This is a genomic window from Klebsiella sp. 4_1_44FAA, assembly GCF_000238715.1.
In the GTDB taxonomy this organism is placed as follows: Bacteria; Pseudomonadota; Gammaproteobacteria; order Enterobacterales; family Enterobacteriaceae; genus Klebsiella; species Klebsiella pneumoniae.
The window spans coordinates 1-82,378 of the sequence record NZ_JH414805.1 but is presented as its reverse complement, the minus strand read 5'-3'; the positions used below and the strand labels follow the sequence as shown (position 1 = coordinate 82,378).

General features: G+C 58.0%; 68 protein-coding genes, 2 rRNA genes and 4 pseudogenes. 18 read left to right on the top strand and 56 right to left on the bottom strand.

Going from position 1 to position 82,378, the window contains the following annotated elements; translation table 11 throughout:
• The 12 genes and pseudogenes from HMPREF1024_RS04900 to HMPREF1024_RS04955 all read right to left on the bottom strand — a co-directional run.
• Nucleotides 1-293: IS5/IS1182 family transposase (locus HMPREF1024_RS04900; RefSeq protein WP_009309497.1), on the bottom strand; the 293-nt coding region annotated here is incomplete at its 3' end.
• Nucleotides 294-362: 69 nt separating this feature from the next.
• Nucleotides 363-734: pseudogene (locus tag HMPREF1024_RS04905) on the bottom strand (hypothetical protein); the annotation flags it as partial.
• 366 nt (nucleotides 735-1,100) lie between these two features.
• Nucleotides 1,101-2,579, bottom strand: a complete 1,479-nt coding sequence (der, locus tag HMPREF1024_RS04910) for a ribosome biogenesis GTPase Der (protein ID WP_004144309.1) — start codon at nucleotides 2,577-2,579, stop codon at nucleotides 1,101-1,103.
• 113 nt (nucleotides 2,580-2,692) lie between these two features.
• Nucleotides 2,693-3,871 (bottom strand): outer membrane protein assembly factor BamB, encoded by a 1,179-nt coding sequence (bamB, locus tag HMPREF1024_RS04915; RefSeq protein ID WP_002913889.1) that lies wholly within the window; start codon nucleotides 3,869-3,871, stop codon nucleotides 2,693-2,695.
• Between the two features lie 10 nt (nucleotides 3,872-3,881).
• On the bottom strand, nucleotides 3,882-4,502 hold the full coding sequence (locus HMPREF1024_RS04920; RefSeq protein ID WP_002913890.1) for a YfgM family protein: 621 nt from the start codon (nucleotides 4,500-4,502) through the stop codon (nucleotides 3,882-3,884).
• 34 nt (nucleotides 4,503-4,536) lie between these two features.
• Nucleotides 4,537-5,811: a histidine--tRNA ligase gene (hisS, locus tag HMPREF1024_RS04925; protein WP_004890421.1), complete on the bottom strand. Its 1,275-nt coding sequence runs from the start codon at nucleotides 5,809-5,811 to the stop codon at nucleotides 4,537-4,539.
• Between the two features lie 91 nt (nucleotides 5,812-5,902).
• Nucleotides 5,903-7,024 carry a flavodoxin-dependent (E)-4-hydroxy-3-methylbut-2-enyl-diphosphate synthase gene (gene ispG, locus HMPREF1024_RS04930; protein ID WP_009309495.1) on the bottom strand — a complete coding sequence of 374 codons (1,122 nt, stop codon included), beginning with the start codon at nucleotides 7,022-7,024 and terminating at the stop codon, nucleotides 5,903-5,905.
• Nucleotides 7,025-7,050: 26 nt separating this feature from the next.
• On the bottom strand, nucleotides 7,051-8,046 hold the full coding sequence (gene rodZ, locus HMPREF1024_RS04935) for a cytoskeleton protein RodZ (RefSeq protein WP_004174849.1): 996 nt from the start codon (nucleotides 8,044-8,046) through the stop codon (nucleotides 7,051-7,053).
• A 276-nt stretch (nucleotides 8,047-8,322) separates the two neighbouring features.
• Complete coding sequence (locus HMPREF1024_RS04940; RefSeq protein WP_002913894.1) at nucleotides 8,323-9,489, bottom strand: bifunctional tRNA (adenosine(37)-C2)-methyltransferase TrmG/ribosomal RNA large subunit methyltransferase RlmN; 1,167 nt, start codon at nucleotides 9,487-9,489, stop codon at nucleotides 8,323-8,325.
• 483 nt (nucleotides 9,490-9,972) lie between these two features.
• The gene (gene ndk / locus HMPREF1024_RS04945) at nucleotides 9,973-10,404 is read right to left on the bottom strand and encodes a nucleoside-diphosphate kinase (RefSeq protein WP_004144312.1); all 432 of its coding nucleotides are present in this window, start codon (nucleotides 10,402-10,404) and stop codon (nucleotides 9,973-9,975) included.
• Between the two features lie 160 nt (nucleotides 10,405-10,564).
• On the bottom strand, nucleotides 10,565-12,889 hold the full coding sequence (gene pbpC, locus HMPREF1024_RS04950; protein WP_009309494.1) for a peptidoglycan glycosyltransferase PbpC: 2,325 nt from the start codon (nucleotides 12,887-12,889) through the stop codon (nucleotides 10,565-10,567).
• A complete protein-coding gene (locus HMPREF1024_RS04955) occupies nucleotides 12,890-17,839 on the bottom strand; it encodes an alpha-2-macroglobulin (RefSeq protein ID WP_009309493.1) in 4,950 nt (1,649 codons plus the stop codon).
• Nucleotides 17,840-18,044: 205 nt separating this feature from the next.
• Between HMPREF1024_RS04955 and sseA the strand changes: the two genes are divergently transcribed.
• On the top strand, nucleotides 18,045-18,902 hold the full coding sequence (sseA, locus tag HMPREF1024_RS04960) for a 3-mercaptopyruvate sulfurtransferase (RefSeq protein ID WP_009309492.1): 858 nt from the start codon (nucleotides 18,045-18,047) through the stop codon (nucleotides 18,900-18,902).
• A gap of 226 nt (nucleotides 18,903-19,128) precedes the next feature.
• Entirely contained in the window at nucleotides 19,129-19,971 is an 843-nt protein-coding gene (locus tag HMPREF1024_RS04965; RefSeq protein WP_004180898.1) for a hypothetical protein, read from the top strand.
• 71 nt (nucleotides 19,972-20,042) lie between these two features.
• On the opposite strand, the gene sseB is transcribed toward HMPREF1024_RS04965, so the two are convergent.
• The 11 genes from sseB to trmJ all read right to left on the bottom strand — a co-directional run bounded on the left by sseB (nucleotide 20,043) and on the right by trmJ (nucleotide 28,878).
• Nucleotides 20,043-20,819, bottom strand: coding sequence for an enhanced serine sensitivity protein SseB (gene sseB, locus HMPREF1024_RS04970; RefSeq protein WP_009309491.1), 777 nt, complete (start codon nucleotides 20,817-20,819; stop codon nucleotides 20,043-20,045).
• A gap of 99 nt (nucleotides 20,820-20,918) precedes the next feature.
• Nucleotides 20,919-22,205: an aminopeptidase PepB gene (pepB, locus tag HMPREF1024_RS04975; protein ID WP_009309490.1), complete on the bottom strand. Its 1,287-nt coding sequence runs from the start codon at nucleotides 22,203-22,205 to the stop codon at nucleotides 20,919-20,921.
• Nucleotides 22,206-22,275: 70 nt separating this feature from the next.
• Nucleotides 22,276-22,476, bottom strand: coding sequence for a Fe-S cluster assembly protein IscX (gene iscX / locus HMPREF1024_RS04980; protein ID WP_009309488.1), 201 nt, complete (start codon nucleotides 22,474-22,476; stop codon nucleotides 22,276-22,278).
• Between the two features lies 1 nt (nucleotide 22,477).
• Complete coding sequence (gene fdx, locus HMPREF1024_RS04985; protein ID WP_009309487.1) at nucleotides 22,478-22,813, bottom strand: ISC system 2Fe-2S type ferredoxin; 336 nt, start codon at nucleotides 22,811-22,813, stop codon at nucleotides 22,478-22,480.
• A 1-nt stretch (nucleotide 22,814) separates the two neighbouring features.
• On the bottom strand, nucleotides 22,815-24,665 hold the full coding sequence (hscA, locus tag HMPREF1024_RS04990) for a Fe-S protein assembly chaperone HscA (protein WP_004149343.1): 1,851 nt from the start codon (nucleotides 24,663-24,665) through the stop codon (nucleotides 22,815-22,817).
• Between the two features lie 15 nt (nucleotides 24,666-24,680).
• Nucleotides 24,681-25,196, bottom strand: coding sequence for a co-chaperone HscB (gene hscB / locus HMPREF1024_RS04995; protein WP_004174835.1), 516 nt, complete (start codon nucleotides 25,194-25,196; stop codon nucleotides 24,681-24,683).
• 74 nt (nucleotides 25,197-25,270) lie between these two features.
• Nucleotides 25,271-25,594 carry an iron-sulfur cluster assembly protein IscA gene (gene iscA, locus HMPREF1024_RS05000; protein ID WP_002913979.1) on the bottom strand — a complete coding sequence of 108 codons (324 nt, stop codon included), beginning with the start codon at nucleotides 25,592-25,594 and terminating at the stop codon, nucleotides 25,271-25,273.
• A gap of 17 nt (nucleotides 25,595-25,611) precedes the next feature.
• Nucleotides 25,612-25,998, bottom strand: a complete 387-nt coding sequence (iscU, locus tag HMPREF1024_RS05005; RefSeq protein ID WP_002913991.1) for a Fe-S cluster assembly scaffold IscU — start codon at nucleotides 25,996-25,998, stop codon at nucleotides 25,612-25,614.
• A gap of 26 nt (nucleotides 25,999-26,024) precedes the next feature.
• On the bottom strand, nucleotides 26,025-27,239 hold the full coding sequence (iscS, locus tag HMPREF1024_RS05010) for a cysteine desulfurase (protein WP_002913992.1): 1,215 nt from the start codon (nucleotides 27,237-27,239) through the stop codon (nucleotides 26,025-26,027).
• 178 nt (nucleotides 27,240-27,417) lie between these two features.
• Complete coding sequence (iscR, locus tag HMPREF1024_RS05015) at nucleotides 27,418-27,909, bottom strand: Fe-S cluster assembly transcriptional regulator IscR (protein ID WP_002913993.1); 492 nt, start codon at nucleotides 27,907-27,909, stop codon at nucleotides 27,418-27,420.
• A 234-nt stretch (nucleotides 27,910-28,143) separates the two neighbouring features.
• Nucleotides 28,144-28,878, bottom strand: coding sequence for a tRNA (cytosine(32)/uridine(32)-2'-O)-methyltransferase TrmJ (gene trmJ / locus HMPREF1024_RS05020; protein WP_002913994.1), 735 nt, complete (start codon nucleotides 28,876-28,878; stop codon nucleotides 28,144-28,146).
• 120 nt (nucleotides 28,879-28,998) lie between these two features.
• On the opposite strand from trmJ, the gene suhB reads away from it, so the two are divergent.
• Nucleotides 28,999-29,802 carry an inositol-1-monophosphatase gene (gene suhB, locus HMPREF1024_RS05025; protein ID WP_002913995.1) on the top strand — a complete coding sequence of 268 codons (804 nt, stop codon included), beginning with the start codon at nucleotides 28,999-29,001 and terminating at the stop codon, nucleotides 29,800-29,802.
• Nucleotides 29,803-29,847: 45 nt separating this feature from the next.
• Here the strand turns inward: suhB and HMPREF1024_RS05030 are convergent, their stop codons facing one another.
• The 3 genes from HMPREF1024_RS05030 to HMPREF1024_RS05040 form a co-directional block, all read right to left on the bottom strand.
• Nucleotides 29,848-30,693 (bottom strand): hypothetical protein, encoded by an 846-nt coding sequence (locus HMPREF1024_RS05030; RefSeq protein WP_009309486.1) that lies wholly within the window; start codon nucleotides 30,691-30,693, stop codon nucleotides 29,848-29,850.
• Nucleotides 30,694-30,792: 99 nt separating this feature from the next.
• Complete coding sequence (locus tag HMPREF1024_RS05035) at nucleotides 30,793-31,773, bottom strand: nickel/cobalt transporter (RefSeq protein ID WP_009309485.1); 981 nt, start codon at nucleotides 31,771-31,773, stop codon at nucleotides 30,793-30,795.
• Nucleotides 31,764-32,402, bottom strand: a complete 639-nt coding sequence (locus HMPREF1024_RS05040) for a DUF1007 family protein (protein WP_004151988.1) — start codon at nucleotides 32,400-32,402, stop codon at nucleotides 31,764-31,766. Before HMPREF1024_RS05040 ends, HMPREF1024_RS05035 begins: the two co-directional genes overlap by 10 nt.
• Before the next feature lie 124 nt (nucleotides 32,403-32,526).
• Here HMPREF1024_RS05040 and csiE point away from each other — a divergent pair.
• Nucleotides 32,527-33,803: pseudogene (gene csiE / locus HMPREF1024_RS0127350) on the top strand (stationary phase inducible protein CsiE).
• Here the strand turns inward: csiE and HMPREF1024_RS05045 are convergent.
• From HMPREF1024_RS05045 to HMPREF1024_RS05060, 4 genes are all read right to left on the bottom strand, one after another.
• Nucleotides 33,800-34,936: a 3-phenylpropionate MFS transporter gene (locus HMPREF1024_RS05045; RefSeq protein ID WP_004149349.1), complete on the bottom strand. Its 1,137-nt coding sequence runs from the start codon at nucleotides 34,934-34,936 to the stop codon at nucleotides 33,800-33,802. The pseudogene csiE and the gene HMPREF1024_RS05045 sit on opposite strands and share 4 nt — an antisense overlap.
• An 82-nt stretch (nucleotides 34,937-35,018) precedes the next feature.
• Nucleotides 35,019-35,852 (bottom strand): aldose 1-epimerase, encoded by an 834-nt coding sequence (locus HMPREF1024_RS05050; protein WP_009309482.1) that lies wholly within the window; start codon nucleotides 35,850-35,852, stop codon nucleotides 35,019-35,021.
• Nucleotides 35,852-37,288 carry a sugar porter family MFS transporter gene (locus tag HMPREF1024_RS05055; protein ID WP_002914018.1) on the bottom strand — a complete coding sequence of 479 codons (1,437 nt, stop codon included), beginning with the start codon at nucleotides 37,286-37,288 and terminating at the stop codon, nucleotides 35,852-35,854. The genes HMPREF1024_RS05050 and HMPREF1024_RS05055 overlap by 1 nt, the downstream gene beginning before the upstream one ends.
• Before the next feature lie 69 nt (nucleotides 37,289-37,357).
• Nucleotides 37,358-40,633, bottom strand: coding sequence for a DUF5107 domain-containing protein (locus HMPREF1024_RS05060; protein ID WP_009309481.1), 3,276 nt, complete (start codon nucleotides 40,631-40,633; stop codon nucleotides 37,358-37,360).
• Between the two features lie 112 nt (nucleotides 40,634-40,745).
• Here HMPREF1024_RS05060 and HMPREF1024_RS05065 point away from each other — a divergent pair, with 112 nt between their 5' ends.
• Together HMPREF1024_RS05065 and HMPREF1024_RS05070 are read left to right on the top strand one after the other, a co-directional pair.
• Nucleotides 40,746-41,942, top strand: coding sequence for an ROK family transcriptional regulator (locus HMPREF1024_RS05065; protein ID WP_004174823.1), 1,197 nt, complete (start codon nucleotides 40,746-40,748; stop codon nucleotides 41,940-41,942).
• A 73-nt stretch (nucleotides 41,943-42,015) separates the two neighbouring features.
• Complete coding sequence (locus HMPREF1024_RS05070) at nucleotides 42,016-42,438, top strand: DoxX family protein (protein WP_002914024.1); 423 nt, start codon at nucleotides 42,016-42,018, stop codon at nucleotides 42,436-42,438.
• Between the two features lie 55 nt (nucleotides 42,439-42,493).
• Here HMPREF1024_RS05070 and glyA read toward each other — a convergent pair whose 3' ends face one another.
• Nucleotides 42,494-43,747, bottom strand: coding sequence for a serine hydroxymethyltransferase (gene glyA, locus HMPREF1024_RS05075; protein ID WP_002914027.1), 1,254 nt, complete (start codon nucleotides 43,745-43,747; stop codon nucleotides 42,494-42,496).
• A 325-nt stretch (nucleotides 43,748-44,072) separates the two neighbouring features.
• Here glyA and hmpA point away from each other — a divergent pair, with 325 nt between their 5' ends.
• A complete protein-coding gene (gene hmpA, locus HMPREF1024_RS05080; protein WP_004185137.1) occupies nucleotides 44,073-45,263 on the top strand; it encodes an NO-inducible flavohemoprotein in 1,191 nt (396 codons plus the stop codon).
• Nucleotides 45,264-45,337: 74 nt separating this feature from the next.
• On the opposite strand, the gene glnB is transcribed toward hmpA, so the two are convergent.
• The 5 genes from glnB to purL all read right to left on the bottom strand — a co-directional run bounded on the left by glnB (nucleotide 45,338) and on the right by purL (nucleotide 53,681).
• A complete protein-coding gene (glnB, locus tag HMPREF1024_RS05085) occupies nucleotides 45,338-45,676 on the bottom strand; it encodes a nitrogen regulatory protein P-II (protein ID WP_002914032.1) in 339 nt (112 codons plus the stop codon).
• A gap of 65 nt (nucleotides 45,677-45,741) precedes the next feature.
• Complete coding sequence (glrR, locus tag HMPREF1024_RS05090) at nucleotides 45,742-47,079, bottom strand: two-component system response regulator GlrR (RefSeq protein WP_004149357.1); 1,338 nt, start codon at nucleotides 47,077-47,079, stop codon at nucleotides 45,742-45,744.
• Complete coding sequence (gene qseG, locus HMPREF1024_RS05095; protein ID WP_002914033.1) at nucleotides 47,066-47,752, bottom strand: two-component system QseEF-associated lipoprotein QseG; 687 nt, start codon at nucleotides 47,750-47,752, stop codon at nucleotides 47,066-47,068. Before qseG ends, glrR begins: the two co-directional genes overlap by 14 nt.
• Before the next feature lie 29 nt (nucleotides 47,753-47,781).
• On the bottom strand, nucleotides 47,782-49,203 hold the full coding sequence (locus tag HMPREF1024_RS05100; protein WP_009309480.1) for a HAMP domain-containing sensor histidine kinase: 1,422 nt from the start codon (nucleotides 49,201-49,203) through the stop codon (nucleotides 47,782-47,784).
• A 590-nt stretch (nucleotides 49,204-49,793) separates the two neighbouring features.
• Nucleotides 49,794-53,681, bottom strand: a complete 3,888-nt coding sequence (gene purL / locus HMPREF1024_RS05105; RefSeq protein ID WP_032444728.1) for a phosphoribosylformylglycinamidine synthase — start codon at nucleotides 53,679-53,681, stop codon at nucleotides 49,794-49,796.
• Between the two features lie 177 nt (nucleotides 53,682-53,858).
• Here purL and mltF point away from each other — a divergent pair.
• A pseudogene (gene mltF, locus HMPREF1024_RS05110) lies at nucleotides 53,859-55,476 on the top strand (membrane-bound lytic murein transglycosylase MltF).
• Here the strand turns inward: mltF and tadA are convergent.
• On the bottom strand, nucleotides 55,473-55,982 hold the full coding sequence (gene tadA, locus HMPREF1024_RS05115) for a tRNA adenosine(34) deaminase TadA (RefSeq protein ID WP_004180920.1): 510 nt from the start codon (nucleotides 55,980-55,982) through the stop codon (nucleotides 55,473-55,475). The pseudogene mltF and the gene tadA sit on opposite strands and share 4 nt — an antisense overlap.
• Before the next feature lie 62 nt (nucleotides 55,983-56,044).
• Nucleotides 56,045-56,680 carry a phosphatidylglycerophosphatase C gene (yfhb, locus tag HMPREF1024_RS05120; RefSeq protein WP_004180922.1) on the bottom strand — a complete coding sequence of 212 codons (636 nt, stop codon included), beginning with the start codon at nucleotides 56,678-56,680 and terminating at the stop codon, nucleotides 56,045-56,047.
• Between the two features lie 213 nt (nucleotides 56,681-56,893).
• Between yfhb and HMPREF1024_RS05125 the strand changes: the two genes are divergently transcribed.
• Together HMPREF1024_RS05125 and HMPREF1024_RS05130 are read left to right on the top strand one after the other, a co-directional pair.
• On the top strand, nucleotides 56,894-57,742 hold the full coding sequence (locus HMPREF1024_RS05125) for a MurR/RpiR family transcriptional regulator (RefSeq protein ID WP_004144349.1): 849 nt from the start codon (nucleotides 56,894-56,896) through the stop codon (nucleotides 57,740-57,742).
• A gap of 56 nt (nucleotides 57,743-57,798) precedes the next feature.
• Nucleotides 57,799-58,059, top strand: a complete 261-nt coding sequence (locus HMPREF1024_RS05130; RefSeq protein ID WP_004144350.1) for a YfhL family 4Fe-4S dicluster ferredoxin — start codon at nucleotides 57,799-57,801, stop codon at nucleotides 58,057-58,059.
• A gap of 12 nt (nucleotides 58,060-58,071) precedes the next feature.
• Here HMPREF1024_RS05130 and acpS read toward each other — a convergent pair whose 3' ends face one another.
• From acpS to rseD, 12 genes are all read right to left on the bottom strand, one after another.
• Entirely contained in the window at nucleotides 58,072-58,452 is a 381-nt protein-coding gene (acpS, locus tag HMPREF1024_RS05135; RefSeq protein WP_004144351.1) for a holo-ACP synthase, read from the bottom strand.
• Nucleotides 58,452-59,183, bottom strand: coding sequence for a pyridoxine 5'-phosphate synthase (gene pdxJ, locus HMPREF1024_RS05140; protein ID WP_004180923.1), 732 nt, complete (start codon nucleotides 59,181-59,183; stop codon nucleotides 58,452-58,454). Before pdxJ ends, acpS begins: the two co-directional genes overlap by 1 nt.
• Before the next feature lie 11 nt (nucleotides 59,184-59,194).
• Nucleotides 59,195-59,932 (bottom strand): DNA repair protein RecO, encoded by a 738-nt coding sequence (gene recO / locus HMPREF1024_RS05145; RefSeq protein ID WP_002914062.1) that lies wholly within the window; start codon nucleotides 59,930-59,932, stop codon nucleotides 59,195-59,197.
• Between the two features lie 11 nt (nucleotides 59,933-59,943).
• Nucleotides 59,944-60,849: a GTPase Era gene (gene era / locus HMPREF1024_RS05150; protein ID WP_009309477.1), complete on the bottom strand. Its 906-nt coding sequence runs from the start codon at nucleotides 60,847-60,849 to the stop codon at nucleotides 59,944-59,946.
• On the bottom strand, nucleotides 60,846-61,526 hold the full coding sequence (gene rnc / locus HMPREF1024_RS05155) for a ribonuclease III (RefSeq protein WP_002914065.1): 681 nt from the start codon (nucleotides 61,524-61,526) through the stop codon (nucleotides 60,846-60,848). Before rnc ends, era begins: the two co-directional genes overlap by 4 nt.
• A 249-nt stretch (nucleotides 61,527-61,775) precedes the next feature.
• Nucleotides 61,776-62,750 carry a signal peptidase I gene (gene lepB / locus HMPREF1024_RS05160; RefSeq protein ID WP_002914067.1) on the bottom strand — a complete coding sequence of 325 codons (975 nt, stop codon included), beginning with the start codon at nucleotides 62,748-62,750 and terminating at the stop codon, nucleotides 61,776-61,778.
• 15 nt (nucleotides 62,751-62,765) lie between these two features.
• The gene (gene lepA, locus HMPREF1024_RS05165) at nucleotides 62,766-64,565 is read right to left on the bottom strand and encodes a translation elongation factor 4 (protein WP_002914069.1); all 1,800 of its coding nucleotides are present in this window, start codon (nucleotides 64,563-64,565) and stop codon (nucleotides 62,766-62,768) included.
• A gap of 185 nt (nucleotides 64,566-64,750) precedes the next feature.
• Nucleotides 64,751-65,230 (bottom strand): SoxR-reducing system protein RseC, encoded by a 480-nt coding sequence (gene rseC, locus HMPREF1024_RS05170; protein ID WP_004144354.1) that lies wholly within the window; start codon nucleotides 65,228-65,230, stop codon nucleotides 64,751-64,753.
• A complete protein-coding gene (gene rseB / locus HMPREF1024_RS05175) occupies nucleotides 65,227-66,183 on the bottom strand; it encodes a sigma-E factor regulatory protein RseB (RefSeq protein ID WP_002914070.1) in 957 nt (318 codons plus the stop codon). The genes rseC and rseB overlap by 4 nt, the downstream gene beginning before the upstream one ends.
• Complete coding sequence (gene rseA, locus HMPREF1024_RS05180; protein WP_002914072.1) at nucleotides 66,183-66,833, bottom strand: anti-sigma-E factor RseA; 651 nt, start codon at nucleotides 66,831-66,833, stop codon at nucleotides 66,183-66,185. The genes rseB and rseA overlap by 1 nt, the downstream gene beginning before the upstream one ends.
• A gap of 32 nt (nucleotides 66,834-66,865) precedes the next feature.
• Nucleotides 66,866-67,441 carry an RNA polymerase sigma factor RpoE gene (gene rpoE / locus HMPREF1024_RS05185; protein WP_002914074.1) on the bottom strand — a complete coding sequence of 192 codons (576 nt, stop codon included), beginning with the start codon at nucleotides 67,439-67,441 and terminating at the stop codon, nucleotides 66,866-66,868.
• Nucleotides 67,438-67,533, bottom strand: a complete 96-nt coding sequence (rseD, locus tag HMPREF1024_RS32185; RefSeq protein ID WP_121980491.1) for a rpoE leader peptide RseD — start codon at nucleotides 67,531-67,533, stop codon at nucleotides 67,438-67,440. Before rseD ends, rpoE begins: the two co-directional genes overlap by 4 nt.
• A gap of 328 nt (nucleotides 67,534-67,861) precedes the next feature.
• Here rseD and nadB point away from each other — a divergent pair, with 328 nt between their 5' ends.
• A complete protein-coding gene (nadB, locus tag HMPREF1024_RS05190) occupies nucleotides 67,862-69,481 on the top strand; it encodes an L-aspartate oxidase (RefSeq protein WP_002914076.1) in 1,620 nt (539 codons plus the stop codon).
• Here nadB and HMPREF1024_RS05195 read toward each other — a convergent pair.
• Entirely contained in the window at nucleotides 69,466-70,203 is a 738-nt protein-coding gene (locus HMPREF1024_RS05195) for a tRNA1(Val) (adenine(37)-N6)-methyltransferase (RefSeq protein WP_002914079.1), read from the bottom strand. The two genes, nadB and HMPREF1024_RS05195, sit on opposite strands and share 16 nt — an antisense overlap.
• A 131-nt stretch (nucleotides 70,204-70,334) precedes the next feature.
• On the opposite strand from HMPREF1024_RS05195, the gene srmB reads away from it, so the two are divergent.
• Complete coding sequence (gene srmB, locus HMPREF1024_RS05200; protein WP_002914082.1) at nucleotides 70,335-71,666, top strand: ATP-dependent RNA helicase SrmB; 1,332 nt, start codon at nucleotides 70,335-70,337, stop codon at nucleotides 71,664-71,666.
• A gap of 45 nt (nucleotides 71,667-71,711) precedes the next feature.
• On the opposite strand, the gene grcA is transcribed toward srmB, so the two are convergent.
• Nucleotides 71,712-72,095 carry an autonomous glycyl radical cofactor GrcA gene (gene grcA / locus HMPREF1024_RS05205; RefSeq protein ID WP_002914084.1) on the bottom strand — a complete coding sequence of 128 codons (384 nt, stop codon included), beginning with the start codon at nucleotides 72,093-72,095 and terminating at the stop codon, nucleotides 71,712-71,714.
• Between the two features lie 311 nt (nucleotides 72,096-72,406).
• On the opposite strand from grcA, the gene ung reads away from it, so the two are divergent.
• Nucleotides 72,407-73,096: a uracil-DNA glycosylase gene (gene ung, locus HMPREF1024_RS05210; RefSeq protein WP_004185149.1), complete on the top strand. Its 690-nt coding sequence runs from the start codon at nucleotides 72,407-72,409 to the stop codon at nucleotides 73,094-73,096.
• Nucleotides 73,097-73,154: 58 nt separating this feature from the next.
• Here the strand turns inward: ung and HMPREF1024_RS05215 are convergent, their stop codons facing one another.
• Entirely contained in the window at nucleotides 73,155-74,240 is a 1,086-nt protein-coding gene (locus HMPREF1024_RS05215) for a tRNA/rRNA methyltransferase (protein WP_009309476.1), read from the bottom strand.
• Nucleotides 74,241-74,443: 203 nt separating this feature from the next.
• Here HMPREF1024_RS05215 and trxC point away from each other — a divergent pair, with 203 nt between their 5' ends.
• From trxC to HMPREF1024_RS05235, 5 genes and pseudogenes are all read left to right on the top strand, one after another.
• Entirely contained in the window at nucleotides 74,444-74,869 is a 426-nt protein-coding gene (gene trxC, locus HMPREF1024_RS05220; RefSeq protein ID WP_002914091.1) for a thioredoxin TrxC, read from the top strand.
• Nucleotides 74,870-74,938: 69 nt separating this feature from the next.
• Entirely contained in the window at nucleotides 74,939-75,637 is a 699-nt protein-coding gene (gene tapT, locus HMPREF1024_RS05225; RefSeq protein WP_004174808.1) for a tRNA-uridine aminocarboxypropyltransferase, read from the top strand.
• A gap of 34 nt (nucleotides 75,638-75,671) precedes the next feature.
• Nucleotides 75,672-78,322 (top strand): annotated as a pseudogene (gene pat / locus HMPREF1024_RS0127335) (protein lysine acetyltransferase).
• Between the two features lie 120 nt (nucleotides 78,323-78,442).
• On the top strand, nucleotides 78,443-79,798 hold the full coding sequence (gene pssA / locus HMPREF1024_RS05230; RefSeq protein ID WP_002914094.1) for a CDP-diacylglycerol--serine O-phosphatidyltransferase: 1,356 nt from the start codon (nucleotides 78,443-78,445) through the stop codon (nucleotides 79,796-79,798).
• 41 nt (nucleotides 79,799-79,839) lie between these two features.
• Entirely contained in the window at nucleotides 79,840-80,163 is a 324-nt protein-coding gene (locus tag HMPREF1024_RS05235) for a YfiM family lipoprotein (RefSeq protein ID WP_002914095.1), read from the top strand.
• Between the two features lie 3 nt (nucleotides 80,164-80,166).
• Here the strand turns inward: HMPREF1024_RS05235 and HMPREF1024_RS05240 are convergent, their stop codons facing one another.
• The 3 genes from HMPREF1024_RS05240 to HMPREF1024_RS0127325 form a co-directional block, all read right to left on the bottom strand.
• Complete coding sequence (locus HMPREF1024_RS05240) at nucleotides 80,167-81,465, bottom strand: MFS transporter (RefSeq protein ID WP_009309473.1); 1,299 nt, start codon at nucleotides 81,463-81,465, stop codon at nucleotides 80,167-80,169.
• Between the two features lie 442 nt (nucleotides 81,466-81,907).
• Nucleotides 81,908-82,023, bottom strand: a 5S ribosomal RNA gene (gene rrf / locus HMPREF1024_RS05245).
• Nucleotides 82,024-82,119: 96 nt separating this feature from the next.
• Nucleotides 82,120-82,378 (bottom strand): 23S ribosomal RNA (locus HMPREF1024_RS0127325); the annotation flags it as partial.

Below are 82,378 nucleotides of genomic sequence, written 5' to 3'. Positions count from 1 at the left end.
GCGCTATCCAGGGATAATCGGGCAAACAGGCGCATGGAGGCGATTTCGTACAGGGCATCTTCCATGGCACCGTCGCTCAGGTTGTACCAATGCTGCATGCAGTGAATACGCAGCATGGTCTCCAGCGGATAGGGCCGTCGGCCATTGCCCGCCTTGGGATAAAACGGCTCGATGACAGCGGTCATATTCTGCCATGGCAGAATCTGCTCCATGCGGGAGAGGAAAATCTCTTTTCGGGTCTGACGGCGCTTAGTGCTGAATTCACTATCGGCGAAGGTGAGTTGATGGCTCATGATGTCCCTCTGGGATGCGCTCCGGATGAATATGATGATCTCATATCAGGAACTTGTTCGCACCTTCCTTAGAGAGTCTGCAGCGATATGAATGTTAACAGCCATCAGAATTCTTTTAATATGCTCTAACTGCTCTGTTGTTTTGTGCTTAAATATTTCTTCAAAATATATTTTCAGCATTTCATATACAATATTCTTACGCTGTAAAAGATGGTAGATACCTTTAGCAAATCTAACATCCTCATTCTTCTGCTTTTTACATACATCCTGATACTCATCAGTAAAACAGGATGTATAATATAGGATTCGAGTAACGCCAGCACCTATTGTTTTAACCTGACCGGAAACCCGTTGTTCTATGCCTGAAACAGCGCGATCAAGTTTCATTGCGAGAATTTTATTGGCCTGTAAATAGCTGATGACAACATTGCTGTAATACATAATCGCTCCTTGCCGATTAATTTCCCCATCCTGGGAAGAACCGCAATTTACCACAATACTCAGCCATAAAGTAGACTCTCCAGTTTCTCCCATATTACAGAAGAGCGACACCGTGGATTTTCTCCGATATATCCAGATGCGTTTTCTCTCGTATCATTGCGATAACTTTCTGCGTATATATTATCATAGCGTACTCAAACAATTGCTTGAGCAAGCGAAGCTGGCAAATGAGAAATCTCATAGGATACGTGCAGATATACATGCCAATCATGCGCGTTGTTGCGTCGCTACAATCGGCCTTAATAAAAAAGCCCGGCAGAGCGGGCTTTGAAGGATTCATGTTGGTGGGTAAATCTTGCTGATAGCTTATTTGCTTTTCTTGATGTGCTTGATCAAGCGCTTACGTTTACGCATCTGGTTCGGCGTCAGGGTGTTACGCTTGTTAGCGAACGGGTTTTCCCCTTCCTTGAACTGGATACGGATCGGCGTGCCCATCACGTCCAGGGATTTACGGAAGTAGTTCATCAGATAGCGCTTGTAGGAATCCGGCAGATCCTTGACCTGGTTACCGTGGATCACCACGATAGGCGGGTTGTAGCCCCCGGCGTGGGCGTATTTCAGCTTCACGCGACGGCCACGCACCAGCGGTGGCTGATGATCTTCCGCCGCCATGTTCATGATCCGGGTCAGCATCGCGGTGCTTACGCGGCGCGTAGCGCTGTCGTAGGCTTCGCGTACCGATTCAAACAGGTTGCCGACGCCGCTGCCGTGCAGGGCGGAGATGAAGTGCACCCGGGCAAAGTCGATAAAGCCCAGACGATAGTCGAGGGTCTCCTTCACCTGCTCCTTCACTTCCTGACTCAGGCCATCCCACTTGTTAACGACGATCACCAGCGAACGGCCGCTGTTGAGGATAAAGCCCAGCAGCGAGAGGTCCTGGTCGGAGATCCCTTCGCGAGCATCGATCACCAGCAGCACGACGTTGGCGTCTTCAATCGCCTGCAGCGTTTTGATCACCGAGAACTTTTCCACGACGTCGGTGATTTTCCCGCGCTTGCGCACCCCGGCGGTATCGATGAGCACGTATTCGCGCTCGTCACGCTGCATCGGGATATAAATGCTGTCACGGGTGGTGCCCGGCATATCGTAGACCACCACGCGATCTTCACCGAGGATGCGATTGGTGAGGGTTGATTTACCGACATTAGGACGCCCGACAATCGCCAGCTTGATCGGTAGATCCTGCGGATTGAAGTCGTCTTCCGGCTCTTCTTCCGCTTCGCCATTCTGCTCGGCTTCGAATTTCGCCCAGTATTCGGCGTCTTCATCCACTTCTTCCTGCGGATTAACCTCATCTACCCATGGCAGCAGGGCCTGCTCCAGCAGGCTGGTCACGCCGCGGCCGTGCGAAGCGGCAATCGGATAGATATCGCCCAGGCCGAGCGACCAGAAGTCCGCCATTGCCTGGTCGACGTCGATGCCGTCGGTTTTGTTAGCCACCAGGAAGGTGGGCTTTTCACGAGAGCGCAGGTGTTTAGCGATCGCGATGTCCGCCGGCATCAGGCCCGCGCGCGCATCGACCATAAACAGCACCACATCGGCCTCTTCGATTGCCAGCAGCGACTGCTCCGCCATCCGGGTTTCCACGCCCTCTTCCGTACCATCAATACCACCGGTATCGATACAGATGAATTCGCGGCCTTCGACTTCGGCCCGACCGTACTTACGGTCACGAGTCAGCCCCGGGAAATCCGCAACCAGCGCATCACGAGTGCGCGTCAGGCGGTTAAAGAGCGTGGATTTTCCAACGTTAGGGCGCCCGACAAGCGCGACCACAGGTATCATGTTAAATGCCTCATACAATCACTAAGCAACATCGTCTTAACGACGTTTTTAAAAAAGTCAAAACGGCCCCTGTCTGCCAGGGGCCGTTTCTTAATCACTCACGACAGCGGTAATTAACGCGTAATCGCGTACAGCGTACCGTCTTTCGCCTGGATCAGCAGTCGACCATCGGCAACCACCGGGTCGGTCAGGAAGCCGGAGCTGTCCACTTTCTGCTGCGCCACAAAATGGCCATCTTCCGGATTAACCCAGTGCATGTAGCCTTCGCTATCGCCGACGACCAGATTGCCATTATACAACACCGGCGCGGTCAGCAAACGGTGCAGCAGATCGCTTTGCGTCCACAGGGTTACACCGCCGTCGGTGGTCAGCGCCAGCAGGCGATCGTTCTGGTCAACCAGGTAGATACGGTTACCATCGACGATGAAATCATTCACCGAACCCAGCTCGCGTTTCCACATAATCTGGCCGCTACGCAGGTCCAGCGCGGTCAGGTTGCCGTTATAAGCCAGCGCATAAACCACACCGTTAACGATGATCGGCGTCGTGTCGACGTCGTTCAGGCGGTCAATTTCCGTCGGGCCGGTGGCCGTAGAAATACGCTGCTGCCAAATCATCTGCCCCTGCTGCATCAATACTGCACTGACGCGGCCGTTGTCGCCGCCGACGATCGCCGCGCCGTAGGCGGTCGCAGGCGCAGACTCGCCGCGCAGGGAGAGCGCCGGCATATCGAGGTTAACGGTCCACTTCACGGCCCCATCGGTCTCGTTTAGCGCCTGCAGCTGGCCGTTACTGGTATGCACCAGCACCATGCCATCGCTCACCACCGGACGCGACAGCGCCTCGCCGGCGACACGGGTTTGCCAGGCCACGGTACCATCGCTGGTATTCAGCGCATACAGCTGCGCTTTCTCGCTGCCGATATAAACATGGCCGCCAGAGACGGTCACCCCGCCAGAAAGCAGCGCTGGCGTGCGCGAGAACCAGCCATCTTTCTCCGCCAGATTCACCGACCATACCTCTTTGCCATCGTCGGCGTTCAGCGCTTTGACGGTGCCTTTACGGTCAGCAGCATACACTACGCCGTCGGCAAAGGCCGGATGAAGGTTAGAGTAAAATTCGCCGATACCATCGCCAACCGAGGTGCTCCAGGACGTGGACGGCGTAAACTGGTTTTCTACCGTCGGCAGCGGTGACATTTTCACCACATCTTCTTCGCTATTAAACAGCGAACACCCGCTCAGCAAGGTAACGGAAAGCAGCCCTGGCAACAGTAATTTACGCAATTGCATCGAGTCCCTCTCAGATGGACAAATTATTCATTTTCATACGCATCATTTCGCTGAGCGCAGGAGAAGCATCGCTTTTCACGCCAGCTTCCCACGCCGCACGGGCCCCTTGCTTATCGCCTTTGCTCAACAGAATTTCGCCGCGCAAATCGGCCACAATGGCGGTCCAGCCCTCACCTTTGATGCTGTCGAGGGTTTTCAGCGCCGCATCAGCCTGTTTCATTTGCAGCTGAACGCGGGCCAGACGCATACTGATAACCGATTTCAGATTATCATCAGATGCGGCCGCCAGCCCCTGCTGCAGCTGCTTTTCAGCGTTCGGCAGATCGTTCTGTTCAACAAAATGCTGTGCCAGCTCGAGAGAGGCGAAGGCGCCGTAGGTATTTTTATTGTCAGCCGCGAATTTCTCTGCCCCTGACAGCACTTCTGGCGTATTCGATTTCAGCGCGGAAGTCGCCTTCTCGTAAGCCAGCGACGCGTCTCTGGCGGTATCCTGCTGATGGGAGGTCCAGTAGCGCCAGCCAACCAGCGCGCCAATCCCTAAAATCACCCCGACCGCCAGCGCTTTGCCGTTTTCGGCAAAGAAACGCTTCAGCGCATCGACCTGATCGTTCTCGTTGTTAAAAGTTTCCACGCAGTCCTTCTCCTGACTAATAATTCCCGGGAGATTAACCCAGAAGTGTGCGCAAATGCGCGGCAACGCTCTCCTGCGTTACGGTAGTTTGCTCACCTGAGCGTAAATCCTTCACTACCACGTTTCCGTCAGCGATCTCTGACTCACCCAGCACCAGCGCGACGCGTGCGCCCCACTTATCAGCGCGGGCGAACTGCTTCTTAAAGTTGCCGCCGCCGTGGTTGGTCATCAGCTTCACGCCGGGCAGCGCATCGCGAACCTGCTCAGCCAGACGCATTGCAGCAGACTGAGTATCGGTCCCGGAGGCTACCAGGTATATATCGACAACAGGATCGGCTTTAAATTCCGGATTCACTGCCTGGACCAGTAAAACAAGACGTTCCAGCCCCATGGCAAAACCCACGCCCGGGGTAGCGCGACCGCCCAGCTGCTCAACCAGGCCGTCGTAACGACCGCCGGCGCAGACGGTGCCCTGGGAACCAAGGCTGGTGGTCACCCACTCGAACACGGTGCGGTTATAGTAATCAAGGCCGCGCACCAGGCGCTGGTTGACGGTGTAGCGGATCCCGGCATCGTCAAGCAGCGCGCACAGGCCGGCAAAGTGGGCTTTCGACTCTTCGTCAAGATAATCGCCGAGCGCCGGCGCGTCGTTGAGCAGCGCCTGCACGTCCGGGTTTTTGGAGTCCAGCACCCGCAGCGGGTTGGTATACATCCGGCGTTTACTGTCTTCATCCAGTTTATCGGTAAACTGCTCCAGGTATGCCACCAGCGCGTCGCGGTAGTTGGCGCGCGCTTCCAGCGAACCGATGGAGTTCAGCTCCAGGCTGACGTGCTCGGAGATGCCCAGCTCACGCCACCAGCGCGCGGTCAGCATAATCAGCTCCGCGTCGATGTCCGGGCCCTGCAGGCCAAACACTTCGGCGCCGATCTGATGGAACTGGCGGTAGCGACCTTTCTGCGGGCGCTCGTGACGGAACATTGGCCCGACGTACCACAGACGCTGTTCTTGATTGTACAGCAGACCATGTTCGATGCCGGCACGTACGCAGCCCGCCGTCCCTTCCGGACGCAGCGTCAGGCTGTCGCCATTGCGGTCTTCGAAGGTATACATCTCTTTTTCAACCACGTCGGTCACTTCGCCGATCGCGCGTTTGAATAACGGGGTCTGCTCTACAATCGGCAAACGGATTTCGCTGTAACCGTAGCTACCGAGCACCTGCTTCAGTGAGCCTTCAATGCGCTGCCAGAGAGCGGTTTCGCCCGGCAGATAATCGTTCATGCCACGGATGGCTTGAATGTTCTTTGCCACGTTTATTCTCTTTATATATACAAAAATGAACCCCGGCGCCTCGCGCCCGCAGGTTCAATCATACACGGGAAGCGTATCGCTTCCCAACACGTTATTTTGCTTCAACCTGTTGAACATCAATCCGACGGGCTTCATCGAGCATCGAGGCTTTGGCGCGGATCCGCGCTTCCAGCTGCTCGATCATGTCGTTGTTGTCCAGGCGATCTTTACGCACGCCGTCTTCATACAGGCCGCTTTTCTTGTTGCCGCCGGTGACGCCAAGGGTGGAGACCAGCGCTTCGCCCGGGCCGTTCACCACGCAACCGATGATCGAAACATCCATCGGGGTGATGATATCTTCCAGACGCTGCTCCAGAGCATTCACCGTACCGATAACGTCAAACTCCTGGCGTGAACAGGTCGGGCAGGCGATAAAGTTAATGCCGCGGGAACGAATACGCAGAGATTTGAGGATATCAAAGCCGACCTTGATCTCTTCCACCGGATCCGCCGCCAGCGAGACGCGCAGCGTATCGCCGATCCCCTCGGACAGCAGTAGTCCCAGACCGATCGCCGATTTTACCGCGCCGCTGCGCGCGCCGCCCGCTTCGGTGATCCCAAGATGCAGCGGCTGATCGATCTGTTTCGCCAGCAGACGATAGGATTCCACCGCCAGGAAGACATCGGAGGCTTTAACGCTGACTTTAAACTGATCGAAGTTCAGACGATCGAGATGATCGACATGACGCATGGCGGATTCGAGCAGCGCCTGCGGCGTCGGCTCGCCATATTTTTCCTGCAGATCTTTTTCCAGCGAGCCGGCGTTGACGCCGATGCGGATCGGGATGTTTTTATCGCGAGCGCAATCTACAACCATGCGGATGCGCTCTTCGTTGCCGATGTTGCCCGGGTTGATACGCAGGCAGTCGACGCCATATTCCGCCACTTTCAGCGCAATACGGTAGTCAAAGTGGATATCGGCGACCAGCGGGACGTTAACCTGCTGTTTGATAAGTTTGAACGCCTCAGCAGCGTCCATCGTCGGAACAGAGACACGGACAATGTCCGCGCCTACGCGCTCTAACGCTTTGATTTGATTTACGGTCGCCGCCACATCGGTGGTGCGCGTATTGGTCATTGACTGAACGGCGATGGGAGCCCCATCGCCAATTGGCACATTACCAACGTAAATACGTTTAGATTTTCTACGTTGAATCGGAGCCTGGTTATGCATGAAAAATCTCCCGCGTTACCCGTCTGTTACTGCGCCGGTGATGCTTCGGCATTGAGGGTCAGACGCGCAACCTGGTTAGTTCTGATAAAACGACTTAAATCGACAGGCTTGCCCAGATACTGGATCTGTACCGCGGCCGGGGCGCCAATTTTCAGCTTATACGGCGCCTGACCGCTCAGGTTCAGGTTACCGCCTTTACGCTGCAGGCCGCTGAACAGTTTTTTACCGGTGGCATCGCTCACTTCCAGCCAGCAGTCGGCGGAAAAGTTCATCACCAGATCCTGCGCCGACGCCGCCGGAGTCGTGACGTTCGCCTGATCGGTCGGCAACGGCGAGGCTGGGGTGGTAGCCGGAGCTGCCGGCGTCGTCCCCGCGGTATCGACATTGGCCTGGGAAGGCGCCACGACAGCGTTATTATCCGCTGGCGTCTGGGCCGGCGCGCTGGTGGTCGGTGCGCTGGCGGTATCGGTTGGCGCGCTGTTCGCGGCGCTATCGGCGGTCGGGGCTGCAGGGGCGCTGGTATCCAGCGGCACGTTCTGGCTGTTGGCGTCGCCGCCGTTCAGCTCAGCGGAAGACTGATCGGCCATGGTCGAAATCTCTTCCTGCTGCGCCTTATGGTCTTGCCACCACCAGGCGCCGCTCAGACCGATAACCACAAACAGCACCAGCCAGGTGAAGCTCATCAGCCAGCCGTCGCGCTTTTTGCGGCGCTTGCCTAAAGAGAAACTCTGCATTGGCGCGACTTTCGCCGCGCGGATGGGCGCCTGCTTGGCCATCATCGGCAGCAGCTCGTCTTCTGGAATATGTACGAGGCGAGCGTAGGAGCGGATGTACCCGCGCAGGAAGGTGGAGGCGAGGTCGGCGGGGGCCTTATCGTCTTCAATATCACGAACCGTGGACACCTTCAGGCATAAGCGTTCGGCCACCGCTTGCTGGCTAAGTCCGAGTTGTTCGCGGGCGTGACGCAGACGCGCGCCCGTGGTGTTTGCTTCTTGATGATCTTGAGTGGCTTCAGTATTCATTCGCTACAACTACTGGTACGTGAAATTTAAAGTTCAGCGCGGGAAAAAGCCGGCGCCGCGAGACATCTGTGCTACGTCAGCCTCACAGTATAGGACTGTCAGCCGCGCGATCACAGAGACGAATCAAAATTGAATGCTAAGCGGTTGTTGTGCCGCTACATACTGCCTCAAAGTCGACAAAAACGCACCGTAATTATTAACCGAATCAGCGTATTTCGCCTGGCTATCGGCCATAAATATGACCTGTGCCGCCTGCGCTGCACGGGTCATCATTTGTCAGACCGCTTTTACGTCAATCGCTTCGCCCTGCATCCGCTTACGCAGCGTACGCTTGGTACGGTCAATGACGTCGCCCGCCAGCTGGCCGCAGGCGGCATCGATATCGTCGCCGCGCGTTTTACGCACGATGGTCGTAAAGCCGTACTCCATCAGGACTTTGGAGAAACGGTCGATGCGGCTGTTGGAGCTGCGGCCATACGGCGCGCCCGGGAACGGGTTCCATGGGATCAGGTTGATCTTGCACGGCGTATCTTTCAGCAGCGCCGCCAGCTCATGGGCGTGCTCGGTGCCGTCGTTGACGTGATCCAGCATCACGTACTCGATGGTCACCCGGCCCTGGTTGGCGTTGGACTTCGAAATATAGCCGCGCACCGAGTTGAGGAACGTCTCGATGTTGTACTTTTTGTTGATCGGGACGATTTCGTCGCGAATGGTGTCGTTCGGCGCGTGCAAGGAGATCGCCAGCGCAACGTCGATCATATCGCCGAGTTTATCCAGCGCCGGCACCACGCCGGAGGTAGACAAGGTTACACGACGCTTGGAAAGGCCAAAGCCGAAATCGTCGAGCATGATTTCCATCGCCGGAACGACGTTGTTGAGGTTCAGCAGCGGCTCGCCCATGCCCATCATTACTACGTTGGTAATGGGACGCACGCCGGTGGTCTTCACCGCGCCGACGATCTTCGCCGCGCGCCAAACCTGGCCGATAATTTCGGATACCCGCAGGTTGCGGTTAAAGCCCTGCTGGGCGGTGGAGCAGAATTTGCACTCCAGCGCGCAGCCTACCTGGGAGGAGACGCACAGGGTGGCGCGGTCTTCTTCCGGGATATAGACGGTCTCGACGCGCTGATCGCCAACGGCAATCGCCCATTTAATGGTCCCGTCGGTTGAGCGTTGCTCTTCAACCACTTCCGGGGCGCGGATCTCCGCCACTTCTTTCAGTTTACTGCGCAGGACTTTGTTGATGTCGGTCATCTCATCAAAGTCGTCGCAGCAGTAGTGATACATCCATTTCATCACCTGATCGGCGCGGAAAGGCTTCTCGCCCATGTTTTTGAAAAACTCGCGCATCTGCTGACGGTTTAAATCCAGCAGGTTGATTTTGGCATCTTTGTTCGGCACCGTCAGAGCGGCGGTATCAGGCGTGACAATTTGTTCAGACATAATATTTTCCGGCCTCGTTATTACACGTTATGGCCCCAGGTGGGTTGAAAAAGAAACGCCCCGGAGAGCGACTGCTCGTCCAGGGGCGCTATATTCTACAAATTCTGGCGCATCATTGCCACGTTTGCACAAAGCAATGAAAAAAAATCTGTAACTGACTGCTCAATCCTCTAAGGCTTTTCGATTGTCGCAAGGCGGCAAGCAAGTGACAAATTCGTCGGGAACGAATTTGACCAGCCGTAGGCTGGCCTCCGGTGAGAGGCAGGAGCCTCTCATTAATCCCCGGGAGCATAGATAACTATGTGACCGGGGTGAACGCGCGCAGCCAACGCCGCGACGGTCGAAAAGACGAGGTTTGTATCTCCAAAGTATTTCAGGTCACAGCGAGACGGCGAGTTCGCAAATCCCCGGGAGCATAGATAACTATGTGACCGGGGTGCGCGAAGGAAGCCAACAATGCTGTGGCGTGAAAGACGCAGGAGATTAGCGAGTGCGCGGGCAAACCTCGCCTTCAGCAAAGAAGAACGCGATTTCGCGGGCAGCGGATTCTACAGAGTCGGAACCGTGGGTGCCGTTCTCGGTGAAGCTGTCAGCGTAGTCAGCGCGCAGAGTACCCGCCAGGGCGTTTGCCGGATTGGTGGCGCCCAGCAGGTCACGGTGACGCTGTACCGCATTTTCGCCTTCCAGAACGGAAACCACGATCGGGCCGGAGGTCATGAACTCAACCAGACCGTCGAAGAACGGGCGACCTTCGTGCTCAGCATAGAAACCACGAGCCTGTTCAACGGTCAGGTGCAGCATTTTGGTGCCGACGATTTTGAACCCTGCAGCTTCAAAGCGGGAAAAGATGCTGCCAATAACGTTTTTTGCCACCGCGTTTGGTTTGATGATGGAAAAAGTACGTTCAATAGCCATGATTACCTCTAATTAAATGTTCTGTTGTTGCACATACGATTGTATGGCCTGGCGCGCATTATAATGAGCATCCCCGCCCCTGCCTACGGATGAAGGTAACATTTTGTTAAAATAAGATGAGTATTGAAAACACAAACCGCCAACAACAAATTCACCCTGGTTATTGCAGGGTGAAGCTGGCGGCCGCCGTCTGACCCGCTTCATCCATCACTACCAACTGCCACTCGCCGGGTTTATCCAGCATTAGCGTGGTTCTTGCGCCGGCGGCCTCTAACGGTTCGCCATTAATAAACCACCAGCGCCGCCCCTCCCCACCGCTGGTTTGTAGCGGCAACATCACCCGCGCCTCACCCGGGAGACGTTTTATCACCGCCCCATCACGGATGCCGGACAGCACCAGCGGCGCGGTATCCTGAGTCTGTAACGGCGGGCATGACTCCGATGCCGGTCCCAGGCGCGCGCGCCGCCTTTCGCTGGCCGGCAGCCAGGGATCCAGCGGCAGCGGCCAGACTTCGACCTGGCTTTCCCGAGCGCCGGGACAATCCGCCGCCACCCGTTCGCCGTGTTCATTGCGCCACACCGGGAAGCGGATCCCGCGTACGCTCTCCTGCCCCGGCAGCAGCAGAGTCGGCGGCTGGCTGGCATCCAAAAGCCAGCTGGCCAGGCGACGACGACAGTTGCTGTCGCCCGCCGGCAGATCCTGCCCGCCAGGCCAGCAGATTGTCCCCTGGCTGACCGTTGCCGGGCGCGGATCGCTCGGCAGCCCGCCGCGGCTCATCGCCGGGCGGGCCAGCAGCAGATTATTGACCTGGTTGAGCAGCGGTACGGCGCTGGCGAAGCCAAACTGGCCCACCACCGGCGTACCGTCCGGGCGCCCGGTCCAGATGCCTATCAGATATCGCGCATTGAGGCCGACCGCCCACGCGTCGCGATAGCCGTAGCTGGTGCCGGTTTTCCACGCCAGCGGCACCGCCTGCGGCAGCGAGGCATCGGGAACCGGTTGCGCTTCGCCGGCCAAAATACGCCGGACGATCCATGCCGCCCCGGGCGACATCAGCGCGCGCTCGGTCAATGGGTCGCTCGGCTTCAGGCGCAGCCGCGCCGCCTTGCCATGGCGGGCGAAGGCGCTGTACGCCGCGACAATATCTTCCAGCCGCGCCCCGGCACCGCCGAGGATTAGCGACAGATTCGGCTCTGCGCCAGCGGGCAGCGTCAGGGGCAGCCCGGCGTTGCGTAAATTAGCCGCAAAGCGTTTTGGTCCATAGGCTTCGAGCACCTGCACCGCCGGCAGATTCAGCGACCGAACCAGCGCCTCGCTGGCGCTCACCGGGCCATGAAACCCGCTGTCGAAATTACCGGGGCGATAATCGCTAAAACGCCGTGGCACATCCTGTAATAGCGATGCCGGGTGAATCAGCCCCTCATCCATCGCCATCGCGTAGATAAAGGGTTTCAGCACCGACCCCGGCGAGCGTACCGCCGAGACCATATCAATATGGCCGAAGCGGCTGTCGTCGGTGATATCCGCCGAGCCTACCCAGCCGCGAACTTTCATATCCGTGTGGTCGACGACGACCATCGCCAGCGAACTGCGCGGCGGCAGGCGCGATTTCCAGTTCAGCGCCAGATCTTCCAGTTGCCGCTGCAGTCCGGCATCCAGAGTCGTCACCACCTTTTCATCACGACTGGTCGCCAGCGCCCGGCGTGAAAAAAGCGGCGCCAGCTGCGGCATCTGGCGCGGAAACAGCCATACTGGCTCCTCCATCGCTTCCTTTACCGCCTGCTCCGGCCAGACGCCCTGGCTGACCATTCGCGTAAGCACTTTATCACGCGCCGCCTGGGCCCGCTGCGGCCAGCGGTCCGGACGTAAACGACTGGGCGCCTGGGGAAGTACCGCCAGCAGCGCCGCCTCGCCGTAGCTAAGCCGGGCAGGCGGCTTACCGAGATAGGCCCAGCTGGCCGCGCCGATCCCCTGCAGGGTGCCGCCAAACGGCGCGCGGTTCAAATAGAGGGTTAGAATGTCGCTTTTTGACAGATGCCACTCCAGCTGCAGCGCTCGCCACAGCTGGCGCAGCTTGCCGCCGAAGGTGCGTGGATGGGGATCAAGCAGGCGTGCCACCTGCATGGTAAGCGTGCTGCCGCCCGAGATAACTCGCCCGGAAGTAAGATCCTGCCAGGCGGCGCGCAGCACCGCGAAGGGATTGACCCCCGGATGGCGCCAGAACCAGCGGTCTTCATAGTGGATGAGCGCCTGCAGATAGCGCGGCGACACGTCGGCGAGCGTGACCGGATAACGCCAGACGCCCTGCGCGTCGGCAAACCGCCACAACGGCGTCCCGTCTTCCGCCACCACCACACGGGCAGGCGTGACGTCATGCAGCGGCAGCGGCCACAGGCGATCGGCCGCCAGTACCGCCAGCCACAGCAGAAAAATAAACGCCGCCAGCCAGCGCCAGCGGCGTTTTACCCGAGGCAATACGCGCATTTACGGCGTCACGGTGAGCGGACCGCTGGCCGCTCCTGTCGCCCGCCACTGCGGCGCATACATCGATTCCACCTGCGGCTGCGGGACCTGATAAGTGCCCGGCGTCACCGCCCGCGCCAGATAGACCAGCGTCACCGGCTGGCCTTCATTGACAGCGACGGCGGCGACGAAACGGTCATCGCGGAACTCGATATGCTGAATATCCGCCTGCTGCATCTGGTTAAGCAGGTTTTGCACCGCGTCGCCATTCTCCTGCAGGCTGGCGCTGCTGTTGGCCAGATTCTGGTTTTCCAGCTCCAGACCGGCTGGCAACAGATCAACCACCAGCGCGTCAGGCACGTTGCGTTTGGCGGTCACCTCCAGCTTGACGAGCACCAGTTCGCCGCTGCGCAGTGAAGACAGCGATTTCTGCTGCCCCTGGGTATCGAAAATAGTGCGTTCAATCCCCAGGACGTTACCGCCCGGCTGCGGCGCGCTTTGCGGATAGCCGCTGCTGTCGAGACGCAGCCACAGCGGCTGACTGCCGGTATTACTCACCTGCAGCGCCGCCAGCCGATCGCCGTCGAGGTTGCGGGTTTGCGCTTTGTCGCCGGCCAGCGGCTCCGCCTGCAGCGAGGTTTGCGCCTGCCAGCTGCCCGGCAGGTCCGCCAGCGTACGTCCGGCAAGGAACAAGGCGTTGGTTTCCTGGGTCGACAGCCAGCGCTGGCCATAGGCCTCTTCCGACAGCGTGCTCAACAGCTGAGTTTGCACCTCCGGCAGCAGCTTATTCTCTTCCAGCAGCGCCAGCTTCAGGGCGTTATCGCGCAGCGGGCTACCGTAATCGCCCAGCCAACGATTCTCATCCTGGCGCGGGGTGGCAACCGCCAGCTTCAGGGCGGCGTCGCCGCGCGGCGCATCGCCCATGGTTTTCAGCGCAATGCCGAGCTGCAGCAGCGGCAAGCCGGATCGCGCCTGGTCGTGACGGCTCCAGATTTCACGCAAGGCGCCGAGCGGCGCTTTTTGCTGACGCGCCAGCACCAGCGCGGCGTATGCCTGGGCGGCAAAGCGGCTGGCCTGGGCGTCGTCGCTGTAGCGCACGGTCATCAGGCCCGGCTCCTGCAGATAGCGCAGCAGGCGCTCGTTACCTTTATTAATGGCGTTGACCGGTACGCTATAGCCCTGCTCGCTGGCGCGCACGAGGAAGTCCATGGCGTAGGCGGTCAGCCAGTACTCTTCCGGCCCCTCTCTATCCCATAGCGCAAAGCCGCCGTTTTCCAGCTGCATCTGCAGCAGGCGTGAAATACCGACATCGATGGCCGCGCGGCGTTTTTCGTCGCTGTCCCCGCTAATGCCCAGCGCCTTTAGCTGCGCCGCGCTGGTATACAGGGACGGGAACAGGCCGCTGGCGGTCTGCTCAAGGCAGCCGTAAGGATAGGCTTTCAGCTCGCGGATATAGCGGGCGAGATTCAACGGTGGTTTACCGCTGAGCAGCAGTTGGCCCTGCAGCGTTTGCGGGGCAAAGCCCTGGCTCTGCGCCGCCGGCGGTTGCCAGCTTTCACCTGGCTGCAGCACTGCACCGCTGTTGACGGTCTGTGCCGGGTACGCCGGACGCACGCCGATTTTCCACTGTTTTTGCAGCGGGGCGAAGGTTTCGCCCGGCAGGCTCAGGCCGCTGATGGTGGCATTAACCTGACCATCGCCGAAGCCCGCCAGCGCGCTCACTGGTATAAACAGCGTGCTGCGCGCCCCCGGCGCCAGCTGTACCGGCGGCAGTTGGCCATCGGTCAAGGTCACCAGCCCGCTGGCGGTAAGATGTACCTGCAGGGTTTGCGGTTTGTCGGTCAGATTGCTGAGATCCAGCGCCAGCCGTGTGGTATCGCCGCTGGCGAGGAAGCGCGGGGTGTTCAGTTCGGCGATGACCGGGGCGGCCACCACCACTTTATCTTCGCTGCTGCCAAAGTCATCCGCCGTCCACGCCTGGGCCATCACCCGCAGCTCGCCGTTAAAATCGCCAATGGGTAACGTCACCGTGCCTTCGCCCTGATCGTTCAATACCACCGGCTGCGCCTGCTGGGCGACGATCGTCACGTGGTTGACCGGCGGTTTGCCGCCTCGTTTTAACTCGTCGCCATCGCCGCCGAAGCGCAGGCTGGCCACCCGCCCCTGCCCTTCGATCACCTGGCCGTAGATGTCATAGATATCTGCGCCGTAACGCTTCTGGCCAAAGAAGGCGTTCCACGGATCCGGGGTAGCGTAATCGGTGATATTCAGTACCCCGCTATCCACCGCCGAGAGCAGGACATTGACCTGTTTCGGCGCCTCGCCCTCTTTGACGCTGGCTTTCACTTTCACCGTCAGCGGCTGGTTGGGGCGCATTTTGTCCGGGGCCTCCAGCGCCAGCGTCAGGCGACGGTTTTCATCGCCCAGCGGCAGATGCAGCAGGCCCACCGCGCGTTTCGGCGTTGCCGAGCGCGATTTATCGCCGGGACGAACCACCAGCGTGCTGAGGTAGAGGTCGTGGCGATTCCAGGTTTTATCCACCGGGATCGACAGGTCCATCCCCTCCGCCGGGACGTCAATTTCCTGCCACCACAGCGGCCCTTCGCTGGATTCCACCATTGCGTAGCCTTTACCCGCCGCCGGGGCGGCGATGTGCAGCCTGATGGTGTCGCCCGGTTTATAGCTCGGTTTATCCAGCTTCATGGTGACCCGGTCAGGACGCGCCGCGCCGGCGCCTTCGCTGTTATCCTGCCAGCTGTAGCCCGCCCAGAAGCGCACGCTGCTGACCACGTCGTCCGGTCCTTTCACCTCCAGGCGATAGGATCCCCACTCCACCGGGAAGCTCACTTTGCCGATCTGGCCGGCCTGCAGGTCCAGCGACTCCTCGCCCTCCTGCAGATCTTTTTGATCGAACTGCGACTGCCAGCCTTCGCTGTCGGACCAGTTCCAGTAGTAGTCGCGCCGCTCGCGGATCAGCCGCACCTGGAGACCGGAGATCGCTTTTTTCTCGCCTTTGACGTCGGCATAGACGATATCAAACGCGGCGTTACTGTTTTCATCCACCACCGGCTGTTTCACGGTGGTATCGGTGCGGTAATCGTAAACGTCCTTCAGCGTAAATTGCGGGCGGATCCCCGGCAGCGCCTCGGCGGGCCAGATCGGCTGCTTAACCGTACGGGTCACCGGGCGACCGCCGGATTCCAGCAGGCTGGCCTGCAACACCACCTGCAGCGGCGAATGGCTATCCTGCCACTGGCTTGAGGTGGTCACTTCGCCATGGCCTTTTTCGTCCAGCGTCAGCTGGACTTCATCCAGACTACGGGAGAGGTTTTCTTCCGCAATATCGCCGAACTGGAAGCCCGGCAGCGCAGCGACGGCGTCGCGCAGCGGGCGCAGGAACAGCTTGCCCTGCAGCTGGTTGCCGCTGGCCGGCGCGCCGTAGAGATAAGCGCCGCTAACGCCAAAGGTGACGTCGGCATCCGGCGCGACTGGCGCGGCCTGCGGCGTCAGGTTCAGGGCCATGCGTTCCGGCATAAAGTCTTCAACGTGGAAATCCCATTCGCGCGGCTGATTGTCGCCGGCGCTGGCGCGAATGTGCCACATGCCGGTAGCCGCGCCGCTGTCGAGCGGATAAGTAAACTGGTACAGGCCATTCACTGGTTTGCTCATCACCGAGCGGATCACCTGGCCGTCCGGCTGAACCACCTCCAGTTTCACCGGCTGCTCCGCCAGCGGCTTGCCGTCGCTATCGCGCAACAGCGCATTAAGGATCACCGTTTCGCCGGGACGATAGAGATCGCGCGGGCCAAACATAAAGAACTGTTTGCTAAAGCCGGGCGCGCCTGCGATAGAGAATTCCGCCAGATCCAGCGCCGGCAGCTTGAGGTCGAGCAGCGTGGTCTGCCCCTCTTTGCGCGCCAGCAGCAGCGCGGCTTCTTTATCGGTTTGCAGGGTGACGTGGCCCTGGCTGTCGCTTTTCGCTTCCGCCAGGGTCTGCCCTTTGGCATTGAGCAACTGCACCTCAATACCCGACTGGGCGGCGCCGTTTTCCAGACTCTGGGTAAAAACGTCCAGCCGGTTATGGTAGCGATGCGCCGAGACGCCGATATCGCTGAGGGTAAACAGCGTCGCCGCGTTGCTGTAGCTATAACGGCCCGCCGGGTTCATGACCGCCACGTAGACGCCAGGCTGCTGGAGCGGCTTGATGTCGCTCAGCGGCAGCAGCAGCTTTTCGCGAGTATTACGCGCCGGGTTGAGATCGAAGCGGCCGCTGTAGACCAGATCCGCCATCTTCAGCAGTTCATCAGATTCCCAGTTGCTTAACGAGTTACGGTATTCCCACTGACTGACAAAGGCGGAGAGCGATTCCGGCTTAATGCGGAAGAAATTAACGTCGACATTATCGACGTTCAGCGCCATCACCGGCAGCCCGGCGACCACGTTGCCCGGCAGCAGCGAGCCGCGGCTGGCAAACCCAACGCTCGGTGCGATATCGCGGGTGGTCAGTGTCTTCTCAAACGGTTTATCGAGCGTCGCCTTGTTCAGGGCGGTCAGCGTCGGGTCGACTGAGACAATCAGCTCGCGCTTTGGCTCAAGGTGACGCAGACGCAGCTCTTTCAGATTCGGCGCCAGCTCCCAGGCACCGTCCACCTTACCGCTTTTCTTGTCGACCAGATGCACGCTGCGCGAGAAATCCTGGTCCGGCTGCAGCGGGACGGAAAACGTCAGCACCAGGGTCGCGGCGCCATCCAGTTGCACCTCCGAGGCGTCGAGGAGCGTCAGCGCTTTACCCTGGCTTTTTTCCGCCAGCGCCGCCAGCTGGGCGCGGTCCGGTTTTGCCGTCGCGCCTGGGTTGCTATCCGCGGCTGGCGCCGGGGCCGAGGCCTGCGGTGTACCGCTGTCATCACACCCGGTTAATGAAAATGCGGTAAGGAGCGCCAGTGATAGCGCCGCTAAACGAAATGGTTTCATCCTTCTAACCCCTCGGCCGATGAGCCTGATGCTATTTGTCACATTTATTATGCGTTATGGCGGCGCTTCTCAACAGTGACGAAGCGGGTTTCTGCCGATTAATCAGAAAAGTGCCGTGACGCCGTCCCCACTCTGGCGTCCTTAACTTGTCAGCGCCAGCTAAAACGCCGACAATTCAGTCATGAATAATAAAACGGAGGCACCTATGTCCACCTCGTTTTTTGTCGCTGCCGACTGGCTGGCAGAACATATTGATGACCCGGAAATTCAGATTATCGACGCCCGCATGGCGCCCGCCGGGCAGGAGGCCCTGCGGGATATGGCCGCGGAATACCGCGCCGGCCATGTGCCGAACGCGCTGTTTTTCGATATCGAGGCGCTATCCGACCACACCAGTCCGCTGCCGCATATGATGCCGCGGGCCGAAGCGTTTGCCGTCGCCATGCGCGAACTGGGCGTCTGCAGCGATAAGCATCTGGTGGTCTATGACGAAGGCAATCTGTTTTCCGCCCCGCGCGCGTGGTGGATGCTGCGCACCTTTGGCGTAGAGAAGGTGTCAATTCTGGCCGGCGGACTGGAGGGCTGGCGGCGCGACGAACTGCCGCTGGAACAAGGGATGCCGGAGGTGGCCGAAGGGGAATTCGACGTGCGGTTCGATCCTCAACAAATTAAGCGTCTGACCGACGTCCTGTTGGTCAGCCATGAAGGATCGGCGCAGATTGTCGATGCCCGTCCGGCGGCCCGGTTTAACGGCCAGGCCGACGAACCGCGCCCGGGCCTGCTCCGCGGGCATATCCCCGGCGCGCTGAACGTACCGTGGACGGATCTGGTGATTAACGGCGAACTGAAAACCGTTGACGAGCTGAACGACATCTTTTTACGTCAGGGTGTCGATTTTGAACGGCCGATCATCGCCAGCTGCGGCTCGGGGGTGACGGCGGCGGTGGTCGTGCTGGCGCTCACCACGCTTGGCGTGAACGGCGTCTGCCTGTATGACGGCTCCTGGAGCGAATGGGGCGCGCGGAGCGATCTGCCGATTGAACCGGCCCCTGCCGCTCCGTAAACACGGCGTGACCGCGGGCCTCCCGTTCCGCGGTCACTAAATAATTTCTGATTTTCTCTCCCACTTTCTTCTGCTTCTCGCTAAACCGGTTACTCTGTGCTGCCGCAGGGCTTGTTCCTGCCGAGTTCGCTTTGCCTGATGGGGAGGCAGAGCACTGGTACAGAATTCCTCAGGGCTGATAGCGCATCCAGTCCATCCCAATCTGATGTCACCACAAGGAGTGAAAATGGCATTAGTCTCTAACCCACATTCGGCTTATTCACCGCGCCTTCCCTGGCTGGGAGGTATAGCTGGCCTGCTGGCAGGCGGCGCGATCCTTTATTTTTGGCCGCAATGGAACCGGACATGGCTAAGCCTGGTGCCTGCGCCAGTCTCCGTGTATACCCGCTTTCTCGGGGTCACTCTCGAAGACGTTCCGTTAGTCACCTATTGCCATCAGGCGCTGCTGGGTTTTCTGATGGTGCTGCTCGCGCCCGGTTACGGTAAGTCGACCCTTGCCGCGTGGATGATGCATAACCCAGCGTCAAGCCGGCGCTGGCCCGGCGAGGTATTCCGTGCCTGGGTCACAAAATTTGGCCTGCTGGTCATTGTCTTTTGCAATCTGTTCTTTTTGTCCCGGGTCCCATCCGGAACCCTGGCGTTATATATTTTTATTCTCCAGCACATCAGCGTTGCCGCGGCGGTGGCGTCAGGGGTGCTGCTCCTGCGTGACGCCCGGCGCCTGGCCCGCACGTTCGACGCTCAGCTGGCGGACCTGCGTCTTCTCATGATACTTACCCTCGGGTTCCAGACGATTTTGCCGGCGCAGATCGCGCTGATGAGCGCCCGGGGCGTGAATACGCCGCTGGGCTGGTACATTGTTATCGCGCAAATGGCAGGGGTGTTACTGGCGTTTATGCTGGTCGGCGGGCTGGTGGCAGCGCTACGTTCTCTGCTGGGCGAAGAGAGGTGCCGGGCCTGGCGCGGGGATATGGCGCTCTTCAACGGCATTGTCACGCTGTGCGTGACGGGATTTCTCCTCTATCACATGGTGTCTGCATATCCGCGAATCTTTGCCGCCCTGCATTAGCTTTTGCCACCCCCGCTTTTGTGCCTCGAACTGGAAGCATAAAGAAACAGCGGGGGCTGCCGCCCCCGCTGTCAGATAATGCGGTTCTGCTTAAAATCGCGCAGGAAGCTGCCCCAGCGCTTTTCATAGAACGGCGTGATATGGGCAATCATAAAGTGGCTGATGCCCTTCTCGCCTTCCACCACCTGGCAAATATCGATAGGTTCGTCGCCTGGCAAGGTATCGGTGGCCACGCTGCCGGTGGTCTGGATAATGGCTTCAATATCCCCTTCCGCTTCAATCCCGATCAATAAGTTTGCCGGCGCGTCGGCGCGCTCTTTAATCGAGCACAGAAACGCCCGCTTGACGGTCTTGAGCGTTTTGAACAACGTGGTCAGCGAATCGACCATCTGCGCCGGCGGTTCGGCGACTTCAGACAGCAGCAGCGCTTCGCCGCCTTCCAGTACCGTCTGGGTGCTCAGTGGGCTGCCTTCTTCGCCTAACAGATGGCTGATTTCCCGTGGGGTGAACTCTTTGCCGCTCGGCAGCTTCGGGTTGAGGAATAACGATTCGCCCAGCGTCATCGCCATCAGCGTGCGGGCCGGCATCATCACGAAAGCCTGTTCATCCGCCACCGCCTGCTGCAGCGCCTCCAGCGAGGTAAAGAATGGGATCACCGAGGTACCGTCGTCTTTTTCCCAATGCTGCAGATCCAGCGCGCTATCTTCGACAATCTGCTCGCCATCGGCTGCCCTGCCCGGCACCCAGACGGTGGTCTCCAGCAGCGCGCTGAAAAATGCCGGACGATGGGCGGGCTCAGTCGCCGCTTTTTCCAGCAGGGTTTCTAATTCATTTTTTGTATCTGACATAGTTTGGCTACTTCACAATGAATTGCCCGGCGGCCATTCGTCCACGCGGGCATATGGTTTTCCTGGCCGGGTAAGCGCGGGCGCCACCCGGCAAGGCCATTACTCAGCTGTCAGCAGGTTAGCAATGGTACGCACGCCAAGCCCGGTGGCGCCCGCCGACCACTGCTCAACGGCAGATTTGCGGTAGGTTGCCGAACAGTCGATATGCAGCCAACCCTGATGGTAGTTTTCCACGAAGTGGGACAGGAAGCCCGCCGCGGTGCTGGCGCCGGCCGGATAGGCCGCGCTGCCGGTATTGTTCAGGTCAGCAAAGTTGGACGGCAGCTGGTTGCGGTGGAACTCGGCCAGCGGCAGACGCCAGAAGGCTTCGTTTTCCGCCTGAGCGCTCGCCAGCAGGCGATTCGCCAGCGCATCGTCAAAGCTGAACAGCGCGTGGTAATCATTGCCCAACGCGGTTTTCGCCGCGCCGGTCAGGGTGGCGGCGTCGATGATCAGCTCTGGCTTCTGCGCCGAGGCGTCAATCAGGCCATCCGCCAGCACCAGGCGGCCTTCCGCGTCAGTGTTCATAACTTCAACGGTTTTGCCGTTGCGATAATGAATAATATCGCCCAGTTTGAAGGCGTTACCGCTGATCAGGTTGTCGGCGCAGCACAGGTAGAGCTTCACGCGTTTGTTCAGCCCACGGGTAATGGCAAAAGCCAGCGCGCCGGTGATAGTCGCCGCACCGCCCATATCAGATTTCATCGAATCCATAAAGGCGCTTTGCTTGATGCTGTAGCCACCGGAATCAAAGGTGATGCCTTTGCCCACCAGGCAGGCGTATACCGGCGCCTCTTTATCGCCGGTCGGGTTATAGTCCAGCGCCAGCAGGACCGGCGGACGCTCGGAGCCGCGGCCCACGGTATGCAGCCCAAGATAGCCCTGCTCGCGCAGATCTTCGCCTTTGGTGATGCGATAGCTTATCTTCTCACCCGCCACGCCACACAGCAGGTCGACAGCGCGCTGCGCCAGCTGCTCCGGACCCAGCTCTTCCGCCGGCGCATTGATGGTGTCGCGCACCCAGTCGATGATCGTCAGGCGGTTATCCAGCTCGCTGTGCTGCGCGTCGTCAAGGGATGGCCATTCGACCTGACGCTGACCTTTCGGCCCTTTATAGCCGGCCCAAAAGGCCCAGGCGCGATCGGTGTTCCAGCCTTCGCCGCTCAGGGCGACGTGCTTGATGCCCATGCCGTCAATTTTGCGCGCCGCGCGCTGGATAAGCCCGAGGTCGTCTTTACCGTTGAGATGTAGAGCGATGCCGTCGTTATTGATGCTCCAGGTCGCTTTTTCTCCCCAGCGTCCATCGGCTGGCTGAGTAGAAAGCGTAATCTTCATAGCTTCGGTCATTATCATTATCCTTCTTAGCAAACGGGCCACCCTATGGCAGCCCGTTAAAATGTTTTCGCTTAACGCGAAATTATTCGGCCTCGTCTAGCCAGACTAGCAGAATCGCCTCGAGAATTTTTTCATTGGATGCGTTTGGATTATCATCAAACTCTTCCAAATCGCAAATCCACTGATGCATGTCGGTAAAGCGAACGGTTTTCGGGTCGAGATCCGGGTAAGCGTCGTACAGCGCTTCGCCGATTTCGCGACTGTCGGTCCATTTCAGTGCCATATTAGTGCTCGCGTGCGTGGTTGATGGTGTAACGCGGGATCTCAACGACCAGATCTTCGTCGGTGACGCGCGTCTGGCAGCTCAGACGGCTGTCAGGTTCCAGCCCCCAGGCTTTATCCAGCATGTCGTCTTCATCTTCGCTACTTTCCGCCAGCGAGTCAAAACCTTCACGCACGATGCAGTGGCAGGTGGTGCAGGCACAGGATTTTTCGCAGGCGTGTTCAATTTCGATACCGCTACGCAGCGCGGCATCGAGAATGGTTTCACCGGTCTCAGCTTCCACAACGATGCCATCCGGACACAGGTCCTGGTGGGGCAGAAATACAATTTTTGGCATTTTAAACCTCGTCCACGGATTGGCCTTTCAGCGCGATACGGACCGACTGATCCATACGGCGAGCGGCGAATTCCTGGGTTTGTGTGTCGATATTTTTAATCGCTTCTTTAATCGCGTCAGCGTCGTCGCCTGCCGCGGCGGCGCGTACCTGCTCCGCAGCGGCATCGATGGCCTGACGCTCCGCGGCGCTTAACAGCGCGGCGTCGGCGGCCAGCGCGCTTGTCAGGCTCTCCAGTACGCGCGCGGCTTCCACTTTCTGTTCAGCCAGCATGCGCGCCTGAATATCCTGTTCGGCGTAGCTCATCGAATCTTTAATCATGGTGGCGATTTCGCCATCGGTCAGACCGTAAGACGGTTTCACCTGGATGGAGGCTTCCACGCCGGTCGATTTTTCCATCGCCGTAACGCTCAGCAGGCCATCGGCATCCACCTGGAAGGTAACGCGAATATGCGCCCCGCCCGCCGGCAGCGCCGGGATACCGCGCAGCGCAAAGCGCGCCAGCGAACGGCAATCCTGGACCAGCTCACGCTCGCCCTGCATCACGTGAATGGACATCGCCGTCTGGCCATCTTTGAAGGTGGTAAACTCCTGCGCGCGGGCCACCGGAATGGTGGTATTACGCGGGATCACTTTCTCCACCAGGCCGCCCATGGTTTCCAGGCCTAACGACAGCGGGATAACGTCGAGCAGCAGCAGTTCGCTGTCCGGCTTGTTGCCCACCAGGATATCGGCCTGGATCGCCGCGCCGATGGCGACAACTTTGTCCGGGTCAATGGAGGTCAGCGGAGTGCGACCAAAGAACTCGCCAACGCGCTCACGCACCAGCGGCACGCGGGTCGAACCGCCGACCATCACCACTTCCAGCACTTCTTGCGCTTCAACGCCAGCGTCTTTTAGCGCCCGACGGCAGGCCATCAGGGTACGTTTTACCAGCGGGGCAATCAGATCGTTAAACTGGCTGCGGGTGATATCGCCCTGCCAGCCGCCGACCTCGACGTGCGCTGCCTCGGCATCGCTCAAGGCGATTTTCGCCGCGATGGCGGCATCCAGCAGCTCACGCTGCAGACGGTTATCGCTGCGGTCGCTGAAGCCCGCCTGCTCGCGCAGGTAGTCAGCCAGCAGGTGATCGAAATCATCGCCGCCGAGAGCCGAGTCGCCGCCGGTGGCCAGCACTTCAAACACCCCGCGGCTTAAACGCAGAATGGAGATATCAAAGGTGCCGCCGCCGAGATCGTAGACCGCAATCACCCCTTCCTGGCCGGAGTCGAGGCCGTAGGCAATAGCCGCCGCGGTCGGCTCATTGAGCAGGCGCAGCACGTGCAGGCCCGCCAGACGCGCCGCGTCTTTGGTTCCCTGGCGCTGAGCGTCATCGAAGTAAGCGGGAACGGTAATGACCACGCCGTCGAGTTCGCCGGCCAGCGCTTCGGTCGCCCGGGCGGCCAGCGCTTTGAGGATATCGGCGGAGACGCGAATCGGGTTCAGCAGGCCGCCGGCCGTCTGGATCATCGGCAGGCCGTTTTCACTGGCCTGCAGCTGATACGGCAGATGCGGGTAACGGTTTTGAATATCGGCGAGGGAGCGCCCCATCATCCGCTTCACGGAGCTGATGGTATTGGCAGGATCCTGAGCGGCGTTAAGCCGGGCGTCATAGCCGACGGTCAGCCCCGAAGCGTGGTAGTTCACCACCGACGGCAGCAGATAGCGGCCTTGATGATCGGGCAGAGTCTCGGCCTGGCCGCTACGCACGGTAGCCACCAGAGAATTGGTGGTGCCCAGGTCGATACCGGCCGCCAGACGACGCTGGTGCGGCGCGGCGCTCAGGCCGGGCTCACTAATTTGTAATAAGGCCATAATTGCTTCCGAAAATTAAAAATCGAGCAGTTTTTCTTCGAGTTCTTCAGCACTGCTGCGCAGTTTATCGAGGAAACGGAGCTTACGAACCGTGTCCGCCGCCGCCTCCCAGCTCTCATTATGCAATTGGTCAACCATCAGCTGCTGACGGGTATCAAACAGCGCTTTCACCCGTTTGATAAAACCTTCCAGCCGCGCGTCGTCTTTCGCCTGGCCGATCTCATCCAGCTCTTCGCGCAATTCCAGCTGTTCCATCAGGAACGCGGTATCGCGAACGGTATGCTGCTCGCTGGCCAGATCGAAGCCATGCAGCGAAAGGAGATATTCTGCGCGAGTCAGCGGATGGCGCAGCGTCTGCCAGGCCTGGTTTATAGTGGCGGAATGCTGAACCGCCGCAAGCTGTTCCGCCGCAGGCGCGCTGGCAAATTTATCCGGATGGTACTGGCGCTGCAGATCCTGATACCGGACAGCCAGTTGTTCAAGCGAGAGGGTATAGCTGGCTGGTAACCCGAAGAGGGTGAAATAGTCCATAGTAACCTCAGGGTCATGCATCTAAATTAAAACCCCACGCGCGGCGTGACCGCGGTGGGGTTGAGGAGTACCGATTATACGTTAAAGCTTTCGCCGCAGCCGCACTCATCTTTGACGTTAGGGTTAGTGAATTTGAACCCTTCGTTGAGGCCTTCTTTGACGAAGTCCAGCTGAGTGCCGTCGAGGAATTGCAGACTTTTGCCGTCGATCACGACCTTCACGCCTTTGTCTTCAAACACGGTGTCTTCAGCCGCCGGCTCGTCAACAAACTCCAGTACATAGGCCATACCCGAGCAGCCGGAGGTTCTTACGCCCAGGCGCAGGCCAAACCCTTTACCGCGGTTCGCCAGGAAGGCATTGACTCGCGCTGCTGCACTGTCGCTAAGAGTAATCGACATAACAAAACCTCAACTAATTATTTTGCTTCACGTTTGCTTTTGTAATCCGCAATCGCGGCTTTAATCGCGTCTTCCGCCAGGATAGAGCAGTGGATTTTCACCGGCGGCAGTTCCAGTTCATCGGCGATATCGGTGTTCTTGATCGCCTGCGCTTCGTCCAGCGATTTGCCCTTCACCCACTCGGTAACCAGGGAGCTGGAAGCGATAGCGGAACCGCAGCCGTAGGTCTTGAAGCGCGCGTCTTCAATGATACCTTCATTGTTGACTTTAATCTGCAGCTTCATCACGTCGCCGCAGGCCGGCGCGCCGACCATGCCGCTGCCGACGTTCTCGTCGCTGTTGTCAAAAGAGCCGACGTTGCGCGGATTCTCGTAATGATCGATAACTTTTTCGCTGTAAGCCATGATGAATTCTCCTTATTGGTGCCGAATTAGTGATGTGACCATTCAATGCTGTTCAGATCCACGCCCTGTTTGAACATTTCCCACAGCGGAGAAAGCTCGCGCAGACGGCCAATGGATTTGCGAATCAGATCGATGGCATAGTCAATCTCTTCTTCGGTAGTGAAACGACCTAAAGAGAAACGAATAGAACTGTGCGCCAGTTCATCAGTCATGCCTAACGCGCGCAGCACGTAGGATGGCTCAAGGCTCGCGGAAGTACAGGCTGAACCGGAGGAAACCGCCAGGTCTTTCAGCGCCATAATCAGCGACTCGCCTTCAACATAGTTGAAGCTGACGTTAAGAATGTTCGGCGCGCCCTGCTCGAGGTCGCCGTTGAGGTACACTTCTTCCATATCCTTCACGCCGTTCCACAGACGGTTGCGCAGCGTGCGCAGACGCGCCATCTCGCTTTCCATCTCTTCTTTGGCGATACGGTAAGCTTCACCCATGCCGACGATCTGGTGAACAGGCAGAGTACCGGAACGCATACCGCGCTCGTGGCCGCCGCCGTGGATTTGCGCTTCGATACGAATACGCGGCTTACGACGCACGTACAGCGCGCCGATACCTTTCGGACCGTAGATTTTGTGACCGGAGAAGGACATCAGGTCAACTTTCAGCTGGCTCAGATCGATAGGCAGCTTGCCCACGCTCTGGGTGGCGTCTACGTGGTAAATGATACCGCGGGCGCGACACATCTCGCCGATGGTAGCGATATCCTGCACCACGCCGATTTCGTTATTCACATGCATGATGGAAACCAGGATGGTGTCGTCACGCATCGCCGCTTCCAGCTCTTTCAGATCGATAATCCCGTTGCTCTGCGGCGCCAGGTAGGTCACTTCGAAGCCTTCGCGCTCCAGCTGACGGCAGGTATCCAGAACCGCTTTATGCTCGGTTTTGCTGGTGATGATGTGCTTGCCTTTTTTCTGATAAAAGTTGGCTGCACCCTTGATCGCCAGGTTGTCGGATTCAGTCGCACCAGAGGTAAAGACGATTTCGCGCGGGTCGGCGCCGACCAGCTCGGCAATCTGATTGCGGGCGATATCAACCGCCTCTTCAGCCTGCCAGCCAAAACGGTGGGAACGGGAGGCCGGGTTACCAAAGGTCCCGTCCATGGTCAGGAACTGCATCATTTTCTCGGCAACACGCGGGTCCACCGGCGTGGTTGCGGAGTAATCGAGGTAAATCGGTAATTTCATTGCTCTTAAACTCCGTACATCACTCAATGCAAGGAATCAGGCAACCGGCTTGATGTACGACCGAGTACACGGAATGTCGGAGCATCCCGGCCTGATTCTGAAAGCTCTTTATAATCGTTGTCCCGCCGTTTCGCGCCGCCTTGCCCTGTCAGCCGCAGCCCGAAACGGGACGGGTCACTCAGGCGCGCAGTTTAACGTCAATCGCGTCCTGGGTGCGCGCATTGCGCTGGGTTTCGTGCTGATGCTGACGACCGGAAACATCGAGGATCTCCTGGTTATTCACCAGTTCCCCGAGGGTGATATTGTTCAGGAAGCCGGTCAGGCGCTCGCTCAGGTCGCGCCACAGCGCGTGAGTCAGGCATTTATCGCCGCCCTGACAGCCGCCCTTGCCCTGGCAACGGGTGGCGTCAACGGATTCGTCCACGGCGCTAATGACTTCGCCGACGGCGATACTGCCGGCATCTTTACCTAACAGATAACCACCACCTGGGCCACGAACGCTGGAAACCAGGCCATTTTTACGCAGGCGAGAGAACAGCTGTTCCAGATAGGAAAGCGAAATTCCCTGACGCTCTGAAATATCTGCCAACGGCACCGGGCCCGTTTCAGAGTTGAGCGCAACGTCAAGCATCGCGGTCACGGCATAACGCCCTTTAGATGTCAGTCTCATGTCTTACTTAACCTCAAACTCGCCCCTGGCCGGGCTTTTTATTAATATGGGTATTGCATAGCAGGGCCAAGTCTGACATTCCCGAGTAATTTGGTCAACTATTTACTTGACTGTTTTAGTCAGGTATTTGGCTTTCCGTGCCGTTTTACTTCCGCATAGCCTGATACCTTCATCGCGCCAGGCGAGCCCGATTCGTTGCCCGGATAAGCGAAGCGCCATCCGGCGTTAACGCGGTTACTTACCTTTATTCTGCTGCTCAATAGACGCCAGCATACCGCGCAGGATGTTCAACTCCTGGCTTTCCGGACGCGCGCGGGTGAACAGACGACGCAGCTTGTTCATCACCTGCCCCGGATGATTTGGGCGGATAAAGCCGGTCGCCAGCAGCGTCTGCTCAAGATGGTCGTAGAATCGCTCCAGATCGTCCACCAGCGGGTACGGCGCCTCTTCATGCTCAACCGCCGGCTGCGCTTGCTCCTGCGCCGCCAGCCAGGCCATCCGCACTTCATAGGCGATAACCTGCACCGCCATCGCCAGGTTCAGCGAGCTGTACTCCGGGTTGGCGGCGATCGCCACGTGATAGTGGCACTTCTGCAGTTCATCGTTGGTCAGACCAACGCGCTCGCGGCCAAAAACCAGCGCCACCGGCGCATGCTGACCTTCGGCGACGCTTTTCAGACCGCATTCGCGCGGGTCGAGCATCGGCCACGGCAGCGTGCGGGAGCGCGCGCTGGTGCCAACCACCAGGCTACAGCCTGCCAGCGCTTCATCAAGGGTATCGACAATCTGCGCGTTGCCGATCACGTCGCTGGCGCCCGCGGCCAGGGCTATCGCCTGCGAATCGGGTTTGACCAGCGGATTGACCAGCCACAGGTTAGTTAAGCCCATGGTTTTCATCGCGCGGGCTACGGAGCCCATGTTGCCGGTATGGGAAGTTTCTACCAGTACGATTCGAATATTTTGCAGCATTATGGTTCTTCGGCTAAAGATTATTCGTGCATGCTACCATAAAACGGAGACATAAGCAGATTTGGCTGCTATTATATGCGCCGTTTTTTCCCGTTCTTTAACATCCAGTGAGAGAGACCGATGCATCCGATGCTGAACATCGCCGTGCGCGCCGCGCGCAAGGCGGGTAATTTAATTGCCAAACACTACGAAACGCCAGACACCGTAGAAACCAGCCAGAAAGGCAGCAATGATTTTGTGACCAACGTCGATAAAGCCGCCGAAGCGATTATTATCGAAACCATTCGCAAATCTTACCCGCAGCACACCATTATCACCGAAGAAAGCGGTGAACACGCTGGCGAAGAGCAGGATGTTCAATGGGTTATCGATCCACTGGATGGCACCACCAACTTCGTTAAACGTCTGCCGCACTTCTCTGTTTCCATCGCCGTACGCATCAAAGGGCGTACTGAAGTCGCGGTGGTCTACGATCCGATGCGTAACGAACTGTTTACCGCGACCCGCGGCCAGGGCGCGCAGCTGAACGGCTACCGTCTGCGCGGCAGCAACGCTCGCGACCTCGACGGCACCATTATCGCGACCGGCTTCCCGTTCAAAGCGAAGCAGCACGCCACCACCTACATGAATATTCTCGGCAACATGTTTACCGAATGTGCCGACTTCCGTCGCACCGGCTCTGCCGCGCTGGATCTGGCCTATGTGGCCGCCGGCCGCGTTGACGGTTACTTTGAGATCGCCCTGAAACCATGGGATTTCGCCGCAGGCGAGCTGATCGCCCGTGAAGCTGGCGCGATTGTCTGCGACTTCACCGGCGGTCATAACTATATGCTGACGGGCAACATCGTTGCCGGTAACCCGCGCGTGGTGAAAGCGATGCTGGCGAACATGCGCGAGCAGCTGAGCGACGCGCTGAAGCGTTAATCTCTTACTGATGTCAAAAAGGAAGCCGCGGCTTCCTTTTTTATGTCATTTTATCATGTTGAGGATCTGGCGAATCACCGCATTGCCGCCAATACAGAGCACCGTCAGGCCGCTAAATAAGGCCAGCGGTCCGCGCCAGCGCAGACAGCCCTGCGTCCCCAGCCAGCGCCGGAAACACAGCGCTATCCCTACCGTCGCCAGGCGGGCTAACAGCACGCCGACCATCGCCGGAACCAGCAGCAGCCATCCCCACAGAGGCAGCTCATACTGCTGCGCACTGAGTAAAATCCATACCAGCTGAAACGGCAGATAAAAGCTCAGGGCAAAGATCAGCGGAATGCGAATATTGCCTGCCGGTGCGGCAACGCCCTGAAAGTCGCGCCAGCCGTCGCGCAGCAGTATTCCAGCCAGCACCAGCGTGGCCAGATAGCATACGTCGTTAAAGATGCCCACGATCTGCATTAGCCTGTCGCTGCTTAGCTTACCCATAAACGCGAAACGCCAGAAAATGATCACCAGAAAACCGAACTGCAACACCCAGCTGCGCAGGATCCAGTCGACCATCTCCCGCGGCGAGGGCTGGTTATGCACAGCCCAGGCAACAATGGGCAGTTTACTGTGACCGGGATGGCAAAAGGCCAGCACGAAGCCCGACAGCGTTAGGGTGGCGTAGGCCACCAGCGGAATATCCGCGACACTCGCCACCCCGAATCGCATAACATACGGCATAGCGTGGTAGACACGCACCAGATCTGACGGCCACCAGCTGGCCAGGACTGGAAACCAGAATACGATCGCCAGGCCCGCCAGCAGCCCGGCGGCGCCGGCGGCGCCGGCGCAGCCATAATAGAACCGCCCGCTCTGCGCGGGAGAAACGATATTTGCGGCCATAGCGACTCCTTGTCATCCGCCGAAAAGCGGAAAACTAGAGCATCGCTTCGCCAGCGGCAAGCGCTGGCGCCCACTTTAGGATTTGCGCCCGGCGTCTGTCTAAAACGGACGGATCCCACCGCCGGCAGGGACGGCGCTGAGCCACATCACCCCTGCCGCCGCCAGCAATATGACGCCGCCGGCCAGCGCCAGCGTCGCCCAACTAACCTGCTTCCATAACGCTGGCGCCTGATGGCGACTGAGGCGGATCGCCAGTTGGCGGAACCCATGCACCAACAGCGCCAGCGCCGTGATAGTCAACGAGGTTCCCGCCGCCATCGCCAGCGCCGCCGCCATCCCCCAGCCAAAAACGCCGATTACCTTGCTGAACAGCAGAACCATGATCGCCCCCGAGCAGGGACGCATGCCCATCGACAGGACAATCGCGGCGCGAGCCCGCCAGTCGTCGCCGGCCTGCAGCTGCTCCGGGGCCGGGAGATGCTGATGCCCGCAGCCGCAGTGTTCGTTATGAACATGATGCGGGGTAAAAGCGGTAAACGTTGGCCGGCGCAGCAGCAGACGCAGCTTTTTTAACGCCCGCCAGCACAGCAGCAGCCCTAACGCACCCACCAGCAAATAGCTCCCCTTCTCCAGCCAGAAACTGCTGAGGTGCAGCTGGCGCGCCGGCAGCTGCAGCAGCGCCAGCACCACGACCACCAGCGCGATGGCCACCAGCCCCTGTAATAAAGAGGCGGCCAGCGTCAGGCCAATGCTTGATTTCAGCTTCGCGGGATGGGTGGCAAGCCAGGTCGTAATGACAATTTTACCGTGTCCGGGCCCTAAGGCATGGAGCACCCCGTAAACGAAGCTAAACCCCAGCAGCGACAGCCCTGCCGCCGCCGGGTTCACCGCCACCGCCTGCAGCAGGCGGCTGAGTTCCAGATTGAGCGAACGCTGCCAGACTGCGCTCTGCATCAGCACCTGCGGCCACGCCCGCCACAGCCAAATGCCGCCGATGATGCTCACAGCCAGCAACAGCGCCAGCGGCCACAGCGCTTTCCAGCGCGAAAATCGCGCGCGCGGAGTAAAAATTACTGACATGTCAGGGTCACCTTCTGGGCAAAATAGCTGCCCAGCGCCATATCCTCCGGCGGCGCATCCGCTTTATCCAGCGACTGGGCGTATGAGAGCATTTTGTCGTTCGGTTTTGGCGTCATCACCGTTGCCTTACAGGCGGCCCGCAGCCCTGCGGGCAGGGAAAAATCGCTATCCTTGTCATAAAACATATCGACGTAGTAGGTCGGGTCGAAGGTGGAAAAGGTAAACGTCTGCCCGGCAATGGGTTGCGGCGTCGCCAGCGGCAGAGTAAAGGTGAGTACCGCCTGCAGTCCGTCACGTTCGAGGCCGTAACCGTCGGGACGATTGTCAAATTTAACCCGCTGACCGTTATGCCACAGCTCGCTGAAATAGTGCTGACCGAGCACGTTGGCCATCACCTCCGCCGCCAGCTTTTTCCAGACTTCGCTGCCCGGTTTGGCGTTTCCGGCATCATAGAGCAGATCCGATGAGGTAATTTCATCCATCGTCCAGCGCATTTTAAAGGCGCTCAGCAGACCATCCTTGACCACCGGCTCGCTTTGCAGGCTGATGAAGCTATGCGGATGCGCAGCGGCCGACCATGATAAAACCATGAAAAACGCCGCGCTTGTGCATTGTTTCACTCTGTTCATCTGTTCCTCACGTGAAAAATTCTGTGAACTTCGCCAGCAATCCTGAGTAAAAGCGGACGCTCTTCCCTGCCCACGCCGCGGTCATTGTCTATCCTTAGCGGAAACCCTAACTGGAACTTACCAGATGATGACCGTCATTGAACCACCATCTGCGCTTTCCAGTCCACAGCGCCGTAGCCAGGTGCTCCTGATGTTTTATCTGCCCGGACAGTCGGTGACGACTGAACGGCTTGGCAGGATCAACCTAGTTGATGAGACCACGGCCCGGCAGGATATTGAGGAGACCGGACGCGAAATTCAGCGTTACCACCGTTTGACCCTCCAGTCACAGGTGGACGGCAGCTATCGGATTGAAGGCGCCGCGCTCGACCAACGTTTATGTCTGCTGCATGCGCTGCGGCGGGGGCTGCGCCTCTGCCCACAGTTCGTTAATCATCATTTTACCCCGGCGCTGAAAACGCAGCTTAAACAGGAAGGCATTGCCCGCACCTTATACGATGATACCAATCTGCAGGCGCTGGTGAACCGCTGCGCGCGGGCGCTCAATCGCCAGTTTGACTGCCGCGACGTGCAGTTTCTGCGCTTGTACCTGCAGTACTGTCTGCTCGAACATCACCGGGGATACTCTCCGGACTTCAATGAGGAACAGCAACGCTGGGCTCAAACCGCCGCCGAGTTCACCCTGGCGCAGGAGATTGTCCGCCACTGGCAGCGTCGGGTCGGCGCTCCGCCCCATGTCGGAGAACCTTTTTTCCCTCGCTGCTGTTTATGTTGCTCAAAACCCCCGACCCGGTCCGCGACGGTCACCCGCACGATCGCCGCCTGCGGCTGGCTATCTCCGGCCTGATCCACCGCTTTCAGATCCTCGCTGGCAGAGCGTTCAGTGATGAGCAGGGGCTCAGCGATCAACTCTATATTCATTTGTCGCAGGCGTTGATCCGCAGCGTGTTTGCTATCGGCATCGACAGCACGCTCACAGAGGAAGTGACCCGGCTCTACCCTCGCTTACTGCGTACCACCCAGGCGGCATTGAGCGAATTCGAGGAGGCCTGGCACATCCGTTTTAATGAGGAAGAGACCGGTTTAATCGCGGTGATCTTTGGCGCCTGGCTGATGCAGAAAAGCGACCTGCACGAGAAACAGGTGCTGTTGCTAACCGATGACAACCCAGCAATTGAAGAGGCCCTGGAACAACAGCTGCGCGAACTAACGCTGCTGCCGCTGAATATCAAATACCAGAGCGTAGAGCGCTTTCAGAAGGAAGGTGCGCCCAAAGGGGTGACGCTTATCGTCACCCCCTATGCGACGGCGCTGCCGCTGTTTTCGCCGCCGCTGATCCACGCGGAGAACTACTTCACTGAACGCCAGCAGCAGCATATCTGCGCCATGCTCGAGGACTAGGCCGCCACCGCTTTTGGCCGTATAGCCATCGCCGGGAGCGTCAGCAGGGCCATCACCCAGAATACGCCCTGGTGCAGGTGCTGATAGAGGAAACCGGCGAAGACGGTCATGATGGCAATACTGCCGCCCATCGCCACCGCGGAGTAGACGGCCTGCAGACGGATCACTTCGCTACCCTGACGGGCGGCGATATAGCGCATCGCCGCCAGATGACACACCGTGAAGGTGCCACAGTGAAGGATCTGCGCAAGGATGAGTCCCGGCAGCGCCGTGGTCCAGCCCATCAGTCCCCAGCGAATCAGCCCGCAGACGGCGGAGAGCAACAGCAGGTCGCGGGCGCTGAAGCGGCGGAACACCTTTTTACTCAACGCGAAGATCACCACTTCCGCCACCACGCCTAACGACCACAGATAACCGACCGCCGAGGCGGAATAGCCGGCCTGCTGCCAGTAGATGGCGCTAAAGCCATAGTAGGCGGCATGCGCTCCCTGCAGCAGACAAACGCAGGCGAGAAAGCGCCAGCTTTGGCGCACCAGCGTCAGCCAGGCCGCCATTCCGGCCCCCTGCTGCTGGCGCGACTCCCCCTGGGGCATCACCGACGGCTTAAGCAGCATGCCGAGCAGCATCGAGGCGACCCCCAGGCTTAGCATCAGCAGGATCGCCCGGTAATCGAACAGGCTCACCAGCTTGCCGGTCAGCGCCGAACCAATCACAAAGGCAATAGAGCCCCATAGCCGCACCCGGCCATAGTCCATGGTGATCTGCTTTTGCCAGGTGTTGGCCAGAGCATCCGTCAGCGGCACCAGCGGCGAAAAGAACAGGTTGAAGCCGATGATGATCGCCAGCAGCCATGCTACGTGGCTGCCGGCCCAGAAGGCCAGCGCGAAGAGCAAGGTTAACAGCGCCAGCACGCGCAGCGCGGCGATCAGCCGGGAGGGATCGCTCACCCGCGGGGCAATCAGCAGACTGCCGAGAAAACGGGCCACCAGACCGGCGCCAAGCAAAATGCCGATGGTTTCCGGAGTCAGCCCGTTTCCGGCCAGCCAGACGCTCCAGAAGGGCAGAAAAATACCGTAGCTAAAAAAGTAGGTGAAATAACTGAGCGCCAGCCAGCGCGTGGAGTGCAAGACCATGATTTCCTCCCGAATGGTGGCGATAGTCTGGCGACAAACCCCGGCGGGCGCAAGATGCTCTTGTCTGCCGATAGCTCGTTATTTATGCCCCCTCGATGATGATTTTCAGCGAAAAATTGAGCTTATCTCCCGCGCCTAAAACTCGCAGCCCCGGCTGCCCGTCCATGTTGTGGGCGTTTACCGGATGGCTTTGCGGCTCGAGGCAAAGGAATGATTCACCTTGCATTCTGAACAGCATCAACCACGGAGTTTGCGATAGAATTGTGATATTCATCACGTCATTGCTTACCCTCGCCCGCCCGCCCCAGCCGGAATAACCCACGTTCAGCCAACGATCTTCACCGAACTGAGCCACGCTGAAATTGGCATAGTCGGGCAAGTTTCCTTGCCAGTTGAGAGGTAAGTGATTCTCCCCTTCCGGCCAGTAACCGCTGACCTGGAACTGGACCTTGCTGCGTTCATCGAAAGGGAAAAAGGGATGAAAGCCGCAGCCGTAAAGCGCAGGGACCTCCCCATAGTGGGTAAGCGTTAGCTCCGCTATCAGCTGGTTACGCAGCAACTGGTAGCGGAGCTGCGCCAGATAATCGAAACCGCAGGCACGCTGCCGACGCAGCTGTAATACACAATACTCGGCGCCGCACTCAATAATATCCCAGCGCTGTAACCAGCCGTCACCGTGAAGAAAGAAATACTCGTCGGCATGGTGGCGAGGCAGGACAATCTCCTGCCCATGAAAAATAAAACGGTTGCCGGCGACGCGATTGGCCAATGGCAGCATCGGAAACATGCCGCCGGCGGGATTTTCATATAGCACCGGCGCTTGATATTGCCGCGAGAATAAACTTTGCACTTTGCCGCCCAGAGAAGAGACGCACATCCGCAGATGCGCGTTCTCCAGAATCCACTCTTCCGCCATTAGCGCATCTGCTCCTGCTTCGCCGCATTCACGCCCGTATGACGCTGCGCCAGCTGCTCTTCCAGCGCTTCGAGGGTGATACCTTTCGTTTCCGGGACGTTGCGCAGGATATAGAGGTAGCCGGCAGCGCAAATGACACCATACAGCAGGAAGCTTCCTGCCGCGCCCAGACCGGCATTAAGCAGCGGGAAAGTATAAGTTAACAGGAAACAGGCGATCCACAGCGCCAGGGTACCTAAAGACATCGCGAGTCCACGTACGCGGTTGGGAAAAATCTCCGCCAGCAGCACCCAGGTCACCGGCGCCAGGGTCAACGCATAAATAGCAATCGCCGCCAGCACCAGCAACAGTACCGGCCACCCCATAATGCCCATGGCGTAAGCGCCGGCGATCAGCACATAGATCAGCGTCAATCCCGAAGCGCCAAGCAGCATTAATTTTCGGCGACCGATTTTATCCACCAGCGGCAGCGCCGCAATGGTAAAGACCAGATTAACGACGCCCGTCGCGACGATCGATTTCAGCGTGCTGTTAATATCGAACCCCGCCGAGGCAAAAATCTCCTGCGCGTAGTTAAAGATGACGTTAATCCCACACCACTGCTGGAATATGGCGAGCACCATGCCAATGATCACAATCGGTTTCACCTGGGGAGCCAACAGCGCGCCGTAGGAGACTTTATTATTATCCTTTTCCAGGGTATGCGCGATTTCACGCAGGATCCTGTCGGCATAGTCGGCAGAACCAATGCGTTCCAGCGCAGCCCGGGCGCGCTCCGGTTTACCGGCCTTCATGAGCCAGCGCGGCGACTCGGGGACAAAAAACATCAGGACCAGAAACGCCAGCGCCGGCACCAGTTCCGCACCGAACATCCAGCGCCAGCCCATCTGCCCATTCCAGCTGTCCACAATCATCTGCTGCGTCGCCCCCGGCTCCACCGGTTCAGCAATCATCAGATTGATTAACTGAGCGGCCAGTACGCCAATCACGATGGTGAGCTGATTGACCGCGACAAAACGCCCTCTTTTCTCTGCCGGACTGACTTCGGCAATGTAAAGCGGGCTGAGAGCGGAAGCCAGACCAATCCCTACGCCGCCCACAATGCGGTAAACCACAAACATATCGAAATGACTGGCGACCGCCGTCCCCCAGGCCGACGCGCTGAACAGCACGGCGGAAAGAATTAATGGCAGCTTGCGCCCCAGTTTGTCTGCGCACCATCCCGAAATTAATGCGCCGAAAATACAGCCCAACAGCGCTGAGCTCATCGCCCAGCCGGACTGCGCCGGGTCCGTAATTGAAAACCAGGCTTCATAAAATGGCTTAGCGCCGCCAATCACCACCCAGTCATAGCCAAACAGTAAACCACCGCAGGCGGCGACCAGACAAATCGTCCAGACGTAGCCCATTTTCAGATGTGTCTGCGCGTTGTTCATAATGATTCCTCTATAAGGGAAACGCAGGGAACAGTAGGGTTCAGGCGGGCCGAGCCCGCCCATTGAGGTTCAGGAAAAAATGCCGCTTTGCAGGGCATGGCGAATCAGATGCGCCTTATCATGAGCCGGATTTATTTGCAGAAGCTGCTGCATCCTCTGCTGGCAGGCGGATACGTTGCCCAGCCCCAGATGGCCCAACGCTTCAATAAACAAGCAGTGCTGCTGATGTCTCTGCTGCGCTGATACATCGAGAACCACCAGGTCCGGAAGAGAGACGGCAAAAAAATCGACTTGCGGAACGTCATCCCGATGCTGCGCGGCCCAGTCGATAAAATGGCGGAAGTGCTGCTCGGCCTGCGCTGGGTTACCGCTCTTACGCAGCGCAATGCCCTGCCAGAAAAGGTAATCGGCGGGTTGATCGTTGTAGTACCGCCCGGCGTCCAGCGTTGAGCCCCCTTGCCGGGCAAGCTGGTAATATTCCGCCGCCTGCTGCGCATCCCCAGCCTGTTCTGCGCAGTAGCCCAGCAAATACCAGATATCGTTATCCGTTTGCCCAGGCAGTCGCCCCTCCCCCAGATTGTCGGGATAGCGTAATGCGGCTTTCAGACAGTCCGTGGCCTGTTTAAACGCCCCACGCTCGATGAACTGTAATGCCCGATGGAGCTGATTGAGCAAATACTGGCCGGTGATTTTCCCTTCTCCTCCTTCCCAGGGATGGAATACGCGCGTATCCAGAATCGCGGCGGCATCGGCATAATGACCGGACGCGTTCCACAGGCTTAGCAGCTCAGCGGTCAGGTCGTCCCGCTTCAGCACCACGGCTTTACGTTCCACCAGCGTCGTCAGTCGCTCATGTACCGGCCTGGCCAGTAATTTTTGCAAAAAATCGAGTTCAAACAGGAAGCGCGCATTGTCCGGCTCCAGCGCTACGGCGCGCTGCAGATAAGCCAGCGCCTGCGTTGCATCCTGCTGTTTATTCCAGGAGTAAACGCCCAGCAGACGATGAGCGGGCGCATAATCGGGAGATTTTTCGAGCGTCTCGCGCCAGCAGCTCACCGCCTCGTCATAGCGACGTTTGCTGTACCAGAAGCAACCGAGTAGATAGCGGGCAAAAGCGCTGTCGCCCAGCGACTGCAGCATCTGAACTTCATCGAGCGAGTTAGGGAAACGAACATTGTGCGCATGGCAGTGCTCGGCGGCGGCAATAAACTGTTGGCGTTCATTGGCATCATCACTTAGCGACGCACGCCAGAGCATCGGCAGCGCTTCCTGACTGTCCAGAACCGCAAGAACCTCTTTCACCGCCGACGTCTGTCCGATAGAGAGCAGCCAACCCGCCAGCAGGCTGGCGTTGACCCCTCTGCGCCCCGTGATGCGCAGCAGGGTTTCTCGCGCGTCGTCGCTCCGCTCAATCATCCAGCGCGCGCAGTGCAGCGGATAGCTCAATGGGTATTGCTCAAGAGAGGCGAAAATAAACTCCAGCGCTGCTTTCTTCTGCCCACTGTTGGCTAATGCCAGCGCTTTCAACCCCATCGCCAGAGGATTGCTGGCGTTGAACCGCAGACTGGTGTTTACTTTTTCCAGCGCATCGGCAACATCACCGCGCTTCATCGCCAGCCGCGCCAGCGACCACCAGGCGGCGTCACGGCAATTACCGCTCCAGGAGGCTTTGTAATAGTGATCCCAGGCGCCTGCATCATCCCCCATCCTTTCCAGCACGCTGGCAAGCAGCATACTGGCTTCGCCATCTCGCGGGTTCTTATTCAAACGATGCGCGCGCTGTAGCGCAGCACGGGCACACTGTTCCGCCAGCGCCCAGTCGGCACTGTTGAACGCCAGGGTACCGAGGGCAACATTATTGCGATAATCCTGCGGATCGAGCTCAACCGCCCGACGATAGTAATCCCCGGCGTAGCGGCTTGCGTGGTTGTATTGTTCAAGGTGCTGGCCGATAAAATAGAGCTCGTCACCATTGTGGATCGCTTCCGGTAACGCGGGCGCTATAGCTGGTTCGGGCAGCGGCGTCTGTTGGGTAATATGTTCCTGATAATCCAGCAGCGGCTGGTTCTCGGCGGTTTTCACTTTGAGGGTTAAGCGCCCGACGCCATTTTCCGGCAGCGTCTGCTGCCAGCTCTCACCGGGCTTCAGCGTCAGCTGAGTTTCGTACAATGGCTGATGGTCAGCGCTGAGTTCAACCACGATATGATTTAGCGGAGCAATGGCATATACGCCAAGCAGCAGTTGCCCAGACTCGCGAACCAGCTTCAGTGCCAGCTGTGTATTGGCATTTTGCACCATCCCTAACTCGCTGTAGGGAAGGAAATTTTGTACAAACACCTTCTCTTCATAAGGCGCAAGCCACGTAAAGTCAGGCTGGTTATCGGTGAAGACGCCGGTCATCAGCTCAATATAAGGGCCATTTTCATCAGTCAGATTTCGATCCCAGGCCTGGCCAAAATCCCCGTACCCCCAGCTCCACTGTTTCTTGCCAGGAGAGACATGGTGATCGGCAACATGCAGTAACCCGCCTCGCTCGTCATGATGATAAGCGCCGACAAAATCGTAATCCGACTTCTCCGCCATATACGAAGTGGGTACCGGGACGTTTTTATAACGGGAGATATCAACCCCCGCAGAATAGTCCACTTTGTAGTAGGTACCGGTGGCAATCGGGAAAGCGGAAACATCACGCTTACCATGGTCGAATACAGCGGTGACATCGGGTGGGAATACACTCTGGTGGGCATCGCCGCCTTTTACTGCAGGGTTGGCCCACCACAGGAAATGGCGCGGCGTGGCGTTACCATTGAAGATCTTGCCAGTGATTTCAATCAGCACGCGGTCAGGATAGAGCGTAAACCCGGCCATAACCTGCAAACCGCGCATGGGCTCCGCTTCCCCCATCCATACGGTCTGCGCGCCGTTTTCTCCCTGCTGAATAGAAAAATCGACCGGCTTAAAGGTCGTCGGCCGGTGATGTTGCGGCCAGTTAAATTCGATTCCGCCGGAGATCCAGGGCCCGAGCAGCCCTACCAGGGCTGGCTTAACCACCTCATTGTAATAGACGAAATCACGTTGTTTGACTTTGTCATATGCCCGGTGAATACGGCCGCCAAGCTCCGGTAGCAGCATGACCCGAAGGAAATCATTCTCCATCCACACTGCCTGATAATCGCGCATTTCGCGTTCGCCGGTCAGGGTATCAATCACGCCGTAGGGATAGACGCTGCCGGAAGATCCTTGATAAACACGTTTTTCCAGAAACATAGGGTTCGGATCTTCCGCGCCCGTCGTCCACGTTGGTAATGAAATGATTTCCTGCCAGACCTTAACCGAACCGTACATGATGCCTCCACTAAACAAAACGAAGTAAAAGTTGCAATAACAGGAGTCTATATCGCCAATTCGCTGTTAAAATGCGCAATTCTCACGCAATATAGTTAAGGGAGTTAAGTGTATGCAGCGTACTGGCTTTAATAACGCCCGGGTCCGGCAGGCCAATAAGTCGATTTTTCTTTCCCATCTATGGCGGGAAAAGCAGCTCAGTAAATCACAGCTCTCTCAACTCACCGGTCTCTCCATTCCGGCGGTGAGCAATATTCTGGCCGAGCTGCTTAGCGAGGGATTGATCGGTCACTCAACGGAACACTTGAGCAAACGGGGCGTGAACAGCGGCAGCTACCAGATCCCCGAGCACGGCGCCTGGACACTGTGCATGAATATCACCCCGACCAGCATTGAATATCAGCTTGCCGACGCCCGCCTGCTGGCAGTGGATGGCCATCAGCATTTGCCGGTCAACGCGCCCACTCCTCAGGCCCTGCTTGAGGCCATCGTTGAATGCTGGCGGCATATCCACCGCCGCTACCCGCAGCACAGCATCAATCTCGCCCTTGGCGTGCATGGACAGGTTGATCCGATTACCGGCGTTTCACAAACCATGCCCCAGGCACGCTGGAAAACACCGATCGAAATAAAGTATCTGCTTGAGGAGCGGCTTGGCGTGCAGGTTCGGGTGGATAACGACTGCGTGATGCTAGCGCTGGCGGAGAAGTGGCAGCATCAGGGTACACAGCAGGATTTTTGCGTGATCAACGTCGACTACGGTATCGGCTCGTCATTTGTGATTAACGATCATATTTATCGCGGCAGTCTGTACGGCAGCGGGCAGATAGGGCATACGATTGTCAATCCTGACGGCAACGCCTGCGACTGCGGAAGATACGGTTGCCTCGAAACCGTCGCCTCTCTCAGCGCGCTGAAAAAACAGGCCCGAATGTGGCTCAAAACGCAGCCTGAAGCAACGCTCGCCCCTGAGCAGTTAACCACGGCGTCGCTCATTGAGGCCTGGAAAGAGGGAGATGTGCAAATTCGCGCATGGGTTGATAACGCTGCCAACGCGATTGGCTTAAGCCTCTATAATTTCCTGAATATATTAAATATTAATCAAATCTGGCTTTACGGGCGCAGCTGCGCCTTCGGTGAGCAGTGGCTGGAAAGTATCGTCAAACAAACGGGTTTCAACCCCTTTGACCACCGGGATACGCCGCGAGCGCACGCCACCCAAATTGGCTTTGGCCAGCTGACACGCGCCCAGCAGCTGATGGGGATAGGTTATCTGTACGTTGAGGAGCAATTGCAGACGCTGGTTTAGTCATAAACGAACGTGGCGGAGCGCAAATTTGTGTATTACGTTTAAATCACACGTCTCTCATAACGAGCTGATTATGAACACACTCCGCTATTTTGATTTTGGCGCTTCCCGCTCTCTGTTGCTGCTTATCGCCCGCATCGCCGTGGTGATTCTGTTTATTCTTTTTGGCTACCCCAAACTGCTGGGCTTTGACGGTACGGTGCAGTACATGGCCGCCTCCGGCGCGCCGATGCCGACCCTGGCGGCGATTATCGCCGTCATTATGGAAGTGCCTGCCGCGATTCTGATTGTGCTCGGCTTTTTCACCCGCCCGCTGGCGGTCATCTTTATTTTCTACACCCTGGGCACGGCGGTGATTGGCCATCACTACTGGGATATGACTGGCGATGCGGTATTGCCGAACATGATTAACTTCTGGAAAAACGTCAGCATCGCCGGCGCTTTCCTGCTGCTGGCGGTAACCGGCCCCGGGGCGATCTCCCTCGACCGCCGCTAATCTCCAGACGCAAAAAAGGCCGCATACGCGGCCTTTTTGATGTCAACGCTAACGCTTACGCATATACCGGGAAGCGGGCGCAGATATCCAGCACTTTACCTTTCACGCGCTCAATGACCGCGTCGTCATTGATATTGTCCAGCACGTCACACATCCAGCCAGCCAGCTCTTTGACTTCCGCTTCTTTAAAGCCGCGGCGAGTCACAGCCGGAGAACCGATACGGATACCGGAGGTCACGAACGGGCTCTTCGGATCGTTCGGCACGCTGTTTTTGTTGACGGTGATGTTGGCGCGGCCCAGAGCGGCGTCAGCTTCTTTACCGGTCAGGTTTTTATCCACCAGATCCAGCAGGAACAGGTGGTTCTCAGTACCGCCAGACACCACTTTGTAGCCGCGGTTCAGGAACACTTCCACCATCGCTTTAGCGTTTTTCGCAACCTGCTGCTGGTAAACTTTAAACTCTGGCTCCATCGCTTCTTTCAGCGCCACCGCTTTCGCCGCGATAACGTGCATCAGCGGGCCGCCCTGCGCGCTTGGGAATACCGCAGAGTTCAGTTTTTTGTACAGCTCTTCGCTACCGCCTTTCGCCAGAATCAGGCCGCCGCGCGGACCCGCCAGGGTTTTGTGGGTGGTTGTGGTCACAACGTGAGCATGCGGAACCGGGTTCGGGTACACGCCAGCGGCAATCAGGCCTGCCACGTGCGCCATATCGACGAACAGGTAAGCGCCGATGCTGTCAGCGATTTCACGCATTTTCGCCCAGTCAACGATACCGGAGTAAGCGGAGAAACCACCGATGATCATCTTCGGTTTGTGTTCCTGAGCCTGCTTCGCCATGTCGTCGTAGTCAATTTTACCGGACTCATCAATACCGTAAGGGATGATGTTGTACAGTTTGCCGGAGAAGTTAACCGGGGAGCCGTGAGTCAGGTGGCCGCCCTGCGCCAGGTTCATACCGAGCACGGTGTCGCCCGGCTGCAGCAGCGCGGTGTAGACGGCAAAGTTAGCCTGGGAGCCGGAGTGCGGCTGGACGTTAGCATAGTCAGCGCCGAACAGTTCTTTCGCGCGGTCGATTGCCAGCTGTTCAACCACGTCGACGTATTCACAGCCGCCGTAGTAACGCTTGCCCGGATACCCTTCAGCATATTTGTTGGTCAGCTGAGAGCCCTGCGCCTGCATAACGCGCGGACTGGTGTAGTTTTCGGAGGCGATCAGTTCGATGTGCTCTTCCTGACGTACTTTTTCCTGCTCCATAGCCTGCCACAGTTCGGCATCATAATCGGCAATGTTCATTTCACGCTTTAACATCCGCATCTCCTGACTCAGCTAACAATAAAATTTCGGCCTAAAAAGGCGGTCCGATTGGACAACGGCCCACAGTATAACCGAATCATTCTGTGATAACAGGTCTTGACAAAGGATTTTACGCAAACGATTGGCTCCGCATGACACAAGGCTTTGAGCAATAACGCCTCTCTCAGTATCAACGGATTTCTTTTCAGGTTTGTGATGCAAATTCTTCATGTTGTAACTGGATCGGGGGAATGTGTTAAAGAACCATTTACAACGCAGGGTTATTTCTTTAAGATGCATTTAAAATGCATCATTAAGATAACACATAAGGAAGCACGCTATGCTTGACGCTCAAACCATCGCCACGGTAAAAGCCACCATTCCCCTGCTGGTAGAGACCGGCCCGAAATTAACCGCCCATTTCTACGATCGTATGTTCGCGCATAATCCGGAGCTCAAAGAGATCTTCAACATGAGCAACCAGCGCAACGGCGATCAGCGTGAAGCGTTATTCAACGCTATTGCCGCCTACGCCAGCAATATCGATAACCTGCCTGCCCTGCTGCCGGCGGTGGAAAAGATCGCCCAGAAACACACCAGCTTCCAGATCAAACCGGAGCAGTACAATATTGTTGGCAGCCATCTGCTGGCGACCCTCGATGAAATGTTCAGTCCGGGCCAGGAAGTGCTCGATGCCTGGGGTAAAGCCTACGGCGTGCTGGCGAACGTCTTTATCGGCCGTGAAGCCGAGATCTATCAGCAAAACGCCAGTAAAACCGGCGGCTGGGAAGGGACCCGCGCGTTTCGCATCGTGAAGAAAACCCCGCGCAGCCAGCTTATCACCAGCTTTGAGCTCGAACCGGTTGATGGCCAGCCGGTCGCCGATTACCAGCCTGGCCAGTACCTGGCCATCTGGCTGAAACCGGAAGGCTTCGAATATCAGGAAATCCGCCAGTATTCCCTGACCCGCAAAGCGGACGGCAAAGGCTACCGCATTGCGGTTAAACGCGAGGAAGGCGGTCAGGTTTCCAGCTGGCTGCATAACCATGCCAGCGAAGGCGATGTGGTCTATCTGGCCGCCCCGGCGGGAGATTTCTTCCTTAACGTTAAGCCGCAGACGCCGGTCACCCTGCTCTCTGGCGGCGTCGGGCAAACGCCGATGCTGGCGATGCTGGATGCGCTGGCGAAGAGCGGTCATCAGGGTCAGGTGAACTGGTTCCATGCGGCGGAAAATGGCGACGTTCACGCCTTTGCCGATGAAGTGAAGGCGCTCGGCGCGGCGCTGCCGGCGTTTACCTCTCACGTCTGGTATCGCACCCCGACTGAGGCCGACCGTCAGGCTGGACGTTTTGATAGCGAAGGTTTGATGGATTTAGCAGCAGTGGCGGACAATATTCGCGACCCGCAGATGCAGTATTATCTCTGCGGCCCGGTAGCGTTTATGCAGTTTGCAGCGAAGCAGCTGGTCGAATTAGGGGTCAACAAAGACAACATTCATTACGAATGCTTCGGCCCGCATAAGGTGCTGTAAGCCCCGACGACGCGGGGATCTGTAGGCCGGGTAAGCGCAGCGCCACCCGGCAATACTGCAGCGAGCGGCGAGCGTTAAATCGCCGCGTCGTCTTCTTCGCCGGTACGAATACGAATGACCCGCGCCACGTCGAAGACAAAGATTTTACCGTCGCCGATTTTACCGGTCTGTGCGGTACGGATGATGGTATCCACACAGGTATCGACGATATCGTCGGTCACCACAATTTCAATTTTTACTTTCGGCAGAAAATCGACCATATACTCGGCACCACGGTACAGTTCGGTGTGCCCTTTCTGGCGGCCAAAGCCTTTCACTTCCGTTACCGTCATCCCGGTGATGCCGACTTCGGCCAGCGCTTCACGCACGTCATCCAGTTTGAAAGGTTTAATAATCGCATCAATCTTTTTCATGGGGTTCCTGTCTTAATCGCGTAACCGGTTGCTTACCGTATCATAACTTGCGCTATAGTGCGGAGCTACTCTTTAAAGTCGTTGGCGTCGAGCTCATGGCGCGACAGCAGCTTATAGAATTCGGTGCGGTTGCGCCCTGCCATCCGCGCGGCGTGAGTGACGTTGCCCTTGGTAATTTGCAGCAGCTTGCGCAGGTAGTTCAGCTCAAACTGATTGCGCGCCTCCACGAAGGTCGGCAGCGCCGTGTTCTCGCCCTCCAGCGCTTGCTCAACCAGCGCGTCGCCGATCACTGGCGACGAAGTCAGGGCCACGCACTGCTCGATCACGTTCACCAGCTGGCGCACGTTGCCCGGCCATTTGGCGGCCATCAGCCGCTTCATTGCATCGCTGGAAAATGCCCGCACGAACGGCTTATGGCGATCGGCGGACTGACGCAGCAGATGGTTGGCCAACAGCGGAATATCTTCCGTGCGTTCGGAGAGCGGCGGTATTTTCAGGTTCACTACGTTGAGGCGGTAGAACAGGTCTTCACGAAACTCGCCGCGGGCCATCGCCTTCGGCAGGTCGCGGTGGGTGGCGGAGATAATCCGCACGTTGATTTCGATATCGCGGTTGCTGCCCAGCGGGCGCACCTTGCGCTCCTGCAGGACGCGCAGCAGCTTCACCTGCAACGCAACCGGCATATCACCGATCTCGTCGAGAAACAGCGTACCACCCTCAGCGGCCTGGAATAATCCTTCACGGTTACTGACCGCGCCGGTAAAAGCGCCCCGCGCATGGCCAAACAGTTCGGATTCGAGCAGCTGTTCCGGCAGCGCGCCGCAGTTGATCGCCACGAACGGCTTATCATGACGCGGGCTGGCGTTGTGGATCGCCTGGGCGACGATCTCCTTCCCGGTCCCGCTCTGGCCATTAATCAGTACGCTGACATCCGATTGCGCCACCATTCCGGCCTGCTCAAGCAGGCGCAGCATCAGCGGGCTGCGGGTTACAATCGCCTGGCGCCAGGCTTCGTCGGTGGCCGGCGAGCGCTGCTCCAGCGCCTCATCAATGGCTTTATATAAGGCATCTTTATCGACCGGCTTGGTCAGGAAGCTGAACACCCCCTGCTGGGTAGCCGCCACGGCGTCGGGAATCGAACCGTGAGCGGTGAGAATGATCACCGGCATGCCGGGGTGGCCCTTCTGGATCTCGCTAAACAGCTGCAGGCCGTCCATTTCATCCATCCGCAGATCGCTAATCACCAGATCCACTTTCTCACGCCCCAGCACGCGCAGCGCTTCCGGCCCGCTCTCGGCGGTGACCACGCTGTAGCCTTCGCTGACCAGGCGCATGCCCAGTAGCTTCAACAGTCCCGGATCGTCATCCACCAGCAGTAAACGCGCCGGTTTACGGATCGTCATGGATCACCTCCGGCACTTTTTCGCTGCCGAAATTGCCGCCCGGCTTGCGGCTGGAGAGCTGGCGTTCGATATCCGTCAGGTTCTCCAGCTTGCGGGTGGTAAGCTCCAGCTGCTCGCGCAGCGCCAGCTCCTGCTGACGCAGTGTCTCCAGTTCGCTATCGCTGGACTGCTGAAGCTTAGCGTAACGGGCACGCTCTTCCACCAGCTGCAGCTGACGGGTCTGGCCGTCGCGCCAGAGCTGATACAGCGGGCGGACCTGAACGGCGATTTGCGGGCTGAAGGTATCGAGACGCGCCACCAGGTCGCGGCGCTCCTCAGGGGTAATTTTAGCATCAGCAAGCAGGATGCCGCGACGAAACGCGTCCTGCCAACTGTCGTCGGTATGGCGTTTCGCCTCCGCCCGCGCCTGCGCCGGCGCGAGGCGATCGGCACAGTCAATGCCCCGCAGCCAGTAGAGGGGATTTTTGTCGCTGGCATCGCTGCTGTGCGCCCAAATATCCGCGCAGTCTACCGCGACAAAATCGGCCACCTGATGCTGCGCCTGCCCGGGGGCGGCGGTACCTTCCGCGGTATGCGGTGAAAAGCCGGCGGAACACCCCGCCAGCGTCAGACAAGCAATGCCTGAAAGCAGCCATCCGCTGAGGGAACGGCGCCAGGCCAGGAATTGGGACATAGTTCCCCGATATCGATTCATAAGTTGGATTATTCCGGCGCTGAGGGAAGCGTAATGCGAAAACAGACCTGCCCGGCGGGCGCATCAACTAAGCTGAGCTCCCCTTGCATCTGCCGGACGCAGTCGCGGGCGATACTCAACCCCAGTCCACTGCCCTTAACGGCCCCTTTACGCTGGTGACTCCCCTGGTAAAAAGGCTCGAATATCATGTTTTTTTCCGCGGCCGGGATCGGTTCGCCGCTGTTGGCGACATCAATACGCACCTGCTCTCCGTGCCGGTAGCTATGGATACGGATGTTACCGGATTCAGCGCCATAGTGCACCGCATTGGAGTAGAGATTATCCATTACGCTTATCAATAGCGCAGGCTCTGCCAGGCAACGCCGCGCCTGCAGCGTCAGTTCGGTATGCATCAGTTTAGCCCGCGCGGGCAGGCTGTGCGCCGCCACGACGTTTTCCACCAGGTCCACCAGGTCCACCGCTTCGCGAGCCACCGGGCCGTCGGCCTGTTTTCGGTTATAGTCCAGCAGCTGTTCAATCAGCTTTTGCAGGTTACGGCTACTGCTGTCGAGGATCTCGACAATCTCCTGCTGCTCAGGGGTCAGGGGCCCCGCGACCCGGTCGGCCAACAGCTCGGTACCTTCACGCATACTGGCCAACGGGGTTTTCAGCTCATGCGACAGATGGCGAAGAAATTGATGCCGCTGCGACTCCAGCCACGCCAGGCGCTCGCTGAGCCAGATGATGCGCTTGCCCACCGATCGCAGCTCGCGCGGGCCGGTAAACAATGCGGCGTCGTCCAGCGACTTTCCTGCCCCCAGCTGATTGATCATTCTTTCGATGCCTTTCACCGGGCCGATAATCATGCGGGTGAAGAGTAGCACCAGCGCCAGGCTCAGCAGAAACAGCACCAGCGCCTGCCAGCCGAAAAACTGGCCGCGTTCGGCTATCTCCTGCTGCAGCTGTTGGCCACGAGAATAGACGACCGCCCGGGTCGCCTGCACCATATCGCTGTTATTACTGGCGAAAACTTCCAGTCTGGCGGCTGCCTGGGCATCGGGTCCGCTATTTTTACACTGCAGCTGCGCCAGATCGCTGACATCCTGACGCAGCGCCTGCCAGAGCTTCTCGTCCGGCAGCACGCCGGCGTGGGCGTCCAGCATCTGGCTGTAGCGCTGCCGCTGGTTTTGATAGACGCGCGCCAGCGTCGGATCGTCCAGCACGCAGTACTGGCGATAGCTGCGCTCCATCTCCAGTGCGGCATTGATCATCGCCTCGCTGCGTCGGGCGTCGACCAGGGTGGTACGGTTAATATGCGCCGCCTGGGCGCTAAGGGCGTTCAGGCTCTGCCAGGCCTGCCAGGCCAGCACCAGCAATGGCAGCAGGATCAGCACAAAAGAGAGCGTCACCAGCTGACGCAGCGAACGGGGGAAAAGAGAGAGTTGCTTCAAGGATGTTGTCTCAATCATTAGCTCTGGTCGATGCTAACTGAGGAGCGCGCCGGAGAAAAGCGCTACCGCTGAGTGCTGCGCCGCAGAAACAACAAAGCCAGGCGCAAGGCCTGGCTTTGTTCAGGAATGAGGCGGTGCCTTACTCGACGTTTCGCCCGATGTCTGATAAAGCCAGGCTGTTATCAGGAGTTGGACGGCAGGCACCTGTTTGTGCGTCATTCGAAGTTTATGTAGCGCGTCCCGAAGGGGCTGACATAAGAAGGTGAATGAGCCACTGGTTAATATTATGCATGAACTATGCCAGCTCTCAAAACATTTTATTAACATACTGATATATATGACATTAACCGCAAGAACAGTCGAACTACCACTGTTTATTTTTCACCCGCGTTGTCGCTATTTAGCGACACCAAATAGGCTACCGATTACTCATCATTTAAATCAATAACTTAAGTGTCGCCTATTGACGACACTGCAATATCGCAGTTGTCGGCAATTCCCGACACCCTGGCGTGCCGACCATCACAGATAAAAAAAAGCCCCCTGTCAGGCAGGGGGCTGATACGTTCGCGTGAAGCGCGGCGGGAAGATTAACCCAGCTGTTTACGCGCGTTACGGAAGATACGCATCCACGGGCTATCCTCGCCCCAGTTCTCCGGGTGCCAGGAGTTGCTTACGGTGCGGAAGACGCGTTCCGGGTGCGGCATCATGATGGTCGCGCGCCCGCTTTCGCTGGTCACCGCGGTGATACCGTTCGGGGAACCGTTCGGGTTCGCCGGATAGGTTTCGGTCACTTTGCCGAAGTTATCCACGAAGCGCAGCGCCACCAGACCTTTGCTCTCCAGCTGGGCCAGATGCGCGCTGTCGCGCACTTCCACCTGACCTTCGCCGTGGGAGACCGCAATCGGCATCCGTGAGCCAACCATGCCTTCCAGCAGCAGGGATGGGCTTTGCGTCACTTCCACCAGGCTAAAGCGCGCTTCAAAGCGGTCAGACTGGTTGCGCACAAAGCGCGGCCACAGGTCGCTGCCCGGGATCAGCTCGCGCAGGTTGGACATCATCTGACAGCCGTTGCACACGCCGAGCGCCAGCGTCTGCGGACGATGGAAGAAGGTCGCGAACTCATCGCGCACGCGCTCGTTGAACAGAATCGACTTCGCCCAGCCCTCGCCCGCGCCCAGCACGTCGCCGTAGGAGAAGCCGCCGCAGGCTACCAGGGCATGGAAATCGCCCAGACCGGTCCGGCCGGCCAGCAGGTCGCTCATATGCACGTCGATGGCGTCAAAGCCGGCACGATGGAAGGCGGCCGCCATTTCAACGTGGGAGTTCACCCCCTGCTCGCGCAGGACGGCCACTTTCGGCCGCGCGCCGGTGGCAATGTACGGGGCGGCGACGTCGTCGTTAATATCAAACGAGAGCTTCACATTGAGGCCCGGATCGGCATCATTGGCTTTCGCCTCATGCTCCTGATCGGCGCAGGCCGGGTTGTCGCGCAGACGCTGCATCTGCCAGGTGGTTTCCGCCCACCACATGCGCAGCGTGGTGCGGCTTTCGCTGAACACCGTCTGACCGCCGGCGGTCAGCACGAAGCGATCGCCCTCAACCGCTTTACCGAGGTAATGCACGCAGTCCGCCAGGCCGTTAACCGCCAGAATGGCTTCCACCGCCTCACGGTCTGCGGCGCGGACCTGAATCACCGCCCCCAGCTCTTCGTTGAACAGCGCGGCCAGATGGTCGTCGCCCAGCGCGGCGATATCCGCTTCCACGCCGCAGTGGCCGGTAAAGGCCATTTCCGCCAGGGTGACCAGCAGACCGCCGTCGGAGCGGTCGTGGTAGGCCAGCAGTTTACGCTGCGCCACCAGGGCCTGCATCGCATTCCAGAAGCCTTTCAGTTGCGCGACATCGCGCACGTCAGCCGGCTTGTCGCCGAGCTGGCGATAGACCTGCGCCAGCGCCGTCGCGCCCAGCGCGTTGTGCCCTTTACCGAGGTCGATCAGCAGCAGGGCGTTATCTTCCGTTGAAAGCTGCGGCGTGACGGTATGACGGACATCTTCGACACGGGCGAAGGCAGAGATGACCAGCGACAGCGGAGAGGTCATCTCGCGCTGCTCGCTGCCTTCCTGCCAGCGGGTTTTCATCGACATCGAGTCTTTACCGACCGGAATGGTCAGGCCCAGCGCCGGGCACAGCTCTTCGCCCACCGCTTTCACCGCCTCATACAGGCCAGCGTCTTCACCCGGGTGGCCGGCGGCGGCCATCCAGTTAGCCGACAGCTTCACGCGGTTCAGCTCGCCAATCTGCGTGGCGGCGATGTTGGTCAGCGCTTCGCCGACCGCCAGACGGCCAGAGGCCGCGAAGTCCAGCAGGGCGACCGGGGCGCGCTCGCCCATCGCCATCGCTTCGCCATAGTAGCTGTCGAGGCTGGCGGTGGTCACCGCGCAGTTGGCCACCGGGATCTGCCACGGGCCAACCATCTGGTCGCGGGCGACCATACCGGTCACGGTGCGGTCGCCGATGGTGACGAGGAAGGTTTTCTCGGCCACCGTCGGCAGATGCAGAACGCGGTTAACCGCATCGGCAAGGGTAATCGGTTGGCGATCCAGTGCACTACCCTGAGCTTTCAGAGTCTGCACGTCGCGGGTCATTTTCGGCGTTTTGCCGAGCAGGACGTCCAGCGGCAGGTCGATCGGCTGATCGTTAAAGTGGCTGTCGCTCAGGCTCAGATGCTGCTCAGCGGTGGCTTCGCCGATAACGGCATAAGGCGCGCGCTCGCGGCGGCACAGTTCGTCGAACAGCGGCAGCTGCTCCGGGGCGACCGCCAGAACATAACGTTCCTGCGATTCGTTACACCAGATCTCCAGCGGACTCATCCCTGGCTCATCGCTGAGAATATCGCGCAGCTGGAATTTACCGCCGCGGCCGCCGTCGCTCACCAGCTCCGGCATAGCGTTGGAGAGACCGCCGGCGCCAACGTCGTGGATAAAGAGGATCGGGTTGGCGTCGCCCAACTGCCAGCAGCGGTCGATCACTTCCTGACAGCGGCGCTCCATTTCCGGGTTGTCACGCTGTACGGAGGCGAAATCGAGATCGGCATCGGACTGGCCGGAGGCCATAGAAGACGCTGCGCCGCCGCCGAGGCCGATGTTCATCGCCGGGCCGCCCAGCACGATCAGCTTCGCGCCAACGGTAATCTCGCCCTTCTGCACGTGCTCACCGCGGATGTTGCCGATACCGCCGGCCAGCATGATCGGTTTGTGGTAGCCACGCAGCTCTTCGCCATTGTGGCTGGTGACTTTCTCTTCATAGGTGCGGAAGTAGCCGTTCAGCGCCGGACGACCAAATTCGTTGTTAAACGCCGCGCCGCCCAGCGGGCCTTCGGTCATGATGTCCAGGGCGGTGACAATGCGATCCGGTTTACCGAAATCTTCTTCCCACGGCTGTTCGAAGCCCGGGATACGCAGGTTGGAAACCGAGAAGCCCACCAGGCCCGCTTTCGGCTTCGCGCCGCGGCCGGTGGCGCCTTCATCGCGGATTTCGCCGCCGGAGCCGGTTGCCGCGCCCGGCCATGGAGAGATGGCCGTCGGGTGGTTATGGGTTTCCACCTTCATCAGAATGTGCGCCGGCTCCTGATGGAAGTCGTAGCGCCCGGTCTGATGGTCGGCGAAATAGCGCCCGACTTCAGACCCTTCCATCACCGCGGCATTATCTTTATAGGCCGACAGCACGTAGTCCGGCGTTTTTTCAAAGGTGTTTTTGATCATTTTGAACAGCGACTTCGGCTGCTGTTCGCCGTCGATGATCCAGTCGGCGTTGAAAATCTTGTGGCGACAGTGCTCTGAGTTCGCCTGGGCGAACATATACAGCTCGATATCGTTCGGGTTGCGTCCCAGGCGGGTAAACGCGTCCTGCAGGTAGTCAATTTCGTCGTCGGCCAGCGCCAGACCCAGACGGAGGTTGGCGTCAATCAGCGCCTGACGCCCTTCGCCCAGCAGGTCAACGCTGGTCACCGGCGTCGGCTGATGGTGAGCGAACAGCTTTTCGCCCGCTTCCAGCGCGTCGAAGACGCTCTCCATCATGCGGTCGTGCAGCTCCGCCGCCACCGCGGCCCACTGCGCTTCGGTCAGGGTTGAGGCTTCAACGTAATACGCCACGCCGCGCTCAAGACGCACAACCTGCGCCAGACCGCAGTTGTGAGCGATATCGGTAGCTTTAGAAGACCAGGGAGAGATGGTGCCAGGGCGAGGGGTCACGAGCAGTAATTTACCGGTCGGGGTATGGCTGCTTAAGCTCGGGCCATACTGAAGCAGTCGCGCCAGGCGCTCGCGATCGTCAGCGCTCAGCGGGGCGTTCAGATCGGCAAAATGAATATATTCGGCATATATGGCGCTTACCGGAAGGTTGGCCGCCTGAAATCGTGCCAGCAGTTTATTAATACGGAATGCCGACAGTGCAGGTGAACCACGCAAAATTTCCATCATAAGTCTCTCGTCTTCGAAGCTTTCAGGGTGAGCCAGGGGGGGGGAAACGGGCGTCATTATAGTGAATCCTGCGCCCCGACGAAACCGTTTGCGTAGAAATAAAATCATTGATGCTGTTTATCAATAAATGTGACGACCATCGCGAATAAGTTGCCAACTGGCGCATTATTAAGCAGAATGCCGCACATTCGACGACAACCTTGCGTTTTTTCCGGACATCGCCTGCTGAGGAACCTGAAGCTGCAGAAGATTAACTCTCTAGAAAAAATTAAAGATTAATTATCTGCTGATCGGCATTGTCACCCTTTTGCTGGCGGCGGCCCTGTGGCCGTCGATCCCCTGGTCTGGTAAACCCGAGAACCGGGTGGCGGGCATTATCGCTCGCGGCGAGCTGCGCATCAGCACTATCAACTCGCCAATGACCTTCGCCACCATGAACAATAAAGCGTTCGGTCTGGATTATGAACTGGCGAAGCAGTTTGCCGACTACCTTGGCGTAACGCTTAAGATAACCGTCCGGCAAAACATCAGCCAGCTGTTTGACGACCTCGACGACGGTCAGGCCGATATGCTGGCCGCCGGACTGGTCTATAACCAGGAGCGAGTGAAAAACTATCAGGCCGGCCCCACCTACTATTCCGTTTCGCAACAGCTGGTCTACCGCGTCGGCAATACCCGGCCACGCACCCTCGCGGCGCTGACCGCCGAGCAGCTCACTATCGCTCCGGGCCACGTGGCGATCAACGACCTGCAGACCTTAAAAGCCGAGAAATACCCGGTTCTTGCCTGGCGCGTGGACGAAAAACGCGGTACCACGGCGCTGATGCAGGCGGTGATTGACGGTAAACTTGATTACACCATCGCTGACTCGGTGGCCGTCAGCCTGTTTCAGCGCGTCCATCCGGAGCTGGCGGTGGCCCTCGATATCACCGACGAACAGCCGGTCACCTGGTTTAGCGCCCGGGACGACGATAATTCGCTGTCGGCGGCAATGCTTGATTTCTTCAACAACATCAATGAAGACGGCACCCTGGCGCGCCTCGAGGAGAAGTACCTCGGCCACGGCAACGATTTCGATTATGTCGATACCCGCACCTTCCTGCGCGCGGTGGAAAATATTCTTCCGGAGGTGCAGCCGCTGTTTGAAAAATACGCCCGCGAGATTGACTGGCGCCTGCTGGCCGCCATCGCCTGGCAGGAATCCCACTGGGATCCGCAGGCCACCTCCCCCACCGGCGTGCGCGGTATGATGATGCTCACACGCAATACGGCGCAAAGCCTGGGTCTAACCGACCGCACCGATGCGGCGCAGAGTATCGACGGCGGCATGCGCTACCTGCAGGATATGATGGATAAAGTGCCGGATTCGATCCCGAAAGATGAACGCATCTGGTTTGCGCTGGCCGCTTATAATATGGGTTATGCCCATATGCTGGACGCCATGGCGCTCACCCGCAAACAGAAAGGCAATCCTAACAGCTGGGCGGACGTTAAGCTGCGTTTACCGTTGCTGAGCCAGAAACCCTATTACAGCAAACTAAAATACGGCTATGCCCGCGGCCATGAGGCCTACGCCTATGTGGAAAACATCCGCAAATATCAGATAAGCCTTGTCGGCTATTTGTCAGAGAAGGAGCGCCAGCAGCAGCAAACGCTGGCCCTGGCGGAGGATTACCCGGCCGTGCTCCCCAATGAGCTCGAACAGCCGCAGGAGACCACCCTGCCCTTTTTCAAGTTTCGCGCCGATAAGCAGATGGATAATGCCCGGATGAAACTCCCCGGCCACCTGTATTAACTTTCCCCAGTCTGCTCCCGGGCTTTCTTCAGCGCTTTTTTCTCTTCCCGCCGCCAGCGGAAGAAGTCGCTCAGCATGGCAGAGCAGGACTCTGCCAGCACGCCTTCGCTAATCTCAACCCGATGGTTCATTCCCGGGTGGTGCAGAACATCCATCAGCGAGCCGGCGGCGCCGGTCTTGGCATCCCTGGCGCCAAACACCAGGCGGGCGATACGGCTGTGCACCATCGCGCCCGCGCACATGACGCAGGGCTCGAGGGTCACGTACAGCGTGGCGTCGATCAGGCGGTAGTTTTGCAGCACCAGTCCGCCCTGGCGTAAGGCCATAATCTCCGCATGGGCGGTGGGGTCGTGACGGCCTATCGGCCGGTTCCAGCCCTCGCCAATGACCTGATTGTTATGCACCAGCACCGCGCCCACCGGCACCTCGCCCTCTTCCCAGGCGCGTTTCGCCAGCGTCAGGGCATGACGCATCCAGTATTCATCATTGAGTTCGAGGTCAGACACAGCGGCCACTCCAGCAGAAAAAGCGGGGCGCATTATACATGGGCGCTATCAATTACACACTATTACTCCAGCTGCTGAAGCTCTCCCTGAGGGGTTACCCGCCAGCGATGCTGGCAAAAGCCGAGCAATGGATTATCCTGCTCACTATCGCTATAGCCGCTATACAGCCGCAGCGGGGCGCCAATCTTTTTCTCCAGCTGTACCACCTTTTCATGCCCCAGGCAGCGCAGGGTCAATACCCAGCCGCCCCAGCGGCGCGCGGTGCGGCTGGCTATCAGATTCACCCGCGGCAACCAGAGGGTATCGCGATAGACCTGCTCCACCAGCGACTGCGGCGAGCCGGTGATCAACCAGACGTCGGCATCGGTGCTGGTCAGGTAGGCGGTAAGCCGCGCATGAACTACCGGAAACGCCGTCACATGATGGCGAAACCAGCCGACAAACTCCGCTTCCAGCCGCTTCAGCACCGCCTCGCGGCGGCCAAAGGTTGTCGCCCACAGCAGGAGGCTCATCGGCCAGCGCGCCGCCCGTCCGCTCACTGCCAGCCCGGCAAGGATCACCGGCCCCATCGCCACCACCAGCAACAGGTTCAGCGGCAAATGGCGCAGCAGATAGCGCAGAAAACTGCCGAACATATCCTGTTGGTGTAAGGTTCCGTCCAGATCGAAAAACACCACTCTCCGTTCAGTGTGCTGCAAACTGCCTCCTTTATCTCAGAACTCGCTTCTCGTTAGGGTAAGCTTAACAGCCTGACGCCATGTCGAGGGAAAACATCCCCTGCCGTTAAGAAAGAATTAAAGTAGCAGGCGAAGGAAAAATTGTGGCTTAAGAATTTTTAATTCATAGTATACCCCTTATAATCGAATAAAAATTCTGTCAGTCACGAGCCGGACGGCTCCAGCGGAGCTCCAATGAACTGTTTAACGCGTATTCGTCAGCGCTATCCCACCCTGGCGGCGAGCGACAAAAAGTTGGCCGATTATATTCTGAGCCAGCCCGATGAGACCCGGCACCTCAGCTCGCAGCAGCTGGCAGCGGAAGCCGGTGTGAGTCAGTCCAGCGTGGTTAAATTTGCCCAGAAGCTGGGATTCAAAGGCTTTCCGGCGCTGAAGCTGGCCCTTAGTGAAGCGCTGGCGAGTAGCCCGGATCCGCACTCCGTCCCGGTGCATAACCACATTCGCGGTGACGATCCGCTGCGTCTGGTCGGCGAGAAACTCATTAAAGACAATGTCGCCGCCATGCATGCCTCGCTGGACGTCAACACTGAAGAGACGCTACGGGAAGCCGTCACGCTGCTGCGCAACGCCCGGCGAGTGATCGTCACCGGGATTGGTGCCTCCGGCCTGGTGGCGCGTAACTTTAGCTGGAAGCTGATGAAGATCGGCATCAACGCTGTTTCTGAGCAGGATATGCATGCCCTGCTGGCGACGGTGCAGGCCATGTCCAGCGACGATCTTCTGCTGGCGATCTCTTACTCCGGCGAGCGCCGGGAGATCAATATGGCGGCCGGTGAAGCGCTGCGCGTCGGCTGTAAGATCCTGGCGATCACCGGGTTTAGCCCGAACGCCCTGCAACAGCAGGCGACCCACTGCCTATATACTATCGCCGAAGAACAGGCGACGCGCAGCGCGGCCATCTCCTCCACCAGCGCGCAAATGATGCTCACCGATCTGCTGTTTATGGGGCTGGTGCAGCAGGATCTGGAGCGGGCGCCGGAGCGCATTCGCCATAGCGAAGCGCTGGTGAAAAAGCTGGTCTGAGCAGAAAATGGGCGTATAATGCCCGCCCTGTTTGTGTTGTTTCTGAGACTTTCCTGATGGCGCTGTTAATTACCAAAAAATGCATCAACTGCGATATGTGCGAGCCGGAGTGCCCGAATGAGGCCATTTCGATGGGTGACAGCATTTATGAGATTAACAGCGACCGCTGCACCGAGTGCGTGGGTCATTACGACACGCCAACCTGCCAGAAAGTGTGCCCGATCCCGAATACGATCCTGAAAGATCCGGCACACGTCGAGAGTGAAGAACAGCTGTGGGATAAATTCGTGCTGATGCACCACGCGGATAAAATTTAACCGCCCTCCTGGCTAGCTTTCGACAATCACCGTGGCGCAGGCGTAGTGGCGTTCATCAGCGAGAGTAACGTGAATAGCGCTTACTCCCATGCGTTCAGCTAAAAGGTTTGCTTCACCCCATAGCCGCAGCTTCGGCTTGCCCAGCTCGTCGTTGTAAACCTCGAACTGGTTAAACGCCAGCCCGTTACGGATCCCGGTTCCCAGCGCTTTCGCCGCCGCTTCCTTGACCGCAAAGCGTTTCGCCAGGAAACGCACCGGCTGCTGGTGCTGCTCCCAGATGCTCCATTCATGGTCGCTCAGCACCCGGCGGGCAAGGCGATCGCCGCTGCGGGCGATCACCGCTTCGATGCGGGCGATCTCGACGATGTCGGTACCCAACCCGAGAATGGCCATTAGCCGCGCGCTTCCAGCATCAGACGCTTCATTTCCGCCACCGCCTCTTTCAGGCCGCTCATCACCGCACGGCCAATAATCGCGTGACCGATATTCAGCTCATGCATTTCCGGCAGCGCAGCAATCGCTTTCACGTTGTGGTAGGTCAGACCGTGGCCGGCATTCACCTTCAGCCCGAGGCTGGCGGCGTAGGTGGCCGCTTTGGCAATACGTTCCAGCTCCCTGGCCTGCTCGGCGTCGGTTTTGGCATCGGCATAGCAGCCGGTGTGGATTTCGATATAGGGCGCGCCAACGTCCGCCGCCGCTTTGATCTGCGCTTCATCCGCATCGATAAACAGGGAGACCAGGATGCCGGCATCCGCCAGGCGTTGACAGGCATCGCGCATCTTGTCGCGCTGGCCGGCGACGTCCAGCCCGCCTTCGGTGGTCACTTCCTGACGCTTCTCCGGCACCAGGCAGCAGAAGTGCGGTTTGGTTTCGCAGGCGATCGTCAGCATCTCTTCAGTGACCGCCATTTCAAGATTCATGCGGGTGTGCAGCGTCTGGCGCAGGATACGCACATCGCGATCGGTGATATGGCGACGGTCTTCGCGCAGATGCACGGTAATGCCGTCGGCGCCGGCCTGTTCGGCAATGAAAGCCGCCTGAACCGGATCCGGGTAAGCGGTGCCGCGGGCGTTACGCAAGGTCGCGATATGGTCAATATTGACCCCTAACAATAATTCAGCCATGACAATCCTCGTTAATCATTATTCGTATTATCGGCTCGCGCCTTTCGCGCGGGCATAAACTGGCGAAACAACTCCCGGCTCTTGAGCGGTTTGCCGCCGAGATAGGGCTTCAGGGCGATACGGGTAAAGCGCTTCGCGGCGCGCAGCGTATCAACATCAGGAAACTCGCGACTCGCCAATGCTTTCAAATGGTGCCCGGTAAACGTGTTGTTATCAATCACCAGGCTGGCAATAAAGCCTTTTTCTTCACGATAGCGGTAGGTCATGGTGTCGTCTACCGGCTCGCCGCTCCCGGCGCAGTGGAGAAAATCCACGCCATAGCCCAGGTGCCCGAGCAGCGCCAGCTCAAAGCGCCGCAGCGCGGGTTCCGGCGAACCGCTGGCCCCGGCGAGCGCCTGAATGCAGTGCAGGTAGTCGAAAAAGAGTTCGGAGAAACGTGTTTCGTGCTCCAGCACGCGGGAGATAAGCTCGTTAACGTAGAGACCGCTGTAGAGGGTGATGCCGCTGAGCGGCAGCGCCAGCGAAACGGCTTCCGCGCTGCGCAGGGTTTTGACTTCGCCGCGCCCGCCGAAGCGAACCAACAAGGGGGTAAAGGGCTGTAAAGCGCCTTTGAGATTAGAGCGTTTGGAGCGTGCGCCCTTGGCAACCAGGCGCACACGACCGGATTCTTCCGTGAAGACGTCCAGCATCAGGCTGGTTTCGCTCCACGGACGGCTATGCAGGACAAAGGCGCGCTGCCATCCATCCACGTTGCGTTAACTCAGAGGTCGTCAACGTAACCGAGACTGCGCAGGGCGCGCTCGTCATCGGCCCAGCCGGATTTCACTTTCACCCACAGCTCGAGGTGCACCGGCGCTTCAAACATCTCCTGCATGTCCTTACGCGCTTCGATACCGATGGTTTTAATTTTGGCGCCTTTGTTGCCAATCACCATCTTTTTCTGCCCTTCGCGCTCGACGAGGATCAGGCCGTTGATATCGTAACCGCCGCGCTCGTTGCTGACGAAACGTTCGATTTCCACGGTGACGGAGTACGGCAGCTCAGCGCCGAGGAAACGCATCAGTTTTTCACGGATGATTTCGGAGGCCATAAAGCGTTGTGAGCGATCGGTAATATAATCCTCCGGGAAGTTATGGATCGCTTCCGGCAGATGCTTACGCACGATCGCCGCAATGGTATCAACGTTGGTGCCGGTTTCCGCTGAGATCGGTACGATATCGAGGAAATTCATCTGGCTGGCGAGGAACTGCAGGTGCGGTAACAGATCCGCTTTTTCCTGCACGTTATCCACCTTGTTGACCGCGAGGATCACCGGCGCTTTCGCGTCGCGCAGCTTGTTGAGCACCATCTCGTCGTCCTGCGTCCAGCGAGTGCCTTCCACCACGAAGATGACCAGTTCCACGTCGCCAATCGAACTGCTGGCCGCTTTGTTCATTAAGCGGTTAATGGCACGCTTCTCTTCCATATGCAGGCCCGGAGTATCAACGTAAATCGCCTGATACGGCCCTTCGGTATGGATACCGACGATGCGGTGACGGGTGGTCTGCGCTTTACGGGAGGTGATCGAGATCTTCTGCCCAAGCAGCTTGTTCAACAGCGTGGATTTGCCAACGTTTGGACGACCCACGATGGCGACAAACCCACAATAACTTTTTTCTTCGCTCATTCCAGCTCCAGCTTTTTCAGCGCCTGTTCGGCGGCAGCCTGCTCCGCCTTGCGACGGCTGGAACCTGTGCCAACCACCGGTTCACTCAGGCCACTGACCTGGCAGTGGATAGTAAATTCCTGATCGTGCGCTTCGCCGCGAACCTGGACCACCAGGTAAGACGGCAGCGGCAGATGACGTCCCTGCAGATACTCCTGCAGACGCGTCTTCGGATCCTTTTGCTTATCGCCCGGACTGATTTCGTCCAGACGGGTCTGGTACCAGGAGAGGATTAAGCGTTCAACGTTCTGAATATCGCTGTCGAGAAAAACCCCGCCAATTAACGCTTCAACGGTATCCGCGAGAATCGATTCGCGACGGAAACCGCCGCTTTTCAGCTCTCCCGGCCCGAGGCGCAGACACTCGCCCAGCTCAAACTCGCGGGCGATCTCCGCCAGCGTGTTGCCGCGCACCAGCGTCGCGCGCATACGGCTCATATCGCCTTCATCGACACGAGGAAAGCGATGATACAGCGCATTCGCGATCACGAAACTTAAAATGGAGTCACCTAAAAATTCCAGGCGCTCATTATGTTTGCTGCTGGCACTGCGGTGAGTTAATGCCTGTTGCAACAGCTCCTGATGATGAAAAGTGTAGCCCAGCTTTCGTTGAAGCCGATTAATTACGATGGGGTTCATGCGTTACCAATAAATGAATGCGTCAAAGATGCAGCACACGAAACCGACCTGAGCATTCGCTTCAAACAGTAATTTGAAACAGACCAATACGCTTTCGTGTGCAGTGTCACCCGGCAGAGCGACAACCAAAAACTTCGGGGGGATATTCTATACGCAACGACACGGGATGTCGTTAGTTTGAATGGATTTAAATACTAAATAATTCACGCCGCTGCGATAACAGCAGCGACGTGAATTCAGCAGAGGAAATTAATGAATTCCACCAATGCGCGATAACCGCACGCCGGTCGGCCATTCACCTTCCTGCTTTTCAAAACTCATCCAGATAGCGGTTGCTTTTCCGACCAGGTTGGCTTCCGGCACAAAGCCCCAGTACCGGCTGTCGGCGCTGTTATCCCGGTTGTCGCCCATCATGAAGTACTGACCGGGCGGCACAATCCAGGTGGCCAGCGGCAGACCGGACTGATGGTAGTACATCCCAACCTGATCCTGGGCAATCGGCACCATCAGAATTCGGTGCGTCACGTCGCCCAATGTCTCCTGACGCTCGGTAAGACGAATGCCGTCGGCTTTGGTTTCGCCCTTCGGCAACTGCCAGAAACCGCTGCTCGCTTCGCCGCCGTTGCTGCGGGAGAAGGTCTGAACAAAATCGCTCGGCTCCACGTTGGAATAGGTCACCGGCAGCGCGTTGCCGCAGGCCTGTCCGGAACTGCAGCCCGGCTGAATAGTGACCTGTTTGGCAACCGGATCGTAGGTGACCTTATCACCCGGTAACCCCACCGCGCGCTTAATGTAGTCCAGACGCGGGTCTTCCGGATATTTAAACACCACGATGTCGCCGCGCTTCGGATGGCCGGTCTCGATCAGCGTTTTCTGGTAGATAGGATCTTTAATGCCGTAGGCAAATTTCTCCACCAGAATAAAATCGCCGATGAGCAGCGTTGGCATCATCGAACCTGAAGGGATCTGGAAAGGCTCATAAATAAATGAACGTACCACCAGAACGATCGCCAGCACCGGGAAAACCGATGCGCCGGTTTCCAGCCAGCCCGGTTTCGGGCCGACTTTCTTCAGCGTCTTCTTGTCCAGTTGCTCGCCGGTCGCTGCCTGAGCAGCGGCCTGACGTTCACGACGTTTCGGTGCAAAAATGAACTTGTCCAGGCACCATAAAACGCCCGTCACCAGGGTTGCAATCACCAGGATCAGGGCAAACATGTTCGCCATGCCAACTCCTTAGGGTTATTTGCCGTCTTTACCAACGTGCAGAATGGCGAGGAACGCTTCCTGCGGCAGCTCAACGTTACCGACCTGCTTCATACGCTTCTTACCTTCTTTCTGCTTCTGCAGCAGCTTTTTCTTACGGCTGACGTCGCCGCCGTAGCATTTCGCCAGGACGTTTTTACGCAGCTGTTTCACCGTAGAGCGCGCGATAATGTGGTTACCGATGGCCGCCTGAATCGCGATATCGAACTGCTGACGCGGAATCAGATCTTTCATCTTTTCCACCAGCTCGCGGCCGCGATACGGCGCGTTATCGTTGTGGGTGATCAGCGCCAGCGCATCGACGCGCTCACCGTTGATCAGCACATCGACGCGTACCATGTTCGACGCCTGGAAGCGTTTGAAGTTGTAGTCCAGCGACGCATAGCCGCGGGAGGTGGACTTCAGGCGGTCAAAGAAGTCGAGAACCACTTCCGCCATCGGAATTTCATAGGTCAGCGCCACCTGTTTACCGTGGTAAACCATGTTGGTCTGCACCCCACGCTTCTCGACACACAAGGTAATCACGTTGCCGAGGAACTCCTGCGGCAGCAGCATGTGACACTCGGCGATCGGCTCGCGCAGCTCCTGAATATTATTCAGCGGCGGCAGCTTGGACGGGCTGTCGACGTAGATAACTTCTTTGGAGGTGGTCTCTACTTCGTAGACTACCGTCGGCGCGGTGGTGATCAGGTCGAGATCGTATTCACGCTCCAGACGCTCCTGAATGATCTCCATGTGCAGCAGGCCGAGGAAGCCGCAGCGGAAGCCGAAGCCCAGCGCGGTAGAGCTTTCCGGCTCGTAGAACAGAGAGGCATCGTTAAGGCTCAGTTTGCCCAGCGCGTCGCGGAAAGCTTCATAATCATCGGAGCTCACCGGGAACAGGCCGGCATACACCTGCGGTTTCACCTTCTTAAAGCCAGGCAGCGCTTTGTCTGCCGGGTTGCGGGCGGCGGTCAGGGTATCGCCCACCGGCGCGCCGAGGATGTCTTTGATCGCGCAGACCAGCCAGCCTACCTCGCCGCATTTCAGCTCGGTACGGTCAACCTGTTTCGGGGTGAAGATGCCCAGACGATCAGCGTTATACACCTGGCCGGTGCTCATGACCTTGATCTTGTCGCCCTTACGCATGGTGCCGTTTTTAATCCGCACCAGCGACACCACGCCGAGGTAGTTATCGAACCAGGAGTCGATAATCAGCGCCTGCAGCGGCGCGTCCGGATCGCCTTCCGGCGGCGGGATATCGCGCACCAGACGCTCCAGCACGTCGGTCACGCCGACGCCGGTTTTCGCTGAGCAGCGCACCGCGTCGTGGGCGTCGATCCCGACGATATCTTCAATCTCGTCCGCTACGCGCTCAGGGTCGGCCGCAGGCAGGTCGATCTTGTTGAGTACCGGAACCACTTCGAGATCCATCTCCATGGCGGTGTAGCAGTTGGCCAGGGTCTGGGCTTCTACCCCCTGCCCGGCGTCTACCACCAGCAGCGCGCCTTCGCACGCGGCAAGAGAACGGGAAACTTCATAAGAGAAGTCTACGTGGCCCGGGGTGTCGATAAAGTTCAGCTGGTAGGTCTCACCGTCGCTGGCCTTATAGTCCAGGGTGACGCTCTGCGCCTTGATGGTGATCCCGCGTTCGCGCTCAAGATCCATGGAGTCCAGAACCTGGGCTTCCATTTCACGATCAGAAAGGCCACCGCAAATCTGGATGATACGGTCAGACAGCGTCGACTTACCGTGGTCGATGTGAGCGATGATCGAAAAGTTACGTATATTCTTCATATTTAGAGTTAATTATGCCTTACGAGTATCATGAGGCCGCTGTACTGTGCCTGACGTTTTTTAATCCGAAAACGCCGCATTCTACACTACATCCGCGAAACCAGGAAATGCTGTTAGATCCAGCATACCCGCAGAAATTGTGGCGTTGTAACAGGAAAGGTAAATAAAGATAAGGGCCAGTGAAATTACTGGCCCATGTCGGAGGAAGGCGTATCAACACGCAGCAGATCCGGCGGCAGTGCGACGTTCAAAATCACCGGCTGCCAGGACTGGCGTGCAGCCAGTCGCGGCGACAGACCGCGCGCCACCAGGAAGCCGCCGACGCCGCCCAGCAGCGCGCCGCAAAGTGACGCAATATCGCTGGCAAACAGCACCTGAAAAATAGACGCCATTACAAACAGCCCCGCCAGCGGCGCCATATACACCAGCATCGCTGAGCCCAGCAGGCTGCTTTCAGCGATCCCCAGCTCCACTTTTTGCCCCGCGGCCAACGGCTGCTCGCAGGGCACGCTAATGGTATGGCTGGTCTGCGGCCCCAGCTTGTTTAGCACCCGGCTACCACAGCCGGCACGGGAGGCGCAGCTGCTGCAGGAGGCTTTAACGTCGCAGTGCACCTGCGCCACGCCGTTATGCCAGGAAACCACGGTGGCCCACTCTTTAATCATTGTACTGCCTTGAATTTAATACTGTCAGAGATACGCTTCGCCGTCTGCGGCGGCAGCTCGCCCACTACGGTTATCTCCGCGTTATCGCGCACCGTCGTGCTGACGGTGCGTCGGCCGGTGCGCAACAGCTGGTCGCTGCTGGCCGCCGTGGCGCGGTTGATATTGATCGAGAAGCTGAACAAGCCGTCGGAATAGAGACGTGATTCTACCGGACCGTCAAAGGTGGGAAGACGGCGCTGGCTGCTGGAAACCTCAGTCACGCCCTGCGGGAGCCACGTCGGCGCCCAGTTGAAGTTGGCTTTGTCGCCTCCTTCAGGCACCGACAGCTGCGGCGGCAAATTCGCTTTTGCCAGCGTCTCCATGCTGGCGCTGACGTTATCGCCAACATTGAAGGAGACAACCCGGAACTGCTCCAGCGTTTCCCCGTCGCGGTCGAGCAAATCGACGCGCAGCGGCAGCTTAGTTTCAGCATCCAGCCAGGCGATAAAGCTGTAGCGCGTGCCGTCGCGAGCCACGACGCGGATCACGTCGCAGAGGCGGTCAGCGATACGGGTACGGCCCACGGAAATAAAATCATACGCCGCGGAGAGGCGTTTGAAATCGCTATATACCAGCGATGGCAGCGAATCGACGATATAGTCGCCGTTCAGGGTGAACGGATCGAGACCGGGTTCAAAATAGCTGATTTCCGTGCCGCGCAGGACCACCTCCCGGCGCGGACCGTCCAGCTGCAGCAACTGCGCCAGCGGTTGGTTGTTCAGTCGCGCGTGACGATAGCGCAGCGACTCAACGCCTTGTTTGCTGATGCTAACAAAAGACAGCTCATAATTGAGAGACTGGCTGGCCAGGTTCATCTGCTGCAACAACGCCCCGGACGATGTATCAGCCGAGGCGTTGACAGAGAACAACAGGCTGCCTGCCATGAGCGACATGGCACACCAAAGTTGCTTCATTACTGCGATTGCGTTCCTAAAGTTTGATAGCCCGGTACCTGGACTGCGGCCTGCTGAGTCTGGGCCTGGCCAAACTGAAGCTGCTCAGCGTGCAGGCGGCGCTGCAGTTCGTAGTCCTGCAGCATGGCGTTAATTCGGCGGCGCTGTTCCTGGACCTGCGCCTGCTGGCCGCTTCCCGCTGACGCGTCAGCCGGCACGCCAAGACTTACCGGGCTTGCTTTACCCATCATGGGCAGCGTATTGAACACCGGCGCTTCTGGCTGCTGAGCGGAATCAGACTGACCATTATAGTGCTGGACGCCGACGATAACCGCAAGCGATACACAGGCGGCAACGCCCATTTGAGTCAGGGAGCTGGCCCACGGACGCACCTTGTTCCAGAACGGCATCTGCCGCCACTGATGCGGTGCGGGCTGAGATTCAGGAATAAGCGGAGCCGTCTGACGAACGGGCTCATTTTCAATGGCGGCCATCACCCGGGCGGAGATATCAAATTGCAGCACCTCAGCGGTATCGCCACGCAGCGTATCGCGGATAAGGTGATAACTCTCCCAGGTTTTTTGCATCTCAGAAGAACGACTCAGCTCGTTGAGCAGTTCGTTATCCAGCGTTTCACCATCCATTAAAGCCGAAAGTTTTTCTTTCTGCATGCCTGATACCCTTTTCCAGTATTCCGCTATCGTCAACGCCTGATAAGCGGTTGAACTTTATTATCAATAGCTTCTCGCGCCCGGAAGATACGCGAACGCACCGTCCCAACCGGACAATCCATGATAGCGGCTATCTCTTCATAGCTCAGGCCATCCAGCTCCCGTAACGTAATTGCCATGCGTAAATCTTCCGGGAGCGATTCAATGGTACGAAAAACTATTTGTCTCAGTTCTTCTGACAACATTAAGTTCTCAGGGTTCGAAATTTCTTTCAACGCCCCGCCGCTTTCGAAGTTTTCCGCCTCGTTGGCGTCAACATCGCTGGACGGCGGACGGCGCCCCTGAGCAACCAGATAATTCTTCGCCGTGTTGACGGCGATACGGTATAACCAGGTGTAAAAAGCGCTATCTCCCCGGAAAGAGTCCAGCGCACGCCATGCCTTAACGAACGATTCCTGAACAACGTCAGCGATATCGCCCGGCGGTACATAGCGGGAAACCAGGCTCGCGACCTTATGCTGATAGCGCACTACCAGCAAATTAAACGCTTTCTGATCTCCTTTCTGGACCCGTTCAACAAGGACCTGATCCGTTAACTGCTCGCTCATCCGAGGTAATGTCTCCCCAAACCCAATTCCCATGCGTCTTCAAAACACCACCCAAAATCTGCATTATGAGCAAGCTGACTGTTGGAGTGCATGAAAACAATAAAGTTCCGTTACGCTTTTTGTTTTTTGTCTGGCAACGGCGGCAGATCGTTATCAATCATTATATGCCCAGGTTGCTAAACGATAGGTAAGTCAATAAGAAAAAGCGCAGGCCCGTCTGAAGGGTATCGTAACACGCCGTTTATTTCACTATAAAATCCAATGCCATCAACCTTCCCCGCGTCTCATTTTCAGCGCGCAAGACGCCGTTTCCGTTCGCCTTTTGTTTAGCCGTCACAACAGCAGACAAAAAAATTGTACGATTCCTCACGGACCGGTGCTATTGTGAGCTAAATGTGTTTAGTAAATTAAACAAAGACAATGAATACCACTCCTGACTTCTCTTGTGATGTGTTGATTATCGGCAGCGGCGCTGCCGGTCTTTCCCTTGCCCTGCGCCTGGCTGAGCACAGTTCGGTGACAGTGCTGAGTAAAGGGCCGATCAGCGAAGGTTCGACGTTCTACGCCCAGGGTGGGATTGCCGCCGTCTTCGATGAGACGGACAGTATTGAATCCCATGTCGAAGATACCCTCATCGCCGGCGCGGGACTCTGCGATCGTCATGCGGTCACCTTCGTCGCCAGCAACGCCCGATCATGCGTCCAGTGGCTTATCGATCAGGGAGTGCTGTTTGACACCCAGGTCCAGGCCAATGGCGAAGAGAGCTATCATCTCACGCGCGAAGGGGGGCACAGCCATCGGCGCATTCTTCACGCCGCCGACGCCACCGGCAAAGCGGTAGAGACGACGCTGGTCGATAAAGCGCTTGCCCATCCTAATATCCGCATCCTTGAGCGCAGCAATGCCGTCGATTTGATCGTATCGGATAAGATTGGCCTGCCGGGCACCCGCCGGGTGGTCGGGGCATGGATCTGGAATCGTAATAAAGAGCGGGTGGAAACCTGCAGCGCGAAAGCCGTAGTACTCGCTACCGGCGGGGCCGCGAAGGTTTACCAATATACCACTAACCCCGACGTCTCTTCCGGAGACGGGATTGCGATGGCCTGGCGGGCGGGATGTCGGGTGGCGAATCTGGAGTTTAACCAGTTCCACCCCACCGCGCTATATCACCCCCAGGCGCGTAATTTCCTGCTTACTGAAGCGCTGCGCGGCGAAGGCGCCCACCTTAAACGCCCGGATGGCACCCGCTTTATGCCGGACTTTGACGAGCGCGGCGAGCTGGCCCCGCGCGATATCGTCGCCCGCGCCATCGACCATGAAATGAAGCGCCTGGGCGTAGACTGTATGTTCCTTGATATCAGCCATAAACCCGAGGCGTTTGTTCGCCAGCATTTCCCGATGATTTATGAAAAGCTGCTCGGCCTGGGAATTGATTTAACCAAAGAGCCGGTGCCGGTCGTCCCCGCCGCGCATTACACCTGCGGCGGCGTGATGGTGGATGATAATGGCCGCACCGACGTCGATGGTTTATACGCCATCGGCGAAGTCAGCTACACCGGGCTGCACGGCGCGAATCGTATGGCGTCGAACTCGTTGCTGGAGTGCCTGGTCTATGGCTGGTCCGCCGCGGAGGATATTACCCGGCGCCTGCCGCTCGCCCAGAAGGTCGCCACGCTGCCAGCATGGGATGAAAGTCAGGTGGAGATCCCGGATGAACTGGTGGTTATCCAGCACAACTGGCACGAACTGCGCCTGCTGATGTGGGATTACGTGGGGATTGTGCGCACCACCCGCAGGCTGGAGCGCGCCCTGCGGCGCATTACCATGCTCCAACAGGAGCTGGATGAGTATTACGCCCGCTTCCGCGTCTCGAATAATTTGCTGGAACTGCGCAATCTGGTGCAGGTGGCGGAGCTTATCGTACGCTGCGCGATGTTGCGTAAGGAGAGCCGCGGTCTGCATTATACCCTCGACTATCCGCAGCCGCTGCCTGACAGCGGCCCGTCGATACTCTCGCCCCTGGCTCACATAAAGAGATAAAAGTCCTCGGTCAGAGCGGTAAAGCCTTCCGAATATTGCTGCTCTGGCCCGCGGATCGCCAGCCTGTCGCTGAAACACTCCCCTGCCGTCGGGGAGAAAGCCAGCAGCACCCGATGCGGCGGTCGCAGCTCGGTCTCCGCCACGTCAGTACGCAGTCGCAGATGCCAGCCCATCGCCCTTGCCCGTTCGATGAACGCATTACCAATATCCACCGGCAACACCACGCAAAAAAAACCTTCTTCGGTAATATGCTCTGCGGCACAGGTCAGCAGGGAGGCGTGATCGAGCGTCGTGGTGTACCGCGCCTGCTCTCGCTGCGAGGTCGCGCATGGCACGCCTTCGGCAAAAAAGGGCGGATTACTGATTATCAGTTCATAGCGTCGAGTTTGCGACGGCTGCCACTGATGAATATCGGCCTGCCAGACCTCAATCCGCGAAGCCCACGGCGACGCGAGGGCGTTTTCCCGCGCCTGAGCGGCGGCCTCTTCGTCCAGTTCTACCGCCTCGACATGCACATCATCTCCGGTACGCTGCGCGAGCATCAGCGCCAGCAGGCCGCTGCCCGCGCCAATATCCAGCACATGCTTCACTCCGGCAATCGGCGCCCAGGCGCCCAGCAAAATGCCGTCGGTACCCACCTTCATGGCGCAGCGATCGTGAGCGACAAAGAACCGTTTGAAGGTAAAACCATTGCGCGGCAGCGCAAACTTCGACTGAGACATCCTCAATAACCTTGCCGACAAAAACTCCTGAACCTAAGGCTATGCACAATACCGGAGAACAGATAGCCTTACAAACAGATGAACATTACGTCAGTAACGTCTATAATCGGCGGCCCACTCAGAGGTAGAACATGACTGTAACGACTTTTTCCGAACTTGAACTCGACGAAAACCTGCTGGAAGCCCTCCAGGATAAAGGTTTCACTCGCCCGACAGCCATTCAGGCCGCCGCTATTCCGCCTGCGCTCGATGGCCGTGACATTCTCGGTTCAGCGCCGACCGGCACCGGTAAAACGGCGGCGTATCTGCTGCCAGCGTTGCAGCACCTGCTCGATTTCCCGCGTAAGAAATCCGGCCCGCCGCGCATTCTTATCCTGACGCCGACCCGTGAGCTGGCGATGCAGGTGGCCGACCACGCCCGCGAGCTGGCGAAGCATACCCATCTGGACATTGCTACCATTACCGGCGGCGTGGCGTACATGAACCACGCGGAAGTGTTCAGCGAAAACCAGGACATCGTAGTCGCCACCACCGGTCGCCTGCTGCAATATATTAAAGAAGAGAATTTCGACTGCCGCGCCGTCGAGACCCTAATCCTCGATGAAGCCGACCGCATGCTGGATATGGGTTTTGCCCAGGATATCGAAACCATCGCCGGTGAAACTCGCTGGCGCAAGCAGACTATGCTGTTCTCAGCGACGCTGGAAGGCGATGCGATCAAAGACTTTGCTGAGCGTCTGCTGGAGGAGCCGGTTGAAGTTTCCGCCAATCCGTCAACCCGCGAGCGTAAGAAAATCCATCAGTGGTACTACCGCGCCGACGATATCGAACATAAAACCAAACTGCTGGTGAATCTGTTGCAACAGCCGGAAGCCACCCGCGCTATCGTGTTTGTGCGTAAGCGCGAGCGCGTGCATGAGCTGGCTAACTGGCTGCGTGAGGCCGGGATTAACACCTGCTGGCTGGAAGGCGAGATGGTGCAGGCCAAGCGAAACGAAGCTATCAAGCGCCTGACCGACGGCCGCGTCAACGTGCTGATCGCCACCGACGTCGCTGCCCGCGGTATCGATATTCCGGACGTCAGCCACGTCTTTAACTTCGATATGCCGCGTACCGCGGATACCTACCTGCACCGTATCGGTCGTACCGGCCGCGCCGGTAAAAAAGGGACCGCCATTTCTCTGGTCGAAGCTCATGACCACCTGCTGCTGGGTAAGATTGGTCGCTATATTGAAGAGCCGTTGAAAGCCAGAGTTATCGATGAACTGCGCCCGACGACCCGTGCGCCGAGCGAGAAGCTGACGGGTAAGCCATCGAAGAAAGTGCTGGCGAAGCGTGCGCAGAAGAAAAAAGATGAAAAAGAGAAACCGCGGGTGAAGAAGCGCCACCGCGATACGAAAAATATCGGTAAGCGCCGGAAGCCAAGCGCGGCCGGGACGCCATCAGCGTCCAGCGATGAGTAAAAAAAACGCCGGGATATCCCGGCGTTTTCACATCTGGCGTTAGCCTTACAGGCTTTCGGTAAAGGTACGGGCGATAACGTCGCGCTGCTGTTCCGGCGTCAGAGAGTTGAAGCGTACCGCGTAGCCGGAAACACGAATGGTCAGCTGCGGATATTTTTCCGGATGCTCAACCGCGTCCAGCAGGGTTTCGCGACGCAGCACGTTAACGTTCAGGTGCTGACCGCCTTCGACGCGCACTTCCGGTTTCACGTCCACCGGGATTTCACGGTATTCGATTTCACCCAGTTTGCTTACCGCAACCACATCATCTTCCGCAAAACCACCTTTGGCGCACAGGCAGCGCGCTTCGCCTTTTTCGCTATCCAGCAGCCAGAAAGAGTTGAGCAGGTCGTCGTTTGCCGCTTTAGTAATTTGGATACCAGTAATCATTTGATGCCTCCCAGGCAGTGTTTATTCGATTTTGGCCTCTTCGCGGCCAATTGGTAAAACCATTGTTGTATGAGTGTATATATATCAGCCGCACCCTCGGCATTCCTTGATATAAATCAATAAAAACCACTCACCCAACGTGGGTATAGGAGGTTTTTATTGTTTTACATCAAGTTACGCCATTGTGAGCTATAAATAATTTTGTAAATTTTCAATTTTTTTGCATAAAAGCCGGCATCAGGCCGTGCCGATTTTGTTCTATAGAAAGAAGCCGTTAAGCTATAGCGATGACCCTTTTGCAGGAGAGCAAGATGACCACCCCTTTAACCTGGCATGACGTGCTGGCGGATGAAAAGCAACAACCCTATTTTCTCAATACTCTGAAGACCGTCGCCGAAGAGCGCCAGTCCGGGATCACCATCTATCCACCGCAAAAAGACGTCTTCAATGCGTTTCGCTTTACTGAACTGGGCGATGTCAAAGTCGTCATTCTCGGCCAGGACCCCTATCACGGCCCGGGTCAGGCCCATGGTCTGGCGTTCTCAGTTCGTCCGGGCGTCGCGATCCCGCCTTCGTTGCTGAATATGTATAAAGAGCTGGAGGCCACGATCCCCGGCTTTACCCGCCCCATCCACGGTTATCTCGAAAGCTGGGCACGACAGGGCGTGCTGCTGCTGAATACGGTCCTGACCGTCCGCGCCGGACAGGCGCACTCGCACGCCAGTCTGGGCTGGGAGACCTTTACCGATAAGGTTATCGCTTTAATCAATGAGCATTGCGAGGGAGTAGTTTTTCTGCTGTGGGGCTCTCATGCGCAGAAGAAAGGCGCGATTATCGATCGTCAGCGCCACTGCGTGCTGAAGGCGCCGCATCCATCACCGCTCTCTGCGCATCGCGGCTTCTTTGGCTGCAATCATTTCGTACAGACCAACCAGTGGCTGGTTGACCGCGGCGAAACGCCGATCGACTGGATGCCGGTCCTTCCCGCTGAAAGCGAGTGATTGACAGCCATAAAAAAAAGCCAGCATCAGCTGGCTTTTTTGCATTCAGGCAGGCGAATCACGCCTTGTTCTGACGCCACCATTCCGCCAGCAGGACGCCGGTCGCCACAGAGACGTTCAGGCTTTCGACATTACCGGTACCGTCGATGGCAACGCTGAGATCGGCGCTGGAAATCGCCGCATCGGACAGACCATCACGTTCCTGGCCTAACGCCAGCACCATTTTCTTCGGCAGCTCGGCTTTAAACAGCGGGGTACCATTATGGCTGGACGTTGAGACAATCGCGTAGCCCGCTTTGCGGAACTGATCGAGGGTATCGATAAAGCTGTCGCCAGTGATCGGTTCAACATGCTCCGCACCGCCCTCCGCCGTACGGATCGCCGCCCCGGACTCCAGCACGCCAGCATCCTGAACCACCACGCCCTTCACGCCAAAGTGCGCGCAGCTACGCATGATCGCCCCGAGATTATGTGGGTTACCCACATCTTCCAGCGCCAGAACGCAATCTTCTTCCCCGGCCTTCGCGACCCATTGAGCAACAGAAGTGCCCTGGCGTTTTTTGATCAGGAAGCAGACGCCGCCGTGGTGCTCGGTGCCGGAGGCTTTCGCCAGCTCGGCTTCGTCCACCACGTGATAGGCCTTACGGTTGGCCGCCATCCAGCGCAGCGCCTCTTTAAAGCGCGGCGTCACGCTCTGAATAAACCAGGCGCGAACGATAGCTTCCGGACGGCTCTGGAACAGCGCCTGGCAGGCGTTTTCGCCATATACGCGGGTCTCTTCCGCACGCTGACGACGCAGCACTTCCGGATCGATAAAGCTCTTCCCGCTGATCCCGCCGTGATCTTCTTTTACCGGCGTCTCATCGCCAGGAGCGCGGGAAACGGTACGCCACGGAGACGCATCGTCGCGATGAAAATCATCGCGTTTGCGATCGTCACGCTTACGGTCGTCACGTTTGCGATCGTCGCCGCGGCTGTTTCGTTCGTCACGCGCAGGGCGGCTGCGGCCGTCAACACGAGATTTTCCTGGACGATCTCCCCCTTTCCCGGTACGTGGGTTATGGGTGCGTTTGTCAGAATCATCATCACTGCGGACATACATCACTTTGACCTTGCCGCTTTTATTTTTCAGTTCGTCGCTCATCAATTTTCTCCACCTGCGCTGCGCGAAGCGCGCAGATTACCCGATGTGCCATCGCTTCGCCATGATTTCGTTTAAAAGCCGGCCTCTATTGCACTCATCGAACAAAACGCATTGTCCTCAAATAACACTTCATCGATAATATGTAACATCACAGAAACATATCGGCCACGTGCCACGTTGCAACCCATAACCAGAGGTTAGTTATGAATACCGTTTGTGCCAGTTGTCAGGCTCTGAACCGCCTCCCGGACGATCGTAGCGCGGATGGCGCAAAGTGCGGACGCTGCGGTCACGATCTTTTTGACGGCGACGTCATCAACGCGACCGGGGCAACGCTGGATAAACTCTTGAAGGACGATCTGCCGGTCGTTGTCGATTTCTGGGCGCCATGGTGCGGACCCTGCCGTAGCTTCGCGCCGATCTTTGAAGACGTCGCGGAAGAGCGTAGCGGGAAGATGCGTTTTGTGAAAGTCAACACCGAAGCGGAACGTGAGCTTAGCGCCCGGTTTCGTATCCGCAGCATCCCGACCATTATGATGTTCAAAAATGGCGAAGTGATCGACATGCTCAATGGCGCAGTGCCAAAAGCGCCATTCGATAGCTGGCTTAACGAAGCCGGCCAACAATAACCCTTCCGGGGCACCGCTTGTGCCCCGTTTTCACCTCTGCGACAATAGCGTTTTTCACTAGCGACTCCCATGACTGATAACGCTGTCCTTCGCCTGCGCGCCGAACGTCTCGCGCGAGCTACCCGCCCTTTCCTTGCGCGCGGCAATCGCATCCGCCGCTGCCAGCGCTGTCTGCTGCCGCTCAAGCAGTGCCTGTGCGCCACGTTAACCTCGGCGCAGGCCGCCAGCCGCTTCTGCCTGGTGATGTTTGATACGGAACCGATGAAGCCCAGCAACACTGGCCGGCTCATCGCCGATATTCTGCCAGATACCGAAGCGTTTCAGTGGTCGCGTACCGAACCGCCGCAGGCGCTGCTCGATCTGGTCGCCCATCCTGATTATCAGCCCATGGTCGTATTTCCGGCCTCCTATGCCGGGCCGGAGCGCCAGGTCCTGAGCGCGCCGCCGTCCGGTAAACCGCCGCTGTTTATCATGCTCGACGGCACCTGGACCGAAGCGCGCAAAATGTTCCGTAAGAGCCCTTATCTCGACGCGCTGCCGATTATCTCCGTCGATCTGTCGCGCATCTCTGCCTACCATCTGCGCGAGGCGCACGCCGACGGACAATATTGTACCGCGGAAGTGGCCATCGCCCTGCTGGATCTGGCGGGCGATGCCCCGGCCGCCGCTGCGCTTGGCGAGCACTTCACCCGCTTCCGGACCCGCTATCTGGCGGGAAAAACCCAGCATAAGGGCAGTATCACAGCGGGCCAGGTGGAAAACGTTTAAAATCATTCGGTCACTGGGATGAAAGGAGACCGGTATGAGCCAACGAGGCCTGGAAGCGCTGCTGCGACCAAAGTCCATCGCCGTTATTGGCGCATCAATGAAGCCGCAGCGCGCTGGCTATCTCATGATGCGCAACCTGTTAGCCGGCGGCTTCAATGGCCCGGTGATGCCGGTCACCCCCGCCTGGAAGGCGGTTCTTGGGGTACTGGCATGGCCTACCATCGAGAGCCTGCCGTTTACGCCGGATCTGGCGGTGCTCTGTACTAACGCCAGGCGTAATCTCGAATTGCTCGAAGCCTTAGGGCAAAAAGGCTGCAAGACCTGCATCATCCTCTCTTCGCAGCCGGAACAGTACCCGGCGCTGCTCGAATGCGCCGCGCGCTATCAGATGCGTCTGCTCGGCCCCAACAGTCTCGGACTGCTGGCCCCATGGCAAGGGCTGAACGCCAGCTTTTCACCGGTGCCGATCCATCGCGGTAAACTGGCCTTTATCTCGCAGTCGGCCGCCGTCTCCAATACTATCCTTGACTGGGCGCAACAGCGCGAGATGGGTTTTTCCTACTTCATCGCCCTGGGTGATAGCCTGGATATTGATGTCGATGACCTGCTGGACTTTCTGGCCCGCGACAGCAAGACCAGCGCCATTTTGCTGTACCTCGAGCATCTCAGCGACGCGCGCCGCTTTGTCTCCGCCGCGCGCAGCGCTTCGCGAAACAAACCTATCCTGGTGATTAAAAGCGGCCGTAGTCCGGCGGCGCAGAAGCTATTGCACGCCAATTCCGGGATGGACCCGGCATGGGATGCGGCCATTCAGCGCGCTGGTCTGCTGCGGGTGCAGGATACCCATGAGCTGTTCTCTGCGGTGGAAACCCTCAGCCACATGCGCCCGCTGCGCGGTGAAAAACTGATGATCGTCAGCAACGGTGCGGCGCCGGCGGCGCTGGCGCTGGATGAGCTTTGGTTGCGAAACGGTAAGCTGGCGACTCTCAGCGAGGAGACGCGCGACGCCCTGCGCCAGGCGTTGCCGGTTGGCGTGGAGATCGCCAACCCGCTGGATCTACGTGATGACGCTAGTAGCGAACACTATCAGCGGGCGGTGAATGTTTTGCTCAACAGTCAGGACTATGACGCGCTGCTGGTGATCCACTCTCCCAGCGCCGCCGCGCCGGGCACCGAGAGTGCCCTGGCCCTGATTGACGCTCTGAAGCATCACCCGCGCGGTAAATATGTCACCGTGCTGACCAACTGGTGCGGCGAATTTTCCTCGCAGGAAGCGCGACGTTTATTCAGCGATGCCGGCCTCCCTACCTACCGTACGCCGGAGGGCACGATCACCGCTTTTATGCATATGGTGGAATACCGTCGCAACCAGAAACAACTGCGCGAGACGCCGGTGCTACCAGACTCCTTAACCGCCAATACCAGCGAGGCGCATGCTCTGCTGCAGCAAGCGATAGATGACGGCGCCACCACGCTGGATACTCACGAGGTCAGCCCGGTGCTTCGGGCCTATGGCATCCACACGCTGCAACCTGGATTGCCGCTGACAGCGCGGAAGCGGTGCATATCGCTGAGCAGATAGGCTATCCGGTTGCGCTGAAGCTGCGTTCTCCGGATATCCCGCACAAATCGGAAGTACAGGGGGTCATGCTCTATTTGCGTACCGCCGCCGAGGTGCAGCAGGCTGCAGATGCGATGATCGATCGCGTCAAACTGGCCTGGCCCCAGGCGCGCATCCATGGATTGCTGGTGCAAAGCATGGCCAATCGCGCTGGCGCCCAGGAGCTAAGAGTAGTGGTTGAGCACGATCCCGTCTTCGGCCCGTTGATTATGCTGGGCGAGGGCGGCGTGGAGTGGCGGGCCGAGGACCAGGCCGCCGTGGCGCTGCCGCCGCTGAATATGAACCTGGCGCGTTATCTGGTGATCCAGGCGATCAAAAATAAGAAGATCCGCGGCCGCAGCGCCTTGCGCCCGCTGGATATCGCTGGCTTAAGCCAGCTGCTGGTTCAGGTCTCGAACCTGATCGTCGACTGCCCGGAGATCCAGCGCCTGGATATTCATCCCCTGCTCGCCTCCGGCAACGAGTTTACGGCGCTGGACGTTACCCTGGGGCTTGCTCCCTTCAGCGGCGACAGTGAAAGCCGTCTCGCTATTCGTCCCTATCCGCACCAACTGGAGGAGTGGGTGGTGATGAAAAATGGCGATCGCTGTCTGTTCCGGCCGATCCTCCCGGAAGATGAGCCACAGTTGCTCGCATTTATCGCCCAGGTCACCAAAGAAGATCTCTATTATCGCTATTTTAGTGAGATCAACGAATTTACCCATGACGACTTAGCCAATATGACCCAGATCGACTACGATCGAGAAATGGCGTTCGTTGCCGTCAGGACCAGCGCAGAGAAGAGCGAGATCCTCGGCGTGACGCGGGCGATCTCCGATCCCGATAATATTGACGCCGAGTTTGCCGTTCTGGTCCGTTCAGATTTAAAAGGGTTAGGCCTGGGGCGAAGGTTGCTGGAAAAGCTGATCGCCTATACGCAAAGCCATGGCCTGCAGCGCCTTAATGGTATTACGATGCCAAATAACCGAGGCATGATAGGCCTCGCCAGAAAGCTGGGATTCACCGTCGATATTCAGCTGGAAGATGGGATTGTCAGCCTGTCGCTGCCCCTGAATCAGGGATAATCGCGCGACGCTGACCGCAATTGTTGACCACATTAGCGGGTAGTAATGGTATTATTGCCCGCTTACGTCGTCTGCATGGTACAGAAGACCCTTCAATAAACAGAGAAGAAACGCACTGTGATGTTGTCAAAATTTAAGCGTAATAAACATCAACAACACCTTGCCCAACTCCCTAAGCTTTCTCAGTCAGTTGATGATGTAGAGTTCTTTTACGCCCCTGCGGAATTCAGGGAAGCGTTACTGACCCGGATTGCCCACGCCACTCAGCGTATATGCATTATTGCGCTCTATCTGGAGCAAGATGATGGCGGAAAAGGAATTTTGCAGGCCCTTTATGACGCCAAACGCCAGCGTCCGGAACTGGATGTCCGCGTTCTGGTGGACTGGCACCGCGCTCAGCGTGGCCGTATCGGCGCCGCCGCCTCTAATACCAATGCCGACTGGTATTGTCGGATGGCCAATGAAAATCCAGGGGTAGATATCCCCGTTTACGGCGTGCCGATTAACACCCGGGAGGCGCTCGGCGTTCTCCATTTCAAAGGCTTTATTATTGATGACTGCGTCCTCTACAGCGGCGCCAGCCTGAATGATGTTTATCTGCATCAGCATGATAAGTATCGCTATGATCGCTATCAGTGCATCCGTAACGGCAAAATGGCGGACATCATGTTCGACTGGGTCGACAACAATCTGGTTCAGGGGCGCGGCGTTAACCGTCTCGACAGACCGGATCGGCCAAGAAGCCCGGAAATCAAAAACGACATTCGCCAGTACCGTCAGGAGCTCCGCGACCGCAGCTACCATTTTGTCGGCACCGCTGGTGACGAAGAACTCTCCGTCACCCCGCTGGTAGGCCTGGGTAAATCGAGCCTGCTGAATAAAACCATCTTTCACCTGATGCCCTGTGCCGAACACAAGCTGACGATCTGCACCCCCTACTTCAACCTCCCTGCCGTACTGGTAAGAAATATCATCCAGCTGCTGCGCGACGGAAAACAGGTGGAGATTATTGTCGGCGATAAAACGGCTAACGATTTCTACATTCCTGAAGATCAGCCGTTTAAAATCATCGGCGCCCTTCCCTATCTGTATGAGATCAACCTGCGGCGTTTCCTCAGCCGGCTGCAGTATTATGTCAATACCGATCAGCTGATCGTCCGCCTGTGGAAGGATGACGATAACAGCTACCACCTGAAAGGCATGTGGGTTGACGATGAGTGGATGCTGCTCACTGGCAACAACCTGAACCCGCGCGCCTGGCGGCTCGATCTGGAAAACGCCATTCTGATCCACGATCCAAAGCGGCAGCTGGGGGCCATGCGGGAGAAAGAGCTGAAGCTCATCCGCACCCACACCACGGTAGTGAAACATTATCGGGATCTGCAAAGTATCGCCGACTATCCGGTGAAAGTGCGAAAACTGATCCGCCGCCTGCGGCGGATCCGCATTGACCGGCTGATCAGCCGTATTCTCTGACTATCAGCCCCGCCTCGACGGGGCTTTTTTCTGGAAGCGCTATGCGTACGATAATAGTGATTGCTTCGCTGCTGTTAACCGGCTGCAGCCACATGGCAAATGATGCATGGTCCGGTCAGGACAAGGCCCAGCATTTTCTGGCCTCAGCGATGCTCTCTGCCGCTGGCAATGAATATGCGCAACATCAGGGTTACAGCCGGGACCGCAGCGCCGCTATCGGCCTGATGTTTTCCGTCAGCCTTGGCGCCTCAAAAGAGCTTTGGGACAGCCGCCCGGCTGGGAGCGGCTGGAGCTGGAAGGATTTTGCCTGGGATGTCGCCGGCGCGACCACCGGCTACGCTGTATGGCAGTTGGCTCATCAGTAAGCGTTACAGACGCAACCCCTTCCCTTTGCGATGCAACATCAGGGAGACAAGGAAGGCAATGGCGGCCATCACCGTCACATACCAGTAGAACGCGTGCTCTATCCCTGCCGACTTAAGCGACAGCGCGACGTACTCCGCAGAGCCGCCGAACAATGCGTTCGCGACGGCATAGGACAACCCGACCCCAAGCGCGCGAACCTGAGCCGGGAACATCTCTGCTTTCAGGATGCCGCTGATCGAGGTATAGAAACTGACAATCAGTAAGGCGCAGATCACCAGGCCGAAGGCGGCATAGGGTGAGCTCACTTTTTGCAAGGCGCTGAGAATAGGCACGGTAAATAACGTCGCCAGCACGCCAAAGCACAGCATGGAGGTCCGGCGGCCAACTTTATCCGAGAAGGCGCCGAATAGCGGCTGAACCAGCAGATAAACGAACAGCGCCGCGGTCATGATCACGCTGGCGGTGCTGGCCGTCATGCCCGCCGTGTTGACCAGATACTTTTGCATATAGGTGGTGAAGGTGTAGAAGGTCAGCGATCCGGCGGCGGTAAAGCCTAACACCATCGCAAAGGCCCGGCGATTGCGCCACAACCCTTTAAATGAGCCAGCCTCTTTCAGCGCCCGGGTCTCCTGCTTCGAGGTTTCGTCCAGCTGGCGACGCAGCCACAGCGCGACGATAGCCAGTACCGCCCCGAGGGCAAAAGGAATACGCCATCCCCAGGCATGGAGATCTTCATCGCTAAGCACCTGCTGGAGCGCCACAACCACTAATACAGCCAGCAGTTGACCACCAATCAGCGTAACGTACTGGAAGGAGGCATAGAAGCCTTTCTTACCCTCCACCGCGACTTCACTCATATAGGTCGCACTGGTGCCGTATTCTCCGCCAACAGACAGCCCCTGGAACAGACGCGCCAGCAGCAGCAGCGCCGGGGCCCAGGTGCCGATCACCGCATAACCCGGCAGACAGGCAATCACCAGTGAGCCAAAGCACATCATGCAGACCGAGATAAGCATGGACGTTTTACGTCCCCGGCGGTCAGCGATCCGACCAAACAGCCATCCACCGATAGGACGCATCAGAAATCCGGCGGCAAATACGCCTGCCGTTTGCAGCAGTTGGGTGGTGGTATTTCCGGATGGAAAGAAGATGTGCGCGAAATAGAGCGAGCAGAATGAGTAAACGTAAAAATCAAACCATTCAACCAGATTCCCCGAGGAAGCGCCAACAATTGCCCAAATACGACGACGGGTATCGGCCAGTTCCGGCGCGCCCCGTTCGGTAATGCTACTTTCTGTCATTGTTATATTGCTCCAGCAAAGACTGCAATCTGTCTTGTCGGGCGTACCACGTCACGCAGACAAATTAATTAGTAAACTAAATGTTATATAATTGTTATATTTTTATATGTGATTGGATTCACATTTTTTTTCGCAAGCACGGTTTTCGCGATCATCGCCAGCGCAGGGGCAGGGAAAAAGTGGATTATGGCGAAGGGATTGCCATGACGGGGTTTTATTTTGCGTTGAAAGGAGATAATGGAGCGAACATGGCGTAATTTTCGCCGGAGGCGGTGCTGCGCACTTTGTCCGGGCTACGCTTTTGTAGCCCCGGTAAGCGCAGCGCCACCGGGGGAGATATACCCCACACAGCAAAAAACCCCGCACCTTTCGGGACGGGGTTCTTTTTAAACGCAAAAACAAAAAGCCCGGTCTTTCGACCGGGCTTTCTGCTTTATTTGATGCCTGGCAGTTCCCTACTCTCACATGGGGAGACCCCACACTACCATCGGCGCTACGGCGTTTCACTTCTGAGTTCGGCATGGGGTCAGGTGGGACCACCGCGCTAGTGCCGCCAGGCAAATTCTGTTTTATCAACACGTCTCACCAACGTATCGATTAATCTGTATCAGAGCTGAAAATTCTCTCAAATCGCCAAAACATCTTCGGCGTTGTAAGGTTAAGCCTCACGGTTCATTAGTACCGGTTAGCTCAACGCATCGCTGCGCTTACACACCCGGCCTATCAACGTCGTCGTCTTCAACGTTCCTTCAGGAGACTTAAAGTCTCAGGGAGAACTCATCTCGGGGCAAGTTTCGTGCTTAGATGCTTTCAGCACTTATCTCTTCCGCATTTAGCTACCGGGCAGTGCCATTGGCATGACAACCCGAACACCAGTGATGCGTCCACTCCGGTCCTCTCGTACTAGGAGCAG

Bases quoted from the DNA above. Each gene is read 5' to 3' on its own strand.
- der (WP_004144309.1), bottom strand. From the start codon at position 2,579: ATGATACCTGTGGTCGCGCTTGTCGGGCGCCCTAACGTTGGAAAATCC.
- bamB (WP_002913889.1), bottom strand. From the start codon at position 3,871: ATGCAATTGCGTAAATTACTGTTGCCAGGGCTGCTTTCCGTTACCTTG.
- ispG (WP_009309495.1), bottom strand. From the start codon at position 7,024: ATGCATAACCAGGCTCCGATTCAACGTAGAAAATCTAAACGTATTTAC.
- rodZ (WP_004174849.1), bottom strand. From the start codon at position 8,046: ATGAATACTGAAGCCACTCAAGATCATCAAGAAGCAAACACCACGGGC.
- HMPREF1024_RS04940 (WP_002913894.1), bottom strand. From the start codon at position 9,489: ATGTCTGAACAAATTGTCACGCCTGATACCGCCGCTCTGACGGTGCCG.
- ndk (WP_004144312.1), bottom strand. From the start codon at position 10,404: ATGGCTATTGAACGTACTTTTTCCATCATCAAACCAAACGCGGTGGCA.
- pbpC (WP_009309494.1), bottom strand. From the start codon at position 12,889: ATGCGCGTATTGCCTCGGGTAAAACGCCGCTGGCGCTGGCTGGCGGCG.
- HMPREF1024_RS04955 (WP_009309493.1), bottom strand. From the start codon at position 17,839: ATGAAACCATTTCGTTTAGCGGCGCTATCACTGGCGCTCCTTACCGCA.
- sseA (WP_009309492.1), top strand. From the start codon at position 18,045: ATGTCCACCTCGTTTTTTGTCGCTGCCGACTGGCTGGCAGAACATATT.
- HMPREF1024_RS04965 (WP_004180898.1), top strand. From the start codon at position 19,129: ATGGCATTAGTCTCTAACCCACATTCGGCTTATTCACCGCGCCTTCCC.
- sseB (WP_009309491.1), bottom strand. From the start codon at position 20,819: ATGTCAGATACAAAAAATGAATTAGAAACCCTGCTGGAAAAAGCGGCG.
- pepB (WP_009309490.1), bottom strand. From the start codon at position 22,205: ATGACCGAAGCTATGAAGATTACGCTTTCTACTCAGCCAGCCGATGGA.
- iscX (WP_009309488.1), bottom strand. From the start codon at position 22,476: ATGGCACTGAAATGGACCGACAGTCGCGAAATCGGCGAAGCGCTGTAC.
- fdx (WP_009309487.1), bottom strand. From the start codon at position 22,813: ATGCCAAAAATTGTATTTCTGCCCCACCAGGACCTGTGTCCGGATGGC.
- hscA (WP_004149343.1), bottom strand. From the start codon at position 24,665: ATGGCCTTATTACAAATTAGTGAGCCCGGCCTGAGCGCCGCGCCGCAC.
- hscB (WP_004174835.1), bottom strand. From the start codon at position 25,196: ATGGACTATTTCACCCTCTTCGGGTTACCAGCCAGCTATACCCTCTCG.
- iscA (WP_002913979.1), bottom strand. From the start codon at position 25,594: ATGTCGATTACTCTTAGCGACAGTGCAGCAGCGCGAGTCAATGCCTTC.
- iscU (WP_002913991.1), bottom strand. From the start codon at position 25,998: ATGGCTTACAGCGAAAAAGTTATCGATCATTACGAGAATCCGCGCAAC.
- iscS (WP_002913992.1), bottom strand. From the start codon at position 27,239: ATGAAATTACCGATTTACCTCGATTACTCCGCAACCACGCCGGTGGAC.
- iscR (WP_002913993.1), bottom strand. From the start codon at position 27,909: ATGAGACTGACATCTAAAGGGCGTTATGCCGTGACCGCGATGCTTGAC.
- trmJ (WP_002913994.1), bottom strand. From the start codon at position 28,878: ATGCTGCAAAATATTCGAATCGTACTGGTAGAAACTTCCCATACCGGC.
- suhB (WP_002913995.1), top strand. From the start codon at position 28,999: ATGCATCCGATGCTGAACATCGCCGTGCGCGCCGCGCGCAAGGCGGGT.
- HMPREF1024_RS05030 (WP_009309486.1), bottom strand. From the start codon at position 30,693: ATGGCCGCAAATATCGTTTCTCCCGCGCAGAGCGGGCGGTTCTATTAT.
- HMPREF1024_RS05035 (WP_009309485.1), bottom strand. From the start codon at position 31,773: ATGTCAGTAATTTTTACTCCGCGCGCGCGATTTTCGCGCTGGAAAGCG.
- HMPREF1024_RS05040 (WP_004151988.1), bottom strand. From the start codon at position 32,402: ATGAACAGAGTGAAACAATGCACAAGCGCGGCGTTTTTCATGGTTTTA.
- HMPREF1024_RS05045 (WP_004149349.1), bottom strand. From the start codon at position 34,936: ATGGTCTTGCACTCCACGCGCTGGCTGGCGCTCAGTTATTTCACCTAC.
- HMPREF1024_RS05050 (WP_009309482.1), bottom strand. From the start codon at position 35,852: ATGGCGGAAGAGTGGATTCTGGAGAACGCGCATCTGCGGATGTGCGTC.
- HMPREF1024_RS05055 (WP_002914018.1), bottom strand. From the start codon at position 37,288: ATGAACAACGCGCAGACACATCTGAAAATGGGCTACGTCTGGACGATT.
- HMPREF1024_RS05060 (WP_009309481.1), bottom strand. From the start codon at position 40,633: ATGTACGGTTCGGTTAAGGTCTGGCAGGAAATCATTTCATTACCAACG.
- HMPREF1024_RS05065 (WP_004174823.1), top strand. From the start codon at position 40,746: ATGCAGCGTACTGGCTTTAATAACGCCCGGGTCCGGCAGGCCAATAAG.
- HMPREF1024_RS05070 (WP_002914024.1), top strand. From the start codon at position 42,016: ATGAACACACTCCGCTATTTTGATTTTGGCGCTTCCCGCTCTCTGTTG.
- glyA (WP_002914027.1), bottom strand. From the start codon at position 43,747: ATGTTAAAGCGTGAAATGAACATTGCCGATTATGATGCCGAACTGTGG.
- hmpA (WP_004185137.1), top strand. From the start codon at position 44,073: ATGCTTGACGCTCAAACCATCGCCACGGTAAAAGCCACCATTCCCCTG.
- glnB (WP_002914032.1), bottom strand. From the start codon at position 45,676: ATGAAAAAGATTGATGCGATTATTAAACCTTTCAAACTGGATGACGTG.
- glrR (WP_004149357.1), bottom strand. From the start codon at position 47,079: ATGACGATCCGTAAACCGGCGCGTTTACTGCTGGTGGATGACGATCCG.
- qseG (WP_002914033.1), bottom strand. From the start codon at position 47,752: ATGTCCCAATTCCTGGCCTGGCGCCGTTCCCTCAGCGGATGGCTGCTT.
- purL (WP_032444728.1), bottom strand. From the start codon at position 53,681: ATGATGGAAATTTTGCGTGGTTCACCTGCACTGTCGGCATTCCGTATT.
- HMPREF1024_RS05125 (WP_004144349.1), top strand. From the start codon at position 56,894: ATGAACTGTTTAACGCGTATTCGTCAGCGCTATCCCACCCTGGCGGCG.
- HMPREF1024_RS05130 (WP_004144350.1), top strand. From the start codon at position 57,799: ATGGCGCTGTTAATTACCAAAAAATGCATCAACTGCGATATGTGCGAG.
- acpS (WP_004144351.1), bottom strand. From the start codon at position 58,452: ATGGCCATTCTCGGGTTGGGTACCGACATCGTCGAGATCGCCCGCATC.
- pdxJ (WP_004180923.1), bottom strand. From the start codon at position 59,183: ATGGCTGAATTATTGTTAGGGGTCAATATTGACCATATCGCGACCTTG.
- era (WP_009309477.1), bottom strand. From the start codon at position 60,849: ATGAGCGAAGAAAAAAGTTATTGTGGGTTTGTCGCCATCGTGGGTCGT.
- rnc (WP_002914065.1), bottom strand. From the start codon at position 61,526: ATGAACCCCATCGTAATTAATCGGCTTCAACGAAAGCTGGGCTACACT.
- lepB (WP_002914067.1), bottom strand. From the start codon at position 62,750: ATGGCGAACATGTTTGCCCTGATCCTGGTGATTGCAACCCTGGTGACG.
- lepA (WP_002914069.1), bottom strand. From the start codon at position 64,565: ATGAAGAATATACGTAACTTTTCGATCATCGCTCACATCGACCACGGT.
- rseC (WP_004144354.1), bottom strand. From the start codon at position 65,230: ATGATTAAAGAGTGGGCCACCGTGGTTTCCTGGCATAACGGCGTGGCG.
- rseB (WP_002914070.1), bottom strand. From the start codon at position 66,183: ATGAAGCAACTTTGGTGTGCCATGTCGCTCATGGCAGGCAGCCTGTTG.
- rseA (WP_002914072.1), bottom strand. From the start codon at position 66,833: ATGCAGAAAGAAAAACTTTCGGCTTTAATGGATGGTGAAACGCTGGAT.
- rpoE (WP_002914074.1), bottom strand. From the start codon at position 67,441: ATGAGCGAGCAGTTAACGGATCAGGTCCTTGTTGAACGGGTCCAGAAA.
- rseD (WP_121980491.1), bottom strand. From the start codon at position 67,533: ATGCACTCCAACAGTCAGCTTGCTCATAATGCAGATTTTGGGTGGTGT.
- nadB (WP_002914076.1), top strand. From the start codon at position 67,862: ATGAATACCACTCCTGACTTCTCTTGTGATGTGTTGATTATCGGCAGC.
- HMPREF1024_RS05195 (WP_002914079.1), bottom strand. From the start codon at position 70,203: ATGTCTCAGTCGAAGTTTGCGCTGCCGCGCAATGGTTTTACCTTCAAA.
- srmB (WP_002914082.1), top strand. From the start codon at position 70,335: ATGACTGTAACGACTTTTTCCGAACTTGAACTCGACGAAAACCTGCTG.
- grcA (WP_002914084.1), bottom strand. From the start codon at position 72,095: ATGATTACTGGTATCCAAATTACTAAAGCGGCAAACGACGACCTGCTC.
- ung (WP_004185149.1), top strand. From the start codon at position 72,407: ATGACCACCCCTTTAACCTGGCATGACGTGCTGGCGGATGAAAAGCAA.
- HMPREF1024_RS05215 (WP_009309476.1), bottom strand. From the start codon at position 74,240: ATGAGCGACGAACTGAAAAATAAAAGCGGCAAGGTCAAAGTGATGTAT.
- trxC (WP_002914091.1), top strand. From the start codon at position 74,444: ATGAATACCGTTTGTGCCAGTTGTCAGGCTCTGAACCGCCTCCCGGAC.
- tapT (WP_004174808.1), top strand. From the start codon at position 74,939: ATGACTGATAACGCTGTCCTTCGCCTGCGCGCCGAACGTCTCGCGCGA.
- pssA (WP_002914094.1), top strand. From the start codon at position 78,443: ATGTTGTCAAAATTTAAGCGTAATAAACATCAACAACACCTTGCCCAA.
- HMPREF1024_RS05235 (WP_002914095.1), top strand. From the start codon at position 79,840: ATGCGTACGATAATAGTGATTGCTTCGCTGCTGTTAACCGGCTGCAGC.
- HMPREF1024_RS05240 (WP_009309473.1), bottom strand. From the start codon at position 81,465: ATGACAGAAAGTAGCATTACCGAACGGGGCGCGCCGGAACTGGCCGAT.